Source organism: Streptomyces sp. NPDC023723 (assembly GCF_040639815.1).
GTDB lineage: Bacteria > Actinomycetota > Actinomycetes > Streptomycetales > Streptomycetaceae > Streptomyces.
Window position 1 is genome coordinate 169,872 of the sequence record NZ_JBFAAP010000003.1, and the last position, 113,943, is coordinate 283,814.

The 113,943-nt window shown below is 70.8% G+C and carries 104 protein-coding genes, 3 tRNA genes and 1 riboswitch (2 of these 108 running past the window's edge); of the genes, 45 read left to right on the forward strand and 62 right to left on the reverse strand.

Annotated features, from left to right (window positions below):
• From AB0G32_RS05805 to AB0G32_RS05825, 5 genes are all read right to left on the reverse strand, one after another.
• A protein-coding gene (locus tag AB0G32_RS05805) for a molybdopterin molybdotransferase MoeA (protein WP_361158671.1) crosses the window boundary here: on the reverse strand, positions 1–1,040 show its 5' portion. Its footprint begins 568 nt before the window's first position; only the first 1,040 of its 1,608 coding nucleotides appear in the window; the start codon lies at positions 1,038–1,040; its stop codon lies off the left edge, out of view.
• Positions 1,037–1,894 carry an NTP transferase domain-containing protein gene (locus tag AB0G32_RS05810; RefSeq protein WP_361159075.1) on the reverse strand — a complete coding sequence of 286 codons (858 nt, stop codon included), beginning with the start codon at positions 1,892–1,894 and terminating at the stop codon, positions 1,037–1,039. Before AB0G32_RS05810 ends, AB0G32_RS05805 begins: the two co-directional genes overlap by 4 nt.
• Before the next feature lie 147 nt (positions 1,895–2,041).
• Entirely contained in the window at positions 2,042–3,571 is a 1,530-nt protein-coding gene (locus tag AB0G32_RS05815; protein WP_361158673.1) for a dihydrolipoamide acetyltransferase family protein, read from the reverse strand.
• The gene (locus AB0G32_RS05820) at positions 3,571–4,575 is read right to left on the reverse strand and encodes an alpha-ketoacid dehydrogenase subunit beta (protein WP_361158676.1); all 1,005 of its coding nucleotides are present in this window, start codon (positions 4,573–4,575) and stop codon (positions 3,571–3,573) included. Before AB0G32_RS05820 ends, AB0G32_RS05815 begins: the two co-directional genes overlap by 1 nt.
• The gene (locus AB0G32_RS05825) at positions 4,572–5,762 is read right to left on the reverse strand and encodes a thiamine pyrophosphate-dependent dehydrogenase E1 component subunit alpha (protein ID WP_361158679.1); all 1,191 of its coding nucleotides are present in this window, start codon (positions 5,760–5,762) and stop codon (positions 4,572–4,574) included. The genes AB0G32_RS05820 and AB0G32_RS05825 overlap by 4 nt, the downstream gene beginning before the upstream one ends.
• 189 nt (positions 5,763–5,951) lie before the next feature.
• On the opposite strand from AB0G32_RS05825, the gene AB0G32_RS05830 reads away from it, so the two are divergent.
• A complete protein-coding gene (locus AB0G32_RS05830; RefSeq protein WP_361159078.1) occupies positions 5,952–6,437 on the forward strand; it encodes an Lrp/AsnC family transcriptional regulator in 486 nt (161 codons plus the stop codon).
• Here AB0G32_RS05830 and AB0G32_RS05835 read toward each other — a convergent pair.
• Complete coding sequence (locus AB0G32_RS05835) at positions 6,434–7,024, reverse strand: TetR/AcrR family transcriptional regulator (RefSeq protein WP_361158682.1); 591 nt, start codon at positions 7,022–7,024, stop codon at positions 6,434–6,436. The genes AB0G32_RS05830 and AB0G32_RS05835 overlap by 4 nt on opposite strands.
• Positions 7,021–8,592 (reverse strand): 3-hydroxyacyl-CoA dehydrogenase, encoded by a 1,572-nt coding sequence (locus AB0G32_RS05840; protein ID WP_361158685.1) that lies wholly within the window; start codon positions 8,590–8,592, stop codon positions 7,021–7,023. Before AB0G32_RS05840 ends, AB0G32_RS05835 begins: the two co-directional genes overlap by 4 nt.
• A 186-nt stretch (positions 8,593–8,778) precedes the next feature.
• Here AB0G32_RS05840 and paaN point away from each other — a divergent pair, with 186 nt between their 5' ends.
• Complete coding sequence (paaN, locus tag AB0G32_RS05845) at positions 8,779–10,515, forward strand: phenylacetic acid degradation protein PaaN (protein WP_361158688.1); 1,737 nt, start codon at positions 8,779–8,781, stop codon at positions 10,513–10,515.
• Positions 10,516–10,537: 22 nt separating this feature from the next.
• On the opposite strand, the gene AB0G32_RS05850 is transcribed toward paaN, so the two are convergent.
• The 7 genes from AB0G32_RS05850 to AB0G32_RS05880 form a co-directional block, all read right to left on the reverse strand.
• Positions 10,538–11,296, reverse strand: a complete 759-nt coding sequence (locus AB0G32_RS05850; protein ID WP_361158691.1) for a TrmH family RNA methyltransferase — start codon at positions 11,294–11,296, stop codon at positions 10,538–10,540.
• A complete protein-coding gene (locus AB0G32_RS05855; protein ID WP_361158694.1) occupies positions 11,293–12,516 on the reverse strand; it encodes an HTTM domain-containing protein in 1,224 nt (407 codons plus the stop codon). The genes AB0G32_RS05850 and AB0G32_RS05855 overlap by 4 nt, the downstream gene beginning before the upstream one ends.
• Complete coding sequence (locus AB0G32_RS05860) at positions 12,513–13,220, reverse strand: DUF5819 family protein (RefSeq protein ID WP_361158697.1); 708 nt, start codon at positions 13,218–13,220, stop codon at positions 12,513–12,515. Before AB0G32_RS05860 ends, AB0G32_RS05855 begins: the two co-directional genes overlap by 4 nt.
• 134 nt (positions 13,221–13,354) lie before the next feature.
• A complete protein-coding gene (locus AB0G32_RS05865; protein WP_361158700.1) occupies positions 13,355–13,702 on the reverse strand; it encodes a rhodanese-like domain-containing protein in 348 nt (115 codons plus the stop codon).
• Positions 13,699–14,541 (reverse strand): J domain-containing protein, encoded by an 843-nt coding sequence (locus AB0G32_RS05870; protein WP_361158703.1) that lies wholly within the window; start codon positions 14,539–14,541, stop codon positions 13,699–13,701. The genes AB0G32_RS05865 and AB0G32_RS05870 overlap by 4 nt, the downstream gene beginning before the upstream one ends.
• A gap of 54 nt (positions 14,542–14,595) precedes the next feature.
• Positions 14,596–16,026 (reverse strand): DUF2252 domain-containing protein, encoded by a 1,431-nt coding sequence (locus AB0G32_RS05875; protein ID WP_361158705.1) that lies wholly within the window; start codon positions 16,024–16,026, stop codon positions 14,596–14,598.
• 486 nt (positions 16,027–16,512) lie between these two features.
• A tRNA-Leu gene (locus AB0G32_RS05880) sits at positions 16,513–16,599 on the reverse strand.
• 462 nt (positions 16,600–17,061) lie between these two features.
• Between AB0G32_RS05880 and AB0G32_RS05885 the strand changes: the two genes are divergently transcribed.
• The 6 genes from AB0G32_RS05885 (at position 17,062) to pknB (ending at position 25,261) form a co-directional block, all read left to right on the forward strand.
• On the forward strand, positions 17,062–17,940 hold the full coding sequence (locus AB0G32_RS05885; RefSeq protein ID WP_361158708.1) for a DUF3662 and FHA domain-containing protein: 879 nt from the start codon (positions 17,062–17,064) through the stop codon (positions 17,938–17,940).
• Positions 17,941–17,950: 10 nt separating this feature from the next.
• Positions 17,951–18,463 (forward strand): FHA domain-containing protein, encoded by a 513-nt coding sequence (locus AB0G32_RS05890; protein WP_361158711.1) that lies wholly within the window; start codon positions 17,951–17,953, stop codon positions 18,461–18,463.
• A 141-nt stretch (positions 18,464–18,604) separates the two neighbouring features.
• Positions 18,605–20,143, forward strand: a complete 1,539-nt coding sequence (locus AB0G32_RS05895) for a Stp1/IreP family PP2C-type Ser/Thr phosphatase (RefSeq protein ID WP_361159080.1) — start codon at positions 18,605–18,607, stop codon at positions 20,141–20,143.
• A 27-nt stretch (positions 20,144–20,170) separates the two neighbouring features.
• Positions 20,171–21,604 carry an FtsW/RodA/SpoVE family cell cycle protein gene (locus AB0G32_RS05900; protein ID WP_361158713.1) on the forward strand — a complete coding sequence of 478 codons (1,434 nt, stop codon included), beginning with the start codon at positions 20,171–20,173 and terminating at the stop codon, positions 21,602–21,604.
• Positions 21,601–23,073 carry a penicillin-binding protein 2 gene (locus AB0G32_RS05905; RefSeq protein ID WP_361158715.1) on the forward strand — a complete coding sequence of 491 codons (1,473 nt, stop codon included), beginning with the start codon at positions 21,601–21,603 and terminating at the stop codon, positions 23,071–23,073. The genes AB0G32_RS05900 and AB0G32_RS05905 overlap by 4 nt, the downstream gene beginning before the upstream one ends.
• A 190-nt stretch (positions 23,074–23,263) precedes the next feature.
• Complete coding sequence (gene pknB, locus AB0G32_RS05910) at positions 23,264–25,261, forward strand: Stk1 family PASTA domain-containing Ser/Thr kinase (RefSeq protein WP_361158718.1); 1,998 nt, start codon at positions 23,264–23,266, stop codon at positions 25,259–25,261.
• A 75-nt stretch (positions 25,262–25,336) separates the two neighbouring features.
• On the opposite strand, the gene AB0G32_RS05915 is transcribed toward pknB, so the two are convergent.
• Genes AB0G32_RS05915 through AB0G32_RS05940 form a run of 6 tightly spaced genes read right to left on the reverse strand, consistent with a single transcriptional unit; the run spans position 25,337 to position 29,455 of the window.
• On the reverse strand, positions 25,337–26,098 hold the full coding sequence (locus AB0G32_RS05915) for a class E sortase (RefSeq protein WP_361158721.1): 762 nt from the start codon (positions 26,096–26,098) through the stop codon (positions 25,337–25,339).
• Between the two features lie 13 nt (positions 26,099–26,111).
• Positions 26,112–27,149: a class E sortase gene (locus AB0G32_RS05920; protein ID WP_361158724.1), complete on the reverse strand. Its 1,038-nt coding sequence runs from the start codon at positions 27,147–27,149 to the stop codon at positions 26,112–26,114.
• Positions 27,146–27,784 (reverse strand): aminodeoxychorismate/anthranilate synthase component II, encoded by a 639-nt coding sequence (locus AB0G32_RS05925; protein WP_361158727.1) that lies wholly within the window; start codon positions 27,782–27,784, stop codon positions 27,146–27,148. The genes AB0G32_RS05920 and AB0G32_RS05925 overlap by 4 nt, the downstream gene beginning before the upstream one ends.
• A complete protein-coding gene (locus AB0G32_RS05930) occupies positions 27,781–27,942 on the reverse strand; it encodes a hypothetical protein (protein ID WP_361158730.1) in 162 nt (53 codons plus the stop codon). Before AB0G32_RS05930 ends, AB0G32_RS05925 begins: the two co-directional genes overlap by 4 nt.
• 52 nt (positions 27,943–27,994) lie before the next feature.
• Entirely contained in the window at positions 27,995–28,657 is a 663-nt protein-coding gene (locus AB0G32_RS05935) for a class E sortase (protein WP_361158733.1), read from the reverse strand.
• 18 nt (positions 28,658–28,675) lie between these two features.
• Positions 28,676–29,455, reverse strand: a complete 780-nt coding sequence (locus AB0G32_RS05940; protein WP_361158735.1) for a DUF881 domain-containing protein — start codon at positions 29,453–29,455, stop codon at positions 28,676–28,678.
• Positions 29,456–29,556: 101 nt separating this feature from the next.
• Here AB0G32_RS05940 and crgA point away from each other — a divergent pair, with 101 nt between their 5' ends.
• Positions 29,557–29,811: a cell division protein CrgA gene (crgA, locus tag AB0G32_RS05945; RefSeq protein ID WP_361158737.1), complete on the forward strand. Its 255-nt coding sequence runs from the start codon at positions 29,557–29,559 to the stop codon at positions 29,809–29,811.
• Positions 29,812–30,068: 257 nt separating this feature from the next.
• On the opposite strand, the gene AB0G32_RS05950 is transcribed toward crgA, so the two are convergent.
• Both AB0G32_RS05950 and AB0G32_RS05955 read right to left on the reverse strand, forming a co-directional pair.
• Complete coding sequence (locus AB0G32_RS05950; RefSeq protein WP_361158740.1) at positions 30,069–30,962, reverse strand: rhomboid family intramembrane serine protease; 894 nt, start codon at positions 30,960–30,962, stop codon at positions 30,069–30,071.
• Between the two features lie 128 nt (positions 30,963–31,090).
• Entirely contained in the window at positions 31,091–31,624 is a 534-nt protein-coding gene (locus AB0G32_RS05955) for a peptidylprolyl isomerase (protein ID WP_361158742.1), read from the reverse strand.
• 321 nt (positions 31,625–31,945) lie between these two features.
• Between AB0G32_RS05955 and AB0G32_RS05960 the strand changes: the two genes are divergently transcribed.
• Positions 31,946–32,644 (forward strand): DUF5324 family protein, encoded by a 699-nt coding sequence (locus tag AB0G32_RS05960; RefSeq protein ID WP_361158745.1) that lies wholly within the window; start codon positions 31,946–31,948, stop codon positions 32,642–32,644.
• A 136-nt stretch (positions 32,645–32,780) separates the two neighbouring features.
• On the opposite strand, the gene AB0G32_RS05965 is transcribed toward AB0G32_RS05960, so the two are convergent.
• Positions 32,781–33,557, reverse strand: coding sequence for an isoprenyl transferase (locus AB0G32_RS05965; protein WP_361158747.1), 777 nt, complete (start codon positions 33,555–33,557; stop codon positions 32,781–32,783).
• A gap of 287 nt (positions 33,558–33,844) precedes the next feature.
• Positions 33,845–34,168 carry a helix-turn-helix transcriptional regulator gene (locus AB0G32_RS05970; protein ID WP_361158749.1) on the reverse strand — a complete coding sequence of 108 codons (324 nt, stop codon included), beginning with the start codon at positions 34,166–34,168 and terminating at the stop codon, positions 33,845–33,847.
• Between the two features lie 159 nt (positions 34,169–34,327).
• On the opposite strand from AB0G32_RS05970, the gene AB0G32_RS05975 reads away from it, so the two are divergent.
• The 3 genes from AB0G32_RS05975 (at position 34,328) to AB0G32_RS05985 (ending at position 36,505) form a co-directional block, all read left to right on the forward strand.
• Complete coding sequence (locus AB0G32_RS05975; RefSeq protein WP_361158751.1) at positions 34,328–35,398, forward strand: NADH:flavin oxidoreductase/NADH oxidase; 1,071 nt, start codon at positions 34,328–34,330, stop codon at positions 35,396–35,398.
• 171 nt (positions 35,399–35,569) lie between these two features.
• Positions 35,570–35,785 (forward strand): hypothetical protein, encoded by a 216-nt coding sequence (locus AB0G32_RS05980; RefSeq protein WP_361158754.1) that lies wholly within the window; start codon positions 35,570–35,572, stop codon positions 35,783–35,785.
• Between the two features lie 27 nt (positions 35,786–35,812).
• Positions 35,813–36,505: a TMEM175 family protein gene (locus AB0G32_RS05985; protein ID WP_361158756.1), complete on the forward strand. Its 693-nt coding sequence runs from the start codon at positions 35,813–35,815 to the stop codon at positions 36,503–36,505.
• Positions 36,506–36,516: 11 nt separating this feature from the next.
• On the opposite strand, the gene AB0G32_RS05990 is transcribed toward AB0G32_RS05985, so the two are convergent.
• Together AB0G32_RS05990 and AB0G32_RS05995 are read right to left on the reverse strand one after the other, a co-directional pair.
• Positions 36,517–37,533, reverse strand: coding sequence for a helix-turn-helix domain-containing protein (locus AB0G32_RS05990; protein ID WP_361158759.1), 1,017 nt, complete (start codon positions 37,531–37,533; stop codon positions 36,517–36,519).
• A 286-nt stretch (positions 37,534–37,819) separates the two neighbouring features.
• Positions 37,820–37,892 (reverse strand) — tRNA-Ala (locus AB0G32_RS05995).
• Positions 37,893–38,075: 183 nt separating this feature from the next.
• Here AB0G32_RS05995 and AB0G32_RS06000 point away from each other — a divergent pair.
• Together AB0G32_RS06000 and AB0G32_RS06005 are read left to right on the forward strand one after the other, a co-directional pair.
• A complete protein-coding gene (locus AB0G32_RS06000; RefSeq protein ID WP_215170393.1) occupies positions 38,076–38,624 on the forward strand; it encodes a DNA-binding protein in 549 nt (182 codons plus the stop codon).
• Positions 38,625–38,715: 91 nt separating this feature from the next.
• On the forward strand, positions 38,716–40,164 hold the full coding sequence (locus AB0G32_RS06005) for a serine/threonine-protein kinase (protein ID WP_361158763.1): 1,449 nt from the start codon (positions 38,716–38,718) through the stop codon (positions 40,162–40,164).
• 26 nt (positions 40,165–40,190) lie between these two features.
• Here AB0G32_RS06005 and AB0G32_RS06010 read toward each other — a convergent pair whose 3' ends face one another.
• A complete protein-coding gene (locus AB0G32_RS06010; protein WP_361158766.1) occupies positions 40,191–41,528 on the reverse strand; it encodes a hypothetical protein in 1,338 nt (445 codons plus the stop codon).
• A 334-nt stretch (positions 41,529–41,862) separates the two neighbouring features.
• A complete protein-coding gene (locus AB0G32_RS06015) occupies positions 41,863–41,991 on the reverse strand; it encodes a DLW-39 family protein (RefSeq protein WP_003999697.1) in 129 nt (42 codons plus the stop codon).
• 337 nt (positions 41,992–42,328) lie between these two features.
• On the opposite strand from AB0G32_RS06015, the gene AB0G32_RS06020 reads away from it, so the two are divergent.
• Entirely contained in the window at positions 42,329–42,709 is a 381-nt protein-coding gene (locus AB0G32_RS06020) for a DUF6344 domain-containing protein (protein ID WP_361158768.1), read from the forward strand.
• A 112-nt stretch (positions 42,710–42,821) separates the two neighbouring features.
• Here the strand turns inward: AB0G32_RS06020 and AB0G32_RS06025 are convergent, their stop codons facing one another.
• Positions 42,822–43,064 carry a ferredoxin gene (locus AB0G32_RS06025; protein WP_361159083.1) on the reverse strand — a complete coding sequence of 81 codons (243 nt, stop codon included), beginning with the start codon at positions 43,062–43,064 and terminating at the stop codon, positions 42,822–42,824.
• 129 nt (positions 43,065–43,193) lie between these two features.
• Here AB0G32_RS06025 and AB0G32_RS06030 point away from each other — a divergent pair, with 129 nt between their 5' ends.
• A complete protein-coding gene (locus tag AB0G32_RS06030; protein WP_361158770.1) occupies positions 43,194–43,949 on the forward strand; it encodes a glycosyltransferase in 756 nt (251 codons plus the stop codon).
• 37 nt (positions 43,950–43,986) lie between these two features.
• Here AB0G32_RS06030 and AB0G32_RS06035 read toward each other — a convergent pair whose 3' ends face one another.
• Positions 43,987–44,862, reverse strand: a complete 876-nt coding sequence (locus tag AB0G32_RS06035; RefSeq protein WP_361159086.1) for an FkbM family methyltransferase — start codon at positions 44,860–44,862, stop codon at positions 43,987–43,989.
• A gap of 250 nt (positions 44,863–45,112) precedes the next feature.
• Between AB0G32_RS06035 and AB0G32_RS06040 the strand changes: the two genes are divergently transcribed.
• The 3 genes from AB0G32_RS06040 to AB0G32_RS06050 all read left to right on the forward strand — a co-directional run bounded on the left by AB0G32_RS06040 (position 45,113) and on the right by AB0G32_RS06050 (position 50,294).
• Positions 45,113–45,676, forward strand: a complete 564-nt coding sequence (locus tag AB0G32_RS06040; RefSeq protein WP_361158773.1) for a hypothetical protein — start codon at positions 45,113–45,115, stop codon at positions 45,674–45,676.
• A gap of 246 nt (positions 45,677–45,922) precedes the next feature.
• Positions 45,923–49,879 (forward strand): hypothetical protein, encoded by a 3,957-nt coding sequence (locus AB0G32_RS06045; RefSeq protein ID WP_361158776.1) that lies wholly within the window; start codon positions 45,923–45,925, stop codon positions 49,877–49,879.
• Between the two features lie 73 nt (positions 49,880–49,952).
• Positions 49,953–50,294 carry a tyrosine-type recombinase/integrase gene (locus AB0G32_RS06050; protein ID WP_361159089.1) on the forward strand — a complete coding sequence of 114 codons (342 nt, stop codon included), beginning with the start codon at positions 49,953–49,955 and terminating at the stop codon, positions 50,292–50,294.
• Positions 50,295–50,576: 282 nt separating this feature from the next.
• Here the strand turns inward: AB0G32_RS06050 and AB0G32_RS06055 are convergent.
• From AB0G32_RS06055 to dnaA, 9 genes are all read right to left on the reverse strand, one after another.
• Positions 50,577–50,653 (reverse strand) — tRNA-Ile (locus AB0G32_RS06055).
• A gap of 89 nt (positions 50,654–50,742) precedes the next feature.
• The gene (locus AB0G32_RS06060) at positions 50,743–51,501 is read right to left on the reverse strand and encodes a DUF3566 domain-containing protein (RefSeq protein WP_361158778.1); all 759 of its coding nucleotides are present in this window, start codon (positions 51,499–51,501) and stop codon (positions 50,743–50,745) included.
• Positions 51,502–51,519: 18 nt separating this feature from the next.
• On the reverse strand, positions 51,520–54,114 hold the full coding sequence (gene gyrA / locus AB0G32_RS06065) for a DNA gyrase subunit A (protein WP_361158780.1): 2,595 nt from the start codon (positions 54,112–54,114) through the stop codon (positions 51,520–51,522).
• A 42-nt stretch (positions 54,115–54,156) separates the two neighbouring features.
• Entirely contained in the window at positions 54,157–56,217 is a 2,061-nt protein-coding gene (gyrB, locus tag AB0G32_RS06070) for a DNA topoisomerase (ATP-hydrolyzing) subunit B (RefSeq protein WP_361158783.1), read from the reverse strand.
• Between the two features lie 536 nt (positions 56,218–56,753).
• The gene (locus AB0G32_RS06075) at positions 56,754–57,305 is read right to left on the reverse strand and encodes a DciA family protein (RefSeq protein WP_361158786.1); all 552 of its coding nucleotides are present in this window, start codon (positions 57,303–57,305) and stop codon (positions 56,754–56,756) included.
• Complete coding sequence (gene recF / locus AB0G32_RS06080) at positions 57,302–58,423, reverse strand: DNA replication/repair protein RecF (RefSeq protein ID WP_361158789.1); 1,122 nt, start codon at positions 58,421–58,423, stop codon at positions 57,302–57,304. The genes AB0G32_RS06075 and recF overlap by 4 nt, the downstream gene beginning before the upstream one ends.
• A gap of 33 nt (positions 58,424–58,456) precedes the next feature.
• Positions 58,457–59,332 (reverse strand): phosphogluconate dehydrogenase (NAD(+)-dependent, decarboxylating), encoded by an 876-nt coding sequence (gene gnd, locus AB0G32_RS06085; protein ID WP_361158792.1) that lies wholly within the window; start codon positions 59,330–59,332, stop codon positions 58,457–58,459.
• Positions 59,333–59,524: 192 nt separating this feature from the next.
• Positions 59,525–60,655, reverse strand: a complete 1,131-nt coding sequence (dnaN, locus tag AB0G32_RS06090) for a DNA polymerase III subunit beta (protein ID WP_361158795.1) — start codon at positions 60,653–60,655, stop codon at positions 59,525–59,527.
• An 881-nt stretch (positions 60,656–61,536) separates the two neighbouring features.
• On the reverse strand, positions 61,537–63,585 hold the full coding sequence (gene dnaA, locus AB0G32_RS06095; protein WP_361158798.1) for a chromosomal replication initiator protein DnaA: 2,049 nt from the start codon (positions 63,583–63,585) through the stop codon (positions 61,537–61,539).
• A 407-nt stretch (positions 63,586–63,992) separates the two neighbouring features.
• Here dnaA and rpmH point away from each other — a divergent pair, with 407 nt between their 5' ends.
• The 9 genes from rpmH (at position 63,993) to AB0G32_RS06140 (ending at position 70,991) form a co-directional block, all read left to right on the forward strand.
• Positions 63,993–64,130 (forward strand): 50S ribosomal protein L34, encoded by a 138-nt coding sequence (rpmH, locus tag AB0G32_RS06100; RefSeq protein ID WP_003949374.1) that lies wholly within the window; start codon positions 63,993–63,995, stop codon positions 64,128–64,130.
• Positions 64,131–64,151: 21 nt separating this feature from the next.
• Positions 64,152–64,523, forward strand: a complete 372-nt coding sequence (rnpA, locus tag AB0G32_RS06105) for a ribonuclease P protein component (RefSeq protein WP_361158801.1) — start codon at positions 64,152–64,154, stop codon at positions 64,521–64,523.
• Positions 64,520–64,894: a membrane protein insertion efficiency factor YidD gene (gene yidD, locus AB0G32_RS06110; RefSeq protein ID WP_361158804.1), complete on the forward strand. Its 375-nt coding sequence runs from the start codon at positions 64,520–64,522 to the stop codon at positions 64,892–64,894. Before rnpA ends, yidD begins: the two co-directional genes overlap by 4 nt.
• 3 nt (positions 64,895–64,897) lie before the next feature.
• Positions 64,898–66,226, forward strand: coding sequence for a membrane protein insertase YidC (gene yidC / locus AB0G32_RS06115; protein WP_361158806.1), 1,329 nt, complete (start codon positions 64,898–64,900; stop codon positions 66,224–66,226).
• Positions 66,227–66,241: 15 nt separating this feature from the next.
• Positions 66,242–66,754 carry a R3H domain-containing nucleic acid-binding protein gene (locus AB0G32_RS06120; protein ID WP_361158809.1) on the forward strand — a complete coding sequence of 171 codons (513 nt, stop codon included), beginning with the start codon at positions 66,242–66,244 and terminating at the stop codon, positions 66,752–66,754.
• 128 nt (positions 66,755–66,882) lie between these two features.
• On the forward strand, positions 66,883–67,602 hold the full coding sequence (gene rsmG, locus AB0G32_RS06125) for a 16S rRNA (guanine(527)-N(7))-methyltransferase RsmG (protein ID WP_361158811.1): 720 nt from the start codon (positions 66,883–66,885) through the stop codon (positions 67,600–67,602).
• A gap of 257 nt (positions 67,603–67,859) precedes the next feature.
• Positions 67,860–68,933 (forward strand): ParA family protein, encoded by a 1,074-nt coding sequence (locus AB0G32_RS06130; protein WP_361159092.1) that lies wholly within the window; start codon positions 67,860–67,862, stop codon positions 68,931–68,933.
• Complete coding sequence (locus AB0G32_RS06135) at positions 68,930–70,042, forward strand: ParB/RepB/Spo0J family partition protein (protein ID WP_361158814.1); 1,113 nt, start codon at positions 68,930–68,932, stop codon at positions 70,040–70,042. The genes AB0G32_RS06130 and AB0G32_RS06135 overlap by 4 nt, the downstream gene beginning before the upstream one ends.
• A gap of 331 nt (positions 70,043–70,373) precedes the next feature.
• Positions 70,374–70,991, forward strand: a complete 618-nt coding sequence (locus tag AB0G32_RS06140; RefSeq protein WP_361158816.1) for a GNAT family N-acetyltransferase — start codon at positions 70,374–70,376, stop codon at positions 70,989–70,991.
• An 87-nt stretch (positions 70,992–71,078) separates the two neighbouring features.
• Here AB0G32_RS06140 and trxA read toward each other — a convergent pair whose 3' ends face one another.
• From trxA to AB0G32_RS06175, 7 genes are all read right to left on the reverse strand, one after another.
• Positions 71,079–71,417 (reverse strand): thioredoxin, encoded by a 339-nt coding sequence (trxA, locus tag AB0G32_RS06145; RefSeq protein WP_361158818.1) that lies wholly within the window; start codon positions 71,415–71,417, stop codon positions 71,079–71,081.
• Between the two features lie 41 nt (positions 71,418–71,458).
• Positions 71,459–72,427: a thioredoxin-disulfide reductase gene (trxB, locus tag AB0G32_RS06150; RefSeq protein ID WP_361158821.1), complete on the reverse strand. Its 969-nt coding sequence runs from the start codon at positions 72,425–72,427 to the stop codon at positions 71,459–71,461.
• A 163-nt stretch (positions 72,428–72,590) separates the two neighbouring features.
• On the reverse strand, positions 72,591–73,514 hold the full coding sequence (locus tag AB0G32_RS06155; RefSeq protein ID WP_361159095.1) for a hypothetical protein: 924 nt from the start codon (positions 73,512–73,514) through the stop codon (positions 72,591–72,593).
• A gap of 17 nt (positions 73,515–73,531) precedes the next feature.
• On the reverse strand, positions 73,532–74,230 hold the full coding sequence (sigM, locus tag AB0G32_RS06160; protein WP_361158824.1) for an RNA polymerase sigma factor SigM: 699 nt from the start codon (positions 74,228–74,230) through the stop codon (positions 73,532–73,534).
• A gap of 32 nt (positions 74,231–74,262) precedes the next feature.
• The gene (locus AB0G32_RS06165) at positions 74,263–75,981 is read right to left on the reverse strand and encodes a protein kinase family protein (protein WP_361158827.1); all 1,719 of its coding nucleotides are present in this window, start codon (positions 75,979–75,981) and stop codon (positions 74,263–74,265) included.
• 138 nt (positions 75,982–76,119) lie between these two features.
• Complete coding sequence (gene murJ / locus AB0G32_RS06170; RefSeq protein WP_361158830.1) at positions 76,120–78,600, reverse strand: murein biosynthesis integral membrane protein MurJ; 2,481 nt, start codon at positions 78,598–78,600, stop codon at positions 76,120–76,122.
• Between the two features lie 43 nt (positions 78,601–78,643).
• On the reverse strand, positions 78,644–81,022 hold the full coding sequence (locus AB0G32_RS06175) for a DUF6049 family protein (RefSeq protein WP_361158833.1): 2,379 nt from the start codon (positions 81,020–81,022) through the stop codon (positions 78,644–78,646).
• A 230-nt stretch (positions 81,023–81,252) separates the two neighbouring features.
• On the opposite strand from AB0G32_RS06175, the gene AB0G32_RS06180 reads away from it, so the two are divergent.
• On the forward strand, positions 81,253–82,722 hold the full coding sequence (locus AB0G32_RS06180; RefSeq protein WP_361158835.1) for a CCA tRNA nucleotidyltransferase: 1,470 nt from the start codon (positions 81,253–81,255) through the stop codon (positions 82,720–82,722).
• Between the two features lie 103 nt (positions 82,723–82,825).
• Here the strand turns inward: AB0G32_RS06180 and AB0G32_RS06185 are convergent, their stop codons facing one another.
• The 3 genes from AB0G32_RS06185 to AB0G32_RS06195 form a co-directional block, all read right to left on the reverse strand.
• The gene (locus tag AB0G32_RS06185; RefSeq protein ID WP_361158838.1) at positions 82,826–84,088 is read right to left on the reverse strand and encodes an MFS transporter; all 1,263 of its coding nucleotides are present in this window, start codon (positions 84,086–84,088) and stop codon (positions 82,826–82,828) included.
• Positions 84,089–84,167: 79 nt separating this feature from the next.
• Positions 84,168–85,250 carry an inositol-3-phosphate synthase gene (locus AB0G32_RS06190; RefSeq protein WP_361158839.1) on the reverse strand — a complete coding sequence of 361 codons (1,083 nt, stop codon included), beginning with the start codon at positions 85,248–85,250 and terminating at the stop codon, positions 84,168–84,170.
• 44 nt (positions 85,251–85,294) lie between these two features.
• Positions 85,295–85,972 carry a helix-turn-helix transcriptional regulator gene (locus AB0G32_RS06195; RefSeq protein ID WP_361158841.1) on the reverse strand — a complete coding sequence of 226 codons (678 nt, stop codon included), beginning with the start codon at positions 85,970–85,972 and terminating at the stop codon, positions 85,295–85,297.
• Positions 85,973–86,334: 362 nt separating this feature from the next.
• Between AB0G32_RS06195 and AB0G32_RS06200 the strand changes: the two genes are divergently transcribed.
• Together AB0G32_RS06200 and AB0G32_RS06205 are read left to right on the forward strand one after the other, a co-directional pair.
• Positions 86,335–89,004 (forward strand): transglycosylase domain-containing protein, encoded by a 2,670-nt coding sequence (locus AB0G32_RS06200; RefSeq protein WP_361158844.1) that lies wholly within the window; start codon positions 86,335–86,337, stop codon positions 89,002–89,004.
• A 131-nt stretch (positions 89,005–89,135) separates the two neighbouring features.
• On the forward strand, positions 89,136–90,641 hold the full coding sequence (locus AB0G32_RS06205) for a glycosyltransferase 87 family protein (protein WP_361158847.1): 1,506 nt from the start codon (positions 89,136–89,138) through the stop codon (positions 90,639–90,641).
• An 89-nt stretch (positions 90,642–90,730) separates the two neighbouring features.
• Here the strand turns inward: AB0G32_RS06205 and AB0G32_RS06210 are convergent, their stop codons facing one another.
• From AB0G32_RS06210 to AB0G32_RS06220, 3 genes are all read right to left on the reverse strand, one after another.
• Positions 90,731–91,762, reverse strand: coding sequence for an alanine racemase (locus tag AB0G32_RS06210; protein WP_361158850.1), 1,032 nt, complete (start codon positions 91,760–91,762; stop codon positions 90,731–90,733).
• 62 nt (positions 91,763–91,824) lie between these two features.
• Entirely contained in the window at positions 91,825–92,946 is a 1,122-nt protein-coding gene (femX, locus tag AB0G32_RS06215; RefSeq protein ID WP_361158853.1) for a peptidoglycan bridge formation glycyltransferase FemX, read from the reverse strand.
• A gap of 165 nt (positions 92,947–93,111) precedes the next feature.
• Positions 93,112–93,426, reverse strand: a complete 315-nt coding sequence (locus tag AB0G32_RS06220; protein ID WP_361158855.1) for a hypothetical protein — start codon at positions 93,424–93,426, stop codon at positions 93,112–93,114.
• A 232-nt stretch (positions 93,427–93,658) separates the two neighbouring features.
• On the opposite strand from AB0G32_RS06220, the gene rpsF reads away from it, so the two are divergent.
• From rpsF to rplI, 4 genes are all read left to right on the forward strand, one after another.
• Entirely contained in the window at positions 93,659–93,949 is a 291-nt protein-coding gene (gene rpsF, locus AB0G32_RS06225; protein ID WP_215169684.1) for a 30S ribosomal protein S6, read from the forward strand.
• Between the two features lie 75 nt (positions 93,950–94,024).
• Entirely contained in the window at positions 94,025–94,627 is a 603-nt protein-coding gene (locus AB0G32_RS06230) for a single-stranded DNA-binding protein (RefSeq protein WP_361158858.1), read from the forward strand.
• 72 nt (positions 94,628–94,699) lie between these two features.
• On the forward strand, positions 94,700–94,936 hold the full coding sequence (gene rpsR / locus AB0G32_RS06235; RefSeq protein ID WP_003949403.1) for a 30S ribosomal protein S18: 237 nt from the start codon (positions 94,700–94,702) through the stop codon (positions 94,934–94,936).
• 18 nt (positions 94,937–94,954) lie between these two features.
• Entirely contained in the window at positions 94,955–95,401 is a 447-nt protein-coding gene (rplI, locus tag AB0G32_RS06240; RefSeq protein WP_361158860.1) for a 50S ribosomal protein L9, read from the forward strand.
• Positions 95,402–95,505: 104 nt separating this feature from the next.
• On the opposite strand, the gene AB0G32_RS06245 is transcribed toward rplI, so the two are convergent.
• On the reverse strand, positions 95,506–96,843 hold the full coding sequence (locus AB0G32_RS06245; RefSeq protein WP_361158862.1) for an MATE family efflux transporter: 1,338 nt from the start codon (positions 96,841–96,843) through the stop codon (positions 95,506–95,508).
• A 458-nt stretch (positions 96,844–97,301) separates the two neighbouring features.
• On the opposite strand from AB0G32_RS06245, the gene dnaB reads away from it, so the two are divergent.
• Together dnaB and AB0G32_RS06255 are read left to right on the forward strand one after the other, a co-directional pair.
• Positions 97,302–98,780 carry a replicative DNA helicase gene (gene dnaB / locus AB0G32_RS06250; protein ID WP_361158865.1) on the forward strand — a complete coding sequence of 493 codons (1,479 nt, stop codon included), beginning with the start codon at positions 97,302–97,304 and terminating at the stop codon, positions 98,778–98,780.
• 67 nt (positions 98,781–98,847) lie between these two features.
• Complete coding sequence (locus AB0G32_RS06255) at positions 98,848–100,233, forward strand: serine hydrolase domain-containing protein (protein WP_361158867.1); 1,386 nt, start codon at positions 98,848–98,850, stop codon at positions 100,231–100,233.
• 55 nt (positions 100,234–100,288) lie between these two features.
• Here the strand turns inward: AB0G32_RS06255 and AB0G32_RS06260 are convergent, their stop codons facing one another.
• The gene (locus AB0G32_RS06260) at positions 100,289–100,741 is read right to left on the reverse strand and encodes a GNAT family N-acetyltransferase (protein WP_361158870.1); all 453 of its coding nucleotides are present in this window, start codon (positions 100,739–100,741) and stop codon (positions 100,289–100,291) included.
• Positions 100,742–100,782: 41 nt separating this feature from the next.
• Positions 100,783–101,247, reverse strand: coding sequence for a MarR family transcriptional regulator (locus AB0G32_RS06265; RefSeq protein ID WP_361158873.1), 465 nt, complete (start codon positions 101,245–101,247; stop codon positions 100,783–100,785).
• A 140-nt stretch (positions 101,248–101,387) separates the two neighbouring features.
• On the opposite strand from AB0G32_RS06265, the gene AB0G32_RS06270 reads away from it, so the two are divergent.
• Positions 101,388–102,593, forward strand: coding sequence for an MFS transporter (locus tag AB0G32_RS06270; RefSeq protein ID WP_361158875.1), 1,206 nt, complete (start codon positions 101,388–101,390; stop codon positions 102,591–102,593).
• Between the two features lie 24 nt (positions 102,594–102,617).
• Here AB0G32_RS06270 and AB0G32_RS06275 read toward each other — a convergent pair whose 3' ends face one another.
• Positions 102,618–103,484, reverse strand: coding sequence for a GNAT family N-acetyltransferase (locus AB0G32_RS06275; protein ID WP_361158877.1), 867 nt, complete (start codon positions 103,482–103,484; stop codon positions 102,618–102,620).
• A gap of 328 nt (positions 103,485–103,812) precedes the next feature.
• Between AB0G32_RS06275 and AB0G32_RS06280 the strand changes: the two genes are divergently transcribed.
• On the forward strand, positions 103,813–104,934 hold the full coding sequence (locus tag AB0G32_RS06280; protein WP_361158880.1) for a globin domain-containing protein: 1,122 nt from the start codon (positions 103,813–103,815) through the stop codon (positions 104,932–104,934).
• 11 nt (positions 104,935–104,945) lie between these two features.
• Here the strand turns inward: AB0G32_RS06280 and AB0G32_RS06285 are convergent, their stop codons facing one another.
• The 5 genes from AB0G32_RS06285 to AB0G32_RS06305 form a co-directional block, all read right to left on the reverse strand.
• Positions 104,946–105,428 carry an NUDIX hydrolase gene (locus AB0G32_RS06285; protein ID WP_361158883.1) on the reverse strand — a complete coding sequence of 161 codons (483 nt, stop codon included), beginning with the start codon at positions 105,426–105,428 and terminating at the stop codon, positions 104,946–104,948.
• A 62-nt stretch (positions 105,429–105,490) separates the two neighbouring features.
• A complete protein-coding gene (locus AB0G32_RS06290; protein ID WP_361158886.1) occupies positions 105,491–106,396 on the reverse strand; it encodes a LysR family transcriptional regulator in 906 nt (301 codons plus the stop codon).
• Positions 106,397–106,613: 217 nt separating this feature from the next.
• Entirely contained in the window at positions 106,614–107,789 is a 1,176-nt protein-coding gene (locus AB0G32_RS06295; RefSeq protein WP_361158888.1) for a cystathionine gamma-lyase, read from the reverse strand.
• A complete protein-coding gene (locus AB0G32_RS06300) occupies positions 107,786–108,274 on the reverse strand; it encodes a low molecular weight protein-tyrosine-phosphatase (protein WP_361158891.1) in 489 nt (162 codons plus the stop codon). The genes AB0G32_RS06295 and AB0G32_RS06300 overlap by 4 nt, the downstream gene beginning before the upstream one ends.
• Positions 108,275–108,278: 4 nt before the next feature.
• Entirely contained in the window at positions 108,279–108,656 is a 378-nt protein-coding gene (locus AB0G32_RS06305) for a phage holin family protein (protein WP_361158894.1), read from the reverse strand.
• Positions 108,657–108,715: 59 nt separating this feature from the next.
• Here AB0G32_RS06305 and AB0G32_RS06310 point away from each other — a divergent pair, with 59 nt between their 5' ends.
• From AB0G32_RS06310 to AB0G32_RS06325, 4 genes are all read left to right on the forward strand, one after another.
• Positions 108,716–109,033 (forward strand): cupin domain-containing protein, encoded by a 318-nt coding sequence (locus tag AB0G32_RS06310; protein WP_361158897.1) that lies wholly within the window; start codon positions 108,716–108,718, stop codon positions 109,031–109,033.
• A gap of 157 nt (positions 109,034–109,190) precedes the next feature.
• Positions 109,191–109,403: a DUF5326 family protein gene (locus AB0G32_RS06315; protein WP_361158899.1), complete on the forward strand. Its 213-nt coding sequence runs from the start codon at positions 109,191–109,193 to the stop codon at positions 109,401–109,403.
• A 324-nt stretch (positions 109,404–109,727) separates the two neighbouring features.
• Positions 109,728–110,441, forward strand: a complete 714-nt coding sequence (locus AB0G32_RS06320) for a helix-turn-helix domain-containing protein (RefSeq protein ID WP_361159098.1) — start codon at positions 109,728–109,730, stop codon at positions 110,439–110,441.
• Between the two features lie 98 nt (positions 110,442–110,539).
• The gene (locus AB0G32_RS06325) at positions 110,540–110,977 is read left to right on the forward strand and encodes an SsgA family sporulation/cell division regulator (protein ID WP_361158902.1); all 438 of its coding nucleotides are present in this window, start codon (positions 110,540–110,542) and stop codon (positions 110,975–110,977) included.
• Between the two features lie 119 nt (positions 110,978–111,096).
• On the opposite strand, the gene AB0G32_RS06330 is transcribed toward AB0G32_RS06325, so the two are convergent.
• Positions 111,097–112,857 (reverse strand): YibE/F family protein, encoded by a 1,761-nt coding sequence (locus AB0G32_RS06330; protein ID WP_361158904.1) that lies wholly within the window; start codon positions 112,855–112,857, stop codon positions 111,097–111,099.
• A gap of 72 nt (positions 112,858–112,929) precedes the next feature.
• A riboswitch (TPP riboswitch) is annotated at positions 112,930–113,119 on the forward strand.
• Here AB0G32_RS06330 and thiC point away from each other — a divergent pair.
• A protein-coding gene (gene thiC / locus AB0G32_RS06335; protein WP_361158906.1) for a phosphomethylpyrimidine synthase ThiC crosses the window boundary here: on the forward strand, positions 113,112–113,943 show its start. It continues 941 nt past the right edge of the window; the window shows 832 of its 1,773 coding nt (coding positions 1–832); it begins with the start codon at positions 113,112–113,114; the stop codon falls past the right edge of the window. It overlaps the preceding riboswitch by 8 nt.

Sequence of the window (113,943 nt, forward strand, 5' to 3'; positions counted from 1 at the left end):
GCGCCCAGTGCCCGCAGCCAGGAGGGCAGCATCGGGCCGAGCGCGTCCCGGATGAGTCCGTCGTGCGGCAGTCCCTCGGTGAGCAGCTCGTCGCCGAGCACCAGGAGTTCGGCGCGCGGCCGGGGCAGCACGGTGAGCGTGTCGTACCCGGCCGCCGCGGCCAGTCCCAGCACCGCCGGGGTCACCAGGGCACCGGCCGGCAGCAGCTGGTCGCCGCGCCCGCACTCCTGGCCGCGCGGGCGGATGTCCTGGCCCTGCGTCACCGCGCGGGTGGCGTGCAGCCGGTGCTGGGTGTCGGTACGGCCGTGTTCGCTGCGGAGTACGGCCGTACTGTCGGCGGGGACCCGGGCGCCGGTGGCGATCCGTACGGCCTCGCCGTCGGCGAGCAGCGGAGGCGCGGCGTGGCCGGCGAGCACGCCCTCCTCGCGCACGGTCCAGGGACCGGGACCCGCGACCGCCCAGCCGTCCATCGCCGAGGTGTCGAAGGGGGGCAGATCGGTGAGGGCGCCGAGCGGCGCGGCCAGGGGGAGTCCGAGGGCCGCGTCGAGGCGGACGGAGACCGGCTGCCGCCCGTCGGCCCGGGCACCGGCCCGCCCGGCCCGCTCGGCGACCCTGCGGGCGGCGGGCCAGGAAGTCGCACGGTGGGCGGCGCGATGACGGGAGCCGTCCGGACCGGAACCGTCGGGGCGAGGGGCGTCCGGGCGAGAGGTGTCCGGGCGAGGGGCGTCCGGGCGCGAGGCGCGGCGGGATTCGGCCCGGTCGCCACCGCGGTGATCGCCGGCGGGACCACCGGAGCGGTCACCCTGGGGACTACCGGAGCGGCCGCCGGGACGGCCACCGAAGCGGCCGCCGGAGTCATCGCCGGAGCGGTCGCCCAATCCGCCGTCGAATCCGCCGTCGAATCCGTCGCCGGATCGGTCGCCGGATCGGTCGCCGGACTGATCACCCCCGGTGTGGGCCCGGTCGTTCACGAGGGCGAGTGCCTCCTCGACGTCGAGGTCCTCGGCGTCCAGACCCGTTCCGCTGGAGCGGGCGGTCATCCGGCGTCCGGACGGCCGCCGGGGGCGGGGGCCGTCCCGGAGGCGCCTTCCTCCGCCCAGCGCAGGGCCAGCGCCGCGGCCTTGCGGGCGGCCTCGGCGACGGCCTCGGGCCCGCCGCCGGCCCGTGCCGCCGCGTAGCCGACGAGGAAGGTGGTCAGCGGGGCGGCGGGCCGGGCCACCCCGTGGGCGGCGTCCCGGGCCAGGTCGAGCAGGACGGCGGTGTCGACGTCGAGCTCGATGCCCAGTTCGTCCTTGGCGGCGGAAATCCATTCATCCAACACGTGCCCATGCTCCCTGATGCGTGCCCTTGCGGTGGCGATGTCGTCCCAGGTGTCGCAGTCGAAGGACGCGACGGGATCGGGGACGCGAACGAGTCGCAGCCCCGCGGTGAGCCGGCGCAGCGGCAGCCCGGTCAGCCCCGCGTGCGCGTCGGCCAGTGCGGCCAGTTCACGACGGAGCGCGGCCGTCCGGTAGGCGGCGACCAGCGGCTGGTCCCGCCCGTCGGCGTCGGTGAGCAGCGCCCCCTCGGTCCCGGCGGACCCGGCCGCGACCGCCGTCAGCAGCCGCCGCACGGTCGCTCCGTGGAGGAACGGCAGGTCGGCCGAGAGTACGGCGACGTACTCCGCCGCGGTGTGCCGCAGCCCGGCGGCGAGCGCGGCGACCGGTCCGGCGCCGGGCGGGTCCTCACGGGCCCAGACGACGGGCCGTACGGTCGGCCGCGGACCGGCGACGACGACGGTGGCCGAGGCTCCGGCGCAGGCGGTCAGCACCCGGTCGAGCAGCGCGCGCCCGCCGACCAGCACCCCGGGCTTGTCGGCGCCGCCGAGCCGCCGGGCGGCGCCACCGGCCAGCACGACGGCGTCGTACCCGGCGTCGCGCGCGGCTTCGTCCTCCCGGGCGTCGGTCCGGGCCTCGGTCCGGGCCTCGGCGGGCTCGTTCGCGGTCACCCCCCGAGTATGCGGGCCCGACCGATCACAGGGAACGCGGGGGACGGCCCGCAATCAGAGCGTGCGCAGCAGGACCGCCGGCTGTTCCACGCAGTCGGCGACGTACCGCAGGAATCCGCCCGCCGTGCCGCCGTCGCACACCCGGTGGTCGAAGGTGAGCGACAGCTGCACGACCTGCCGTACCGCCAGCTCCCCCTCGTGCACCCAGGGTTTGGCCGCGATCCGGCCGACGCCGAGCATGGCGGCCTCGGGGTGGTTGAGGATCGGCGTGGAGCCGTCGACGCCGTACACGCCGTAGTTGTTCAGCGTGAAGGTGGAGCCGGTGACGTCGGCGGGGGCCAGCGTCCCGGCCCGGGCGGCCTCGGTCAGCCGGGCGCACTCGGCGGTGAGCGACTCGGCGTCCCGGGTGTGCGCGTCGCGGACGACCGGCACCACCAGGCCCCGGTCGGTCTGCGCGGCGAAGCCCAGGTGGACCCGGTCGAACCGGACGATCTCCCGGGCCTCGGGGTCGACTGTGGCGTTCAGCTCGGGGAAGCGGGCGAGGGCCGCGGTGCAGATCCGGGCCAGCAGGGCGAGCAGCGAGATCTTCGGCCCCCCGGCCGCGTTCATCGCGGTGCGCGCCCGGGTCAGCCCGGTCGCGTCGGCGTCCACCCAGACGGTCGCGTCCGGTATCTCGCGCCGGCTGCGGGTCAGCTTGTCGGCGACGGCACCGCGGACGCCCTTGAGCGGGACGCGGACCCCTACGGCGCTGTCGCCGCTGCCCGTGGCGGCCCGGACGCCCGCGGACTCCGCACGGTCGCTGCCCGTGGCGACGCCCCGGACGCCCTCGGACGCCGTACGGTCGCTGCCGGTGGAGGCGACGCGGCCGTCCGGCTCACCGCGCGGCACCGCCGTACGGCCCTGCGCGGCGGCGGCCCGCAGCGCGTACTCCACGTCCGCGCGCAGGATCAGCCCGTCCGGCCCCGAACCGGGCAACTCGCGCAGGTCCAGGCCGTTCTGCCGGGCCAGTCGGCGGACCAGCGGGGAGATGACCGGCACGGGTCCCTCGGCCCGCTCGGCGTCCGCCACCCGGCCGTTCACCCGCGCGGGAGCCCCGTTCCGCTCCGGGGTCCCGGCCACGGACACCGGCTCCCCGGGCCGCACCCGGCGGCGCCGCGCGGACGCCCGCGCGGTCCCGTACCCCACGAGCACATTGCCCGAGCCCTCATCCCGCCCCGCACTGTCCCCGGCGTCCCCGGCCTCGGCGGCCTCGGCGGCCTCTGCGGCCTCTGCGGCCTCTGCGGCCTTCCCGGCGTCACCGCCGCCGCTCCCGCCGACCGCACCGGCCGTCCCCTCCGCCCCGGCCGTCACCGCCAGCAGCGGCGCGCCCACCGGCACCTCCGCGCCCTCGGCGCCGAACCGCTCGGTGACCACGCCGTCGTAGGGGCAGGGCACCTCCACCATCGCCTTGGCCGTCTCGACCTCGACGACCGGCTGGTCGACGGCGACGGTGTCGCCGACCTCGACCATCCAGCGCACGATCTCCGCCCCGGTGAGCCCCTCACCGAGGTCGGGGAGCCGGAACTCCCGTACCTGTGCTGCCATCAGCTCTCGGCCTCCCATTGCAGACGCCCCACCGCGTCCAGGACACGGTCCACACCGGGCAGGTGGTGGCGCTCCAGCATCGGCGGCGGATACGGGATGTCGAACCCGGCCACCCGCAGCACCGGCGCTTCCAGCTGATGGAAGCACCGCTCGGTGATCCGGGCCGCGATCTCCCCGCCCGGGCCGCCGAAGGAGCCCGACTCGTGGACGACGACCGCGCGTCCCGTCCGCCGCACCGAGGCGCACACCGTCTCGTCGTCGAACGGCACCAGGGAGCGCAGGTCGACGACTTCGAGGTCCCAGCCCTCGGCCCGGGCCGCCTCGGCCGCCTCCAGGCAGACGGGCAGGGACGGTCCGTACGTGATGAGTGTGGCGCTCCGGCCCGAGCGCCGCACCACCGCGCGGCCTATCGGTTCAACGGGTGCCGGCTCCTCGGGGTTCCAGGCGTCCTTGGACCAGTACAGCCGCTTGGGCTCCAGGAAGACCACCGGGTCGTCGGAGGCGATGGCGGCGCGCAGCAGCCCGTAGGCGTCGGCGACGGTCGCGGGCGTGACCACGTGCAGGCCCGGGGTGGCCAGGTAGTACACCTCGGAGGAGTCGCTGTGGTGCTCGACGCCGCCGATGCCGCCGCCGTAGGGGATGCGGACGGTGAGCGGCAGCGGCATCGCGCCGCGGGTGCGGTTGCGCATCCGGGCCACGTGGGAGACGAGCTGCTCGAACGCCGGGTAGGCGAAGGCGTCGAACTGCATCTCCACCACCGGGCGCAGCCCGTACATCGCCATGCCGACGGCCGTGCCGAGGATGCCGGCCTCGGCGAGCGGCGTGTCCGTGCAGCGGTCCTCGCCGAACTCCGCGGCGAGTCCGTCGGTGACCCGGAAGACCCCGCCGAGGGTGCCGACGTCCTCGCCCAGGACGTGCACGGCCGGATCGGCGGCCATGGCGTCGCGCAGCGCCCGGGTGAGAGCCCCCGCCATGGTGGCCGGCCGGGCGGCGACGGTGCTCATCGCCCCGTCCCGTCCACGCCGCCCCCGGTCTCCGCCGCTGTCTCCGCAGCCGACCCCGCCTCTGCTTCCGCCGTCGCCGCCAGTTCCGCCCGCAGCAGCGCCCGCTGCTCACGCAGTTGCGGGGTCGGTTCGGCGTAGACGTGGGCGAACAGCTCCATGGGGTCCAGCCGCGGGTCCTGGTGCATCCGGGCGCGCAGATCGGCGGCGAGCGCCTCGGCGGTGTCGCGGGCGGCGCGCACGGTGTCCTCGTCGAGCAGTCCGCGCCGGGTCAGCTCGCGCTCCAGGAGGTCGACGGGATCGTGCCCGCGCCAGGTGTCGACCTCGGCGTCGCCCCGGTAGCGGGTCGCGTCGTCGGCGTTGGTGTGGGCGTCCAAGCGGTACGTGATCGCCTCCACCAGGACCGGGCCGCCGCCGTCGCGCGCGTGCCGTACGGCGTCGGAGAGTACCTGGTGGACGGCGACCGCGTCGTTGCCGTCGACCAGCCGGCCGGGCATGCCGTAGCCGACGGCCTTGTGGGCCAGCGACGGGGCCGCGGTCTGCTTGGCGAGCGGGACGGAGATCGCGAAGCCGTTGTTCTGGACCAGGAAGACCACCGGGGAGCGCCGGACGGCGGCGAAGTTCAGCGCCTCGTGGAAGTCGCCCTCGCTGGTGCCACCGTCGCCGACCATCGCGAGGGCGACCACGTCGTCGCCCGCCAGCCGGGCGGCGTGCGCGAGGCCGACGGCGTGCGGGAGCTGGGTGGCGAGCGGGGTGGAGAGCGGCGCGACCCGGTGCTCGTAGGGGTCGTAGCCGGTGTGCCAGTCGCCGCGCAGCAGGGTGAGCGCCTGGACCGGATCGACGCCGCGGGTGATCACGGCGAGCGTGTCGCGGTAGCTGGGGAAGAGCCAGTCGCCCTCCCGGAGCACCAGCGCGGCGGCGATCTCGCAGGCCTCCTGCCCGGTGCTGGACGGGTAGACGGCGAGCCGGCCCTGCTTGGTGAGGGCGGTGGCCTGCGCGTTGAACCGCCGGCCGGCCACCAGGCGGGCGTGCAGCGCGCGCAGCAGCGCGGGGTCGGCCGCGTCGGCGGCCTCGGTGCCGAGGACGCGGTACGGCGCGGCGTCGGGCAGCAGCGGCGCGGGGTCCGTGCGGGGCTGCCAGGCGGGCGGCGGAGCCGGCCGGTACGCAGCCCGCTGCTCCATGACCGTCATGACGGCACCTCCTCGTGGGAGTGGTTCGCGGCACGCCACGGGTGTGACGGGTCTCACCTACCGATTGTTCGGTCGTCGGCACATTTTGGCTACGACGGCCCCCGGGTTGTGGACAAACGGTTCTGCACAGCCTGTGATGGACGCAGTACGTCCATGGTAGGGAGGTCGGCGGAGATGGCAGCTGAACAAATGGCCGAGCGCCCGCAGGACAGCGCCGCACCGCCGCCCCCGCGCCCCCTGGACGCGATCGACCAGGGCATCCTGCGCATCCTCCAGGCGGACGGCCGGGCCTCGATACGGTCGGTCGCCGAACGGGTGCATGTCTCGCGGGCCAACGCCTACGCGCGGATCAACCGGCTGGTCGAGGACGGTGTGATCCGCGGCTTCAGCGCCCGCGTCGACCACGAACGTGCCGGTCAGGGCACCTCCGCGTACATCACCCTGAAGATCGTCCAGAACTCCTGGCGGACCGTGCGCGAACAGTTGGAGGAGTTGCCGGGGGCCGCCCACATCGCGCTGGTGGGCGGCGACTTCGACGTCCTGCTGCTGGTGCACACGCCCGACAACCGGGCCCTGCGCGAGCTGGTCCTGACCCGGATCCAGGCGATCCCCCAGGTGCTCAGCACCCGCACCCTGCTGGTCTTCGAGGAACAGGACCTGGAGCCCCGGAACTAGGTTCCTTCCCTCAGCCCCCCGAACACCAGCCGCACCACCGCGTCAGCGACCTCCCGCTCGCCCGCGCCCCGGCCGTCCGGCCGGTACCACTCGACGATCGAGTTGATCATCCCGAAGACCAGCCGGGTCGCCAGCCGTCCGTCCACGTCGTCGCGCACGTCGCCCTCGGCGGCCGCCGCCTTCACCAGCGCGGCCACCCGGTGGTCGAAGTCGCGGCGCCGCTCCAGCGCCCACCGCTCGGTGGCGGTGTTGCCGCGCACCCGCAGCAGCAGCGTCACGTACGGCAGCTCCGCGATGAGTACCTCGACCATGCGCCGCACCACGTGCTCCAGCCGCCCGGCGGCGGGCCCCACGCGCGCGTGCTCCTCGTCGAGGATGCCGAACAGTCCGTCCAGGGCCCGGCTGACGGCCCGGCGCAGCAGTTCCTCCTTGCCGGCGACATGGTGGTAGATCGACGACTTGGAGATACCGGCCGCCTTGGACAGGTGCTCCATGGAGGTGCCGTCGTAGCCGCGCTCGTTGAAGACCCGCACGGCGACCGAGAGCAGGGTCTCCGGGGTGTACGAGTCACGCTTGGCGGTGGTCATGAGGGGCGGTCCTCCCGCTGGTCGCAGGCGTGGGCGTGGTGGCGCAGGGCGCGGGAGGGGGCGTAGCGCCCGGTCCCGTCCAGCTCGTGCATGCTCGCCAGCACGTCGAAGGCCCAGCCGGCGCCGACCCGGCGGCTCCATTCGAAGGGGCCCAGCGGGTAGTTGACGCCCAGCCGCATCGCCGTGTCGATGTCGTCCCGGGTGGCCACGCCCTTGGCGGCGGCCTCGAAGGCCAGGTCGATGATCCGGGCCACCGCGCGGGCGACGATCATGCCGGGCACATCGCCGATGACGCTGACCCGCTTGCCCAGCGCCTGGAAGAGTCCGGTGGCCTCGGCGAGGTGCCGCGGCCGGATCTCCGGGGGCGCGGACAGGGCGACGCGGGTGGCCGCGCGGTAGTCGAGGGCGAGGTCGAAGCCGATGGTGTCCGGGGACTCCGAGACGGGCCAGCCGTCGGCGAGGCACAGCTGTCCGCCGCCCGGCAGGACGATCCGCGGGTCGTCCCCGTCGTCCTGCGCGCGGACCTCGATGCCGGCCTCGCGGGCCATCGGCACCAGTGCGGCGGCCGGGCCGAGGTCGCCGTGCACGACGATGTGCGGGGGCCGGTCGGCCGGCCCGGCGGTGTGCGGTCCGGGCCGCCCGGCGCCACCGCGGTCACCCCGCCCGGCGCCACCGCGATCACCCCGGCCGTCGTCGCCGCCGTCCCGGTAGTCGTACCAGCCCCGTCCGCTCTTGCGGCCCAGTCGGCCGGACTCCACCAGGCGGCGCTGGGCGAGCGACGGCCGGAAGCGCGCGTCCTGGAAGAACGACGTCCACACGGAGTGCGTGACGGACTCGTTGACGTCCTGTCCGATCAGGTCGGTCAGCTCGAAGGCGCCCATCCTGAAGCCGCCGGACTCGCGCAGCACGGCGTCGATGGTGGCCGGGTCGGCGCCCTGGTCCTCGTACACGGCGAACGCCTCGGCGTAGAAGGGCCGGGCGACGCGGTTGACCAGGAAGCCGGGGGTGTCGGCGCAGGCGACCGGCGTCTTGCCCCAGGCCCGGGCGGTGTCGTACGCGCGCGTGCCGCACGCCGGGTCGGTGGCGAACCCGGAGACCACCTCCACCAGCGGCAGCAGCGGCGCCGGGTTGAAGAAGTGCAGGCCCACGCAGCGGCCCGGGACGCGCAGCGCGCCGCCGATCGCGGTGACGGACAGCGAGGAGGTGTTGGTGGCGAGCAGACAGTCGTCGTCGACGACGTCCTCCAGGGCGCGGAACAGCTCCTGCTTGACCTCCAGCCGCTCCACCACCGCCTCCGCCACCAGCGCGCAGCCGGCCAGCCCGGCCAGTTCCTCGACGGGCGTCAGCCGGGCCCGGGCGGCGTCCCGGTCGCCGGCCGGCAGCCGTCCCTTTTCCACCAGCCGGTCGAGCCGGGCGCCGATCGCGTCGGCCGCCTCCCGGGCCCGCCCGGGAACGGTGTCGTACAGCCGTACGGGATGGCCCGCCACCAGTGCGACCTGGGCGATGCCCTGGCCCATGGTGCCGGCGCCGACGACGGCCACGGGGCTGCTGAGGTCGAGTGCTGTCATGTGCGCGATCCTCCCGCACCGGGTTTTCCACAGATGCCGCGGGCCCCCTTGTCCCGACCGATCGTTCGGTTACTCTAGCCGTGTCCGATGGTTCCCGCCCAGGATTCGCCTGTCCCGCTGTTCCCACCAGGGCCTTGCGCCCCGGAGCCCGGCGCGCGGCTCAGGAGAACGAGGAGTTGGTCCCGCATGGCCGCCGAACCCGCCCCCGCCGCCGCCCCCACCGCCGAGCTCACCCCGTCCGCCCTGATCGCCGGCCACCGGCCCACCCTCGACCAGGCCCTGGAAGCGATCCGCACGCGCGCGTACTGGTCCCCGCACCCCGAGCACCCCAAGGCGTACGGCGAGCACGGCAGCCTGGACCCGGCGGCCGGCCGGGCCGCGTTCGACGCCCTGCTCGGCACCCGCCTCGACCTCGGCCAGCCCGGCACCGACGGCTGGGTGGGCGGCGAGACCTCCCCGTACGGCCTCGCGCTCGGCGTCAGCTACCCGCACGCGGACCTCGACGTGCTGCTGCCCGCCATGCGGGCCGGCCAGGCCGCCTGGCGGGACGCGGGCGCCGAGCTGCGCGCGCTGGTCTGCCTGGAGATCCTGAAGCGGATCAACGACCGGTCGCACGAGTTCGCGCACGCGGTGATGCACACCTCCGGGCAGGCGTACCTGATGGCGTTCCAGGCGGGCGGCCCGCACGCCCAGGACCGCGGCCTGGAGGCGGTGGCGTACGCCTACGCGGAGCAGACCCGCGTCCCCGGGCGCACCGAGTGGACCAAGCCGCAGGGCAAGCGCGACCCGCTGACGCTGACCAAGAGCTTCACGCCGGTCCCGCGCGGCATCGGCCTGGTCATCGGCTGCAACACCTTCCCGACCTGGAACGGCTACCCGGGCCTGTTCGCCTCCCTGGCCACCGGCAACGCGGTGCTGGTCAAACCGCACCCCCGCGCGGTGCTGCCGCTCGCCCTCACCGTGGCCGCCGCCCGCGCGGTGCTCACCGAGGCCGGCTTCGACCCGAACCTGGTCGCGCTGGCCGCCGAGGCCCCCGGCGAGGGCCTCGCCAAGACTCTCGCCACCCGCCCCGAGATCCGGATCATCGACTACACCGGCTCCACCGCCTTCGGCGACTGGCTGGAGACGCACGCCCGCCAGGCCCAGGTCTTCACCGAGAAGGCCGGCGTCAACACGGTGCTCGTCGAGTCCACCGACGACTACCGGGGCATGCTCGCCAACCTGGCCTTCTCCCTCTCCCTGTACAGCGGCCAGATGTGCACCACCCCGCAGAACCTGCTGATCCCGCGCGCCGGCATCCGCACCGACCAGGGCCCCAAGTCCTACGACGAGGTGACCGCCGACCTCGCCCGCGCGGTCGACGCCCTGCTCGGCGACGACGCGCGGGCGAACGCGCTGCTCGGCGCGATCGTCAACCCGGACGTCAGGGTCCGCCTGGAGGCCGCCGACCGGCTCGGCGAAGTCGCCCTCGCCTCCCGCGCGGTGGCTCATCCCGAGTTCCCCGACGCGGTCGTCCGCACCCCGGTGATCGTCAAGCTGGACGGCGCGCGCAAGTACTGGGACGGCGCCGCCGACGAACCCGCCTACCTGAGCGAGTGCTTCGGCCCGGTCTCCTTCGCCGTCGCCGTCGACTCGGCCGCCGACGCCACCGACCTGCTGCGCCGCGCCGTGCGCGAGAAGGGCGCGATGACCGTCGGCGCCCACACCACCGACGAGGCCGTCGAGCGGGCCGTCGAGGAGGTCTGTCTCCAGGAGGCCGCCCAGCTCTCCCTCAACCTGACCGGCGGGGTGTACGTCAACCAGACGGCCGCCTTCTCCGACTTCCACGGCTCGGGCGGCAACCCGGCGGCCAACGCGGCCCTCACCGACGGCGCGTTCGTCGCGAACCGCTTCCGGATCATCGAGGTCCGCCGGGAAAACTAGGCAGGAGAACCAGGCAGGAAACCTAGCCCCCTTGTCCCGCGCTCCAGTGGTACAGCGCCATCGCCACACTGGTCGCCAGGTTGTAGCTGGAGACCTGCGGCCGCATCGGCAGGGCGACCAGGTGATCGGCCCGCGCCCGCAACTCCGCGGAGAGCCCGCTGCGTTCGGACCCGAAGGCGAGCAACGCGTCGTCGGGCAGCTTCAGTCCCCGGAGGTCCTCGCCCGCCGGGTCCAGCGCGAACACCGGGCCCGGCGGCAGCTCCCGCACCGTCAGCCGCTGCACGGCGGTCGCGAAGTGCAGGCCCGCCCCGCCGCGCACCACGGTGGGGTGCCAGGGGTCGAGGGTGCCGGTGGTGACCACGCCGGTCGCGCCGAACCCGGCGGCCAGCCGGATCACCGCCCCCGCGTTGCCGAGGTTGCGCGGCTGGTCGAGGACCACGACGGGCGCCGTACGCGGAGTGTGCGCCAGCCGCCGCAGCGCCGCCTCCCGCGCCGGACGTACCGCCAGCGCGGCCACCGCGGTGGGATGCGGACGCGTCACCAGCGCGGCGTACGCCTCGGGCGTCACCTCGGTGAGCAGACCGGCCAGCCGCTCCCGTACGTCCGGTGCCAGTTCGTCGGCGAGGGCGAGCGCCGCGGCCCGGTCGGCGGCGACCGCCATCGGGACGTCCGCCCCGAAGCGCAGCGCGTGCTTGAGGGCGTGGAAGCCGTCCAGCAGGACCCGGTCGCCGGCGAGCCGGCGCCAGGCGCGCAGGGGGTCGGTCGGGCGCGGGTCGCTCATGCCCCGAAGCCTACGTGCGTGGACCCGGCGCCCTCCGGGACGCCCCGCGCGGGCACCACCGCCGCCCCGTCCCGGCGCCGCGCCACCCGCGCCGCCACCCGGGCCGCCAGTCCGCCGAGCCGGCGCAGGAACGGCGTCGGCAGGAACACCGCGTCCGCCACGATCATCGCCAGCGAGAAGAACGGCAGCCCGAGCACCGCGGCGATCACCGCGTGCTCGGTCATCATGACGGCCAGCAGCACGTTCTTGACCCGCCGGTTGAACAGCGTGAACGGGAACGCGACCTGCGCCGCGACCGTTCCATAGGTGATGAGCATCACCACCGTGCCGCTGGCCGCCAGCAGCCCGGCGAGCTGCGGCCAGGGCGAGAAGTACTCCAGTTGCAGGGGGTAGTAGACGGCGGTGCCGTCCTGCCAGCGCGAGCCCTGCACCTTGTACCAGCCGGCGGTCGCGTAGATCAGACACGCCTCCGCCATGATCACCAGGAGCGCGCCGTTGTGCACGATGTTGGCGATCACGTCCAGCAGGACGCGCGGCTCACCGCCCGTCGCCCACCGCCCCACGGCCCACCACAGCGCCTGCCCCAGCCACACCCCCCACAGCAGCGCCGGCACCAGCCACTCGTCGCCGAAGCCGTCGACCCGCCCGGTCAGGGTCACCGCGGCCAGCGCGAGCCCGAGCCCGGCCCACAGCACCACCCCGGTCCGGTCCGGCACCCGCTCGCCCCGCGCCCGCCGCGCCGCCGACCGCCGGGCCCGCCGCGCGTCCAGCGACCACACCTGTCCGCAGCGCGTGAAGACGAGGTAGACGCTCATCAGGTGCAGCACGTTGTCGCCGCCGTCACCGACGAAGACGCTGCGGTTCTGCAGGGACAGCACCCCGACCATGAACAGCACCGACGCGGTCCGGGTCCGCCAGCCGAGCAGCAGCACCACGCCGGCCAGCAGGGACAGCGCGTACACCGTCTCGAACCAGAGCCGGCCGTCGGACCACAGCAGCGCCGTGAAAGCGCCGTTGTCCGCGGTCAGCCGCCGGGCCAGGGCCCAGCTCCACGGCCCGTCCGGACCGTACAGCTCATGGCGGTGCGGGAACTCCCGCAGCAGGAACAGCAGCCAGGTGGCGCCGAACCCGATCCGGACCACCGCCGTCTGGTACGGGCCGAGGGCGGCCTCGGTGACCCGGGCGATCCCCCGGGAGACCGTCAGGGCGACGCGGTTCACGCCACGCCCCCGTCCGCCTCACGCGCCGGCACCCGCCACCAGGGCAGCTCCCGGACCTCGGTCCGGTCGGAGACCTGCTCCCCGCTCCAGTCCGGCGGCGGCACCGCGCTGGTCCGGGCGCGGTACTGGACCTGGTCCAGCACATCGCCCGCCCCGGCCGCGCCCGCCCGCGCCAGGCGCAGTACGGCGATCCGGCGCAGATACGTCTCGGACAGCGCCCCGCGCAGCCCCACCGCACGGTCGTCGGAGTCATGGGTGGCGGTGTAGAAGTCCCAGGCCCGGCGCAGCTCGTTCTGCTGGGTGTGGCTGGGCAGCGGATTGCCGTCGATGGCCCGGCCGTCCTCGGCGGACAGGTCGTACCAGCCGGTGGTGCGGACCCCGCCGTCGGCCGTGCTCAGCTCGGCGCGGACCTGGACGGAGATGTTCTGCTGGAGCGGATTGGGCGCGAACAGCTTCCAGTTCTGCTCGAACTCCGGGTAGATCCAGTCGTCGATGACGTCACCGTGCTGCTTGGTGACCGTGTTCGACGGCGCCACATGCAGGAACGTCATGCCGAGATGGATCGAGACCACGGCGGCGACGACCGCCAGCGCGACCGCCGCGCCGACCTGATAGCGCGGAGAGAGCGCGGCGACCCCGCTGCGGGCGGCGTCGTCGTCGGCCGCACCGTGCCGGGCGCCAGGCCCCGAGTCGTACGCGTCCATCCAGCCCCGCTCCCGCATACCGGCATCCGTCGTCGCGCCCGCCCCGCACCCACCGGGCGGGACTCGCACGCGAACGGTACTGGGCACGGCGCGCGCCCACAGCCTCCGGACGGAACTCGCCGGACGACCGGCCCTTAGGCGACGTACCCCGGCTCACCCGAGTCCGTCACCACGGGCCGGCCCGCCGCGGCCCACACCTGCATGCCGCCGTCGACGTTCACCGCGTCGATGCCCTGCTGCGTCAGGTACATGGTGACCTGCGCCGACCGTCCGCCGGACCGGCAGATCACATGGACCCGGCCGGCCTCGGGCGCGGCCTCGGTCAGCTCGCCGTAGCGGGCGACGAAGTCGCTGAGCGGGATGTGCAGCGCCCCTTCGGCGTGCCCCGCCTGCCACTCGTCGTCCTCGCGGACGTCCAGCAGGAAGTCGTCGTCCTTGAGGTCCGCGACCTCGACCGTGGGAACCCCAGCTCCGAAACTCATGCTCCGACGCTACCGGACCCGGGGCCCGGCGCGGCCTGCCCCAGCAGCTCGGCGAGCTCCGCCTCCCGCTCGGCGACCTGCGCGGTCAGCTGCTCGGCGATCTCCTCCAGTAGCTGGTCGGGATCGTCCGGGGCCAGCCGCAGCATCCCGCCGATGGCGCTCTGCTCCAGCTCGTTCGCGACCCGGGTGAGCAGTTCCTTGCGCTCGGCCAGCCACTCCAGCCGGGCGTACAGCTCCTCGGCGAGGCTCGGGCCGCGCTCCTCCTTCGGCCCGGCGTCCCACTCCTCGGCCAGCCGCCGCAGCTCCCCCGCGTCGCCGCGGGCGTAGGCGGCGTTGACCCGGGTGATGAACTCCTCGCGCCGGGCCCGCTCGCCGTCCTCCTGCGCCAGGTCGGGGTGGGCCCGGCGGGCCAGCTCGCGGTACAGCTTGCGGGCCTCCTCGCTGGGCCGCACCCGCTGCGGGGGCCGTACCTCCTGCCCGGTGAGCATCGCCGTGGCCTCGGGGAACAGCCCGTCGCCGTCCATCCAGCCGTGGGTCAGCTCCTCGACCCCCGGCAGCGGCATCAGCCGGGCCCGGGCCTCGTCGGCCAGCCGCTGGTCCTCGGCGGCACCGCTGCGGGCGGCCTTCGCCTGAAGGATCCGCGCCTCCAGCTCGTCGAGCCGGGCGTAGACCGGGCCGAGCCGCTGGTGGTGCAGCCGGGAGAAGTTGTCGACCTCCACCCGGAAGGTCTCCACCGCGATCTCGTACTCGATGAGCGCCTGCTCGGCGGCCCGTACGGCCTTCTCCAGCCGTTCCTCGGGCCGCGCGGCACCGCCTTGCTCAGCTTCCGGGGTCGTCACACGCCCAGCCTAGGCCCTGCCCGGCGCGCCCCCGCACCACACCCGGAAACGGCCTCAGACCCCCGGCTCGGCCGCGATCCGCCCGGCCCGCACCGCCGCCACCAGTTCCGCGTGGTCCGCCTCCGTGCGGTCGGCGTAGGCGACGGCGAACGCGGCCACCGCCTCGTCCAGTTCCGCGTTCTTGCCGCAGTACCCGGCCACCCGGCGCGGATCGGCGCTGTGCGCGTGCGCCCGGGCCAGCAGCGCGCCGGTCATCCGCGCGTAGTCGTCGATCTGGTCGGCGGCCAGCGCGGCCGGGTCGACGCTGCCCTTGCGGTTGCGGAACTGCCGTACCTGGAACGGCCGCCCGGCCACCGTCGTCCAGCCCAGCAGGATGTCGCTGACCACCTGCATCCGCTGCTGCCCCAGCACCACCCGGCGCCCCTCGTGCCCGGCCTCGGGCACCTCGAAGCCGGCCGCCGCCAGGTGCGGCACCAGCGCGGAGGCCCTGGCCTCCTTCACCTGGAGCACCAGCGGCTCACCCCGGTGATCGAGCAGCAGCACCACGTACGACCGGGTCCCGACGCTGCCCGTGCCGACGATCCGGAACGCCACGTCCTGCACCGTGTACCGGGCCAGCAGCGGCAGCCGGTCCGCCGGCAGCGTGCCCAGGTACTCCGCGAGGGCCGCCGCGACCACCGCCGCCTCGGCGTCCGGCACCCGGCGCAGCACCGGCGGGGCGTCCGTGAACCGCCGCCCGCCGTCCTCGGTCTCCTCGGTCGACTTCGCCGCGAACCGCCCGCTGGTGTTGTTCCGCGCCTTCTTGGCGACCCGCTCCAGGGTGCCCAGCAGATCGTGCGCGTCGGTGTGGGAGACCAGTTCCTCGTCGGCGATGGCGTTCCAGGCGTCCAGCACCGGCAGCCGGGCCAGCAGCCGCATCGTGCGCCGGTAGGCGCCCGCCGCGTCCCGGGCGGCCGCCCGGCAGGTGTCCTCGTCGGCCCCGGCCTCCCGGCCCGCCAGCACCAGCGAGGCGGCCAGCCGCTTCAGGTCCCACTCCCAGGGGCCGTGCACCGTCTCGTCGAAGTCGTTCAGATCGATGACCAGCCCGCCCCGGGCGTCGCCGTACAGGCCGAAGTTGGCCGCGTGCGCGTCCCCGCACAGCTGCGCCCGGATCCGGGTCATCGGCGTCCGCGCCAGGTCGTGGGCCATCAGCCCGGCCGCGCCACGCAGAAACGCGAAGGGGCCGGCGGCCATCCGTCCCACCCGGATCGGGGTCAGCTCGGGTATTCGCCCCCGGTTGGACTCCGTCACGGCGGCCACCGCGCCGGGCCGCCCCGGATCCGCCTCGAACACCGCGTGCGCGGACCGCGGCACCCGCTCCCGCAGCGCCTTGCCCTCCGCCTTCGCGGAACCGCCCCCCGAGCTCCCTGCGGCCCACCGCGCGAACCCGGGCACGACAGGCACCCGCACACCGACCGCCGCTCCGGCACCCGGCCCTACCGACATCCGCCCCACACCTGGCACGCCAGCCCCCTGCTCCCCACCAGGCACGCCAGCTCCCCGCTCCCCACCGGGCACGCCAGCCCCCTGCACCCCGCCCCGCACACCAACCGCCCGCTCCCCGTCCAGCCCGACCGGCACCCGCCCCACACCGGGCACGCCAGCCCTCTGTTCCCCACCCGTTACGCCAGCCCCCTGCTCCCCGTCCGGAACACCAGGCCCCCGCGCCCCGCCCCCGGCCGCCGCTTCCGTACCCGTCCCGGCCGACAGCCCGGTCATCCGGTCGCCTCCCTTGCCCGTACGCCCTGGCAGGCACCCGCACCCGCCGCTCCAGCGCACCGCCCGCACCCGGCCGGCGGCGCGCCCCGACGCTACTCCCCGCCCCGCCCGGACCGCGCTCGCGCGGTGAGACCTTGCTCACAGCGGCACACGGCAACAGAGCACCGCACAACGCGAAAGCCCCGTAGGTCTGAGACCTACGGGGCTTCCGTCTGGTGCGCGAGGGGGGAGTTGAACCCCCACGCCCTTTCGGGCACTGGAACCTGAATCCAGCGCGTCTGCCTATTCCGCCACCCGCGCATTGGGTGTGTCTTCCGGCCCCTCGCCCGTTCCTTGCGGCCCGGCGCCTTCCGACATCGAGAACATTAGCACGCTGGCCGGGGTGGATTCACATCCCTTTCCCGCCCCCGCGGCACCCTCCGGCCACGTCCCGGCGGGTGGCCGTTCACGTATCAACCTCGTACCGGTCCGGCCCGTCCTCCCCGGAGCGGACCGGGTCCACAGCCCGGTGCGGGACACTGGTCGCCGAGCGGCTCTACGATCCTGGGCAGGAGTTCGCGCGACAGCGCGCCCCGCGGCGTTCGAAGACGAGCTCCAGCGGGAACTCCGAGAGGCGTCGACACCCTTCGACCGGGCCGACAGGGGGAACCAGCCGATCGACCCGCGCGTGGATACGATCAGTAAGCAGTACCAGGTAGGCAGTACGCAGCACAGCAGTACGCAGGGCAGCGAACAGGACGGCAGCGACGGAGGAGGTGCCCCATGGGAGTCCTGAAGAAATTCGAGCAGCGTCTCGAAGGTCTGGTCAACGGCACCTTCGCGAAGGTCTTCAAGTCCGAGGTACAGCCCGTGGAGATCGCGGGCGCGCTTCAGCGCGAGTGCGACAACAACGCGACCATCTGGAACCGTGACCGCACCGTCGTACCCAACGACTTCATCGTGGAACTGAGCACGCCCGACTTCGAGCGGCTCAGCCCCTACTCCGGCCAGCTCGGCGACGAACTGGCCGGCATGGTCCGCGACTACGCCAAGCAGCAGCGCTACACCTTCATGGGCCCGATCAAGGTCCATCTGGAGAAGGCGGAGGACCTCGACACCGGTCTGTACCGGGTCCGCAGCCGCACCCTCGCCTCCTCCAGCTCGCAGGCGGCGTCGGCCGCGCCCGCCGCGCCCCCCGCCCCACCGGCCGGCCGCCCCGGCGGCTACGGCTACCCGCCCGCCGCGGCTCCCGCGGCCCCGCCGATGCCCGCCGCGCCGCCACCCGGCGCCCGCGGCGCCGGCGGTGCCTACGGCTACCCGCAGCCCGCGAGCGCCCCGCGGCCACCGGCCGCGGCCGCGCCCGCCCCCGTACCCGGCGGACCCACCCGCCACTGGATCGAGATCAACGGTGCCCGCCACCAGATCTCCCGCGCGACGCTCGTGCTGGGCCGCAGCACCGAGGCCGACGTGCGGATCGACGACCCCGGCGTCAGCCGGCGGCACTGCGAGATCCGGACCGGAACGCCCTCGGTGATCCAGGATCTCGGCTCCACCAACGGCATCGTGGTGGACGGGCAGCACACCACCCGCGCTACGCTCCGCGACGGCTCGCGGATCACCGTGGGCAGTACCACCGTTATCTACAGGCAAGCCGAAGGGTGATCCGGGGGCAATGTCAGAGCTGACCCTCACGGTCATGCGGCTGGGTTTTCTCGCCGTACTGTGGCTGTTCGTGATCGTGGCCGTGCAGGTCATCCGCAGCGACCTGTTCGGTACGCGCGTCACCCAGCGCGGACAGCGCCGGGACGCCGGGCGAGCCCAGCAGCAGGCCGCACGTCAGGCGCCTGCCCAGCAGCGCCAGCAGCCGAGCGGCGGCCGCGGCCGTCGCAACGCTCCCACCAAACTGGTGGTGACCGAGGGCACCCTCACGGGCACCACCGTGGCCCTCCAGGGCCAGACCATCACGCTCGGCCGGGCACACGACTCGACGATCGTGCTGGACGACGACTACGCCTCCAGCCGCCATGCCAGGATCTACCCGGACCAGAACGGTCAGTGGATCGTCGAGGACCTCGGCTCCACCAACGGCACATACCTGGACAGATCCCGGCTGACGACGCCTACGCCCATCGCACCGGGCGCGCCGATCCGCATCGGCAAGACCGTCATCGAGCTGCGGAAGTAGTGCTACACCAATGAATGAGCGCGAGCGGAGCGAGCACGCGGCGGCGGCCGGCACCCCGGGCCCCGGCGCGCTCCCGACCGGAGGGTGGGCAGTGTGGCTCGACACGACCGGCTGTACCCGGAGCCGACGGGCGAGGTGCGCATGAGTCTGTCACTGCGCTTCGCCGCCGGATCGCACAAGGGCATGATCCGGGAGGGCAACGAGGACTCCGGTTACGCCGGTCCGCGCCTGCTCGCCATCGCCGACGGCATGGGCGGCCAGGCGGCCGGCGAGGTCGCCTCCTCCGAGGTGATCTCCACCATCGTCGCCCTCGACGACGACGTGCCCGGCTCCGACATCCTCACCTCGCTGGGCACCGCCGTGCAGCGCGCCAACGACCAGCTGCGGCAGATGGTCGAGGAGGACCCCAGCCTGGAGGGCATGGGGACCACCCTGACCGCCCTGCTGTGGACCGGCCAGCGGCTCGGCATGGTGCACGTCGGCGACTCGCGCGCGTACCTGCTGCGGGACGGCGCGCTGACCCAGATCACCCAGGACCACACCTGGGTGCAGCGCCTCGTCGACGAGGGCCGCATCACCGAGGAGGAGGCGGGCACCCACCCGCAGCGCTCCCTGCTGATGCGGGCGCTGGGCTCCGGCGACCACGTCGAACCCGACCTGTCGATCCGCGAGGTCCGGGCCGGCGACCGCTACCTGATCTGCTCCGACGGGCTCTCCGGCGTCGTCTCCCACCAGACCCTGGAGGAGACCCTGGCCAGCTACCAGGGCCCCCAGGAGACCGTCCAGGAGCTGATCCAGCTCGCCCTGCGCGGCGGCGGCCCCGACAACATCACCGTGATCATCGCCGACGTCCTCGACCTGGACACCGGCGACACCCTGGCCGGACAGCTCTCCGACACCCCCGTCGTGGTCGGCGCCGTCGCCGAGAACCAGGCCCAGTTCGGCGACAACGGCATCATGCAGACCCCGGCGGGCCGCGCCTCCGGGCTCGGCCGGCAAGGCGGCGGCGGGGGCGGCGAGTTCGGCCCGCCCGGCAGCGGCGACACCACCGGCTACATCCCCGCCGACGGCCTCGACTACGGCGACGACGACTTCACCAAGCCGCGCAAGAACCGCCGCTGGCTGAAGAGATCCTTCTACTCCGTGCTCGCCCTCGCCGTCATCGGCGGCGGCCTCTACGGCGGCTGGCGCTGGACCCAGACCCAGTACTACGTCGGCACCAAGGACGACCACGTCGCCCTCTACCGCGGCATCAGCCAGGACCTGGCCTGGGTGTCGCTGTCGAAGGTCGAGAAGGACCACCCCGAGATCGAACTCAAGTACCTCCCGCCCTACCAGCGCAAATCGGTCGAGGAGACGATCGCCGAGGGCGACCTCAGCGACGCCCGCTCCAAGATCGACGAACTGGCCGTACAGGCCTCCGCCTGCGAGAAGCAGGCCGAACGGCGCACCACGCAGAACGAGAGCAACGCGAAGACGGGCGAGGGCGAGACCACGGGCACCGGAACCGACCCGGTCTCCCTCACGTCCAAAGCGTCCCCGACGCCCACCGCGTCGGGCACGCCCGGGACATCCGAGTCGCCCGATCCGTCCCCGTCCACGACCGCACCCAGCCCCGATGCCGGCCCCACCCTCTCGGAGGAAGAGCAGAAGGTCGTCTCACGGTGCGGTGAGCAGTAGGCAAGCCGTGAGAGGCCCTGTCACACGATGAGCAGTACTCCCAACCCGCCGACGCACCACACGTCCACGATCGGCGCCATCGGAGCGCCGAGCCGGCGCAACACCGAGCTGGCGCTGCTGGTCTTCGCCGTCGCCATCCCGGTCTTCGCCTACGCCAACGTGGGCCTCGCCATCAACGACGAGGTCCCGGCCGGCCTGCTGAGCTACGGCCTGGGCCTCGGCCTGCTGGCCGCCGTCGGCCACCTCGTGGTGCGCAAGTTCGCCCCGTACGCGGACCCGCTGCTGCTGCCCCTGGCCACGCTGCTCAACGGCCTCGGACTGGTCGCCATCTGGCGCCTGGACCAGTCCGAACTGCTCCAGTCCATCGAGCAGGCCGGCACCGCCGCGCCCCGCCAGCTGATGTACACCGCGATGGGCATCGCCCTCTTCCTCGCGGTCCTGATCTTCCTCAAGGACCACCGGGTCCTGCAGCGCTACACCTACATCTCCATGGTCGGCGCACTGATCCTGCTGCTGCTGCCGCTGGTCCCGGGCCTCGGCCAGAACATCTACGGCGCCAAGATCTGGATCAAGGTCGGCAGCTTCTCCATCCAGCCCGGTGAGTTCGCCAAGATCGTGCTGGCGATCTTCTTCGCCGGCTACCTGATGGTGAAGCGCGACGCGCTGGCCCTGGCCAGCCGCCGCTTCATGGGCCTCTACCTGCCCCGCGGCCGCGACCTCGGCCCGATCCTGGTGGTCTGGATCGTCTCGATCCTGATCCTGGTCTTCGAGACCGACCTCGGCACCTCGCTGCTGTTCTTCGGCATGTTCGTGATCATGCTGTACGTGGCCACCGAGCGGACCAGCTGGATCGTCTTCGGTCTGCTGATGTCCGCGGTCGGCGCGGTCGGCGTGGCCAGCTTCGAGCCGCACATCCAGCAGCGCGTGGACGCCTGGCTCAGCCCGATGGGCGAGTACAAGCTCTCCCAGCAGGGCGTGGCCGGCCACTCCGAGCAGGCCATGCAGGCCCTGTGGGCGTTCGGCTCCGGCGGCACGCTGGGCACCGGCTGGGGCCAGGGCCACTCCGACCTGATCCGGTTCGCCGCCAACTCCGACTTCATCCTCGCCACCTTCGGCGAGGAACTCGGCCTGGCCGGCCTGATGGCCCTGCTGCTGCTGTACGCACTCATCGTGGAGCGCGGCGTGCGCACCGCCCTCGCCGCCCGCGACCCGTTCGGCAAGCTGCTCGCCATCGGCCTCTCCGGCGCCTTCGCGCTCCAGGTCTTCATCGTGGCCGGCGGTGTGATGGGCCTCATCCCGCTCACCGGTATGACGATGCCGTTCCTGGCCTACGGCGGCTCCTCGGTGATCGCCAACTGGGCGCTGATCGGCGTCCTGCTGAGAATCAGCGACACCGCGCGCCGCCCGGCCCCCGCCCCCGCCAACCCCGACGCCGAGATGACCCAGGTGGTCCGACCGTGAACAAACCCCTGCGCCGCATCGCGCTCTTCTGCGGCCTCCTGGTCCTCACCCTCCTGCTGCGGGACAACTGGCTCCAGTACGTCAAGGCCGACGAATTGAAGACCGACGACGCCAACCGCCGGGTCCTCATCGAGCGGTACGCCTCCCCGCGCGGCGACATCATCGTCGACGGCAAGGCGATCACCGGACACGCCACCACCGACGGCGACTTCAAGTACAAGCGCACCTACAAGGACGGCGCCATGTGGGCGCCGGTCACCGGCTTCGTCTCGCAGGCGTACGGCGCCACCCAGCTGGAGTCCATCGACGACGGCATCCTCACCGGCAACGACGACCGGCTCTTCTTCCGCAACACCCTCGACATGCTCACCGGCAAGAAGAAAGAGGGCGGCAACGTCGTCACCACCCTCAACGCCGCCGCGCAGAAGGCCGCCTACGACGGTCTGAAGGCGCAGGGCGGCAAGGGCGCGGCCGTCGCCATCGAGCCGTCCACCGGCAAGATCCTGGCGATGGCCTCCTACCCGTCGTACGACCCCTCGTCGTTCGCCGGCGGCAGCGACGCCGACGCCAAGGCATGGAAGTCGCTGCTGAAGGAGAACAACGAGGACGACCCGACGCTGAACCGGGCGCTGCGCGAGGTCTACCCGCCCGGCTCCACCTTCAAGGTGCTCACCGCGGCGGCCGCCCTGGAGAACGGCCTGTACGACAGCGCGGACGAGAAGACCGACTCGCCGCTGCCCTGGACCATGCCGGGCACCACGCAGGACCTGCCCAACGAAGGCGACCTGCCCTGCGAGAACGCCACCCTGCGCGAGGCGCTGCGGGTCTCCTGCAACACCGTCTTCGGCAAGATCGGCGCCGACCTCGGCAACGAGAAGATGCTGGAGGAGGCCAAGAAGTTCGGCTTCACCGAGGAGCAGTTCGTGCCGGTCCGCTCCAGCGCCTCGGTCTTCTCCGACAACATGGAGCCCTCGCAGGTCGCGCTCTCCTCCATCGGCCAGTTCAACACCGCCGCCACCCCGCTGCAGATGGCCATGGTCACCTCGGCGATCGCCAACAACGGCACGCTGATGCAGCCGTACATGGTCGACGAGCTCCAGGCCCCCAACCTCGACACCATCGAGAAGACCGAGCCCGAGGAGATGAGCAAGCCGCTGTCCGCGGACAACGCCCAGATCCTCCAGTCGATGATGGAGACGGTCGTCAAGGACGGCACGGGAACCAACGCGCAGCTCGACGGCGTCACCGTCGGTGGCAAGACCGGTACCGCCCAGCACGGTGTCGACAACAGTGAGAACCCGTACGCCTGGTTCATCTCCTACGCCAAGCAGAGCGACGGCAGCTCACCGGTGGCCGTCGCCGTGGTGGTCGAGGACGAGAACGCCAACCGCGACGACATCTCCGGCGGCGGCCTCGCGGCGCCGATCGCGAAGAACGTCATGAAGGCCGTCATCGACAGCAAGAAGTGACCAGAAGCTGAACGGGACGTGACTCCTGTCACGTCCCATTCACATCGGCGCACGTTGCGATACCGGTCGTGTATCGGGTACCGGGCTTGGCCAGGTCACACGGAGCGGGCCGGGTACGGTAGGCCGGACGGCAGCCTCCGACCGTACAAGCATGCCGGTCGGGACCGACGGAGAGGGCTGGTAGGTAGCTATGGAAGAGCCGCGTCGCCTAGGCGGCCGGTACGAGCTGGGCCCGGTGCTCGGCCGTGGTGGCATGGCGGAGGTTTACCACGCGCATGACACCCGGCTCGGACGCCAGGTGGCGGTGAAGACGCTCCGCGCGGACATGGCGCGCGACCCGTCCTTCCAGGCCCGGTTCCGCCGGGAGGCCCAGTCGGCCGCCTCGCTCAACCATCCCGCGATCGTGGCGGTCTACGACACGGGCGAGGACTACATCGACGGGGTCTCCATCCCGTACATCGTCATGGAGTACGTCGACGGCTCCACCCTGCGTGAACTGCTGCACAGCGGCCGCAAGCTGCTGCCGGAGCGCACGCTGGAGATGACCATCGGCATCCTCCAGGCCCTGGAGTACTCGCACCGGGCCGGCATCGTGCACCGCGACATCAAGCCGGCCAACGTGATGCTGACCCGCAACGGCCAGGTCAAGGTCATGGACTTCGGCATCGCCCGCGCGATGGGCGACTCCGGCATGACCATGACGCAGACGTCCGCCGTCATCGGCACCGCCCAGTACCTCTCCCCGGAGCAGGCCAAGGGCGAGCAGGTCGACGCCCGCTCCGACCTGTACTCCACCGGCTGTCTGCTCTACGAGCTGCTGACCGTCCGGCCGCCGTTCGTCGGCGACTCCCCGGTCGCGGTCGCCTACCAGCACGTACGGGAGGAGCCGCAGCCGCCCAGCGTCTTCGACCCCGAGATCACGCCCGAGATGGACGCCATCGTCCTGAAGGCGCTGACCAAGGATCCGAACTACCGCTACCAGTCGGCCGACGAGATGCGCATGGACATCGAGGCGTGCCTCGACGGCCAGCCGGTCGCCGCGACCGCCGCGATGGGCGCGGTCGGCTACGGCGGCTACCCCGACGACCAGCCGACCACCGCCCTGCGCTCGGACTCCGGGGCCGGCGCCACCTCGATGCTGCCGCCGATGAACCCGGACGACGGCGGCTACGGCTACGACGAGCGCCCCGACCGGCGCCGCCAGCCGCAGCGCAAGAACAACACCTCCACCATCGTGCTGGTGGTCGCGGGCATCCTGGTCCTGATCGGCGCCATCCTCATCGGGCAGCAGCTGTTCAGCGGCGACTCGGGCGACGACGGCAAGATCAGCGCCCCGAACTTCGTCGGCCAGACCAAGGCGGAGGCCAAGCAGCAGGCCGTCAACGCGGACCTGAAGGTCGCCTTCACCGAGGACTCCTGCGAGGACGAGGAGAAGGGCAAGATCTGCTCCCAGGACCCGGACAGCGGCGCCGAGGTCGACAAGGACGCGACGATCAACCTGGTGGTGTCCACCGGCGCCCCCAAGGTCGAGGTCCCCGACGTGACGGGCAAGAGCTACTCCGACGCGGAGGCGGCGCTGAAGGAGGCGGGCTTCGAGGTCGAGCAGAAGACCGAGGAGTCCAGCGAGGAGCCGGACACGGTCCTCTCGCAGAGCCCCGACGGCGGCACCTCGAAGACGAAGGGCTCCACCGTCACGCTCACCGTGGCCAAGGAGACGTCGCAGGTGACGGTGCCCGACGTCACGGGCAAGACATCGGACGAGGCGAAGTCGCTCCTGGAGGCGCAGGGCCTGAGTCTCGGCTCGCAGAGCACCGAGGAGTCCTCCGCCCAGGACGAGGGCAAGATCTTCGAGCAGAGCCTGTCGCCGGGCAGCTCCGCCGACCGCGGCTCCACCGTCGACGTGAAGATCGCCAAGAAGCCGGCCGAGGAGACGCCGTTCGCGATGCCGAAGGTGACCGGCATGACGGTCGCCGACGCCAAGAACGTCCTGTCCCAGGCCGGTCTCGAACTCCAGGGGATCTCGGGCTCCCAGGAGGACAACGCCAACGTCGTCCTGAGCAACCCGACCGAGGGCCAGCAGGTCAAGAAGGGCGACAAGGTCACCCTGACCGCCACCCCGGCCACCGACAACAGCAACGGGAACGGCAACGGCGACAACAGCAACTGGTGGGACAGCCTCGGCGGCTGACGCCACCACCGCATGAATCGGGCCCCGGCCCCCGCGTTCGCGGGAGAGGCCGGGGCCCGATTCATGACCGCACGCTCAGCGCAGCTCCTTGGGCACCGTCCGCTCGTCGTCCACCTTCTCGGTACGCACCAGCTCACCCCAGACGATGTACCGGTACCGGCTGGTGTACACCGGCGTGCAGGTGGTCAGCGTGATGTAGTGCCCGGCCTGCTTCTTGCCGGACTCCTTCGGGATCTTCCCGAGGACGTCGACGTTGTACTTCGTGGTCTCCGGGAGGATGCCGTAGACCTTGTAGACGTACCAGGTGTCCTTCGTCTCGAAGACGATCGGGTCACCCTTCTCGATCTTGTCGATGTTGTGGAACTTGGCGCCGTGCCCGTCCCGGTGCGCGGCCAGCGAGAAGTTGCCCTTGTCGCCGGTCATGGGCAGCTCCGCCTTGACCGGGTCGGTGTAGTAGCCGGCCACCCCGTCGTTGAGCACCTTCATCGAGGTGCCCTTCTCGACCAGGACCTCGCCCTTGCCCATCGCCGGCACGTGCAGGAAGCCGATGCCGTCCTTGGTGTTCAGCGCCCCCGGACCGCTCGAACCCTCGGCGCCCTGGGCCCAGTTGTCCCGGACCTTGTCGCCCTGCTTGTCCGCCTCGCGGTCCGCCATCACGTTCGTCCACCACAGCGAGTAGACGACGAACAGGCCCATCACCAGGCCCGCCGTGATGAGGAGTTCACCGAAGACGCTGACCGCCAGCGCGATCCGGCCGCGGCCGCGCGGGCCCGGACCCGGCCCGGGCACGGGCGCGTCGGTGTGCTCTTCGTGATCGGTGTCGGTGGTCGCTGCCACTGGTCATCCGCCCTTAATTGACGAGCGCATCCGGCTTGCCCTTGCTGCGCGGCCGTTCCTCGACCATCTTGCCCCACACGATCATCCGGTACTTGCTGGTGAACTCCGGCGTGCAGGTGGTGAGCGTGATGTAGCGGCCGGGCCCGGTGAACCCCGACTGCTGCGGGACCGGGTCCAGCACGGTGGTGTTGCTCGGCGACGTCACCGGCAGGATCGACGACATCTTGTAGACGAAGTACTTGTCCTGGGTCTCCACGACGATCGGGTCGCCCGGCTTGAGCTTGTTGATGTACCGGAACGGCTCGCCGTGCGTGTTGCGGTGCCCGGCCAGCCCGAAGTTGCCGGTCTTGTCGTCCGGCATCGCCGTCTTCAGCGCGCCCTCCGCGTAGTGCCCGACCATGCCCCGGTCCAGCACCTTGTCGTTGCTGACGCCCTCGGCGATCGGCACCACGACGTCCAGCTTGGGGATGTGCAGCAGCGCGAAGCCCTGCCCCGGCTCGAAGCTGCCCGGATTGCGCTTGCCGTCGGCCCAGTCGTCCTGGAGGCTGCTCGCCTCCTTGTCCGCCTGCGCGTGCGCCCGCACGTTCGTCCACCACAGCTGGTAGGAGACGAACAGCAGCATCAGCACGCCGGTGGTGATGAACAGCTCGCCGACCGCCCGGCTGGCGACCGTGGCCGGGCTGGGTCTGCGGGCCCGCGCCAGCCGTCGGGCCTCCACCCGGGTGAGCGGCGCTCTCGGTCCCTCCTCGCCGTCCTGCGGCTCCGCGGCGCCCGACCGCGGCTCGGCGGTACCCGACGCCCGGCGGGCGCCTCCACGGCCGCCCTGCCGCCGTTTGGCGGCCTTCCGCCGGGCCGCCCGGCCGCCGGTGGCCGGGCCGGCCGCCGGAGCACTGCCCCGAGCGCTTATTCGCGCCGCCGGATCCACGACCCGCAGCGCCACCGTCTCGTCGTCGTGGGGGCCGCCCCCGAGCGCATCCGGATCCCCGTACGGCTCCTGCCCGTACGGGGTCCCAGCGGCGTCGGCGTCACGCTCGGGGCGCAGCGCGGTCACGCCGTGGCCCTGCCCACCACCGGGGCGAGCCCCGCAGACCTCGCCACCGCACCCTGGTCACCGCACTCCGCCAGCCAGTTGGCCAGCATCAGGTGCCCGTGCTCGGTCAGCACCGACTCCGGATGGAACTGCACGCCCTCGACCGGGAGTTCCCGGTGCCGCAGCCCCATCACGATCCCGTCCGCCGTCCGCGCCGTCACCTCCAGCTCGGCCGGCACCGTGCCCGGCTCGGCCGCCAGCGAGTGGTACCGCGTCGCCGTGAACGGCGAGGGCAGGCCCGCGAAGACCCCCCGGCCCGTGTGCTCGACCGGCGAGGTCTTCCCGTGCAGCAGCTCCGGCGCCCGGTCCACCACACCGCCGTACGCCACCTGCATCGACTGCATGCCGAGACAGACCCCGAAGACCGGCACCCCGGTCGCCGCGCAGTGCCGCACCATGTCGACACAGATCCCGGCCTGCTCGGGCGCGCCCGGCCCCGGCGACAGCAGCACGCCGTCGAACCCGTCCTGCGCGTGCGAGACGGCCACCTCGTCGTTGCGCAGCACCTCGCACTCGGCGCCCAGCTGGTACAGGTACTGGACCAGGTTGAAGACGAAGCTGTCGTAGTTGTCGACGACGAGAATCCGCGCACTCACTGGTTGTCCACCGTCACATCGTTGAAGGGAAGCAGCGGCTCGGCCCACGGGAACACGTACTGGAACAGGACGTAGACCACGGCCACGACGAGCACGAGCGAGAGCAGCGCCTTCGCCCACACGTTTCCCGGCAGATGCCGCCAGATCCAGCCGTACATGCCGTCCCTTCCGTCGCACCACGGCACCAGACTCACGCCGTACGCCAACAGACTAACGGCGCAACGCCTCCGGTTTCCCGGCCTCCACGGGCCGCGTGGCGTCCAGCCGGGCCCAGACGATCAGCCGGTGGCTGTGCCCCCACTCGGGATCACAGGTCGTCAGCGTCAGATACCGGCCCGGTCCGGTGTACCCGGACTTCCGCGGGACAGGATCGACCACCGCCACGTCACTCGGCACGGTTTTGTACGGCCCTTTGTCGATCCGATACGTGAACCAGGTGGTCCCGTCGGTCAGCACCACCGCGTCCCCCCGCCGCAGCTCGGGGAAGTCCTTGAACGGATCGCCGTACGTACGCCGGTGCCCGGCCACCGCGAAGTTCCCCACCTGACCGAGCCGCCCGCTCGCCGGGTAGTGGCCCAGGCCCTTCTTCAGCGTGCCGGTGGCGGTGCCCTCCAGCACCGGTTTGTTCCACGTGAAACCGAGCCGGGGCACGTACATGATCGCGAAGGGCTTGCCGGGCGCGTACGGCACCGGCTCGGTCGGCCGCGCGGGCGGCTGTTCCGTCCGCCATCGCTCATGCAGGACGTCCACCTGGCGCTCCATGGCCTCCTCCGCCCGGACGCCGGTCCAGAACAGCGTGTAGACGGCGAACAGCACGAGGACGGTGCCGACGGTGAGGCAGAGTTCGCTGACGGACCTGACGACGACGCGCATCGGCAGCTCCCCCCAGGGCTACTCGACCGGCTCCGCGTAGTGCAGGTCCACTGTGCCCGAGTAGCCGGGCAGCGTCACCGTCCCGTCCTCCTCGACCTTCCAGCCGAGCCCGTAGACGTTGACGTACACCATGTAGTTCTGGATCGCCGGGGAGGCGGAGAGCGCCTTCTTCAGCTTCTCCGGGTCACCGACCGCCGTGATCTTGTACGGCGGTGAGTAGACCCGGCCCTGGAGGATCAGGGTGTTGCCGACGCAGCGCACGGCGCTGGTGGATATCAGCCGCTGGTCCATGACCTTGATGCCCTCGGCGCCGCCCTGCCACAGCGCGTTCACCACCGCCTGGAGGTCCTGCTGGTGGATCACCAGGTAGTCGGGTTCCGGCTCCGGATAGCCCGGCAGCTTGGCGGTGGCGTTCGGCGGGGCGTCGTCGAGGGTGACCGAGACCGCCTCGCCCTTCAGTTTCTGGGTGCCCGCGCGCCGCTCCAGCGCGGCGAGCTTGTCGTCCTCCGCCTCGGTGCTGCCGTCGTCGCGCTCGGCGAGGGACTCGATGTCCTGGCGCAGGGCGCCGTTGGTCTCGTCCAGCGCGCCGTTGTCCCGGCTGCGCTCCTGGATCAGGTCGGACAGCTTCAGCAGGGAGGTGTCCGTGCGGATGTTGGTGCCCTTGGCGGTGTCGAAACTGGTGAAGAAGATGAGCCCGGCGAGGGCGAAGACGGCCGCGGTCAGGACCCTGACGGGCCGGAACCGGCGCCGGCGGACCGGCTGGGGACCGGCCTGGGGGGAGTCGGCAGAATTGCTCAACGTACCCTTATCTCCTTCGGCGCCACGGAAGCACTACGCTAACGGACGCCCGGACCCAGTATCCTGCGCGGCCACGCAGCGCATCGACAGGAGAGACCCTCGTGCCGAAGTCACGTATCCGCAAGAAGGCAGATTTCACGCCGCCGCCGGCCAAGCAGTCGACGGCCATCAAGCTGAACAGCCGTGCCTGGGTCGCCCCCGTCATGCTGGCCATGTTCCTCATCGGCCTGGCCTGGATCGTGGTGTTCTACGTCACCGACGGCTCGCTGCCCGTCGAGGCGCTGGGCAACTGGAACATCGTGGTGGGCTTCGGGTTCATCGCCGCCGGGTTCGGCGTCTCCACGCAGTGGAAGTAGCGCCGACCCCCGGGTGAACGCAGCTCTGCCCACGGTTGTTCACCGAGTTATCCACAGGGCTTGTCCACACGCTGGGGAAAAGAAACGACGATCTGTGGATAACTCACCGGACGTTGACGCCGGTGTGACAGAATCACCGGCAACCGAAAATACGTTCGCCCCCGGCTGACCTGCGGAAACACGGGTCGGTGACAGGGGGCACACGTGTTCCCGCACGCTGTGCACAAGATCTGCCACCCGCTGTGGACAACAGCCGCTCAGGTGAGCTGACCGGTCCTCAACAGGGCCAGGGCCAGACAGACCACGAGCACCAGCGCGCACGTCCCGTACTGGACGAGCGCGCGCCGCTCGCGCGGGGCGTGCACCATGCCGTACCCGATCACGACACCGGCGACGAGGCCGCCGATGTGGGCCTGCCAGGCGATGTTGAAGCCCGGGCTGAAGGTGAAGATCAGGTTGATCGCCAGCAGGGCGATGACCGGCCGCATGTCCTGGTTGAGTCGGCGCATCAGCACGGCCGTCGCGCCGAACAGGCCGAAGATCGCGCCGGAGGCGCCGAGCGAGGGCTGGTTGGGCTCCGCGATCAGGTAGGTGAGGGCGCTGCCGGCCAGGCCGGACACGGCGTAGAGGGCCAGGTAGCGGGCGCGGCCCAGGGCCGCCTCCAGCGGGCCGCCGATCCACCAGAGGCTGAGCATGTTGAAGGCGATGTGGATGTAGCTGCCGTGCAGGAACATCGAGGTCAGCAGCCGGTACCACTGGCCCTCCGCGATGCCCTCGACGGAGCCGAGCCCCGGCACCCAGGCCCGGCCGATCAGCTCGAACCGCTCGGTGAAGCCGTCGCCGACGGTGAGCTGGGCCACGAAGAGGGCGAGGTTGAGGCCGATGAGGATCTTGGTGGTCAGCCGCGGATCGGCGGTGACCGGGCCGCCCGCGAGGGTGCGGGGGCGGTTGGCGGTGGCCGGGTGCCCGGTACCGGAACCCCCGCGGACGCACTCGGGGCACTGGAAGCCCACGGCGGCGTCGATCATGCAGTCCGGGCAGACGGGGCGTTCGCAGCGGGTGCAGCGGACGCCCGCGGCGCGCTCCGGGTGGCGGTAGCAGGTCGGCGGGGTCCCGGCGTCCTGTGGGCTGCCTCCCGCTGCCTGGTCCATGAGGTCCCCTGGATCGTCGTCGGCGATGAGTCGTCTTGGGCGATGAGTCGTCGTAGGCAATACGCCCGCCCCGCCCATCCATACGGATGAGCGGGGCGTTTGGTTCCCGAGGTGGTTCCCGGCGGGGGTCAGGCCTCGCGGGTCTCCACGACGACCGACTCGATGACGACGTCCTGGACCGGACGGTCGGTGCGCGGGTTGGTCTTCGTGCCGGCGATGACGTCCACGACCTTCTGGCTGGCCGCGTCGGTGACCTCGCCGAAGATGGTGTGCTTGCGGTTCAGCCACGTCGTCGGGGCGACGGTGATGAAGAACTGCGAGCCGTTGGTGCCCGGACCGGCGTTGGCCATGGCCAGCAGGTAGGGCTTGTCGAAGGTGAGGTCCGGGTGGAACTCGTCCTCGAACTGGTAGCCGGGACCGCCGGTGCCGTTGCCCAGCGGGTCACCGCCCTGGAGCATGAAACCACTGATCACCCGGTGGAAGACCGTCCCGTCATAGAGCTTGTCGGTGGACTTCTGGCCGGTGGCCGGATTGGTCCACTCGCGCTCGCCCGTGGCGAGCTCGACGAAGTTCTTGACCGTCTTGGGGGCGTGGTTCGGCAGGAGCCGGACGCTGATGTCGCCGTGGTTGGTCTTCAGGGTGGCGTAAAGCTGCTCAGCCACGATCTGCCTTCCGTTGTCTTCCTTGTGACTCCCTGATCCTCGCACGGTCCGCCGCGCGCGTCGCCCAGCGGTCGATCGCCGTCCCTCTTCGGTGCCCCTTCGGCCCGTGTCGCTTGCGTAAATCCGGCCGAGTACTTCCGGGACGGGGGCACTGCCCGTCGATCCGTGGCATTGTCGACGACAAGCTCCCGTTGCCCTGGATTCACCCGCTATCGCATGACCCGGATGCCCGCTCTCACATGCCTGGCGGTGCGTCGGCAGGCATGATCCGTAAAAGGGTGGAAAGTCGAATTACCGTACGCCACCGAGGAGGAGGAACCCGTGACCCGCATCGACAGCGTGCGCGCCGCGACCGGTTCGGCGAAGGACAGCGTGCTGCACGCCGCGGAAGTGGTGGCGCCCTACGCCGACACGGCCAAGGACAGGGCCGCGCACTACGCACACGAGGCGCGCGTACGGCTGGCGCCCAAGGTGTCCCTGGCCGCCGACCAGGCCCGGCAGCAGTACGGCGTGTATGTGGCGCCGCGTCTTGAGCAGGCCCGTTCGCATGTGCCACCGAAGGTCGACCTGGCCGCGCACGAGGCGGCCCTGCGGACCCGTATCGCCGCCCGGCAGGCGGCCGACTACTCGCGGCCCCGGCTGGAGCAGGCGGTGGCCGCGGCCGGACCGGTCCGTGACGAGGCGGCGCTGCGTGGTGCGGCCGCGTTGGCGGCGCTGCGCGGTCAGGTGTCCGCCCAGGACATCCAGAAGCTGGCGCGCAAGAACGAGCGGCGGGCGAAGGCCGGCCGGGTCGTCAAGGTGCTGGCGGTCCTGGGTGTCGTGGCGGGCGGCGCGTTCGCGGCGTGGAAGTGGTGGGACAAGCAGGCCAACCCGGACTGGCTGGTCGAACCGCCGGAGGCGACGGAGGTCCCGGAACCGGGCCGGCTGACGTCGGTGGACGGCAGCGGGGCCACGCTCGACCCGGAGGTGGAGGCCAAGCAGGCCGAGGACGAGGCCACCAAGGGCGACGACCAGCGCTGAGACGCCGCACAGAACAGAGCAGAGAACAGAGCAGAGAACAGAGCAGAACAGGCGCAGAACGACGCCGCGGGGCGGGAGAGTACGGCTCTCCCGCCCCGCGGCGTTGTTTCACGTGAAACGGCGCGTTTCGACGCGGTCACCGTCCGTAGCGGCGTTCCCGTAGTGAGTAGGAACGCAGGGCGCGCAGGAAGTCGATCTCACGGAAGTCCGGCCAGTAGGTCTCGCAGAAGTACATCTCGGCATACGCGGACTGCCAGAGCAGGAATCCGGACAGCCGCTGTTCGCCGGAGGTGCGGATGATGAGGTCGGATTCGGAGCGGGCCTTGGAGTACAGGTGCTTGGAGATGTGCTCCATGGTGAAGGTCTCGATGAACTCGTCGATGTCCCCGCCCTGGGCACTGTGCTCGGTGAGGGCGGAGCGGACGGCGTCGACGATTTCGCGTCGGCCGCCGTAGCCGACGGCGACATCGACCTTGGTGCCGCCCCGGCGGTCCTGGGTGGCCTCGGTGGCGGTCTTGAGGCGGGCGGCGGAGTCGGCGGGCAGCAGGTCCTGGGCTCCGACGACGGCGACCGGCCAGGGGTTGCCGGGGGCGGCCAGCCGTTCCACGACTTCGGCGATGATGTCGATGAGCGGGGTCAGCTCTTCTTCGGGCCGGTGCAGGTTGTCGTCGGAGAGCATGTAGAGGGTGACGTGCTCGATCTCGGCCGAGTCGCACCAGCGCAGGAAGTCCAGTACCTTCGCGCCGCCCGCGCGGTAGCCCTCGCGCGGATCGTTTATGCCGGACATCTTGGCCCAGCGGCGGTTGCCGTCGAGCATGATGCCGATGTGCTGAGGGCGTGGGCGTCCCTCCAGCTCCCTGACGAGTCGCTTCATGTAGAGCGCGTCGAGAGCGGCCCGTACCTTCGCCCGCATGGTCTACCCCTTCCACCTCGCCGTCGGCGGCCGATGGCCCACCGCGGCGATGAGTCACGTGGCACCGCCCCGCAGGGGTGGGGGTGCTGGCGCCTTGTGGAGTGACGATATCAAGAGCGGACATGCCGGCTTCCGCTCGAACCGGGCCGCTTCCGATCCGACCCAAGATCAGCAATTGCCGCGTCCGGCCGGGAAGTTGACGCCGAAGTCGGCACCGAAGTCGGCGCCTTCCCCGCGGCCGTAGCTCGGCGGTGCGCCCAGGGCCGGCCGGGGCCGGGGCCCGCGGGTCAGGCTTCCTCGTGCCGCTCCGCCGCCAGGGCCTCCAGGGCGCCCTGCAGCGCGGCGGGGAAGCGGGCGAGGGTGTCGGCGCGCAGGGAGATGCGGCAGTGCGTGCCCTCGTACCGGTGCCGGGTCAGTCCCGCCTCGCGCAGGATCTTCATGTGGTGACTGAGCGTGGAGGGTCCCACGGCCACGTCGAACTCCTCGCGGGAGTGCTCGGCGCGATCGCAGAGGACGGAGACGATGCGCAGCCGGGCCCGGTCACCCAGTGCGAAGAAAAGACGGTCGAGCCGCACATCGTCGAGATCGGGGTGCTCGGGCTGTCTGGGCATGCGCACAGCCTAGCAGACTACGAACTTCGACGATGTTCGATGTATGTTGGGAAAGCGCGCGGCCGGCGTGCGGCCTGGCTCCGAAACAAGCCTGTGCCCCGAAGCAAGCCTGTGCTCCGAAGCAATCCTGTTCTCCGAACAAGAGGGAAGTCACCGCCGATGACGAGGCAATCCAGGGCATTCAGCGAGATCCGCCTGCGAGAGCTGACCGTGCCCAACCGGGTCTGGCTCTCACCGATGTGCCAGTACTCCGCCGACGCCCACGGCGCACCGACCGACTGGCATCTCGTCCACTACGGGGCCAGGGCGGCCGGCGGCGCGGGTCTGGTGATGGTCGAATGCACGGCCGTCGCCCCCGATATGCGCACCACGGCAGGCGACCTCGGGCTGTGGTCGGAGCGCCAGGTCGACGGACACCGGCGGCTGGCGGCCGCCATAGCCCGCCTCGGGTCCGTCCCGGCGATCCAGCTCGGCGCCGCCGGCCGCAAAAGCTCCCACGGCGTGCCCTGGGACAACGCCGGAACCCGGCAGGCCATCGGCCCGGACCAGGGTGGCTGGCAGCCACTCGCGCCGTCCCCACTGCCCTTCGCCGGGCTGGCCGTCCCGTCGGCGATGAGCATCGCGGACGGCGACCGGGTGCTGGGGGATCTCGAACACGCGGCTCGCAACGCCGACCGTGCCGGCTACGCGGTACTCGAACTGCACGGCGCGAACGGCTACCTGCTCCACCAGTTCCTCTCGCCCCTGACCAACCACCGCACCGACGCCTGGGGCGGCGACCTGGAGGGGCGGATGCGTTTCCCGCTCGCGATGGTCGCGGCGCTCCGCGCCGGATGGCCGCAGCACAAGCCGCTCCTGGTCCGCCTGCCCGCCGAGGATCTGATCGAGGGCGGCCTGACGACGCACGAGGCGGCACGTTTCGCGGCCCGGCTCGGCAGGGCGGGCGTCGACATGATCGACGCCGGCTCGGGCGCGCTGCGCCCGGACGCCCGGCGGATCGACCAGCCGCTGCACAACGCCCGCTACGGTCCGCTCTTTCGCGATGCGGGCACGCTCGCCGCGGCCTCCGGCGGGATCCACGCGGCGGAACAGCTCGATGAGGCCGTCCCGGAGTTGGTGGACGCCGCGTTCGTCGGCCGGGCCATGCTGCGCGACCCGTACTGGGCGCTGCGCGCGCGGGACGCGGAACCGCGCGTGTCGTGGCCCCGGCAGTACCAGCGCGCGTTCTGACCCCGGACCCGCACACCGCGCGGTACTGAGCGATGTCCTACGTCGCACGCCCAGCGTGCGCGCGGCACGGAGATCCACCCGGTGTGTCACTCAGGTCCAAGCGCTCCCGGCGCCAACGCGATGAAATAGCAGGCCTCAGCGACGCGCCAGACCAACGAGGTTCCGCTTGCCATGGCCGAAACGACCACGCGCCAGGCGGGCGGGCGTGCCGTGGTCGTGGAGACGACCGTCGCCGGTGAGACCGGCAGGCCCGGCTCCGCCCCCCTGTCGGACATGGCGGCCGGCGCCGCCGCCGGACCCTCCCCGTGGGCAGCGGCTGCTTCGTCCTCGAACCCGAAGCCGTTCACCCAGCGGGCCCTCGTACCATCTGACGTCCCGGCCCGATGAACCCGACAGAAGAAAGGTGCAACATACATGAGTGCCAGCGATACCGTCGCCGGAACCGGCGCGGGAGGACCCGACTCGGCTCAGCCGCCGGTTCCCGCGCCGGTCAGGAGCCAAGGCGGCGCCTCGGGGGAACGGCTGGTGCTGTTCACCGACGCGGTGACCGCGATCTCGATCACTTTGCTGATCCTGCCGCTGGTCGACATCGTCCCGGAGGCCGCGTCCGCCCACGAGCAGGCCAGCGAGGTGATCACCGGCCACCTCGACCAGATCTGGAGCTTCCTGCTCAGCTTCGCGGTCATCGCCAACATCTGGCGGGAACACCACCGGACCTTCTCGTCGGTCGCGAGGGTCACCCGCTCTTTGACGGTGTGGAACATGGGGTGGCTGCTGTCCGTCGTCGTGCTCCCCCTGCCGACGGAGATGATCGGCGCCTTCGGCCGCGACCGGTTCGTGGCGGCGTTCTACTACGCGGTTCTCCTGGCGAGCATGGTGTGCCGGCTGGCGATGCTGAGGATCCTGAAGACCACCCCGGGGCTGCTCGACGAGGACGATCAGGAACCGGGCAGGCTCCAGGAGTTCTACACCGAGAGCCGTCTCAACGTCCTCGCCCTGGTCCTGGCTCTCGTCCTCGCCCTCGCCGTGCCCGTGCTCCAGTACTACAGCCTGTTGCTGCTGGTCCTGCCCAGGTGGGCGCTCCTTCGGATCCACCGCGCCCACTGACAGGGTGCTGATCACGCGTCAGGAAAGGCGGCGCCTCGTCGGGTGTGCCGACGGTCCTTCCTGCCCTCGGTGGGAGTCTCGGCGTATCGCTTCTTGTACGCCTTGACGAAATGGCTGCTGTCCGCGAAGTGCCATCGAGCGGCGATCTCGGACACGGTCAGGCGGGTCGAGGACAGCTCGGCCCTGGCGCGTTCGAGGCGGCGTTCGCGCACATAGCCCATGACCGACGACGTGACCCCTTGACCGAACGCGCGGTAGAGGGTGCGGACGGACACGTTCAGGGCCGCCGCGATCTCTCGGGGGCGGAGGTCGGGGTCAGCGAGCAGCCGGATCTCTATGTAGTCCATCGCCGACCTGAGGAGCGCGGGCGCGAACTCCGCGTCATCGATGACCTGGTCGTTCAACATCCCTCTGAACAGCTCCAGAGTCGCGTTGCGGGCGGCCTCGCCGGCAGTGGCGCCGAGGCCGTCCGACAGTTCCGCCCAGAGACGGAGCTGGGAGAGCAGCAGGGCCGCGGCGGGCGAGGTCTGTTCTGCGGTGACCGCCCGCGTGTTCGCCGGGAAGCGGATCTCGCTCGCGGGAAGGACCAGGGTGATCGCCCGGGTGCCCCGGGCGACCTCGAAGTCCCACGGGTCCTCGTTCCGTCGCACGCACAGCGTTCCGGCCCCTGCCGTGGTGCGCTGAGTCCCCGAGGCGAAGCGCCACTCACCACTGAGCGTCACGCTCGTCACGATCCGGTCCTCGAGGTGCCCGCCCGGGCCCCCGGTGGTCCCCGCGACCGCGTCGCTGTACTGGTCCTCGAGGAAGAAGTCGAGCATGTTCTGCTTCCAGATGCGGGCGCGGTAGGTCCCTTCGCTGTGCCGCGGCAGCCGCAGCGGCGGAGCCGGCACCTGCTCGCCCCCCTGCCGCCGCCACTCGCTGAGCAGCACCCGGTTCCGGTTCTCGTCCGCGTACGGCACGGCGACGTCGATCACGGGCCTGGAGGAGTTCCCGACCCGCCAAGAAGGCACGCTGACTCCGGTACTCATCCGGAACAAGGTACTCCGCCGGTGCCCGGGCGCCGTGAGCATGGTCGGGCACCGCCGATCCCACCGTGCCGAGCAGGGTCGTGCCGGATCTCCCGGCCCCGGTCCCGACCGCCCGGGCGCACTGACGCGCCTGCGCACGCAAGGTCGTCATCGTCGAGCCCGACGACCTGTCATTGGTCCCGCGTACGCGGGCAACCGGATCGCAGTACAACGACGGCACTCGGGAAATCCGGACAAAAAAGGCCCCTCCAGCCGCGTTTCCGCAGGCCAGAGGGGCCTATCTCGGTGGAGCCTAGGGGAGTCGAACCCCTGACATCTGCCATGCAAAGACAGCGCTCTACCAACTGAGCTAAGGCCCCGCAACCGTGGCGTCCGGCCGGCCGGAACACCGTCCCGGCGAGCGCCGCTGCCAAGAGTACCGGGTGGTCCCCCGTATCTCCCAAACAGATTGGGGGTCCCGGTGAACGACCACTCTCCGTAAGATGCTCGGCGTGGTTCGCTGGAGCGAACTGCGGTTTTTGGGGAAGCGATGGGGAGACGCAATGGACGCCGCACAGCAGGAAGCCACCGCAAGAGCGCGGGAGCTTCAGCGGAACTGGTACGGAGAGCCACTGGGGGCGCTCTTCCGTAGGCTGATCGACGATCTCGGGCTCAACCAGGCGCGGCTCGCGGGCGTCCTGGGACTGTCCGCGCCGATGCTGTCCCAGTTGATGAGCGGTCAGCGGGCGAAGATCGGCAATCCGGCGGTGGTACAGCGGGTGCAGTTGCTCCAGGACCTGGCGGGGCAGGTCGCGGACGGCAGTGTCAGCGCGGCCGAGGCCACCGAGCGCATGGACGAGATCAAGAAGTCGCAGGGGGGCTCGGTGCTGAGCAACACGACGCAGACCACGAGCAGTTCGGGAGCGCCCACGGTCAAGCGGGTGGTCCGCGAGATCCAGTCCCTGCTGCGCTCGGTGGCGGCGGCCGGCGACATCATAGAAGCGGCGGACACTCTCGCCCCGACCCACCCGGAGCTGGCAGAGTTCCTCCGGGTCTACGGCGCCGGCCGCACCTCGGACGCGGTCGCGCACTACCAGTCCCACCAGAGCTGACCCCGCCCGGGCCCGACCGCCGAGGGGGTACGGCGGCCGGGTCCGCGCGGGAGCCGGGGACGGAAGGACAGGGGGAGGGGCGCACAGGGCGATGGGTGAGGTCTTCGCCGGACGGTACGAACTGGTCGACCCGATCGGGCGTGGGGGAGTCGGCGCGGTATGGCGCGCCTGGGACCACCGCCGCGGCCGGTACGTGGCCGCCAAGGTGCTCCAGCAGCGCGACGCCCACTCCCTGCTGCGGTTCGTGCGGGAGCAGGCGCTGCGCATCGACCATCCCCATGTGCTGGCCCCCGCCAGCTGGGCGGCCGACGACGACAAGGTCCTGTTCACCATGGACCTGGTCACCGGCGGCTCACTGGTCCACGTGGTCAACGACTACGGTCCGCTGCCGCCGCTCTACGTCTGCACCCTGCTCGACCAGCTGCTGTCCGGGCTGGCCGCGGTGCACGCCGAGGGCGTCGTCCACCGTGACGTCAAGCCCGCCAACATCCTGCTCGAAGCCACCGGCACGGCCCGTCCCCGGCTGCGGCTGGGGGACTTCGGCATCGCCATGCGGCTGGGCGAACCGCGGCTGACGGAGGCCGACCTGGTGGTCGGGACGCCCGGTTACCTGGCGCCCGAGTCGATGATGGGCGCGGAACCGGACTTCGCCGCCGACCTGTTCGCCGTAGGGCTGGTCGCGCTGTATCTGCTGGAGGGCGCCAAGCCGGACACCAAGGCGCTGGTGCAGTACTTCGCCGAGCACGGGACGCCGCCGGCGCCCGCGGGGATTCCGGAGCCGCTGTGGCAGGTCGTCTCGACGCTGCTGCAACCGGATCCGGTGGCCCGGTTCCGTACGGCGACGGGGGCGCGCAAGGCGCTGGCCGCGGCCGTGGAGCTGCTGCCGGAGCCCGGTCCCGACGACGAGCTGATCGAGATCTTCCAGCAAGTGGGGCCGCTGCCGGCCGGGTTCGGGCCGGCGGGGCCGACCGCCGCGTCGTCCACACCGTTCGCGTCGTCCACACCGTTCGCGCCGTCTACGCCGTCTACGCCAGCTGTGCCGTCCTCGCCGTCTACGCCGTCTACGCCGTCCATGTCGTCGCCGCGGACGCCGTCACCGCCGTCCGCCCCGGCATCCGAACCGGGGCGGGGACCCGGCACAGCACCGCCCCCAGCCCCCGCCCCAGCCCCCGCCCCCGCCCCCGCCGAGGCCACCGGCTCCGAGGAGCGTCCGCCCCGGCTGCCGGGTATGTCGGACACCGGCAGCTTCCATCTCCCGCCGCCCCACCCCACCGTCTCCACCGTCGCCCTGCTCGGCCAGCCGGGGACCCCCCACCCGCCCACGCCGCCGCCCCCCGCCGACACCCCGTCGTACCCACCACGCGTCCCCGCCGCCACCGCCGCGTACACCGCGCAGAGCCCCCAGACCCCCGTCGCCCAGCACCGCGCTCCCCGGCGCCGGCGCCGGCGCCCCGGCCCCCCGGCGGCGGTCGCGCTGCCGCTGCTGTTCCTGGCGCTGGCCTGCTACGCGGTCGGTTTCTGGGCCCTGACCCGGATCTGAGGCCCGGCCGGCCGCATCCCGCCCCGTTACGCGCTCCTGCGCCGCGCCACCACGGTCCACACGCCGAGCCCGGCCAGCAGCACGCTCCCGGTGCCGATCCCGCCGACCGCCACCGCCCGCATCGCCGGGTCCGTGCCCCCGGCCGTGTCGTCGGCCAGGTCTCCTTCCGGGCCCCCGGTCCCCGCCGCCCGGAAGGGTTCCGCGGCCTCGAAGACACCGTGCGGCACCGGCTCCCCCGCGTAGTCGGGCCCGTCCCCCGCCTCCCCCGTCAGCCGCACCCGCAGGACGACGTCGAACGGCCCGTCGCCGAAACGGTCGGCGACCTGTTCCGCGAGGTGCACGACCAGGTAGTACGACCCGGCGAACCGCATCGCGTTCTGCTGTCCGGCGACGGCGTACCGGTTGTCGTACGCCACCGGCGGCACCGGTCCCAGGTCGACCGCGGCCCGCCGCCCGGTGTAGCCGGTGCCGGCGCTGTCGACCCGGCCGCGGACGGGATTGTGCAGGGACAGCGACAGGGCGCCGGTGGCGTAGCCGGAGCGGCCTTCGGTACTGCCGAGTTCCGCGGTGGCGTAGAGCTGTTGGCCCCAGTCGAGGGGCACCTTGTAGTAGAGGGTCTGGCCCGGCTCGATGCCGGCGCGCCAGGCGCCCTGGCCGAGGGATGCCGCCCCGGTGAAGCCGGCGCCGCCCGGGCGGTTCGCGGGTTCGCCGGCGGGCGGGGCGGGGGAGGCCGAGTCCCAGGCGTCCGGGGCGGTGGTGGCCGCCGTCCGCTTCAGGCCCGGCTCGGAGACGGTGGTCAGCTCCAGGTCCCAGGCGTCCGGCGGGGAGTCCTGCGGCCGGACCCGTTCGACCACCACGTAGTAGTGGCCCGCCTCCTGGCACCGGGTTCCGGTGCGGGTGATCTCGCGGGCCGCCGAGGCGGTGACCGGGTGCGGGCTGCGGGCGGCACCGAAGGTGGCGCTGTCCAGCGAGCAGGAACCGCCGTCGGCGTCCCGCACGGAGACCCGGACGCCGTCCACGGCGACGACCTCGCCGCCGGCCCGGGGTACGGCGGTGACGGAGACGTACGCGTCCGAGGCGGCGTCGAGTTCGAGGGCGTAGTAGACCTCGGCGGCGCGGGGCAGGGAGCTGCGGTAGGTGACGCCGAGGTCCAGACGCGCGGCGCCGGCCGCACCGCCGGCACCGTCGACGCGCCGGGCGCCCGGCGCGAAGGCGTAGCCGTCGCCGTCACCGTCGCTCTCGCCGGCGCGGTTGTCGCTGGCCGCCGTACCGGTCGTACCGGCCGTACCGGCTGCGAAGGCCGCGGCACCCGGCACGGCGGCCGTCACACCGAGCACACCAAGCACACCAAGCACAGCGGTCACGACGATCACGGCGGGCAGGGCCGGCCGGCCGCCCCGGGCCCTCGGCCTCGACGTACGCCGCCACCTCATCGCCCGCCACCCCTCATACCGCCACCGCCACCGCCACCATCCCCGTCAGCGTCACCGCCGGCGAACCGGCCCGGCCGGACCGTGGTCCCGGACCATGACCCCGGACCGTGGCCCGGACCGTGCCCATCCTGCCCCGCCGCCCCGCCCGCCATCCGCCGGTTCCGTACGAGCGTCCGAAACATCCCGGCGGACCGGTCCCGGGCAACACAAAACCCCGACCGTAATACGGCCGGGGTCTGTTCTCAGGACCGGTTTCTGGTCGTCCTCACGAACCCGTGGGCACGGAGTCAGTCGCCTCCGTCCACAGATCCTGCTCGGCGCGATCCGCCTGGATCTGGCGGTACACGAGGAGCCCGCCGATGGCGGCCAGTGCGACCAGGAGAAGCTTCTTCACCGCGCGACCTCGTCTTTCCTTGACGTAGGGGACCTCTGCCGCCCGACTATACACACCGGCCGATACCGATCAGTGACCTGCGTCCGGCGTCAACTCACCTCCGCCGGGACCCAGTAGAAGCCGGCCGGGCCGTTCCGATCGGAGGGTGATCACACCCCCACGGACGGTGAGATTTGATCCTTCTTCTCCCGGAAGGCCACTTTTCAGCCCTCTTGCACCCATCCGTGTGGTGTTGATCTGAAGAACGCCGCGCCGCGGGCGTCGGTCCACCACTTCGCGGCGCTCATACACATCATGAGGAAAGTACGCAAATCGCCCAACCCGAAAGTGAGGGATCATGGCCCGGAACAAGGTCCTCAGCGTGTGGACCGCCTTCGTCACCGCCTTCCTCGCGCTGTGCACGGCGCTCGGCCTCATCACGACGACCGCCTCGGCGGTGGTACCGCGCACCGAGACCGCGCGCAACAGCGAGAACGGTACCGGCGGCACCGAAGCGACGGCCTCGGCGGCGGCCCCGAGGTCCTGGCCACGGGCCGGTTCCCTGCCGCCCACCATGAAGCAGCGCATCCGGGCCGAGGCCCACGGCAAGTCCCCGAGCTGCCGGCACCGTCCCGCCACCGACGCGGCCGCCGCGGCCCGGTCCGCCGCCCTGTGCGACACGGCCGAGCAGCCGGAGGCGGAACCCCTCGCACCGGCCGACCCACCACTGCAACGCTGAGCGTTCCGGCAGGTTCAGCGAATCCCAGCGACTCCCGGCAAGGCCCGGCGCTCCCCGAGCGCCGGGCCTTCCGCATGCCGCCCGTACTCCCCGCTCCCCCTACCTCCCGCTCCTACTGCTCCCCCTGCTCCCCGTCCGTGATGCTGATCGCCTGCGACGGGCACTGCTCGGCCGCCTCCCGTACCCGCGGGTCGTCGCCGGTGTCCTCGCGCCCCGGGATGACCGCGCCGAACCCGTCCACCGTGGTGAAGACGGACCCCACCCGGTGCACGCAGTCCGCGGAGCCGTAGCAGAGATCCTGATCGACGGAGACCTTCCTGCGTGCGTTCGTACGGGCGTTCGTATGGGCGTTCATACGGGCGTTCATGCGCGCGTCCCCCCGGCAGCGGTCCAAGTCCTCCGGCCGACCAGGCTAGTGCGGCCCGTCGTATCTTGGGCGGGCACGACCAACCGGACCGGATGAGCCTCGAAAGGTGGTGAGCGTATGAGCCGCCGCATCACCGTCGTCACGGCCATCCACGCACCGTCCGCCCCCTACCTCCAGGACGCCTACGCGTCCCTGCGGCAACAGGAGTTGCCGGCCGGCTGGGACTGGCGGTGGCTGGTCCAGGAGGACGGCTGGACGGACGACGTACGCCCCCATGTGCCGGCCGATCCCCGCGTGGTGTTCCGGCAGGGGCGGCCGGGCGGCCCCGGGGTGGCCCGCACCATCGCGCTCGCGCACGCCGAGGGCGAGTACGTGAAGATCCTCGACGCCGACGACCAGCTCCCGGCCGGCGCGCTGGCCCGCGACCTGGCGGCGCTGGAGGCCGACCCGACGATCGGCTGGACGACGTCGCGGGTACTGGACCTGCTGCCCGACGGTTCGACGGCCGGCTTCCCCGGCGACCCGGCGAACGGGCCGATCGAGCGGGGCGTCGTCCTCGACTTCTGGAAGGCCAACGGCTTCCGGGCCCCGGTCCACCCGGCCACCCTCTGCGTCCGCCGCGACCTGCTGCTCGCGCTCGGCGGCTGGATGGCCCTGCCCGCCTCCGAGGACACCGGGCTGCTGCTCGCGCTGAACACGGTCGCCCGCGGCTGGTTCTCCGAACAGGTCGGCCTGCTCTACCGCAAGTGGGAGGGGCAGGCCACCGGGCAGGCCGCGCACGTGGACCCGGCGGAGCGGGACGCGCGCATGCTGGTCGTCGAGGCCCGCGCCCGGGCGCTGGCCGGCCTGGAGTGGCGCTACCCCCTCGGGTGACACCCCCGGTATCCCCTCGGGTGACACCCCCGGACCGCTACGGCAACGCCTCCGCGTCCACCCGGGAGAACACCAGCTCCGTCTCCCCGGCCGGCGGCTGCCGCCACCGCACCGGCGCGGTGGGCCCGGCGCGCAGCGCCCGCAGCGAGTCGGCCGGCGCGTAGCCGCCCGCCATCCGGTAGGCGTGGAACCCGGCCGCGGCGAACGTCTCCAGCAGTTCGTCGGCCGAGTCGCCGAGCCGGGCCATCCGCTCCGGCGTCACCTCGACACAGACCTCGGCGTCCGGCCGCAACGCGCCGAGCAGCGGCGCCAGCCCGCGCACGACACTGCCCTCGGCGCCCTCCACGTCGATCTTGAGCACCCGCGCGGTGGCCACCTCGGACGCGGTCAGCACCTCCGTCAGCGGCACGGCCTCGGTCGCGAAGGCCGACTCGGCCGGTCCGTCGTACGGAACGATGCTGTTGGCGCCCATGTTGTGGGAGCTGGCCAGCACGAAGGTGAGCGTCCTGCGCCGGTCGGCGACCGCCGTGTTCACCGCGCGGACGTTGGCGCAGCCGTTGAGCCGGAGGTTGCGCAGCAGCCGCCCGTGGAAGGCGGGCGAGGCCTCCACCGCCACCACCCGGCCCTCGGCGCCGACCAGCCGGGAGGCGAGCACGGTGAAGACGCCGATGTTGGCTCCGACGTCGACGAACGTGTCGCCCGGCCTTAGCCTGCGCCGCAGCCAGCCGGTCAGATGCGGTTCCCAGACCCCGAAGAGGTAGAGATACCGCTGGATCAGATCGGTGGTGTCCACCGCGAACCGGGCTCCGCAGCGGTCCTCGACCACCCGCTGCCGGGGGTGTTCGCGCAGGTACGGGTTGAGGAGGCGGCCGGCCAGCGCGGTCTTGCCGAGGAAGCCCGGCGCATGCCGCACGTACCGGCTGCCCAGGGTCGCCAGGGACTCCGTGAGGCCGCCGCGCGTCCGCGCGGCCCTGTTCGCATCGGGTGTCACACCGGACACGGTGCCACCTCGGCCCCGGCGACCGGAACCACGGCCCGGGACCGGCCGCGCCACCCGCGCGTTTCAGCCATCTTCTCCCGCCACCACCCGCCGGATCGCAGGCGCCGCCCGCCGAACTCATAAGATCCGCCGGTCGACTTGAGAACATCCGGCGGGGGGCGGCATGGGAACCGGCGAACAGATCGTGACCGTGGGAGGCGTCCTGCTCGGTGCGCTGACCACGCAGGTGGCCGCCTATCTGCTGGAGCGGTCCAGGAACCGCTACCAGCTGCTCACCCGGTGGGACGACAAGAAGATCGACGCCTACAGCGAGTACGTCGACGCGGTCAAGATGCGCATCGCCGCGTGCGTGCGGCTGTACGAGGTCCGGGAGGGCATCCGCGAGGACCACCGGCCGCTGGTCGAACTCCGGGAGGACGTGGCCGAGGTCGGCCGGCGCTGGGGCTCGGCCTTCGAACGCGTGATGCTGCTCGGCGGCGACGACGCCATCGAGGCCGGGCACGAACTCAACAGCACGGTGTCGGAGATCGTCTGGCAGGCCGGCGGTCAGATCACCGGCACCCTCGGAGAATGGCGCGAACGGCACCGCACCGCGTTCCGGCAGATCAACCTGTTCCACGAGGCGGCCCGCGCGGACCTCGGCATCCAGGGCAACGTCACCGGCGAGAAGCATCCGGAGCGGGACCTGCTGCTGCCGCCGCCCCGGCAACCGTCCCGGGAGGGGTGAGCGGGCACGCGGACCGATCGGTCGCGTCGCGCCGTCCGGTACCGGTCCCTCCCCTCGTGCGGACCGGTACCGAACGGTGCGAACGGACTCGGCCCGTCCTCACTGCCGTTGTCGGCGATCCTGCCAGCGATCCCGTCCACCGAGGAGGGGCCGCGTCCGGATCGCCCCCTTCACCGCAGGTCAGACGTATAGAGTGAGTTTTCCGGTCCGGACGTGACGACTGCGGGGGAGGTAAGGGGTGGGACCTTGAGTTCCGACTCAGGGACACGTACAGCCTTCGCCGAGCGACTCGCCCTGCTGTACACGGAGGCCGGCAATCCGCCCCTCAAGCGGGTGGCCGAGGCGGTCGACCGGCTCCAGCGGGTCGACGAACGGGGGCGGCCCGTACGGGTGTCCGCGCAGCGGATCAGCGACTGGCGGCGGGCCAGGAACGTACCCGCGCAGTTCACCGCGCTCGCCGCGGTGCTGCACGTGCTGATCCCCGCGGCCCGGCGGGCCCGGCCCGTCCCGGTGTCCAAGGGCCTGTACGACCTGGCCCAGTGGCAGCGCCTGTGGGAGCAGGCGCTGGCCGATCCGGCGGGCGACCGCGGCGAGGCGCCGGACGAGACCGCCGACGGCCGCGGCACCGACTCCCCGGGCGTGGCCGGCGTGTGCCCCTACCGGGGGCTGGCCGCCTACCGGCAGCAGGACGCCCGCTGGTTCTTCGGCCGGGAGCGCAGCCGGGACGACCTCATCGCCCAGGTCCGCGCGGCCGAGCGGACCGGCGGCCTGGTCGCGCTGGTCGGCGCGTCGGGAGCGGGCAAGTCCTCCCTGCTGAACGCGGGCCTGATGCCCGCCCTGCGGACCGGCCGCGAGGTGCTGTACCTGGTACCCGGACCGGCCCCGCTCGCGGAGCTGACCCGGGCGGTCCCCGACCTGGCACCGGTCCTCGCCGAACCCGGCACGGCCGCGACCCCCGGTTTCGCCGCGGCCGTCCGGACTGCCGTCACCGCGTGGGCCGCCCGCCGGACGCCACCGGCCGGCCCGCCCGGCCCGCCGCCGGTGCTGATCGTCGACCAGTTCGAGGAGACCTTCGCGCTCTGCCCCGACGACACGGTCCGGCGTACGTTCATCCAGACCCTGCACGCCATGTGCGCGGCCGCCGGCGCTGACGGACCGCCCCCCGTCTGCGTCCTGGTCGGCGTCCGCGCGGACTTCTACGAGCAGTGCCTCGGCCACCCCGAACTCGCCGACGCCCTCCAGCACCGGCACATGGTGCTCGGGCCGCTGACCACGGCCGAGCTGCGCGAGGCGGTGGCCGGCCCGGCGAAGGCGGTCGGCCTGGAGATCGAACCGGGCCTGGTGGAGCTGATCGTCCGGGAGGTGAGCGCCGACGGCCCGCACGGCGGGCACGACGCCGGTGTGCTGCCGCTGCTGTCCCACGCGCTGCTCGCCACCTGGCAGCGGCGCAAGTCGGGCCGGCTGACGCTGGCCGGGTACCGCGCGGCCGGCGGCATCCAGACGGCGGTGGCGACGACGGCGGAGCACGCCTGGTCCGGCCTCGACCCGGCCGCCCGCGCCGCCGCCCGGCAACTGCTGCTCAGACTGGTGCGGCTGAGCGAGGACACCCAGACCACCCGCCGGCGCGGCACCCGACGCGGTCTCGCGGAGGAGTCCAAGGACCCCGGCAAGACCGAGGAGTCCCTCGAAGCACTGGTCCGGGCCCGGCTGGTGACGCTGGACGCGGAGACGGTGGAGATCACCCACGAGGCGCTGCTGCACGCCTGGCCGCGGCTGCGCGGCTGGATCGACGAGGACCGGGGCGGCCATCTGCTGCGCCAGCGGCTGGAGGAGGACGGCCGGGCCTGGGAGGACTCCGGCCGCGACACGGCCCTGCTCTACCGGGGTTCGCGGCTGGAGCAGGCGCACGGCTGGACCAGGTCGGCCGGGACCGTACTGACCCGCAGCGCGGCGGAGTTCCTGGCCGCCTCGGTCCGGCTGCGGCGCCGAACGGTGTGGCTCAGCCGGGGCGCGGTGGCGGCGGTGCTGGTGCTGGCGATCGTGGCGGCGGCGTCGGCGGTGACCGCGTTCAGACAGCGGGACGACGCGGTGTTCGCGCAGGTCTCCGCCGAGGCCGACCGCTTCCAGTACTCGGACCCGTCCCTCTCCGCCCAGCTCGACCTGGTGGCACACGACCTGCGCCCCGACGACGAGGGCACCCGCAACCGGCTCATATCCATCGTCAACGCCCCCTTGGCCACCCCCCTCACCGGCCACACCGGCGCCGTCTACCTCACCTCCTTCAGCCCGGACGGCCGCCTGCTGGCCACCGCCTCCTACGACCGGACGGTCCGCCTGTGGAACGTCGCGGACCCGGCCCGCCCCAAACCCCTGGGCAAGCCCCTGACCGGCCACCGCAGCTGGGTGAGCACCGCGGTCTTCAGCCCGGACGGGCATACGCTGGCCAGCGCCTCGGACGACGGCACGATCCGCCTGTGGGACGTGACGGACCCGGCCCGCCCGCGCCCCCTCGGCGCCCCCCTGAGGGGCCACGACGGCACCGTCTACCTGCTCGCCTTCCGCCCCGACGGCCGCACCCTCGCCTCCGTCGGCAACGACCGCACCGCCCGCCTGTGGAACGTGGCCGACCCCGGCCACCCGACCGCGCTGACCACCCTGACCGGCCATACCGACGCCGTACGGTCGCTGGCGTTCAGCCCGGACGGGCGCACCCTCGCGACGGGCGGCGACGACAACACGATCCGGCTCTGGGACACGGCCGACCCGCGCCACCCGCACCGCACGGGCGCGACGCTGACCGGCCACACCGGCACCGTGCACTCGGTGGCCTTCAGCCCGGACGGCCGCACCCTGGCCAGCGGCAGCGCCGACGACACCATCCGCCTGTGGAACATGACGGACGCCGCCCGCCCCCGCTCCCTCGGCACCCCCCTCACCGGCCACACCGGCCCGGTCTGGTCGGTGGCCTTCAACTCCGCCGGCACCATGCTCGCCGCGGGCAGCGCCGACTCCACGGCGACCCTGTGGAACGTCAGCAACCCGGCCTACCCGTCCCAGGTCGGCGAGCCGCTCGCGGGCAGCAGCGGCGAGATGTACGCGGTCGGTTTCAGCCCGGACGGCCGCACCCTGGCCACCGGCAGCGGCGACAACACCGTCCGCCTGTGGTCGATCCCCACCTCGGACATGGTCGGCCGCATAGGGGCCTTCCGCCCGGACGGACGGGTGCTGGCCACCGCGGCCCGGGACGGCAAGGTCCGGCTGTGGAACGTCACGGACGCCGACCGCCCCCGCCCACTGGGCCACCCGTTCACCCCCGGCGAGGGCGACATCCGCTCCCTGGTCTTCTCGCCCGACGGCCGCACCCTGGCCGTCCTCACCGGCAGCCACGCCGTCCAGCTCTGGAACGTCGCCGACACCGCGCACCCCGCCGCCCACGCCCCGCCCGTCGAACTGCGGACCCGCTTCGCCGGCCCCGGCGCGCTGGCCTTCAGTCCGGACGGCCACACCCTGGCCACCGCCCAGAGCGACCGCACCGTCCAGCTGTGGGACGCGACCGACCCCGCCCGCCTGCGCCCCCTGGGCGCCCCGCTGACCGGCCCCACCGGTTACGTCAACGCCCTCGTCTTCGCCCCGGACGGCCGCACCGTCGCGGCCGGCGGCGCCGACGGCACCATCCGGCTGTGGCCCGTCACCGCCGCCACGGGCGCCGGACGCGTCCTCGGGGAGCACATCGGGCCGGTGAACGCCCTCGCGTTCAGCCCCGACGGCCGCACCCTGGCCAGCGGCAGCGACGACAGCACCGTCCGCCTGTGGGACCCCGCCGGCGACGACCGGGAACCGGTCGCCGAGCTCACCGGCCACACCGAGGCGGTCGTGTCGCTGACCTTCAGCCCCAGCAGCCACACGCTGGCCAGCGGCGGCAACGACAACACGGTCCGCCTCTGGGACGTCACCGACCCGTCCGCCGCGACCCCCATCGGCCAGTCACTGAGCCCCAACGCCAAGACCGGCAACTTCCTGGCCTTCAACCCGCGCAGCCGCATGCTCGGGGTCTCCAGCGGCGTCGACACCGTACGCCTGTGGAGCCTGGACGTAGACGAGGCGGTCCGCCGCATCTGCTCCGCCACCCGCAACGTCCTCACCCCGATCCGCTGGCACGAATACCTGCCCCGCCTGTCCTACGACCCACCGTGCGGCACGTGACCCAAGACATACGCAAGGCCCCCAACCGTGACCGGTCGGGGGCCTTCTCGCTGGTGGGGCCAACAGGCAAGCCCTGGAACGGAAGATCGCCGGTGAGCACTGGTCGCCGGAGCCCGACCATGACCTGATCTTCTCCGCCGAGCACGGCGGCATGCTCGACCCGGTGGGCTTCTCCCGCACCTTCGAGCGGCTCGTCAAGCGCGCCGGCGTCCGCCGCATCACGGTCCGCCTCGCCCGGCACACCTGCGGGACCCTGCTCGCCTTCCTGAAGGTCCACCCCAAGGTCGCTCAGGCGATCCTCCGGCACAGCCAGATCAGCATGACCATGGACGTCTACACGCACGTCGTGGGCGACAGTGAGCGGGAAGCGGTCGGCATGCTCGCCGAGCTGCTGGAAGATCCGCTCATTGGCTGATGTGCCCACTGCTTGATCGGCTGCGAAGCCTGTTGCGCACCCAGGTCACGCTGAGTGCCACTGCGCCAACTACGGACAGGAAGATCGTCCCGAAGACCAGTGTCACTCCGGCCGAGATCACGAAGATCGCCCACCACGGCGGATCGCCTTCCACAGTCCTCCTCAGCCCAGCATCCCTACCGAGCACGACGCCAAGGAGCTGAGGCCGGTTCCGTGACCGCCGTTGATGTCAGCCGTAGATGTCAAAGACCCCCAACCATGATCGGCTGGGGGTCTTTTCGCTGGTGGGGCTAACAGGATTTGAACCTGTGGCCTCATCCTTATCAGGGATGCGCTCTAACCAACTGAGCTATAGCCCCGCCGCGCTCTGCGGTGTATGTCCCGCGCGCTGACTCCTGAAGATTAGCGCACGAGGTGGGCAGGCCCAAAATCGGTTACCCGCGGCCGCTCACTCGTCCTCGGCGAGCGTCAGCTCCACGCCGCCGACGAAGCCGGCGGAGAGGTTGTAGATGAACGCGCCGAGGGTCGCCAGGGCGGTGGCCAGGACGACGTCGATGACCGCGATGATCGTCGTGAACAGCAGGACGTTGGGCAGCGACAGGAAGGACTGGAGGTCGAAGCCGTTGGACTCGTTGGAGCCGGTGGCCTCGGAGATCGTGCCGCCGACCGTCGAGAAGACGCCCATCGCGTCCATGACCATCCACAGCACGGTCGCCGCGACGATCGTGCACACGCCGAGCGCGATGGAGAGCAGGAAGCTCACCTTCATCACCGACCACGGGTCGGCCTTCGCCACCCGCAGCCGGGCCTTGCGGACCCGGGGCGTGGTACGGCCCGCGCCGGTGCGCGGCCGGCGGACCGCACCGGCCGCACCGCCCGCGGTACCCGCCGGGGTCTGGTACGCCTGCGGCGGGTGGTAGGGCCCGCCGGGCTGTTGCTGCTGCCGCTCGCCCGGCAGCGGGGAAGTCCCCTGCTGGGGCGCGGGCTGGGCGCCGGCTGCGGCCGGGCCCGCGCCAGCGGCGTACTGCTGGGTCTGCGGACCTCGGGTGTCCGTCACAGTTCCCCCCTGGGATCCATGAGTCTCGTACGAGGATGAGGACGCGTTCCCGTGCGGGTCCGTTCCCTGCGCGGCGGAGCCACGGCCGCCGCCGTCCGTTTCCGTACCCGTCGAGGTACCGGCCGATCCGGCGCCCGTGGCTCCGCTCACGATGACTCTCTCCTCGTGCTACTCGGCCGAGGGCGCCTCGCCCTCGTCCGTGCCGGCGGTCGCGGCATCCTCGGCGGTCTCGTCGTCGGCCACGTCGCCGTCGACTTCCTCCGCCTCGCGACCCGCCTCTGCGTTGCGTGCGATGCCGACCACGGCATCGCGCTTGCCAAGATTGATCAGTTGGACGCCCATGGTGTCACGGCCCGTCTCCCTGACCTCGCTGACGCGCGTGCGAATCACACCGCCGGAGAGGGTGATGGCGAGGATTTCGTCGGTCTCCTCGGTCACCAGCGCTCCGACGAGCTCTCCACGGTCCTCGACGATCTTGGCGGCCTTGATGCCGAGGCCGCCGCGACCCTGGACGCGGTACTCGTCGACGGAGGTGCGCTTCGCGTACCCGCCGTCGGTGGCAGTGAACACGAACGTACCGGTTCGAACAACATTCATCGAGAGCAGCTCATCGCCGTCACGGAAACTCATGCCCTTGACGCCCGAGGTGGCCCGGCCCATCGGCCGCAGCGTGTCGTCCGAGGCGGTGAACCTGATCGACTGCGCCTTCTTGCTGATCAGCAGCAGATCGTCATCGGCCGAGACGAGTTCGGCACCGATCAGTTCGTCGTCGGTCCCGTCCTCCATCTCCCGCAGGTTGATGGCGATGACACCGCCCGAGCGCGGGGAGTCGTAGTCCTTCAGCGAGGTCTTCTTGACCAGGCCGCCCTTGGTGGCCAGCACCAGGTAGGGCGCCGCCTCGTAGTCGCGGATGGCGAAGATCTCGGCGATCGACTCGTCCGGCTGGAAGGCCAGCAGGTTGGCCACGTGCTGGCCGCGCGCGTCCCGGCCGGCGTCGGGCAGCTCGTAGCCCTTGACCCGGTAGACCCGGCCCTTGTTGGTGAAGAACAGCAGCCAGTGGTGGGTGGTGGAGACGAAGAAGTGGTCGACGATGTCGTCTTCCTTCAGCTTCGCGCCCCGGACGCCCTTGCCGCCGCGCTTCTGCGCCCGGTAGTCGTCGGTCTTGGTGCGCTTGATGTAGCCGCCGCGCGTGACGGTGACGACGATGTCCTCTTCGGCGATCAGGTCCTCGATGGACATGTCGCCCTCGTAGGGGATCAGCTTCGTCTTGCGGTCGTCGCCGTACTTGTCGACGATCGCGCCCAGCTCCTGGCTGACGATCTCGCGCTGGCGGACCGGCGAGGCGAGGATCGCGTTGTACTCGGTGATCTTCGCCTGAAGCTCGTCGTGCTCCTGGACGATCTTCTGCCGCTCCAGGGCGGCCAGCCGGCGCAGCTGCATCTCCAGGATGGCGTTGGCCTGGATCTCGTCGATGTCGAGGAGGTCCATCAGGCCGCCGCGGGCGATCTCGACCGTGTCGCTGCGCCGGATCAGGGCGATGACCTCGTCGATCGCGTCCAGCGCCTTGAGCAGACCGCGCAGGATGTGGGCCCGCTCCTCGGCCTTGCGCAGCCGGAACCTGGTCCGCCGGACGATGACCTCGATCTGGTGGTTCACCCAGTGCCGGATGAACGCGTCCAGCGAGAGCGTGCGCGGCACGCCGTCGACCAGGGCCAGCATGTTGGCGCCGAAGTTCGACTGCAGGTCGGTGTGCTTGTAGAGGTTGTTCAGGACGACCTTGGCGACCGCGTCCCGCTTCAGGACGATGACCAGCCGCTGGCCGGTGCGGGACGACGTCTCGTCGCGGACGTCGGCGATGCCGCCGATCTTGCCGTCCTTCACCAGGTCGGCGATCTTCTGCGCCAGGTTGTCCGGGTTGGTCTGGTACGGCAGCTCCGTGACCACCAGGCACTGGCGGTTCTGGATCTCCTCGACCTCGACCACCGCGCGCATGGTGATCGAGCCACGGCCGGTGCGGTACGCCTCCTCGATGCCGTTGCGGCCGACCACCAGGGCCCCGGTCGGGAAGTCCGGGCCCTTGATGCGCTCGATGAGGGCGTCCAGCAGTTCCTCGTGGCTGGCCTCGTAGTTCTCCAGGTACCACTGGGCGCCGGCCGCGACCTCGCGCAGGTTGTGCGGCGGGATGTTGGTCGCCATGCCGACCGCGATGCCCGCCGAGCCGTTGATCAGCAGGTTCGGGAAGCGGGCCGGCAGGACGGTCGGCTCCTTGGAGCGGCCGTCGTAGTTGTCCGTGAAGTCGACGGTCTCCTCGTCGATGTCGCGGACCATCTCCATCGACAGCGGCGCCATCTTGCACTCGGTGTACCGCATGGCCGCCGCCGGGTCGTTGCCCGGCGAGCCGAAGTTGCCGTTGGAGTCGACCAGCGGCATCCGCATCGACCACGGCTGGGCGAGGCGGACCAAGGCGTCGTAGATGGAGGAGTCGCCGTGCGGGTGGTAGTTGCCCATGACGTCGCCGACGACGCGGGCGCACTTGTAGAAGCCGCGCTCGGGGCGGTAACCGCCGTCGTACATCGCGTACAGCACGCGGCGGTGGACGGGCTTGAGGCCGTCCCGCACGTCCGGCAGCGCACGCGAGACGATGACGGACATCGCGTAGTCGAGGTAGGAGCGCTGCATCTCCGTCTCGAGCCCGACGGGCTCGACGCGCTGGGCGATGACGCCGCCCTCTTCGGGGGTGACGGGAGTGTTCTCGTCGGTCATTGCTGGTGAAGGTCCTTCCTGATGCGGTCAGCGGCGACCGACTCAGATGTCGAGGAAGCGGACGTCCTTGGCGTTGCGCTGGATGAACTGGCGCCGGGCCTCGACGTCCTCGCCCATCAGCACCGAGAAGAGGTCGTCGGCCTGGGCGGCGTCGTCCAGGGTGACCTGGCCGAGCACCCGGTGCTCCTGGTCCATCGTGGTGATGCGCAGCTCCTCGGCGTTCATCTCGCCCAGACCCTTGAAGCGCTGCACCGAGTCCTCCCGGACCCGCTTGCCGGCCTGCCGGCCGAGCTCGATCAGCGCGTCGCGCTCACGGTCGGAGTACGCGTACTCGAAGTCGTCCCGGCCCCACTTGATCTTGTAGAGCGGGGGGCGGGACAGGAAGACGTGCCCGGCCTCGACCAGCGGCCGCATGAAGCGGAACAGGAACGTCAGCAGCAGGGTGTTGATGTGCTGGCCGTCGACGTCGGCGTCCGCCATCAGGATGATCTTGTGATAGCGGAGCTTCTCGATGTCGAAGTCCTCGTGCACACCGGTGCCGAACGCGGAGATCATCGCCTGGATCTCCTGGTTCTGGAGAATCCGGTCGATGCGCGCCTTCTCGACGTTGAGGATCTTGCCGCGGATCGGGAGGATCGCCTGGTACTGCGGGTTGCGGCCGGACTTGGCCGAGCCGCCGGCGGAGTCACCCTCGACGATGAAGATCTCGCACTTGGTCGGGTCGTTGGACTGGCAGTCGGACAGCTTGCCCGGCAGCGACGCCGACTCCAGCAGGCCCTTGCGGCGGGTCAGGTCGCGCGCCTTGCGGGCCGCCACCCGCGCGGTGGCCGCCTGGATGCCCTTGCGGATGATGTCCGCGGCCTCGTTGGGGTTGCGGTCCAGCCAGTCGGCCAGGTGCTCGTAGACCACCTTCTGGACGAAGGTCTTCACCTCGGTGTTGCCCAGCTTGGTCTTGGTCTGGCCCTCGAACTGCGGTTCGGCCAGCTTCACCGAGATGATCGCGGTCAGACCCTCGCGGATGTCGTCGCCCGTGAGGTTGTCGTCCTTGTCGCGCAGCAGCTTCTTGTCCCGCGCGTACTTGTTGATCAGCGAGGTCAGCGCGGCCCGGAAGCCCTCTTCGTGCGTGCCGCCCTCATGGGTGTGGATGATGTTGGCGAACGAGTACACGCCCTCGGTGTAGCCGCCGTTCCACTGCATCGCGACCTCGAGGGACAGGAACTTGTCCTTGTCCTCGGCCTCCAGGTCGATCACCGTGGGGTGGACGACCTCTCCCTTGCGGGAGTTGAGGTACTTCACGAAGTCGACGATGCCGCCCTCGTAGTGGTACGAGACGGTCTTGACCTCTTGCTTCTCGTCCTCGCCCGCCTCGTCCGCGCCGGCGGTGGCCTTCGCCGACTCGCGCTCGTCGGTGAGGTTGATCTTCAGACCCTTGTTGAGGAACGCCATCTCCTGAAAACGCCGCGACAGCGTCTCGAAGGAGTAGTCGGTGGTCTCGAAGATGTCGCCGTCGGCCCAGAAGGTGACCGTCGTACCGGTCTCCTCGGTGGCCTCGTGCTTGGCCAGCGGGGCCGTCGGCACGCCCAGCTTGTAGTCCTGCGTCCAGCGGTGGCCGTCGGTCCTGACCTCGACGGCGACCTTCGACGACAGCGCGTTGACGACGGAGACACCCACGCCGTGCAGACCACCGGAGACCGCGTAGCCGCCGCCGCCGAACTTGCCGCCCGCGTGCAGCACGGTCAGCACGACCTCGACGGCGGGCTTGCCCTCCGAGGGGACGATGCCGACCGGGATGCCGCGGCCGTTGTCCACGACGCGCACCCCGCCGTCGGCCAGGATCGTGACGTCGATGGTGTCCGCGTGACCGGCCAGCGCCTCGTCGACGGAGTTGTCGACGACCTCCTGCACCAGGTGGTGCAGTCCCCGCTCGCCGGTCGAACCGATGTACATACCGGGTCGCTTACGGACCGCGTCCAGGCCCTCGAGCACGGTGATGGCACTGGCGTCGTACGAGGCGGCGGCCTCCTCGTGCGAGGGGCTCGCCGCGTCGTTCACGCCGGTGTCGGTGGACGGGATGTTCTCGTTGGGGTTGCCGGAATCGGCCACGAAGCGCCCTTTCTGGCACAGCACGAGCCGGGCTCGGCGGCGTTTGCCGGAGCGGCTGCGGCATGTTGCGTTGGTAAGCCTTGATTCAGCGTTGCTCAGCTTTTCCCGGGCTCCCCACGACCGGGGCGGGATTGTCTTCCAGTCTACCGGTACCACTGACACTGATGGGGGTTTGCCGGTACCTGAGTCCGCATGTGCCGCCCTGAGACGTCCTCTCCCGACTCCCGATATACGGAAGGGGGCTCCAAGAGGCTCACGGAGGCACTCAGCGCTTCCGGCCGTCAACCCTTGGCTACTTCGGAGTCAGGTCGCGATTCGCATCCGTGTGCGGTGATACGACAAGCGGGCCGCCGACGAGCCAAACCGGCGGTTGACAAGCCCTTATGTGATGTCAGTCACTCTTGAGATGCTGGGCGCGGAAGCGGCGCCGGACCGGCGTGAGACCGGTGCGAAAAGGGTGCAAACAGGGCACACTCGCCCACGCGTCCACGCGCGCCTCAGCAGTACGCCTCAGCAGTACGCCTCACCCGCACGTCTCACCCGTACGTATCGCCCGGGCCCGTGCTGCCGGGGGCCCGCAGCGGCCCGTAGCGGCGCGGGGCGCCACCTGGACCCTGCACCTTGATCAGCCGGACCGAGCCGTGCCCGAGGTCCTGGTTGATCCGCGCGAGCAGTCCGGGGGCCTGGTACCTGATCTCGGTGGCCCACGTCGTCGAGTCGCAGCGAACCGTCAGTTCCCTCGCGTCCTCGTCGAACTTCTCCGGCTTGCAGTGCAGGGCGACCTTCTCACCGACGATCTGCGGCCAGCGGCCCATCACCCCGCCCACCGCGGCCGGCGTCTCCCAGCCGCGTTCGGTGATCAGCCGGTTGATCGCGGGCCCCAGCGCCATCGGGTCCCGCCCGTCGGCCCGCGCCCCGGAGCGCAGCCCACCGCGCCGGGCCTGCTTCTTCTGCTGCACCGCCTCGCCACGCGCGCGTGCCGCCTCCTTCGCCGCCCGCAGCGCCACCCGCGCGAGATCGACACCGGACGGCTCGGGAGCCTTCTTCGGCACCGAATCCTTCCGGGGCCCGGGCTCGGACGCGCTCATACGCGCTCCACCGTCCCGTCCGCCACCGCGAACCGGGCCCCCGCCAGCACACCCGGTACGTCGTCGTCCACCGCGGCGGTCACCAGCACCTGCTCGCCGGGCGCCACCAGCTCGGCCAGCCGCTCCCGGCGCCGCGCGTCCAGCTCGGCGAAGACGTCGTCCAGCACCAGCACCGGCTCATTGCCCTCCGCGCGGAGGAGATCGTAGGAGGCCAGCCGCAGCGCCAGCGCGTACGACCAGGACTCGCCGTGCGAGGCGTACCCCTTGGCCGGCAGCTCCCCGAGCTTGAGCAGCAGGTCGTCGCGGTGCGGCCCGACCAGCGTGACCCCCCGCTCGATCTCCTGCTTGCGCGCCTCGGCCAGCGCGGCGATCAGCTGTTCGAACAGGTCCTCGCGGGTGTGCGCCTCGCCGGGCGCCGACGGCTTGTACTCCAGGGCCACCGGACCGCCGCCCGGGGCCAGCTGGTCGTACGCCTTGTCGGCCAGCGGCTGCAGCGCGGCGATCAGATCCAGTCGCTGGGCGAGCAATTCCGCACCCGCGCGCGCCAGATGCTGGTCCCAGACGTCCAGCGTCGACAGGTCCAGCGTCCGGCCGCCGTGCCGCCGGGCCAGCGCCGCCGACTTCAGCAGGGTGTTGCGCTGCTTGAGCACCCGGTCGTAGTCGGAGCGCACCCCGGCCATCCGCGGCGACCGCGCGGTGATCAGCTCGTCCAGGAACCGCCGCCGCTCACCCGGGTCGCCCTTGACCAGCGCGAGGTCCTCGGGCGCGAACAGCACGGTCCGTACGATGCCCAGCACGTCGCGGGGTCTGACCTGCGAGGACCGGTTGATGCGGGCCCGGTTGGCGCGGCCCGGGTTCAGCTCCAGCTCGATCAGCTGCTGCCGCTCGCCCTGCCGGACCTGGGCCCGGATCACCGCGCGGTCGGCGCCCATGCGGACCAGCGGGGCGTCGGAGGAGACGCGGTGGCTGCCGAGGGTGGCGAGATAGCCGACCGCCTCGACCAGGTTGGTCTTGCCCTGCCCGTTGGGGCCGACGAAGGCGGTGACGCCCGGGTCCAGCGGGACCTCGACCCGGGCGTAGGAGCGGAAGTCGGCCAGCGACAGATGCGTGACGTGCATGGTCGTGCGCCGACCTCCCTCGGAACCTGCTGCTTACTTCTTCTCGACCGCGTGGCCGCCGAACTGGTTGCGCAGCGCCGCGATCATCTTCATCTGCGGCGAGTCCTCCTGCCGCGAGGAGAACCGCGCGAACAGCGACGCGGTGATCGCCGGCAGCGGCACCGCGTTGTCGATCGCCGCCTCCACCGTCCAGCGTCCCTCACCGGAGTCCGCGGCGAAACCGCGGAGCTTGTCCAGGTGCTCGTCGCCGTCCAGGGCGTTCACCGCCAGGTCGAGCAGCCAGGACCGAATGACCGTGCCCTCCTGCCAGGAGCGGAACACCTCCCGGACGTCGGTCACTGAGTCGACCTTCTCCAGCAGCTCCCAGCCCTCGGCGTAGGCCTGCATCATCGCGTACTCGATGCCGTTGTGGACCATCTTCGCGAAGTGGCCCGCGCCGACCTTGCCCGCGTGCACCGAGCCGAAGTCGCCCTCGGGCTTGAGCGCGTCGAATATCGGCTGCACCTTGGCGACGTCGCCGGCGTCGCCGCCGTACATCAGCGCGTAGCCGTTCTCCAGGCCCCAGACGCCGCCGGAGACGCCGCAGTCGACGAAGCCGATGCCCTTGGCCGCCAGCTCCTCGGCGTGCTTCTCGTCGTCCGTCCAGCGGCTGTTGCCGCCGTCCACGACGACGTCGCCGGGCTCCAGCAGCTCGGCCAGCTCGTCGACGGTCGACTGGGTGGCCGAGCCGGCCGGGACCATCACCCACACCACTCGCGGGCCGCTGAGCTTGCCCACCAGCTCTTCCAGGCTGTGGACATCGGCGAGGTCCGGGTTGCGGTCGTATCCGACGACGGTGTGGCCCGCGCGGCGGATCCGCTCGCGCATGTTGCCGCCCATCTTGCCGAGGCCGACGAGACCGAGCTCCATCAGTTGCGTTCCTTAGGGTCGCTGTGGCGTATGAGGCGCGTTCGCCGTGTGAGGCGCGATCGCACCGGCGCCGAGCCTAAACCCGGACTCCCGCGCACAGCTGTGGGCATACGCGCTCATTCGTATGCCCACCTGGGACTTCGTCCACTGGCCATCCACCGGCCGTCCACCGGCTGTGGACAAGTGCGGCGGTCAGCCGCTCAGTCGCACCGGCATGATCAGGTACTTGTACGCCTCGTCCGCCTCGGCGTCCAGCGCCGGCCTGCCGCTCAGCAGGGCCGGCTTGGTGGACGTCGTGAAGGACAGCTGGGCCACCGGGGAGCCGATGGCGCTCAGGCCCTCCAGCAGGAAGGTCGGGTTGAAGGCGATCGAGATGTCGTCGCCGTCCAGCTGGGCGTCGACCCGCTCCACAGCCTGTGCGTCGTCGCTGGAGCCGGCCTCCAGGATCAGCACGCCCTGCTCGAAGCTGAGCCGCACCGGGGTGTTGCGCTCGGCGACCAGGGCGACGCGCTTGACGGCCTCCACGAAGGGGGCGGTCTCGATCACGGCGACGCTGTTGAACTCGGTCGGGAAGAGCGTCTTGTACTTCGGGAGGTCGCCCTCCAGAAGCCGCGTCGTGGTCCGGCGGCCGGCTCCCTCGAAGCCGATCAGGCCCTCGCCCGCGCCGGAGCCGGACAGCGCCAGGATGACCTGGTCGCCGCTGGTGAGCGCCTTGGCGGTGTCCTGGAGCGTCTTGGCGGGCACCAGGGCGACCGCGGAGACCTCCGGGTTCTCCGGCTTCCACAGGAACTCGCGGACCGCGAAGCGGTAGCGGTCGGTGGAGGCCAGCGTCACCGTGTCGCCCTCGATCTCGATGCGCACACCGGTGAGGACGGGCAGCGTGTCGTCGCGGCCGGCCGCGATGGCGACCTGCTGCACGGCGGAGGCGAAGACCTCGCCGGGGACGGTGCCCGTCGCGTTCGGCATCTGCGGCAGCGCCGGGTACTCCTCCACCGGCAGGGTGTGGAGGGTGAACCGGGACGAGCCGCAGACCACCGTCGCCCGTACACCGTCTGTGGAAATCTCCACCGGCCGGTTGGGCAGGGCGCGGGAGATGTCGGCGAGCAGGCGGCCGGAGACCAGCACCGTGCCCTCCTCCTCGACCTCCGCCTCGACCGACACCCGCGCGGAGACCTCGTAGTCGAAGCTGGACAGGCTCAGCTGCCCTTCCTCCGCCTTCAGCAGCAGGCCCGCGAGGACCGGCGCCGGCGGACGGGCCGGGAGGCTGCGAGCCGCCCAGGCCACTGCCTCCGCGAGTACGTCGCGTTCCACCCGGATCTTCACCGTTGCCGCCTCCTGCTGTTGCCGGCGCTTGTCGCCCTGCTTCGCCTCAGTCGTCTGACTCGGTGTCGTCGCCCTTGGTCCGGGGCAGTACACCGGGGACCAGTCTGACGCACCGCACTGACAGTAGGTGCCCATCGGGGTCAAGTCGTGACGAGGGACGGTCGGGCAGGACAGAGCGAGTTGTGCACAGGGCCCGCTTCGAAACGAGTTCCCAGCTCTCTCTAGTCGTTAGTAGTAGTAGGGCCTGTGGATACCGTGGATAACCCCGTTTGCCCAGGTCAGCCCAGGAATTTTGTCCACGGGGCCTGTGGGCGGGACCGGTGGACAACTCGGGTCCGCTGTGGAGAACGGAAAGTTCTGCACACCCCGTGCACAGGGAGAGGCGACTTCTCCCCAGCGCCGTCCCCAGGTTTACCCGTCTTTCCCACAGCCCACTCCGGCACCTTGATGTGACGCCTTTCACTCGCAGCGGTGACGGGCCGCGTCGGGTTGCCGAACAGTGGACAGCGGTGTGGAGAAGCCGGTGATCGCTGGGGACAACCGGCCAGAGCCTGTGGGTTGCCCGTGGACAACTTTGTGCACAGGGTGTGGACCGATCCGTTGTCCACAGCCTGTGGAGATCCTTCGTCCACCAATCCACAACCGACTGACCTGGCCTGATGATCTCTCACCAGCCTGGCCTGTGGACGAGTTCGGGACAACTTGGCGATCCCCATGGTGTGGACGGGAAAAAGTGGCCGGATCTGTGGACGACGGCCGTAACCTGGCGCGGAATCGAACACCGGACGGGCCCAGCGCGGGCCGGACATGACGAAGGGCGCCCGCCGGATCTCCTCCGGAGGGCGCCCAGCACGTCGTACAGGGGCGTACCGCGGTGTGCGTCAGCCGTTCTTGATGCGGTTGGTCAGCTCGGTCACCTGGTTGTAGATGGAGCGCCGCTCGGCCATCAGATTGCGGATCTTGCGGTCCGCGTGCATCACGGTGGTGTGGTCCCGGCCGCCGAACAGCGCGCCGATCTTGGGCAGGGAGAGGTCCGTCAGTTCCCGGCAGAGGTACATGGCGATCTGCCTGGCCGTCACCAGCGCGCGGCCGCGCGAGGTGCCGCACAGGTCCTCGACGGTGAGCCCGAAGTAGTCGGCGGTGGCGCTCATGATGGCCGTGGAGGTGATCTCGGGGGCCGAGTCCTCGCCGCCCGGGATCAGGTCCTTGAGGACGATCTCGGTCAGGCCCAGGTCCACCGGCTGCCGGTTGAGCGACGCGAACGCCGTCACCCGGATCAGCGCCCCCTCCAGCTCGCGGATGTTGCGCGAGATCCGGGAGGCGATGAACTCCAGTACCTCCGGCGGGGCGTTGAGCTGCTCCTGCACCGCCTTCTTGCGCAGGATCGCGATCCGGGTCTCCAGCTCGGGCGGCTGGACATCGGTGATCAGGCCCCACTCGAACCGGTTGCGCAGCCGGTCCTCCAGCGTGACCAGCTGCTTGGGCGGCCGGTCGCTGGAGAGCACGATCTGCTTGTTGGCGTTGTGCAGGGTGTTGAAGGTGTGGAAGAACTCCTCCTGCGTCGACTCCTTGTCCGCCAGGAACTGGATGTCGTCGACGAGCAGGATGTCCATCTCCCGGTACCGCTTGCGAAAGCTGTCGCCCTTGCCGTCCCGGATGGAGTTGATGAACTCGTTGGTGAACTCCTCCGAGCTGACGTACCGCACCCGCGTGCCCGGATAGAGGCTCCGCGCGTAGTGCCCGATCGCGTGCAGCAGGTGGGTCTTGCCTAGCCCGGACTCCCCGTAGATGAAGAGCGGGTTGTACGCCTTGGCCGGCGCCTCGGCGACGGCGACCGCGGCGGCGTGCGCGAAGCGGTTGGAGGCGCCGATGACGAAGGTGTCGAAGAGGTACTTGGGGTTGAGGCGCGCGGTCGGCTCGCCGGGGCCGGCGGCCGGGGCCGGCTGGGCGGCCAGCGGGCCGGGGGCGCCGGTGGCGGGGCCGGGTCCGACCGGGCCGCCGCGGTGGACGTGCCCCGATCCGGCGGGCGGCTCGGGCGGCTCCCGCCGGCCGCCGCGCTGGTCGTAGTCGCCGCGCGACTGCTCGTAGTCGGGGCGCTGGGACTCGTACGGCGGGCGCTCGGAGTCGTAGGAGGGGCGCTCGGAGTCGTACCGGTCGGTGTCGTACGGCGCGCGGTCGGGCGCCTTCGGGCGGTAGTCCTGGGAGTAGCCGTCCTGGTAGGGGCTCTTCTGGTACGAGTCCGGGCCGTGCTGGCCGTACGACGGCTCCGGCGGGGAGGCGTACGGGTCGCGGTCGGGGAAGCCGAGGCGCTGCTGCTGCCAGCCGTAGTCGTCCTGCTGGGCGGGGCGCGGCCAGGCGCCGGGTTCGGGGCGCTGGTACTCGGACGGGTAGGCGGGGCGAGCGGTGGGGAGCGGGTCGGCGCGGTGGCGGCCGTAGCTCTCGTAGTCGTCACGGGAGTCACGGGCGTCACGCGAGTCACGGGCGTCACGGGTGTCTCGTGAGTCCCTTGTGTCCCGGGAGTCCCTTGGGTCTCGACCGTCACGCGAGTCACGAGCGTCCCGGTGGTCACGGCCGTCCCGGGGCTCACGGCCGTCGGGTTCGTCGTAGCGGTGCTGGGGGCGCGCCGACGGGGCCGGGGGCGCGGGGGGTTCGCCGGCCGAGTCGTCGACGGTGATCGCGATGCGGATCGGGCGTCCGCACTCCCGGCTCAGCGTCTCGCTGACGACGGGCGCCAGCCGGCCCTCCAGGACACCCTTCGCGAATTCGTTCGGTACGGCGAGCAGGGCGGTGTCGGCGACCAGGGCGAGCGGCTGGCAGCGCCGGATCCAGTGCTCGTCCTTCGACTCGACACCCTGGACCCGGCCCTCCCCGAGGAGCTGCTCCAGTACGCGTGGCCACACTGCGGCAAGATCGGCAGGTACGTCAGCCACAGGGCACGCTCTCTCATGTGTCCCTCGAAGGTGTGATCCGAGGGAGGGACGGTCGGAACCGGGGCGGTCGGGTCGGAACGAATCAGATGGGCCGGGATGGGCCGGTGGGAAGGGAACGAATCGGAGTTCGGCCACGGTAGTCAGCGTGGCCGGTAGCATTCAAGTTGTTGTCCCCAGCCTGTGGACAAGTGTCTCCCGGCCGCCGTTGGTTTGACCGAATGGCGCAGCCGCGCGTACCGTAACGAGGTCGAGTTGTCGATGGCTGCTGCCGCCTGCCTCCGATGGGCACAGATCGCTTCAGGTGATCGGAAAGCGGTGCACACGGGCGTGACGCGAGCTACTCGTGGGCGCACGGTGACAGCCAGGACGGCACCCCGCCACCACCGATTCTTTTCTGGAGCCCCCGAGTGAGCAAGCGCACCTTCCAGCCGAACAACCGTCGTCGCGCGAAGACCCACGGCTTCCGGCTGCGTATGCGCACCCGTGCCGGCCGCGCGATTCTCGCGTCCCGCCGTGGCAAGGGTCGCGCCCGTCTGTCCGCCTGATTCCGATCAGGTCATGACGTCGTGCTGCCCACCGAGAACCGGCTGAGGCGGCGCGAGGATTTCGCGACCGCGGTACGACGAGGTCGCCGGGCAGGTCGTCCGTCCCTCGTCGTCCACTTTCGTAGCGGTGCAACGGACCCGCACGCGCCTGGGGAGAGCGCTCCCCAGACGCGTGCGGGTTTCGTCGTCAGCAAAGCCGTCGGCGGTGCGGTCGTGCGCAACAAGGTGAAGCGCAGGCTTCGCCATCTGATGCGCGACCGAGTCGGTCTGTTCCCTCCCGGTAGCCTGGTAGTCGTACGAGCGCTACCCGGAGCGGGTGACGCCGACCATGCACAGCTGGCCCAAGACCTGGACGCCGCCCTTCAGCGGCTACTGGGAGGGGGCGCGCGATGAAGTACCCGCTGCTGGCTCTGATCAAGCTGTACCAGTGGACGATCAGTCCACTGCTGGGGCCGGTCTGCAAGTACTACCCGTCGTGCTCCCACTACGGCTTCACGGCCATCGACCGGCACGGCGCCGTCAAGGGCACGGCACTCACCGCCTGGCGGATCCTGCGGTGCAATCCGTGGTCGCTGGGCGGAGTGGACCACGTTCCGCCGCGTAAGCGTCCGCGGTGGCACGAGATGCTGCGGAACGCCTGGCGCGCACGCAAGGGCGGGCCCTCCGCCGCCGAACCGGCCACCGAAGGACAGGCTGCTCACCCGAGCCGGCCCGGTCCTTCGAGCCCGGCCGCAGAGACCCAGTCCCATGCCCAAGGAGCATGATTAGTGGACACGATTGCCAGCTTCTTCACCTTCATCACGACACCTGTCTCCTGGGTCATCGTCCAGTTCCACACCGTGTACGGCGCCATTTTCGGCCCTGACACCGGGTGGGCCTGGGGCCTGTCGATCGTGTCCCTGGTGATTCTGATCCGCATCTGCCTGATCCCGCTCTTCGTGAAGCAGATCAAGTCGACGCGCGCGATGCAGACGCTCCAGCCGGAGATGAAGAAGATCCAGGAGCGCTACAAGAACGACAAGCAGCGCCAGTCCGAAGAGATGATGAAGCTGTACAAGGAGGCGGGCACCAACCCGCTCTCCTCGTGCCTTCCCATCCTGGCGCAGTCACCGTTCTTCTTCGCCCTCTACCACGTGCTCAACGGCATCGCGACCGGTGACACCATCGGTGTCATCAACAACCAGCTGCTGGAGAGCGCGCAGAAGGCCCACATCTTCGGTGCGCCGCTCGCGGCGAAGTTCACCGACGGTGCCGCGAAGGTGGACGCGCTCGGCTCCTCCATCACCGATGTGCGGGTCGTCACCGCCATCATGATCGTCCTGATGTCGGCGTCCCAGTTCTTCACCCAGCGCCAGCTGATGACGAAGAACGTCGACACCACGGTGAAGACGCCGTTCATGCAGCAGCAGAAGATGCTGATGTACGTCTTCCCGGTGATGTTCGCCGTCTTCGGCATCAACTTCCCGGTCGGTGTCCTCGTCTACTGGCTGACCACCAACGTGTGGACCATGGGCCAGCAGATGTACGTCATCCGCAACAACCCGACCCCGGGCTCCAAGGCCCAGTCCGCCTACCTCGAGCGTCTGTACAAGCACGTCTCGCACAACGGCAAGGTCAGTCGGCGCAGCGAGCGCGCCATCGTCAAGGCCATCGTCGCCAAGGGCCGGGACCGCAACGAGTTCGAGCGGAAGTTCATCAACGGCCTGACCAAGGCCGGCCTCGCGGCCCAGGCCGACGGCAACGTCGTGCAGAGCGACACCGCGGCCGCCGTCGAGTCCGAGGACGGTACGCCGACCACCGGCGCCCCCAAGCGGCAGCAGCCCAAGCGGCAGTCGAAGTCCCAGCGCCAGTCCGGTGCGCCCAAGGGCTCCGGCGACGCCGGAGCGTCGGCCGAGGACGACGACGAGTCCTCCTCGGCCTCCTCCTCGACGTCCAAGTCGAAGCCGACGTCGCTGAGCAAGTCCGGCGAGCCCCAGGACGCCAAGCCCGCCGCTGCCAAGAAGGCCGCGCAGAAGCCCGGCTCCGGTACCCGCAGCAAGGCCCAGTCCGGACAGCGCAAGGGCCCGCAGCGGCCCAAGTCCCCGTCGAAGAAGTAAGAAGGAGTCCATCCCGTGACGGAAGGCACCATCGCCGCCGCTGCCGAGGGCGCAGACACCCTGACCCGCCTGGAGCAGGAGGGTGAGATCGCGGCGGACTACCTGGAGGGTCTGCTCGACATCGCCGACCTCGACGGCGACATCGACATGGACGTCGAAGCCGACCGTGCCGCTGTTTCCATCATCAGTGACACCGGTGGCCGCGACCTCCAGAAGCTGGTCGGCCGGGACGGTGAGGTCCTGGAAGCGCTCCAGGAGCTCACCCGGCTGGCCGTGCACCGGGAAACCGGCGACCGCAGCCGACTGATGCTGGACATCGCCGGTTACCGGGCCCAGAAGCGCACCGAGCTGTCCGAGCTCGGCGCCAAGGCCGCCACCGAGGCGAAGAGCAGCGGCGAACCGGTCCGCATGGACCCGATGACCCCGTTCGAGCGCAAGGTCGTGCATGACGCGGTCAAGGCCGCGGGACTGCGCAGCGAGTCCGAGGGCGAGGAGCCGCAGCGGTTCGTCGTCGTACTGCCCGCCTGATCGGTTCCCGCGTTCCCCCGGCCCCGTCTGTTGCGCAGACGGGGCCGAACTTTGTCAGCCCTGATAGTTCTGGTGGTTCGGATGTCGGCGCGTGAAGTGCCGACGCGGTACGGAAGGACGGTTCCCCCGTGACGGAGGCAGCGGAGCTTCCCCCCGCGCCCGAGCAGGCACGCGAGGTGTTCGGCGATCGCTATGCGGACGCGGTGCGCTACGCCGAGTTGTTGGCCGAGGCAGGTGTGCAGCGCGGCCTGATCGGTCCGCGTGAGGTGCCCCGGCTGTGGGAGCGGCATCTGCTGAACTGCGCGGTGCTGTCCGAGGTCGTGCCGAAGGGAGTGACGGTGTGCGATGTCGGCTCGGGCGCTGGCCTGCCCGGCATCCCGCTCGCACTGGTCCGGGACGACCTGAAGATCACCCTTCTCGAGCCGCTCCTGCGGCGCACCACCTTCCTGACCGAGGTGGTGGAGCTGCTGGGCCTGGACCATGTGACCGTGGTGCGGGGCCGGGCCGAGGAGGTCATGGGGCAGCTCCCGCCCGTCCATGTGGTGACGGCCCGGGCCGTGGCTCCGCTGGACCGGCTGGCCACCTGGGGGGTTCCGTTGCTGCGGCCCTACGGGGAGATGCTGGCGCTCAAGGGCGACACGGCCGAGGAGGAGCTGAAGAGTGCCACGACGGCGCTGAGCAAGCTCGGGGCCGTGGCGACGTCGATCCTGCATGTGGGGGAAGGCGTGGTGGACCCTCGGTCCACGGTGGTGCGGGTGGAGGTCGGGGAGAGTCCGGGCGGTGTGCGGTTCGCGGCCAAACGGGCCAAGGCGGCTCGCACGGGACGGGCACGTCGGCGTCGCGGATAGCGCCGAGCCGGAGTGTCGCGGCAGTTCGGCTTCGACCGCTGTGCATCGTGTTTCACGTGAAACGTCGCTCACTGCTGCACGGCATCATCAGTCGCGGCCGCGCTGCGGCCGAACCCCGCGACCGCAAGCCTCTCGGCTCACTGGGTGCAGGAGCCTCCGCTGAGGGGGCTCGGCCACTCGTGAGGGTCACGGAGTTGTCCACAGCGGGGGATTTCTCCACAGAACAGCAGGCCTCACTGGTTCGCGACCCCGAAGGCATGGGAGGCTCTGTTCATTGCGAGCCTGAAGTCGAGGAGAGTGAATCCTTGCGGTCCGACGCCAATATCGCGGGCCCGATGACCGATCCGGTCCCCGGTCCCCGTACCGAGTCGATGGGGGCGGATGTTTCACGTGAAACACCGCCTCCGATGGACGACACACCGATCGGTCGCGCGGCCCAACTAGCGGTAGAGGCTCTGGGACGCGCCGGCGAGGGGCTGCCACGACCTGAGCAGACCCGCGTCATGGTGGTCGCCAACCAGAAGGGCGGGGTGGGCAAGACGACGACGACCGTCAATCTCGCCGCCTCGCTGGCCCTGCACGGTGCCCGTGTCCTGGTGGTCGACCTCGACCCACAGGGGAATGCCTCCACCGCTCTGGGTATCGACCACCACGCCGATGTTCCTTCGATCTATGACGTGTTGGTCGAGAGCAAGCCGCTCTCCGAGGTCGTCCAGCCCGTTCCCGATGTCGAGGGTCTGTTCTGCGCCCCGGCCACGATCGATCTCGCCGGTGCGGAGATCGAGCTGGTGTCCCTGGTGGCTCGTGAGAGCCGGCTCGAGCGAGCGATCCAGGCGTATGAACAGCCTCTGGACTACATCCTGATCGACTGCCCGCCCTCCCTCGGTCTGCTGACGGTGAATGCGCTCGTCGCGGGCCAGGAGGTGCTGATCCCGATCCAGTGCGAGTACTACGCGCTGGAGGGGCTGGGGCAGCTGTTGCGCAACGTCGACCTGGTGCGGGGGCACCTCAACCCCGCACTCCATGTGTCGACCATCCTGCTCACGATGTACGACGGCCGGACACGATTGGCGTCCCAGGTCGCGGACGAGGTGCGCAGCCACTTCGGTGAGGAGGTGCTGCGGACGAGCATCCCCCGCTCGGTCCGCATCTCCGAGGCGCCGAGCTATGGCCAGACGGTGCTGACCTACGATCCAGGATCGAGCGGTGCCCTGTCCTATCTTGAGGCGGCACGAGAGATCGCACTGAGGGGCGCGGGCGTCAGCTACGACGCGACGCACGCCCACATCGGTGCACAGAACGATCCGAGCACGGTGGAGGGGATCCAGTGAACGAGCGACGGAGGGGGTTGGGTCGAGGTCTGGCAGCGTTGATCCCGCCCGCCTCATCGGAGAAGTCGGTGGCATCGGCCGCCCTGGGCGGTGCGATTCCGGCGGCTCCCACGGGTGTCCCCGGGCTGACGACCGACCGAGGTGTGGCAGCGGCGAAGGTGACCGCACTGCCGTCTGTTTCACGTGAAACATCACACGAGGCAGAGGAGACGCCGGCTTCCGGTGCGGTGGAGACACCCATGGCTCCTATGGGTGCTTACTTCGCCGAGATTCCGCTGGACGCCATCACGCCGAATCGGCGGCAGCCGCGTGAGATCTTCGACGAGGACGCACTCGCCGAGTTGGTCACCTCCATCAAGGAGGTCGGTCTTCTTCAGCCGGTCGTCGTCCGGCAGGTGGATGCCGGACAGTACGAGCTCATCATGGGTGAGCGGCGCTGGCGGGCCTGCCGGGAAGCCGGACTGGAGGCCGTCCCGGCGATCGTGCGGGCCACGGAGGACGACAAACTCCTCCTGGACGCGCTGCTGGAGAACCTGCACCGCGCTCAGCTGAATCCGCTGGAAGAGGCCGCCGCCTACGACCAGTTGCTGAAGGACTTCAACTGCACGCACGACCAGTTGGCGGACCGGATCGGCCGTTCCCGGCCGCAGGTCTCCAACACCCTGCGGCTGCTGAAGCTCTCGTCGTCCGTGCAGAAGCGGGTGGCGGCCGGAGTCCTCTCCGCGGGGCACGCCCGCGCGCTGCTCTCGGTGGAGGACTCGGAGGAGCAGGACCGGCTGGCGCACCGGATCGTGGCCGAAGGGCTCTCGGTGCGGGCGGTCGAGGAGATCGTGACCCTGATGGGGTCCCGGCCGCAGAAGGCACCCCGGGCCAAGGGGCCGCGGGCCGGTGCCCGTGTCTCCCCGGCGCTGTCCGATCTCGCCACCCGGCTCTCGGACCGGTTCGAGACCCGGGTGAAGGTGGACCTGGGCCGGGAGAAGGGCAAGATCACCGTCGAGTTCGCCTCGATGGACGACCTGGGCCGCATCCTCGACGCACTGGCCCCCGGTGAGGGTCCGGTGCTTCAGCGGAGCCTCGTGGACGGCGAGACGGAAGAGGACGATTCCTGAGTCCCGACGGCGGAGCCCCCGGTGAGGTGCTCCGCCTCGGCGCCAGAGCGGGCCGTGTCCGGTGTGTGCCGGAACGCGGTCCGCTCTTTGCTTTACACCGGTATCGGGGCAATCGCATCGTGGATACGATGCGATCAGGTAGGGCGGAGTCACCTGGCAGTCACCTCTGGGAGTGAGGCAGCGCCATGCGAACGACGAGCCGCACCGGATGGCTGAGCGCGGGGCTGGGACTGGGAGCGATCGGTGGGTTCATCGGCAGTCTGCTCAAGGAGCGGAGTGCTCTGACGGCCGCCCTGGACACGAAGGGCGAAGGAAGCGAGGAAAAGCCTTCATGGGGCGTCGGCTCGTACCGCTCACGCTGGACAACCTTGAGGACCTTCCCCAGCGCTGCCGCTCATGCGTCTTCTGGGAGCTCGACCCCGTCAGCGGGGAGGCCGCGGTAAAGGCGGGCACGGCCGCTCTGGAGAAGGAAGCCTGGATCTCCGCCGTCCTGCTGGACTGGGGGTCCTGCGGCCGGGTCGTCTACGTCGATGACGTGCCGGTCGGCTTCGTGCTCTACGCTCCCCCCGCCTATGTCCCGCGCTCCGCGGCGTTTCCGACGAGTCCCGTCTCGTCGGACGCGGTACAGCTGATGACCGCGTTCATCGTGCCGGGGTATCAGGGGCAGGGACTGGGCCGGGTGATGGTCCAGACGGTGGCCAAGGATCTTCTGCGTCGCGGGTTCAAGGCGATCGAGGCTTTCGGGGACGCCCGCTGGAAGCAGCCCTCGTGTGTGCTGCCGGCCGACCATTTGCTGGCCGTGGGCTTCAAGACGGTACGGCCGCATCCCAGCAACCCCCGGCTCCGGCTGGAGCTGCGGTCCACGTTGTCCTGGAAGGAGGACGTGGAGATGGCACTCGACCGGCTGCTCGGCGCCGTACAGAAGGAGCCGGCGCTCAGGCCACTGTGACGGGTGAGCGGAAACCGGAGCCGAGCCCGAAGAACAACGGAGGGGCCCACCCTGCCGGGTGGGCCCCTCCGTGTTTCACGTGAAACGTCACTTCGCGACGGCGATGAACTCCTCCAGGTCGCGGACGATCGCGGCCTTCGGCTTGGCGCCGACGATGGTCTTGGCGACCTCGCCGCCCTGGTAGACGTTCAGGGTCGGGATGGACATGACGCCGTACTTCGCGGCCGTGCCCGGGTTCTCATCGATGTTCAGCTTGACGATCTCGATCTTGTCGCCGTACTCGGCGGCGATCGCCTCGAGGGACGGCGCGATCTGACGGCACGGGCCGCACCAGGAGGCCCAGAAGTCCACCAGAACGGGCTTGTCGCTCTTGAGGACGTCCTGCTCGAAAGAGTCGTCGGTCACGTGCTTCAGGGTGCCGGCCACGGCGGGCTCCTTAACTGGTTGGTACTTGGGGCGGATGAGGGTCAGACAGTGGTCTTCTCGGGCTCGGCCTTGTCCTCGTCGGACAGGGCCGCGAGGAAGCGCTCGGCATCGAGGGCGGCGGAACAGCCCGTGCCGGCCGCGGTGATCGCCTGGCGGTAGGTGTGGTCGACCACGTCACCGGCGGCGAAGACACCGGTCACATTGGTCCGGGTGGAGGGCGCGTCGACCTTCAGGTAGCCCTCCCCGTCCAGGTCGAGCTGGCCCTTGAAGAGCTCGGTGCGCGGGTCGTGGCCGATGGCGATGAACAGGCCGGTCACGGCCAGGTCGGAGAGTTCGCCGGTCTTGAGGTTGCGCAGCTTCAGACCCGACAGCTTGGGGTCGCCCTCGATCTCGGCCACCTCGCTGTCCCAGACGAACTTGATCTTCGGGTCGGCGAAGGCACGCTCCTGCATGGCCTTGGAGGCACGCAGGGTGTCGCGACGGTGGACGATCGTCACGGACTTGGCGAACCGCGAGAGGAAGGTGGCCTCCTCCATCGCGGTGTCACCGCCGCCGATCACGGCGATGTCATGGTCCTTGAAGAAGAAGCCGTCGCAGGTGGCGCACCAGGAGACGCCACGGCCGGACAGGGCGTCCTCGTTCGGCAGGCCGAGCTTGCGGTGCTGCGAGCCGGTGGTGACGATGACCGCCTTGGCCCGGTGGACCGTTCCCGCGGTGTCCGTGACCGTCTTGATCTCACCGGTCAGGTCGACGGACACGATGTCGTCCGGGACGAGCTCAGCGCCGAAGCGCTCCGCCTGAGCCCGCATGTTGTCCATGAGCTCGGGGCCCATGATCCCGTCCTGGAAGCCGGGGAAGTTCTCCACCTCGGTGGTGTTCATGAGCGCACCGCCTGCGGTGACAGCGCCTTCGAATACCAGCGGCTTCAGCGACGCGCGCGCGGTGTACAGCGCCGCCGTGTAGCCGGCAGGCCCGGAGCCGATGATGATCACGTTACGGACGTCGCTCACGGCTGGTTTCCTCGTCTCTGGACTGCGTCTTCATGACCGGCGAAAGCATTTCTCAGAGCTCTCACCCCACCCAACGGATCCTACGGGGCGCGCATTCCCGCTGTGTCCGGGCACACTGCGGCGCCGGCCCGAAGCGCGACGGGGCGAGGGAGGAACGTCAGCCTCAGGGCCGGGCGTAGGAGTCCTGGAGCAGCACCTCGCCCGCGCCGAGCGAGGGCTGGGTGACACAGGCCGTCTCCACTAGGTAGGCCGTGACCTTGCCGGTGTCGGCGGTGTGCGGGAGGACCACCAGCAGCACCTCACGGCCCTGGTAGATGCCCTCCTCCGTGGCCAGCGCCGCGTCGTCGCGGCCGATGCCCTGGCGTACGCACGCGGGCACGGTGGGCTGGGTGAAGACATGGTTCTCGGCGCCGGTCCCGGACTCCACGCTGAAGCTCTGCGCGCTCTGCGCGCTCTGTGTGGAGGACGGCTCGGTGCTTTGCCCCGGCTGGTCGTCCGCCAGGAGTCCGGAGATCTCCGTTCCCAGCTTCTTCTCGGAGAAGGTGTCCGCGAGAGCGGAAGGCTGTCCGGGGTCCCCGGGCGAGTCGCCGCTGTCGAGGGAGGACACGATCACCGAGCCAAGCCCCAGGGCGGCCACCGCGAACACGGCACCGAGAGCGGCGATCCTGCGGCGCCCGCTCCGGGTGCGTTCCTTGCGCTCCTTGCGTCCCGGGCCGGTGGTGGAGGAGACGGCCCGGCCCGCGGGACGGTCGGGCGGCGGTGTCGATGTTTCACGTGAAACATGCGGGCGGCTGTCGAGCGGCACCGGTGTCGTGACCGCCGGTGCCGGGTCCGCCGTCTCGGGTGCCGTCGCGGCCAGCAGGGCTTCGGCGGCGAGGGCGGCATCGATACGGCCGGCAACGTCGTCCGGCATCCGCGGCGGCCCCGGCAGGGTGCCGAGCAGGCCCCGGATCTCCTCCAGCGACGCGTAGACGTCCGCACACAACTCGCAGGCGTCCAGGTGCCGCCGTACGTCCGTGGTCCGGGACGGCGGGAGCAGTCCTTCGGCGAGGTCGGAGATCTCCGCGACGTCCGGGTGCTGGCCCATGTCTGCCGTCGACGACGTCACGCTCGTCCACCTCCGCCCTTCACTGCGGTCGAATCGCTCGGCCCCGCTGCGGGTGGGACGGGTGTCCCCCGCCTCCGGTTCCGTTCCGCGCCCGGTGGGCTGTCGCCGCCGCTGCCGCCGTCCGGGCGCAGGTGGGTGAGCAGCGGCAGGAGTCTGGCTCTGCCCCGGGCGCACCGGCTCTTCACCGTGCCGACCGGCACGTCGAGGACCCGGGCCGCCTCGGCGACGGGGTAGCCCTGCATGTCGACCAGGACGAGAGCGGCCCGCTGGTCCGGCGGCAGAGTGCCCAGGGCCTCCACCAGCTGCCGGTGCAGCTCGTTGCGCTCGGCCGGTGCGGAGGCCGACTCGTGCGGCTCCAGCAACTGTTCCAGACGTTCGGTGTCGTCGACCGGGGCGGTTTTCCTGGAGGCCGCCTTGCGGGCGCGGTCCAGGCAGGCGTTCACCGTGATCCGGTGCAGCCAGGTCGTGACGGCCGACTGCCCGCGGAAGGTGTGGGCGGCCCGGTACGCGGAGACGAGGGCGTCCTGCACGGCGTCGGCGGCTTCCTCCCGGTCCCCCAGCGTGCGCAGGGCGACCGCCCAGAGCCGGTCCCGATGCCGCCGGACGAGTTCACCGAAAGCGTCGGGGTCGCCTTCGACGTGGCGGGCGAGGAGGTCGTGGTCGCTGGTGTCGCCGTACGCGGTGCCATCTGCCATCGGACCCCCCACCCTCTGCGTCCGGGTCGCGCTCAGCCCTTGAAGGTCACGTCGGTGACTGCTTGCTTGTAGCCGGCGCTGCTGTAGCCGTCCGCCGGCGCGTTCGGCACCGCCGTGATCCACAGCAGGACGAACTGTGTCTTGACCTTCTTCGACGCCTTGACGGTCAAGGAGGTCCCGCTGCCGGTGGCCTCCCCGATCTCCTTCATGCCATCGACTCCGGTCGAAGGCGAGAGCGAGTCCGTGGCGTACAGATGCACCGTGGTGTGATCCCCCGCGTACCGGAGTCCTATCGAGGCCGTCGAGACCTCCTTGGCGGAACCGAGGTCGTAGACGATGCCCACCCCGGGCTTGTACGGCGCGAGCGTGGGTCCGTCGTTGTACCTGTTGGTACGCCAGTACGTGGCGGTGTCACTGTCGTAGGTGTTGCCGACGTCGCCCGGGGCCTGGGCGTCGCCGCTGGCGACGTACTCCTGGGCCGCCTCGATCGTGATCGGCTTGATCGGGTCGGTCTTCTCGTCGCCCTTGTCGTTGTCGTCCGTCGTCTGCGTCTGGTTCTGGTCGTCGGACTTGCCGCCCCGGTCCATCAGGGCGTCGGCCAGTTGCCAGCTGCCGAGGCCGAGGGCGGCGATGAGCAGGGCCGAGACGCCCCACTTCAGGGCCTTGCCGGTGCGGCTCTGCAACGGGGGCGGCGGAGTCGGCACCGGCTGGGTGATGCCGGGACGCGGCGCCGGACGGCCGTAGGAGCCCTGCTGGTAGGAGGTGCGCTGGTACTCGGGCGGCGTGGTGAACGCCGGCTCCGGCGGGCGGATGCGGGGCATCTCGCCGATCGCCTTGACCAGCTCCTCCGGCGTGGTGCACGCCGACTCGTGCCGGGAGGCGGTGGCACCGTCGTTGGCGAGCGCCCGCATGGCCAGCTCCGACAGCCCCCGGTGGACCCCGGCCCGCACCTGGTCCGGCGGGATGAGTCCGAGGTCCTTGGGCAGGCCGGACAGTCCGTAGGCGTTGTTCTCGTACGGCCAGCGCTGGGTGAGCGAGGCGTACAGCAGCGCGCCGATGGCCTCGGTGTCGGTGCGCTGCGGGGTGTCGGAGGTGATGCCGCGCAGCGCCGCGTTGACGGCCAGGCCCCGGATGCGCCACTGCCCGGTCGACGTGCGCAGCACGGCGTTGGGGCTGAGGCGGAGATGGGCGAGACCCTCGCGGTGGGCCGCGGCCATCGCGGACGCGACCTGGGTGACCATCTGGTAGGCGTCGTACGGCTCCAGCGGGCCGGCCGCGAGGAGCGTGGTCAGTTCGGTGGCGTCGGGGAGCCATTCGTGGACGACGTAGACGAGGTCGTTGTCCTCGACGGCGTCCAGCACCTGCACGAAGCGGGGGTCGCCGAGCAGCGCGGAGGAGCGGGCGGCGGCCAGCACGGACCGGGCCCGGGAGTGTTCGGCCGGCAGCAGGTGGACGCCGACGGCGCGGCGCAGTTTCTCGTCCACGGCCCGCCAGCTGCTGAATCCGTCCAGGCGGGTGACGCACTCCTCGAGACGGTAGCGTCTGGCGAGTTTGTGACCGCTGTGCAGTTCGGGGGGCGATGCCTTCCCGGACTCGTGGGTACCGGGGCTCGCCTGTGCCTCGTCGCTGTCCGTGTCCCGCTCCCGGTTGTTGGCCACCCCGTCGGCCGTGGACTGGTCCGCCTCGGCGGTCAGCGACTCGTCGTCGCTGTTGTCTGCCACGTCGACGGCAGCTGTGCTCCGTTCCGCCACCGTCGTTCCTGCCTCCCCAATTCATCGCGCGCCGGACACCCGTTGCGCGCCGTCCGACGCCGAAACCAATTGTGCCCACAGTCCGCCGCTATGCACGACACGCGGCGACGAACGATGGTTGTGCGCCTACCCCCCGTCTCAGCGTCCCAGGCGTCCGCGGACCATACCGACGAGCGAGTTGAGCTCTTCGATCCGCATCCGGCGGGCGGCGAGGTAGAAGACACCGAGCAGGATCACGCCGCCGGCCAGGAGCGCGGCGAGGGAGCCCGCGACGCCCTGGCCGAGCGTGTGGCCGATGCCGTAGCAGGCCGCGCCGCTGAGCAGGGCGGCCGGGACTGAGGCGATGGCCAGCCGGGCGTAGGTCCGCAGCACCCGGGAGCCGTCCAGGTCCCCGCCGAGCCGCTTGCGCAGCCGGCGCCAGGCGATGCCGACGCCGGTGGCGTAGGCGAGTCCGTAGGAGGCGGCCATGCCGACCACGGCCCAGCGCGCCGGGATCACGAAATAGCACACGGCCGAGGCACCGGCGTTGACCGCCGCCACGATCACCGTGTTGTAGAAGGGGGTCCGGGTGTCCTCGTAGGCGTAGAACGCGCGCAGGACCACGTACTGCACGGAGTACGGGATCAGGCCGAGGGCGAAGGCCATCAGCATGAAGCCCATGTTGGTGGCTTCGCTGGTGCCCGAGGAGCCGAAGATCAGCGTGCACATCGGGATGCCGAGTGCGACGAACCCGAAGGCGATCGGGACGATCGCCACGGCCGTCGTACGCAGTCCCTGGGAGATGTCGTCGCGGACCGCGCCGGTGTCGTTCTCGGCCGCCGAGCGGGACAGGCGCGGCAGCAGCGCGGCCATCAGGGAGACGGTGATGATGGCCTGCGGCAGGCCCCAGATCAGCTGGGCGTTGGAGTAGGCGGCGATGCCGGTGCCGTCGACGGGCGACGCGTCGCCCGCGGCGGTGGACAACTGGAGAACGACGATCGCGCCGGCCTGGTTGGCGAGGACGAACAGGAAGGTCCACTTGGCGAGCGTGACCGCCTTGCCGAGGCCGTGGCCCTTCCAGTCGAAGCGCAGCCGCATCCGGAAGCCGGTCTCACGCAGGTACGGGATCATCGCGAGCGCCTGCACGACGAGGCCGAGCAGGATGCCGACGCCGAGGAGCCGCTGCCCCTCCTCCGGGATGCTGGTGACCTTCATCCCGGAGTCGGCGGAGGTGCCATAGACCCAGATGAACATGCCGAGCGTCACGATGATGACGATGTTGTTCAGGACCGGGGTCCACATCATCGCGCCGAACTTGCCGCGGGCGTTGAGGATCTGCCCCATCACCACGTGGACGCCCATGAAGAAGATCGAGGGCAGGAAGTACTGCACGAAGGTGATGCCGACCTGGTTGGCCGCCGGGTCGCTGGCCACCGAGTCGGACAGCAGACGGATCAGGATCGGTGCCCCGAGGATCGCGAGGACGGTGAGCGCACCGAGCGCCACCATCACCAGGGTCAGCAGCCGGTTGGCGTACGCCTCGCCGCCGTCCTCGTCCTCCTTCATGGCGCGGACGAGCTGCGGCACGAAGACGGAGTTGAGTCCGCCGCCGACGGTGAGGATGTAGATCATCGTCGGAAGCTGGTAGGCGACCTGGAAGGTGTCACCGAGCAGACCGACGCCGAGCGCCGAGACGATCAGCGCGGAGCGGATGAAGCCGGTGAGGCGGGAGACCATCGTGCCGGCCGCCATCACGGCGCTCGACTTCAGCAGACCCGCGGCACGACCGCTCTTCTTGGGCGCTGCGGCGGCCGTGAGCGGCATGGTGGCGTCGGACCCCTGCGCGGGGTTCTCGGCGGCCGGCGGGGGCGCGGTCAGGTACTGGCCGGGCGGGGGCGCCGCCTGCTGCTCCTGACCGGACTGGGAGACAGGGTACTGGCCCGGTCCGGGGCCCGGATACTGGCCGTGGGCCGGTGGCTCCGTGCCGTACGGCCCCTGCCCCCCCGGGGAGCCCGCGCCGTACTGCTGCTGGTCCGCCGGGACGGCGCTGCCGTACTGCTGCTGACCGGCCGGGGCGCTGTACTGGGCGTAGGGGCCGGGCGCCGCCGCCTGCTGGTTCGGCGCGGGGGACGGGCCGGGGACCGAGGCGCCGTCGCTGTAGGACGGGTGGCCGCCGCCCTGCTGCTGGTCGCGGAAGAGGTGGGCGAAGGCGTCCGGCTCGTGGCGCTGCTCGCCGGCCTGGGTGACCAGGTCGTCCACGCCCACGAACTGCGTCGTGCGCGGATCGTCGCCGTACGGCAGGTACTGGGTGACGCCGTCCGGCTCGGGCGGCGGGGTCTGCGCCCAGACCTGCGGGTCCGGGGCGTACGGCGACTGGGCCGGCGGTCCGTAGAGCGGCTGCTGCGGCGGGTACGTGCCCGGGGGCGGCGGGGGGTGCGCGGCGCGGTCGTAGAGGGCCTCGTCGACCGGGTCCTGGGCGGAGAGGTCCTGCGCCCGGTAGGGGTCCTGGTCGTAGGCGTCCTGGAGGTACATGTCCGCCGGCGGCTGCTGGGGCGCCTGGTCGTGCTCGGCCGGCGGGCCCTCGGGGTAGCCCGAGCTGCCCGCGGCCTGGCCACGGTCACCGTCGTACGGCGCGTTCATGGTTACCCCACCTCATCGTCCCGGGCCCACCGGCCACGACATCTCAACGGTCCACTCTCTCACCCGTCCCGGACGGGTCGGCGTTTTCCGCTGCGGTGTCCGCACCGGGGTCACTCGGCTGCTCCGGGTCGCCTGCCCGGGCGGGTGTCCCCGACTCCTCGGCGAGACGGCCGGCAGGGCCTTCCGGGTTCTCGGGGCCGTCCTCGGTGCCCTCCCCGGCGTCGGGGCCCTCGTCGCCCCCGGCGCGGGCGGCGGCGCGCTTGCGCTGCTGGTACATGCGGTAGCCGGCGAGGACGAGGAGGAGGACGCCGCCGCCGATGACGAGCATCACGGTGGCGGTGATCTCGGTGACCTTCACGTCGAAGGTCACCGGCTGGCCGTACTTGCGGCCGTCCGCAGTGTAGAGCTGGGCGATCACCGTGGCCCGGCCGTTGGCGTTGGCGGACGTGGTGAACTTCACCGACTGGCTGTGCCCGCCGGAGACCGACACGGGCTGCTCCTGGTAGGCCTTGCCGCCGATCTTCAGCCGGGTCGGGTTGGTGGAGGTCAGCCGGAGCACCAGGTGGTCGGCGTCCTGCACGAGGTTGTTCTGGACGGTCACCGGGATCGTGGCGCTGCGCCCGGACAGCTTCGTCTCCGACTTGTCGATCAGTCTGACCTGGCCGGTCAGACCGTCGAGGTAGGTCTCCACGCCGTTGCGGAAAGTCTGCCCGGCGGCGGCCCGGCCGCGCCAGGACGTGGACATCTCCCGGTTCATGGCCCGGCCGAAGGGGGTCACCACCCGGGACTGGTCGGACAGGACGGCCTTGAAGTGGTCCAGCTTGTCCTGCGTCCGGGCGATCTGCTCGAACACCGAGTACGGCAGCTCCTGCTTGCTCAGCGCGGAGGGGTACGCGGAACGCGACGGCACCTTCGTCGTGGCCCCGGCGTCCGGCTTGGCCGAGGCGGCGTCGGATAGCTCCTGGGACTCGGACCAGGTGCCGTCCTCCAGGGCGGTCAGTGCCTCGGCCATCGCCCGGGCCTGACTGCCGGTGGGCATGCGCTGCGGGGCGACGACGACACTGCGCTGCTTGCCGGTCTGCAGATCCAGGGACAGGCTCTGCGCGAGGAACCGCTGCACGGCCGCCGTGGAGGTGGACGCCTTCGTCAGGTCGCCCTCGAACGCCGTGGACAGGCGGGCGTCCGCGACGACCGCCGTCGTCCCGCCCCCGATCGGCCGGGCCGCGGAGGGCGTGTACGACAGGCCGCCGCTCTCCTGGAGGCTGTCGCTGCGGGCGAGCACCTTGTCGGCGCCGGCGGAGGTGGCGACCTTGACGATCGACGGGTCGACGGCGCCTTCCACCGGCCAGGCGAAGTCGGTGTCCGGTTTCACGTGGAGGATCGGCTCCACCGTGTTGGCGACCACGTCGGTGGCCTCCTTCAGCTGGCTCAGCGAACCGGTGAAGTCCGTGCCGTTGTGCGCGAGGGAGGCCAGGTCCGGGTCGGCGAAGGGCAGCGCGACGACCTCCTTGTCGGCCACCGCCTTCTGGAGGTCGGCGAGCCACTGCTTGGCGACGGCCTGGTGCTTGCCGACCGTGGTGTTGCCGTCCGTGCCCCGGACCTCGTAGTTACGGGTCATCGCGTCGACGGAGGCCAGCAGGTCGGGGTCGACGACCCAGGTGACGTCGAGATCCTTGCCGAGCGCCACCATCTGGTTCAGGCGGCCGCCGGGGGAGATCTCCTTGGCCAGGTCCTCGTTGAGGAAGACCGGGGTCTGCGTCTCGTTGGAGCCCGTCTCCGCGGCCATGTGGGCGGTGGAGACGAGCGGCCACAGGAACGTCGTCTTCGTCCTGGTGCCGGCCTCGCCGGGCTGCCAGGGCAGGAAGGTCCGCTGTACGCCGAGGACCTGCTCCCAGGGCTGCGCGGAGGTCTGCCCGGAGAGCGTCACGTCGAACTCGTAGACGCCGTCCGCGCCGAGGTCCAGCGCGTCGACCGGGACCGAGATGGTGAAGTGCTCGGCGACTCCGAGCGTGAGCTTGGTGTACTCCTCGGCGTACTTGTCGTCGATCTGCGTGCCGAGCGCGCCGCCGAGGTCGTCGCTGTTGTCGGCGACGGTGTCGATGGCGGAACGGGTGTCGAGCCGCTGGCCCACCCGCAGGCCGAGCTGGGCGTCGGTGACCGCCTGCTTGCCGTTGTTGGTCACCGTGCCCGACACCGTGACGGTGTCGCCGTCCGTGGGGGCGGCGGGACTGAGCGAGTCGACGGCCACGGAAACCCCGTCCGACTCGGCCGCGGCCTGCTCCGCCGCGTGGGCCGGAGCGGTCGCCGACACCCCTACGAGCCCCGCCAGCAAGGGTGCGGAAGCGACCAGTGTCACGGTGCGCCGTACCCAGCGGCGGGCAGGTGAGGGATGGGTCCCCTGGAAGTCTGCCGCCTCGGCCACGCGCTCGCCCGTCCTCGTCGTCGTCAGTGGTCGTCGGAATGTGCGTCCACGCATGGTAACGATGCGCGCTGAGGGGAAGTGCCGCGGAGTGGGCCACAAGATCAGGCGGCGCACCGGCCGTGCGACCGGCCCGCCTCGTATATGCCCGTATAAAGGGGAGCGTCCGAACAAGGGATGCGCGCGAAAAGGGGTGCGCTCGGCTCCGCCCGGGCCACGTACCCTTTTCTGTTGTGCCGAACGCCAATGAAGTCAGTCCCCATGCCCTGAGCCAGGCGCAGCAGCGCGCGGTGAGTGAACTGCTGCGCGTCTCGCCGGTCGCCGACGATCTCGCCCGCCGCTTCCAGGCAGCCGGGTTCTCCCTCGCCCTGGTCGGCGGCTCGGTGCGCGACGCGCTGCTCGGGCGGCTCGGCAACGATCTCGACTTCACGACCGACGCCCGTCCTGAGGACGTCCTCAAGATCATCCGCCCGTGGGCGGACGCCGTCTGGGAGGTCGGGATCGCCTTCGGCACGGTGGGTGCGCAGAAGGAAGCCCGTGTCGGAGGCGCTGACCGAAGCCTGCAGATCGAGGTGACCACCTATCGGTCGGAGGCGTACGACCGCACCTCGCGCAAGCCGGAGGTGTCGTACGGCGACTCCATCGAGGAGGACCTGGTCCGGCGGGACTTCACCGTCAACGCGATGGCCGTCGCACTCCCCGAGAAGGAGTTCATCGATCCGCACCGCGGCCGGGACGACCTCGCGGCCCGGGTACTGCGCACCCCCGGCACGCCGGAGGACTCGTTCTCCGACGATCCGCTGCGGATGATGCGGGCCGCGCGGTTCGCCGCGCAGCTCGACTTCGAGGTGGCTCCCGAGGTCGTCAAGGCGATGAAGGAGATGGCCGGGCGGATCGAGATCGTCTCGGCCGAGCGGGTCCGGGACGAGCTGAACAAGCTGATCCTGTCCGCACACCCGCGCAAGGGGCTGACGCTCCTGGTGGAGACCGGCCTGGCCGACTACGTCCTGCCCGAGCTGCCCGCCCTGCGGCTGGAGAGCGACGAGCACCACCGCCACAAGGACGTCTACGAGCACACGCTGATCGTGCTGGAGCAGGCGATGGACCTGGAGCAGGACGGTCCCGATCTGACCCTGCGGCTGGCCGCGCTGCTGCACGACATCGGCAAGCCCCGCACCCGCCGCTTCGAGAAGGACGGGCGGGTCTCCTTCCACCACCACGAGGTGGTCGGGGCGAAGATGACGAAGAAGCGCATGACGGCGCTGAAGTACTCCAACGAGCTGGTCAAGGATGTCTCGCGGCTGGTCGAGCTCCACCTGCGCTTCCACGGGTACGGCACCGGCGAGTGGACCGACTCCGCGGTGCGCCGGTATGTCCGGGACGCGGGTCCGCTGCTGGACCGTCTGCACAAGCTGACCCGGTCCGACTGCACGACCCGCAACAAGCGCAAGGCGGCCGCGCTCTCCCGGGCGTACGACGGGCTGAAGGAGCGGATCGCCGAGCTTCAGTCGCAGGAGGAGCTGGACTCGATCCGACCGGACCTCGACGGTAACGAGATCATGCAGATCCTCGGTATCGGCCCTGGTCCCGCTGTCGGGCAGGCGTACAAGCACCTGCTGGAGCTGCGGCTGGAGAACGGGCCGATGGAGCATGAGGCGGCGGTGGCGGCGCTCCGGGAGTGGTGGGCCCGGCAGGAGGGCTGAGCAGGCGCGTCATGGTGGGGCGGGGTGATGTTTCACGTGAAACATCACCCCGTTTCACGGTGCTGGGGGGCGGTGTTTCACGTGAAACACCGCCCCCCTGTCGTTACGGGCGGGTGCGTCGGAGCATGACCGCCGCGACCACCGCATAGACCAGAGCCACGGTCATCACGAGCGGTACCGAGCGGCCGTCCGGTGGCAGCATGAGGGCGGCGACCCCGGCGGCACCCACGAAGGCGACGTTGAACAGCACGTCGTAGACGGAGAAGATCCGGCCCCGGAAGGCGTCGTCGACCGAGGACTGCACGATGGTGTCGGTCGCGATCTTCGAACCCTGGGTGATAAGCCCCAGCACGAACGCCGCGGCGATCAGTGGTGCGGTGGCGAACGGGAGGCCGAGTGCGGGCACCAGGACCGCGGCGGCCGCGGCGCACAGGGCCATCCAGCGGCCGGGGCCGAGCCGGCCCGCCGTCCAGGGCGTGAGGACCGCCGCCGCGAAGAAGCCGGCGCCGGAGACGCCCAGCGCCAGTCCCAGCAGGGCGAGCCCCTCGTCCGTACCGGAGGTCAGCGCGTACCGGCACAGCATCAGCAGCATCACCAGCAGGGCGCCGTAGCAGAACCGCATCAGCGTCATGGCCGCCAGCGACCAGGCCGCCTCCCGGCGGGCCGGTGCGGCGAGGTGCCGTACCCCCGCCATCAGGTCGCGTGCGGTACCGGCGACAGCGGTGGCCAGCCGGGGCCGTATCAGCGCCCGGTCAGGTCCCAGCAGGTCGGCCGCCATCCGCAGCGAGGCCAGCGCGCCGCACAGATAAAGGACGGCTCCCAGCACCACCACCGCGGCGTCGGTGTCGGCGACCACGATGCGGACGGCGAAGGCGAGACCGCCACCGGCTGTCGCCGCCAGGGTTCCGGCGGTCGGGGAGAGCGAGTTGGCGATCACCAGGCGCTCGGCGTCGACCACCCGGGGCAGCGCGGCGGACAGTCCGGCCAGTACGAAGCGGTTGACGGCGGTAACGCACAGGGCGGAGACGTAGAAGAGCCAGTCCGGGACCGAGGCGATCATCAGGAGGGCGGTCACCGAGGCCATCAGAGCGCGCAGCAGATTGCCGAAGAGGAAGACCTGGCGGCGGCGCCAGCGGTCCAGCAGGACGCCGGCGAAGGGACCGACCAGGGAATACGGGAGCAGCAGTACCGCCATCGCGGAGGCGACCGCGGCGGGGGAGGTCTGCTTCTCCGGCGCGAAGACGACGTAGGTGGCGAGCCCGACCTGGTAGACGCCGTCGGCGCCCTGGGAGAGCAGGCGGACGGCGAGCAGGCGCCGGAACCCCTTCAGACGCAGCAGGACACGGAGGTCACGGACGACGGCCATGAGGCACAGCCTCACATACGGGGAGGGTCCCCGGGCGTACTGCCTCGGGGACCCTCCTCCGTTCGCGGTCGGGAGCGGCTCAGCGCTCGACCTCGCCCGCGATGAACTTCTCGACGTTCTGCCGGGCCTCGTCGTCGAAGTACTGGACCGGCGGGGACTTCATGAAGTAGCTCGACGCCGACAGGATCGGGCCGCCGATACCGCGGTCCTTGGCGATCTTCGCGGCGCGCAGGGCGTCGATGATCACGCCGGCCGAGTTCGGGGAGTCCCAGACCTCGAGCTTGTACTCCAGGTTCAGCGGGACGTCACCGAAGGCACGGCCCTCGAGGCGGACGTAGGCCCACTTGCGGTCGTCCAGCCAGGCCACGTAGTCGGATGGGCCGATGTGGACGTTGTCCGCGCCCAGGTCCCGGTCGGGGATCTGGGAGGTGACGGCCTGCGTCTTGGAGATCTTCTTGGACTCCAGGCGCTCGCGCTCGAGCATGTTCTTGAAGTCCATGTTGCCGCCGACGTTCAGCTGCATCGTGCGGTCCAGGACGACGCCCCGGTCCTCGAACAGCTTCGCCATGACGCGGTGCGTGATGGTGGCGCCGACCTGCGACTTGATGTCGTCGCCGACGATCGGCACGCCCGCCTCGGTGAACTTGTCCGCCCACTCCTTGGTGCCGGCGATGAAGACCGGGAGGGCGTTGACGAAGGCGACCTTGGCGTCGATGGCGCACTGGGCGTAGTACTTCGCCGCGGCCTCGGAGCCCACCGGCAGGTAGCAGACCAGGACGTCGACCTGCTTGTCCTTGAGGACCTGGACGATGTCGACCGGCTCCTCGGCGGACTCCTCGATGGTCTGGCGGTAGTACTTGCCGAGACCGTCGAGGGTGTGGCCGCGCTGGACCTGCACGCCGCTGTTCGGCACGTCGCAGATCTTGATGGTGTTGTTCTCGGAGGCGCCGATGGCGTCCGCGAGGTCCAGGCCGACCTTCTTGGCGTCCACGTCGAAGGCGGCGACGAACTCGATGTCACTGACGTGGTAGTCGCCGAACTGGACGTGCATCAGGCCCGGCACCTTGGCCGCCGGGTCGGCGTCCTTGTAGTACTCGACGCCCTGCACCAGCGATGCGGCGCAGTTGCCCACACCGACGATGGCTACGCGAACCGAACCCATTCCGGTTGCTCCCTGTGTGTACGAGTGAGGCCCTGACCGGGCGCTCACGTGGCGGTGTCGTCGGGCGTATCCGGCCGGGGCTGTCCCCCGGTCCGGGGCAGGCCGCCCGGCGTTCCATGTGTGGTGTCCTGCTGAGCGGGCCCCTCGGGGCCGGAACCGCGCAGGTCCCGTCCCGCCCGCTCACTCTCGATGAGCTCGTTCAGCCAGCGCACCTCGCGCTCCACGGACTCCATGCCGTGGCGCTGGAGCTCCAGCGTGTAGTCGTCCAGACGCTCCCGGGTGCGCGCCAGCGAAGCGCGCATCTTCTCCAGGCGCTCCTCCAGCCGGCTGCGACGCCCTTCCAGTACGCGCATGCGTACGTCACGCGACGTCTGTCCGAAGAAGGCGAAGCGGGCGGCGAAGGTCTCGTCCTCGTACGCGTCGGGACCGGTCTGCGACAGGAGCTGTTCGAAGTGCTCCTTACCTTCGGCCGTCAACCGGTAGACGATCTTGGCCCGGCGTCCTGCCAGAGGGGCGGTGGCCTCGGGGGTGTTCCCCGGTTCCTCTATCAACCAGCCGTTGGTGACCAGCGTCTTGAGGCAGGGGTACAGCGTTCCGTAGCTGAACGCCCGGAACACACCCAGCGATGTGTTGAGCCGTTTGCGCAGCTCATAGCCGTGCATCGGGGACTCGCGGAGCAGCCCGAGGACGGCGAACTCGAGGATGCCGGAACGTCGGCTCATCGTCGCCTCCTCTTCGTCGCCTGGGTCCTTATGCCGAGCTGATGTATCGACTCGATACATCCAGACGATAGAACGGCCGCCCCCGCGCGACAAGAGGGAAACCCGTGAACGGGATCACATCGCTGATTCATGGGAAGCAAGTTGCCTGATTTGAGGTGAACTTCGGAGCTCAGGGGTTTTGCCGGTGCGTAGTCTGTGCGCCATGCAGACCACCGGGAACCGAGTGATGCCCGGGGGCGTCCCTGTCCCCGGAGCAGTACGGGTGAATACGGCAGGGGCCGCATCCGTACTTCGGGGGGACCGGAAACCAGCCGCCGTTGCCAGGCGCGCAATGGTGCGCCTGCCCGAGGAGTAGTCGTTCGATGAGCGAGCACCGTCGCAAACCGCCGCAGCCGCAGGGAGGCGGACGTGCCGCGGCCCGACGCGGCCAGTCCGGTTCGTCCTCCGGCCGCCGCGCGGCACCGCGGGGCGCCACAGAGTCTCCGTCCGGCTCGTACGCGCCGGGAGGTGAGGAACAGCACGGAAGCCGTGCCGAGGCCCGGCGTGCGGCGCAGCGCAGTGGTGGTGGCCGTCGCAGAGCGGCCGAACCCGGCCGCGCGGGCCGGCGCGCGGGACCACCTGGGCGCGGCCGGTCGCCGGCACCCGGCAAGAAGCGGATCGTCGACTATCCGCGCTTCGACAAGTACGGATGGCGCCGCTGGGTGCCGTCCTGGAAGCTGGTCTCCGGCCTGTGCGTCGGGTTCTTCGGCGCCATGGTCGCCGCGGCGGGCATCGCCTACGCCATGGTGGGCATCCCCGACGAGGCCAAGACCGCCACAGCGCAGAACAACGTCTACTACTGGGCCGACGGCACCCAGATGGTTTCCACCGGTGGTGAGCGCAACCGGCAGATCGTCGACCTCTCGCGGATCCCCAAGGCGATGCAGAACGCCGTGATCTCGCAGGAGAACAAGACCTTCTACGACGACAGCGGCATCGACCCCAAGGGCATCGCGCGTGCCGTGTTCAACATGGCCAAGGGCGGCGACACCCAGGGCGGCTCGACCATCACCCAGCAGTACGTCAAGAACGCCATGCTGGACGACCAGTCGCAGACGATCTCCCGCAAGGTGAAGGAGATCTTCGTCTCGATCAAGGTGGGCAGTCAGCTCGACAAGGACGACATCCTCGCGGGCTACCTCAACTCCGCCTACTACGGCCGCGGTGCCTGGGGCATCCAGGCGGCGTCACGGGCGTACTTCGACAAGGACTCCGAGAAGCTGAACCCCGGGGAGTGCGCGTTCCTCGCGGCGATGCTCAAGGGCGCGACCTACTACGACCCGGCCGGATCGACCTCCATCGACTCGGCCGCCACGCCGGAGGCCAACCAGAAGCGGGCCCTGCTCCAGATGCAGGACACCCTCGACAAGATGGTCGAGTACGGGCACCTCGGCGCGACCGAGCGCGCGAAGTACACCAAGCTGCCCGAGTGGCAGAACCCGCGGTCGAACACCCAGCTCAGCGGTCAGATCGGTTACCTGGTCGACCTGGCCAAGTCGTCCTTGGTCAAGAACGACGTGGTCACCACCAACCAGCTGGAGCAGGGCGGCTACTCGATCTACACCACCTTCGACAAGAAGAAGGTCACGGAGCTCGAGAAGGCGGTCACCAAGGTCTACAAGGAGAACATCGACCCGAAGAAGCGCCCCGAGACGGACACCGACGTCCAGTTCGGCGGTGCTTCGGTGAACCCCGAGACCGGCGCCATCGAGGCGATCTACGGCGGTGCGGACGCGACCACGCACTTCACCGACAACGCCGATGTGACCGGTGCGCAGGTCGGTTCGACGTTCAAGCCGTTCGTGCTCGCGTCCGCCATGACCTACGGCGTGCGGGACCCGGACCTCGGCGAGGTCCAGTCGGAGGACGAACGCACCGTGGTCTCGCCGAAGAGCCTGTACAGCGGCAAGAACGAGTGGAAGGTCAAGAACTACGACGGGAGCGTCTGGCAGAACGAGAAGGGCGAGGAGTGGCTCCAGACCAACGACGGCGAAGCCAACGCCTCCGCCGGTGAGGCGCCGGACTTCATGATCGACCTGCGCGAGGCGATGCGGGAGTCGATCAACTCCGCTTTCGTTCAGCTGGGCATGGACGTCGGCCTGGACAAGGTGAAGGACTCCGCGCTCAAGGCCGGTCTGTTGGAGGACAGCCTGGCCGGCACCACGTTCCCCTCGTTCTCCATCGGTATCTCCGACCCGAGCGCGATCCGGATGGCCGGCTCCTACGCCACCTTCGCGACCAGCGGCAAGCAGCGTGACCCCTTCTCCGTGACCAAGGTGACGGACAAGGACGGCACGATCTTCACGCACAAGGTCGAGACCAAGCAGGCGTTCACCGCCAAGGTCGCGGACAACGTCACGGACGTCCTGAAGACCGTCGTGGAGAAGGGCACGGGTACCAACGCCCAGCTCGAGGGCCGCGAGGTGGCGGGCAAGACCGGTACGACCGACGGCAACAAGTCGGCCTGGTTCGTCGGTTACACCCCGCAGCTCTCGACCGCGATCAGCATGTTCCGTTACCCGGACGACGAGACCGTCAAGAACCGTACGTTCCTGGAGATGTACGGGACCGGTGGCGAGAAAGAGATTCACGGCGCCTCGTTCCCGTCCGAGATCTTCAAGGACTACATGGAGGACGCCCTGAAGGGCGAGCCGGTGGTGAAGTTCCCCAAGCCGGAGGAGATCGGTGAGGTCGTCAATGACGAGCCTTCGCCGTCCGCGTCCCCCTCGGTCACCGAGACCGAGGAGGAGGAGTCGAAGAGCCCGTCGGCGTCTCCCACGCAGTCGGAGACTCAGGAGGAGACTTCGCCGTCGCCGACCACCAGCGAGACCTGTGGAGTCTGGGACTGGGACTGCGAGGAAGGGTCGGACGGCGGTACCGAGACGGGCGACGAGGGAGACGGCGACGCCAGCGAGTCCCCCTCGGCATCCGCGACGGAATCCGAAGAGACCGGTAACTCAAGAGGCAATCAGAACGGCGGCATCTTCGGATGACCTACAGATAGCCGCCGGATCGCCCGGCATGGGCGTTTCACGTGAAACACCCGTATGTTTCACGTGAAACAGGGCCGCCGCACCGAGCTGGTGCGGCGGCCCTCGGCGTTCTCCGAGGTACGTACGGCAGGATGTGCCCCATGCCCAGTGCAGAATCGACGCAAGCGAGCGCCCCGTCGGACCCCGTGCGGCCGACCCAGGAGGATCAGGTCGCGGCGGCCGGCAGTGAGCTGATCGGCGGCCCCTTCGGCCGCCGCGCCCTGCTCGGCACGTCCTGGTGGACCCCGGCGCGGGTGATCGCGCTCGTGGCGATCGGCATGTTCGCCCTCGGCCTGGTCCAGAAGGCGCCCTGCTACAACGGCGGCTGGTTCTTCGGCGCCAGCTCGCAGTACACCCACGCCTGCTACTCGGACATCCCGCACCTCTTCACCGGACGCGGGTTCGCGGACGGCCTCGTCCCGTACTTCGACAAGCTCCCCGGTGACATGCAGTACCTGGAGTATCCGGTGCTGACCGGTGTGTTCATGGAGGTGGCCTCCTGGCTCACGCCGGGCAGCGACAACCTCCAGGACCAGCAGCAGTGGTACTGGATGGTCAACGCGGGCATGCTGATGATCTGCGCCGTGGTCATCGCGGTCTGCGTGACCCGCACCCACGCGCGCCGTCCCTGGGACGGTCTGCTGATCGCCCTGGCGCCCGCCTTCGCGCTCACCGCGACCATCAACTGGGACCTGCTGGCCGTCGCTCTGACGGCCGCGGCGATGCTGATGTGGTCCCGGGGCCGCTCCCTCGCCTTCGGCATCCTGCTGGGGCTGGCCACGGCCGCCAAGCTCTACCCGTTCTTGATCCTCGGACCGCTGCTGGTGCTGTGCTGGCGGGCGGGCAAGTGGCGGGAGTATGGCACCGCGCTCGCGGGCGCCGCGGGCGCCTGGCTCGTGGTGAACCTGCCGGTGATGCTCTTCGCCTTCGACGGCTGGTCGAAGTTCTACACGTTCAGCCAGGAACGAGGTGTCGACTTCGGGTCCTTCTGGCTGGTCCTGGCCCAGAACTCGGATGACCCGCTCAGCACCGAGACGGTCAACACCCTGGCCATGCTGCTGATGGTGCTGTGCTGCGGCGGCATCGCGGCACTCGCGCTGACCGCGCCGCGCCGGCCGCGCCTCGCCCAGCTCGCCTTCCTGATCATCGCGGCCTTCATCCTCACCAACAAGGTCTACTCACCGCAGTACGTCCTGTGGCTGGTGCCACTGGCCGTGCTCGCCCGGCCGAAGTGGCGGGACTTCCTGATCTGGCAGGCGTGCGAGGTGGCCTACTTCCTGGGCATCTGGATGTACCTCGCGTACACGACCAGCGGAGACGCCCACAAAGGGCTGCCGACCGACGGCTATCACTGGGCGATCGGACTGCATCTGCTGGGCACCCTCTACCTCTGCGTGATGGTCGTCCGCGACATCCTCATGCCGGACCGCGACCCGGTGCGCAGGGCCGGCGACGACGATCCCTCCGGCGGGGTGCTCGACGGTGCCCCCGACGTTTTCGCCCTCGCCCGCGCGGCGCGTCCCTCACGGGACGCGGAGGACCACGAGGGCCAGCACGTGGAGTGGGGCACCGAGCGACGGGACGACGGTTCGCTCTGAGTGAACGGCCGGGTGACCGGGCCGTCCCCGTACGCAGAAGGCCGTACCCGGCGATCCGGGTACGGCCTTTTCGTCGCCGGGCCGGTCCCTCAGCGGTCGAGGATCCGGTCGAACTGCGTCGTGGTGTGCCGCAGATGGGCCACCAGCTCGTCCCCGACCTTCGGCTCCGGCGCGTCCGAGGGCACGAACAGGATCGAGACCTGCATGTGCGGCGGCTCGGCGAACCAGCGCTGCTTGTCACCCCACACGAACGGCGACAGGTTCCGGTTGACCGTGGCCAGACCCGCCCGGGCGACGCCCTTGGCGCGCGGCATCACACCGTGCAGGGCCTTCGGCGCCTCCAGTCCTACGCCGTGCGACGTGCCGCCGGCCACGACCACCAGGAAGCCGTCCGAGGCCGCCTTCTGCTGCCGGTAGCCGAAGCGCTCGCCCTTGACCACCCGGGTGACGTCCAGGACGGCTCCGCGGTACTCGGTGGCGTCGTGGTCCCCCAGCCACAGCCGGGTGCCGATCCGGGCGCGGAAGCGGGTCTGCGGGAACTGCTGCTGGAGCCGGGCCAGTTCCTCGGCCTTGAGGTGGCTGACGAACATGGTGTGCAGCGGCAGCCGGGCCGCGCGCAGCCGGTCCATCCAGCCGATGACCTCCTCGACGGCGTCCGAGCCGTCGGTGCGGTCCAGCGGCAGGTGGATGGCGAAGCCCTCCAGCCGGACGTTCTCGATGGCGGCGTGCAGCTGAGGCAGTTCCTGCTCGCTGATGCCGTGCCGCTTCATCGAGGACATCACCTCGATCACCACGCGGGCGCCGACCAGGCCGTAGACCCCGTCGATCGAGGACACCGAGCGGATGACCCGGTCGGGCAGCGGCACGGGCTCCTCGCCGCGCCGGTACGGCGTCAGCACCAGCAGGTCGCCGCCGAAGAAGTCCTTGATCCGGGCGGCCTCGTACGTCGTACCGACGGCCAGTACGTCAGAACCGAGCCGGGTGGCCTCCTCCGCCAGCCGCTCGTGCCCGAAGCCGTAGCCGTTGCCCTTGCAGACCGGGACCAGACCGGGGAACTGCTCCTGCACGTGCTTGTGATGCGCCCGCCAGCGCGCGGTGTCGACGTAGAGCGTGAGCGCCATGGCCGGACCTGGGACCTTTCTCGTGGCTGCGATGGGGCAGAGGGGGACGGGAGAGCGGGGCGTCAGCGACGCGACATGTAGAGGTCGAGTGCCTTGTGGAGCAGCTTGTTGAGCGGGAAGTCCCACTCGCCGAGGTACTCACCGGCCTCGCCGCCGGTGCCGACCTTGAACTGGATCAGACCGAAGAGGTGGTCCGTCTCGTCCAGGGAGTCGGAGATGCCGCGCAGGTCGTAGACGGTGGCGCCGAGCGCGTAGGCGTCGCGCAGCATCGTCCACTGCATGGCGTTGGAGGGCCGGACCTCGCGCCCGATGTTGTCGGAGGCGCCGTAGGAGTACCAGACGTGCCCGCCGACGACCAGCATCGTCGCCGCCGACAGGTTCACGCCGTTGTGGCGGGCGAAGTACAGCCGCATGCGGTTGGGGTCCTCGCTGTTGAGGGCCGACCACATGCGCTGGAAGTAGGAGAGCGGGCGGGGCCGGAAGTGGTCGCGCACGGCGGTGATCTCGTACAGCCGCTGCCACTCCTCCAGGTCGTGGTAACCGCCCTGGACCACCTCGACGCCGGCCTTCTCGGCCTTCTTGATGTTGCGGCGCCACAGCTGGTTGAAGTTCTTGTGGACCTCTTCCAGGGACCGGTTGGCCAGCGGCACCTGGAAGACGTAGCGGGGCTGGACGTCACCGAAGCCGGCGCCGCCGTCCTCGCCCTGCTGCCAGCCCATCTTGCGCAGCTTGTCGGCCACCTCGAAGGCGCGCGGCTCGATGAAGTCGGCCTCGATGTCGCGCAGGCGCTTGACGTCCGGGTCCTGGATGCCCTTCTTGATGGACGCCGCCTCCCAGCGGCGGATGATCACCGGCGGGCCCATCTTGACCGAAAAGGCACCCTGGCGCTTGAGATGCGCCAGCATCGGCTCCATCCACTCCTGGAGATTCGGCGCGAACCAGTTGATGACCGGGCCCTCGGGCAGGTACGCGAGGTAGCGCTTGATCTTGGGCAGCTGGCGGTAGAGGACCAGGCCCGCGCCGACCAGCTCGCCGGTCCGGTCGTCGAACCAGCCGAGGTTCTCCGAACGCCACTCCGCCTTGACGTCTGCCCATGCCGGGACCTGCATGTGACTCGCCGACGGCAGGCTCTGGATGTACGCCAGATGCTGCTCGCGGCTGATGGTCCTCAGGGTCAGGCTCATTCGGGGCGCTCCTCGGGCTGGTGTGTCCCCATGGGTACAGGGGCTCCGGCTCTCGCGCGAAGCCTACTGCGCCCGCGGCCCGCCCCGACTGGGCCCACGGCTCCTTCGCTCCGGCCCGGCCGGGACCGGAGCGTCACCCGCCGTTCGCCCGGAGTGTTCCCGGCGTCAGTCGATGACGCCGCCGAACAGGCCGCCGTGCGCCATGCCCAGGAGGAGGCCGACACCCGCGGCGCCCATGCCCACGATCAGCCCGAAGCGTTCCCGGGTGGTGATCGAGACCCACTGGCCGTAGGCGCCGGTGAGGAGGCCGATCAGGCCGGCCCAGGAGCTGAGCAGGTGCAGATGGTGGAAGAACCCGGTGATGAAGGCCAGGACGCCCAGCACCAGGGTCACGGCCATGAGGGCGTCCTGGAGCGGGTGGGGCTTGCCGTCCGTGGCGAAGAGGCCACCGGCGGTGTCGGTTCGCATTACCTGTGCCATGGGCACCTCCTGCGAGAAGCGGCGCATCGTAGCGCCTGGCACACCCTTTGTGTACAGATTGTCTGCCTCTGCGGCCGGATTTCAACCGGAAGCCGGTGTGCGGGTACTGTGTACCGTCTGCACCGGTGTCTGCTCAGCGACTGTTTCCCTGACAGGTACCGAGGCGAACGCATCACAACCCTCCTGCCACGGAACGACCGTGGCCGCTGAGTCCAAAGGAGGTGGGTTCCACATGCGTCACTACGAGGTGATGGTCATCCTCGACCCCGATGTCGAGGAGCGCGCTGTCTCTCCGCTGATCGAGAACTTCCTGTCTGTCGTCCGTGACGGCGGCGGAAAGGTCGAGAAGGTCGACACCTGGGGCCGTCGTCGTCTCTCGTACGAGATCAAGAAGAAGCCCGAGGGCATCTACTCGGTCATCGACCTGCAGGCCGAGCCTGCGGTCGTCAAGGAGCTCGACCGCCAGATGAACCTGAACGAGTCGGTCCTCCGGACCAAGGTCCTCCGTCCCGAGACCCACTGAGCCTCCCGCTCAGCCGGTCCGGGATTCGAGTAGCAGCACAAGCAGCCAGCAGCAAACCCGCCGAGAGGTTCCCCCATGGCAGGCGAGACCGTCATCACGGTCGTCGGCAATCTTGTCGACGACCCCGAGCTGCGCTTCACCCCCTCCGGTGCGGCCGTCGCGAAGTTCCGTGTCGCGTCCACTCCCCGCACCTTCGACCGTCAGACCAATGAGTGGAAGGACGGCGAGAGCCTCTTCCTCACCTGCTCGGTCTGGCGCCAGGCGGCGGAGAACGTCGCGGAGTCGCTCCAGCGAGGCATGCGCGTCATCGTGCAGGGCCGGCTGAAGCAGCGGTCCTACGAGGACCGTGAGGGCGTCAAGCGCACGGTCTACGAGCTGGACGTCGACGAGGTCGGCGCCAGCCTGCGCAGTGCCACGGCCAAGGTCACCAAGACCTCGGGCCAGGGCCGCGGCGGCCAGGGCGGTTACGGCGGCGGTGGCGGCGGCGCCCAGGGTGGCGGCGGCTGGGGCGGCGGCCCCGGCGGCGGTCAGCAGGGCGGCGGCGCTCCGGCCGACGACCCGTGGGCGACCGGCGCTCCCGCCGGTGGCCAGCAGGGCGGCGGCGGTGGCGGCGGCTGGGGTGGAAACTCCGGCGGCGGCGGTGCCGGCGGCGGCTACTCGGACGAGCCCCCCTTCTAGGGCGCCCCTTCCAGGGACGTCCTCCAGGGACGGGTTCGTACCCACACTTCTTGATCACACAGGAGAATCACCATGGCGAAGCCGCCTGTGCGCAAGCCGAAGAAGAAGGTCTGCGCTTTCTGCAAGGACAAGGTCACGTACGTGGACTACAAGGACACGAACATGCTGCGGAAGTTCATTTCCGACCGCGGCAAGATCCGTGCCCGCCGCGTGACCGGCAACTGCACCCAGCACCAGCGTGACGTCGCCACGGCCGTGAAGAACAGCCGTGAGATGGCGCTGCTGCCCTACACCTCCACCGCGCGATAAGGGAAGGGTGACCGACACATGAAGATCATCCTCACCCACGAGGTCTCCGGCCTCGGTGCCGCGGGCGACGTCGTCGACGTCAAGGACGGTTACGCCCGTAACTACCTGATCCCGCGGAAGTTCGCGATCCGCTGGACCAAGGGCGGCGAGAAGGACGTCGAGCAGATCCGTCGTGCTCGCAAGATCCACGAGATCCAGACCATCGAGCAGGCCAACCAGGTGAAGGCCCAGCTCGAGGGCGTCAAGGTCCGCCTGGCCGTCCGCGCCGGCGACGCCGGTCGGCTCTTCGGTTCCGTCACCCAGGCCGACATCGCCTCGGCGATCAAGGCTGCCGGTGGCCCCGAGGTCGACAAGCGCCGCATCGAGGTCGGCTCGCCGATCAAGACGCTGGGCGCCCACGCGACGTCCGTGCGTCTGCACCCCGAGGTCGACGCCAAGGTCAACCTCGAGGTGGTCGCGGCCTGAGTGCCGTACCCGCTTGAGCGGTAAGTGAGGGGGCCGTGTCCTTCGGGACGCGGCCCCCTCCCCGTGTGCCTAAGACGGCACAGCGGGTGTTTCACGTGAAACGGTCAACGGGTGGCGCCCGTCACGACCCAGCGGCCGGAGCGGGTCCGCAGCCACAGGGTGATCAGGCGGACGGTCATCATCAGCGTCATGGCCGCCCACAGGGCGGTGAGTCCTCCGCCGAAGACCGGGACCAGCAGCGCCACCGGGGTGAAGACCGCCAGGGTGACCAGCATCGCCCAGGCCAGGTACGGGCCGTCGCCCGCACCCATCAGGACTCCGTCCAGGACGAAGACGATGCCGCAGATCGGCTGGGACAGGGCCACGACCGCCAGCGCGGGCAGGGCCGCGTCCTTGACCGAGGAGTCACCGGTGAACAGGGGCAGGAAGGCCGGCCGGGTGACTAGGACCAGCACCCCGAGGGCTATCCCGACCGCGATGCCCCACTGCACCATGCGGCGGCAGACGTTCCGGGCCCCCTGTCCGTCACCGGCTCCCAGATAGCGGCCGATGATGGCCTGGCCGGCGATGGCGATGGCGTCGAGAGCGAAGGCCAGCAAACTCCACAGGGACAGGATGATCTGGTGCGCCGCGATGTCGGCGTCGCCGAGACGGGCCGCGACCGCTGTGGTGATCATCAGGATCGCCCGCAGGGAGAGCGTACGGACCAGCAGCGGTACGCCGGCCTGGGCGGAGGCCCTGATCCCGGCGAGGTCCGGTCGCAGCGAGGCGCCGTGTCTGCGCGCTCCGCGGACCACGACGACGAGATAGACGGCAGCCATGCCGCACTGGGCGATGACCGTGCCCCAGGCCGAACCCGCGATGCCGAGGCCGACGCCGTAGACCAGTCCGGCGTTGAGGGCGGCGTTCGCGACGAAGCCTCCGACGGCGACGTACAGGGGGGTGCGGGTGTTCTGCAGGCCGCGCAGGACACCGGTCGCCGCGAGCACGACGAGCATGGCGGGGATGCCGAGCGAGGAGATGCGCAGGTAGGTGGTGGCGTAGGGGGCCGCGGTGTCGGAGGCACCGAAGAGTTCCACGAGGAACGGTGCCGTGGGCAGGACGACGGCGATGACGGCCGCGCCCAGGAGCAGGGCGAGCCAGATGCCGTCCATGCCCTGCCGGATGGCGGACGGGAGATCGTCCGCGCCGACGCGGCGGGAGACGGCCGCGGTGGTGGCGTAGGCGAGGAAGACGAAGACGCTGACGGCGGTGGTCAGGAGGGCCGAGGCGACGCCCAGGCCGGCGAGTTGCGCGGTGCCGAGATGGCCGACGATCGCACTGTCGGCCAGGACGAAGAGCGGCTCGGCGACGAGCGCGCCGAAGGCCGGTACGGCCAGCGCGATGATCTCTCGGTCGTGCCGGGCCCGGCTGGGGCGGGAGCGCGCGGGGGCCTGTGTCATGAGCACCAATCTAATCTTCCACAGGTAAGAGATGCAAAGCGTTTGTGACCCTTACTTACTCTCCCGGGTGTGGATATCGGGGTACCGTCCCCATTGATCTTGGTCCGACCGGGCAAGTTTTTCTTCTGCACAGCCGGTGGACGGTGAAACGGCTGGTCACGGCCCAGTTGTCGGGGGTGGCGAGGGCTTGTTCACAGGGCTGTCCACCGGGTCGTGCACAGGTTTCGCGGAGTTCTCCACAGCATCTGGCCCGTCGTCCACATGGCCTGTGGATAACCAGATTGGCTGACGGTGCGGAGGGGCCTACGGTGGTCCGGCGCCCGCTCTGTCCGCCGGTTCGCGAAACGGCATAAATCCGTCGCGCCGGAAGCGGAGTTGGGCCTCTTATTTGTCAGTGCCGTGCCGTAGAAATGACGGGCACGGTGAGGTCCGCACCGCGGACGGGAGGAGGTGGCTCGGTGAGTATTTCCGAGCCCTTGGACGAGCCGTGGGCCGACAGCGGCCCAAGCGATCGTCTGCCCGCTTCCCGCCGCCGCGGTGATGGCCCGCGCGGCCGGGACGACCAGCACGAGCGCGGCCGGGACGGCGGTGTCTGGGACGGCGCGGGCCCGGCGTTCGAGCGGGTGCCCCCGCAGGACCTCGATGCCGAGCAGTCGGTGCTGGGCGGCATGCTGCTGTCCAAGGACGCCATCGCCGACGTGGTGGAGATCCTCAAGGGCCACGACTTCTACAAGCCCGCCCACGAGACCATCTACCAGGCGATCCTCGACGTCTACGCCAAGGGCGAGCCCGCCGACCCCATCACGATCTCCGCCGAACTGACCAAGCGCGGCGAGATCAACAAGGTGGGCGGGGCGTCGTATCTGCACACCCTCGTCCAGACCGTGCCGACGGCCGCGAACGCGCCGCACTACGCCGAGATCGTCCATGAACGCGCGGTCCTGCGCCGTCTGGTCGAGGCGGGCACGCGGATCACCCAGATGGGATACGCGGCCGACGACGACGTCGACGAGATCGTCAACCGGGCGCAGGCGGAGATCTACGCGGTCACCGAGCAGCGCACCAGCGAGGACTATCTGCCGCTCGGCGACATCATGGAGGGCGCGCTCGACGAGATCGAGGCGATCGGCTCACGCAGCGGTGAGATGACCGGCGTGCCCACCGGGTTCACCGACTTCGACTCGCTGACCAACGGGCTGCATCCAGGGCAGATGATCGTCATCGCGGCCCGCCCCGCGATGGGCAAGTCGACGCTCGCGCTGGACTTCGCGCGGGCCGCGTCGATCAAGCACAACCTGCCCAGCGTCGTCTTCTCGCTGGAGATGGGGCGCAACGAGATCGCGATGCGACTGCTGTCCGCCGAGGCCCGCGTCGCTCTGCACCACATGCGGTCGGGCACGATGACCGACGACGACTGGACGCGGCTGGCCCGCCGGATGCCGGACGTCTCGGCCGCGCCGCTCTACATCGACGACTCCCCGAACCTGTCGATGATGGAGATCCGAGCCAAGTGCCGCCGCCTCAAGCAGCGCAACGACCTGAAGCTGGTGGTCATCGACTACCTCCAGCTGATGCAGTCCGGCGGCTCCAAGCGGGCCGAGTCCCGTCAGCAGGAGGTCTCGGACATGTCCCGTAACCTCAAGCTGCTGGCCAAGGAGCTGGAGATCCCGGTCATCGCGCTCTCGCAGCTCAACCGTGGCCCCGAGCAGCGCACGGACAAGAAGCCGATGGTCTCCGACCTGCGTGAGTCCGGTTCCATCGAGCAGGACGCCGACATGGTCATCCTGCTGCATCGCGAGGACGCCTACGAGAAGGAGTCCCCGCGCGCGGGCGAGGCCGACCTGATCGTCGCCAAGCACCGAAACGGCCCGACCGCGACGATCACGGTCGCCTTCCAGGGGCACTACTCGCGTTTCGTGGACATGGCGCAGACCTGATCCGGGGCGGTGCGCCCGGGAGTGAATGGGTTCGACGCGGGAAGTCCGGGCGGGGTGGACTGGTGACATGACGTCACCTCATGAAGAACTGCTGCCCGCCACCCGGCGTGCGCTGCTGCACCGGATCGCCGTGGCCCAGGCCGCGGGGCGTGCGCCGTCGCTGACCGCCGCGGTCGTCCGAGGCGGGCGGGCCGTCTGGCACGGTGCGCGGACCTCGGTGGACGGACACGGCCCGGACGCGGATGTGCAGTACCGGATCGGGTCGATCACCAAGACCTTCACGGCTGTGCTCGTGCTGCGCCTGCGGGACGAGGGTCTGCTGGATCTGGGCGATGTGCTGGAGAAGCATCTGCCGGGCACCGGGGCGGGGGAGGCCACGATCGCCGGGCTGCTCGCGCACACCGGGGGCCTGGCGGCCGAGTCGCCGGCGCCGTGGTGGGAGCGGACCCCTGGCTCGCTGCGTCCCGAACTCGCCGATGTGCTGGGCGAGCGGCCCTTCCTGCACCCGGTGGGACGCCGGCACCACTACTCGAACCCCGGGTACACCCTGCTCGGCGCGCTGGTCGAGGAGGTGCGCGGGGCGTCGTGGGAGGACGTCCTGCGGCGGGAGGTGCTGGAACCGCTGGGGCTGACGCGTACGAGTACACGTCCCCGGCCGCCGCACGCGGGCGGCTGGGCGGTGCATCCGTGGGCGGACGTGCTGCTGCCCGAGCCGGCCGAGGATCTCGGGCGGATGGCGCCGGCCGGCCAGCTCTGGTCCACGGCCGGGAATCTGGCACGGTTCGCCGCGTTCCTGGCGCACGGGGACGACAAGGTGCTGAGCGCGCAGAGCGTGCGCGAGATGCGGGCGCCCGCGGCACCCGCCGAGGCGGCGGATGTCGTGGACGGTGCGACGTACGGCCTCGGGCTACAGATCCAGCACCGGGATGGACGGCTGCTGGTGGGACATTCCGGTTCGCTGCCGGGGTTTGTGGCCAACCTGACCGTCGCGGTCGAGGACGACGTCGCGGCGGTGGTCCTGGCCAACTGCACCTCCGGCCCGCGGCTCTCCGCGGTCGGTGCCGATCTGGTCCGTATCGTCGCGGAGGCCGAGCCGCGGATTCCCGAACCGTGGCGGCCGCTGCCGGAGGTCGACCCGTCCGTGCTGGAGTTGGCCGGGCCGTGGTACTGGGGGACGAACGCCTTCGTGCTGCGGCTCGTCGCCGAAGGAGGTGTCTCCCTGGAGCCGTTGGCGGGCGGCGGGCGGCGTTCGCGGTTCCGGCCGAACGGCGACGGCACCTGGCGTGGCCTGGAGGGCTACTACGCCGGTGAGCTGCTGCGGGCCGTGCGGCGCCCGGACGGCAGCGTGAGCCATCTGGACCTGGGGTCGTTCGTCTTCACCCGGCAGCCGTACGACCAGGACGCTCCGGTGCCGGGCGGGGTGGACCCGGAGGGCTGGCGGGGGATCGGCTGAGGTCATGGCCGGGTCTGCCCTGTTTCACGTGAAACAGGGCAGACCCGGCCACTGGTCAGAGCTGGAGCTTGAAGCCCACGTGCGATGCCGCGAAGCCGAGCCGCTGGTAGAAGCGGTGGGCATCGGTGCGGCTGGCATCGGAGGTCAGCTGCACCATGCCGCAGCCGAGACGCCTGGACTCGTCGATCGCCCACTCGATGAGCCGGGTGCCCAGGCCGCTGCCGCGCTCGTCGGCGTGGATGCGCACGGCCTCGATGATCGACCGGGTCGCACCGCGCCGGGACAGGCCGGGGACGACGGTCAACTGGAGCGTGCCCACGAGCCTGCTCTGACGGACGGCGGCGACGAGCTGTTGGTTCGGGTCGGTGCGAAGCCGCTCGAAAGCGGCCAGGTACGGAGTCAGGTCGTCGGGTGACTCGCGCTGGGCACCCAGTGGGTCGTCGGCCAGCATCGCCACGATCGCCGAGAGGTCCTCCGCGACAGCCGGCCGTATCTCAAGATCTGCCATGATCCGCACCTTACGCAGGGAGCGCGGGCGGCTGAACGGGTTCAGGCGGGGACCGGTGACTTCAGTGTCTCGATGACCCGGACCAGCGGAGCGATGTCGGGGTTCTGCGCCGCCTCGTCCAGGGCTTCGCGCAGCGCGGTCCGGTTGGTGGGCCGGGCCTGCTCCAGCAGCTTCAGACCGTCCTCGGTGACGTTGGTGTAGATGCCGCGTCGGTCGGTGGGGCACAGGTAGCGCTCCAGCAGACCGCGGTCCTCGAGCCGGGTCACCAGGCGGGTGGTGGCGCTCTGGCTGAGTACCACCGCGTCGGCGACCTGCTTCATCTGGAGATGTCCTCCGTCACCGTCGTGCTGTCGGCTGAGTACGTCGAGCAGGGAGTACTCGCGCACGCTGAGGCCGTGGCCGGCCTGTAGGGCGCGCTCGATGTGGGTCTCGATCCTCCCGTGGAGCAGGGAGAGGGCGCACCAGCCCTGGGCGAGGGCGGTGAGCGAGGGGTCTGTCGCTGTCATGGCGTTTCCTCCGTCCCGGACCGGCTGAGACAAGGGTAGACCAGAAATGCAATAGCCTGCTTTTGCGCTTATCCAGCGTTTGCAACTATTGTTGGCGCGTTCAACATGCTCCTGCAATCTCTGGGAAGGTGTACCCGCCCATGCCGCTCGCGCTTCTCGCCCTGGCGATCGGGGCCTTCGGGATCGGGACGACCGAGTTCGTGATCATGGGGCTGCTGCCCGAGGTCGCCGCCGACTACGGAGTCTCCATCCCCACCGCCGGGTTCCTGGTGACCGGCTACGCGCTGGGCGTCATGCTCGGCGCGCCGTTGATGACCGTGCTCGGTACCAGGATCCCCCGCAAACGGATGCTGATGCTGCTGATGGCGCTGTTCGTGGTCGGCAACCTGCTGTCCGCCCTCGCGCCCGCCTTTTCCGTCATGCTGATCGGCCGAGTGGTGGCCTCACTCGCCCACGGCGCCTTCTTCGGTATCGGTTCGGTGGTCGCCGCCGAGCTCGTGGCGCCCGGCAGGAAGGCCGGGGCCATCGCCATGATGTTCACCGGGCTGACCGTCGCCAACGTGGTCGGTGTCCCGCTGGGCACCCTCGTCGGTCAGTCCCTCGGCTGGCGGGTCACCTTCGGTCTCGTCGCCGCGCTCGGCGTCGTTGGCCTGGCCGGCATCGCCAGGCTGGTCCCCGATCTGCCGAAGCCCGAGGGCGTACGGCTCCGGCACGAACTGGCCGCCTTCCGAAACGTCCAGGTGCTGCTCGCGATGGCGATGACCGTCCTCGGGTTCGGCGGAGTCTTCGCGGCCATCACCTACATCGCGCCGATGATGACCCAGGTGGCGGGCTTCGCCGACGCCTCCGTCACCTGGCTGCTGGTGCTCTTCGGACTCGGCATGGTCGGCGGCAACCTCGTCGGCGGCCGACTGGCCGACCGGGCCACGATGCCGCTGCTGTACGTGTCGCTGAGCGCCCTGGCCGTGGTGCTGGCACTGTTTACGCTGACCGCGCACAACGAGGCCGCGGCGGCCGTGACCGTCGTGCTGATCGGTGCCTTCGGCTTCGCGACCGTTCCGCCGCTCCAGAAGCGGGTCCTCGACCACGCCCACGGAGCCCCGACCCTGGCCTCGGCCGTGAACATCGGTGCCTTCAACCTGGGCAACGCCCTGTCCGCCTGGCTCGGCGGTCTCGTCATCGCCGCCGGACTCGGCTACACCGCCCCGAACTGGGTGGGAGCCGTCCTGGCCGCGGCCGCCCTGGTCCTCGCCTTCGTCTCGGCCGCCCTCGAACGGCGGGCCGGTGGTACCGGCACCGTCGTCACGGACTCCCGGCCGGCCGGCCGGCGGACGGCCGTGCACTGAACGCCTCGGACCAGCGCCCCGTGGTCAGCCGGCTGCCACCGTCAGCGGAGCGAACCGGCGGGTCCAGTCCCCCGGCAGCTCCGTGACGCCGTACGTCATCACCGCGTTGTGGGCGACGGACGACAGACCGTGGGCCTTGACCCAGGCCAGCAGTTCCTCGTGCCGGGCATCGATGTCCGTGCGCAGCGGGCCGTCGGTGTGCGCGGCGAGGGAGGCGAACAGCGCCTTGGCCGTCTCCGGGTCGCGGGCGATCAGCGGACCCACGACAAGGCTGTCCGTGGTGGGCCAGGCCGCGGCGTAGCCGATGAGCCGGCCGTGCTCCTCCGCGACTCGGAAGCGGTCGGCGAAGGCGGGCAGCCGCGTGATGATGTGCGTCCGGTCCGTGCCGAAGACCTCCCCGTCGAGGCGCAGCACGGAGGCGAGGTCCTCGGCCGTGGCCGCCCGGGTGGCGATCCGGGACCCGGAGCCGTCCGGCGAGAAGCGGCCGCGGACCATCTCCGCGCCGCCGGTGACCTTGAAGCCCAGCTCCTCGTAGAGCGGCCGGCCGTTCGGGGTCGCGTGCAGGGTCAGCGGGGTGGGTCCCGACGCCGTGATGACATGGCGCATGAGCCGGCGTCCGACTCCCCGGCGGGCATGCCGTGCGGCGACCAGCACCATGCCGACGGCCGCCAGCGCCGGACGCTCGGGCAGTCCGTACTCGGTGACGGTGCAGGCGGCGACCAGACCGCCACGGGGGTCGTCGATGCCGTACCCCTTCCCGGCCGTGAGGAGCAGACCCCACTTGTGTTCTTCGCGGGGCCATCCGCGGTCCTCGGACAGATCGGCGCACGCGGTGAGGTCGCGGAAGGTCAGTCGGCGGATCGGCAGGGCGGCGAGGGAAGGAGTCGGCACGCGGGCCAGGCTGTCCGACGGCGGCCCCTGCCGTCCACCTGTTTCCGGTGAGACGCACGGGCTTTTGGCCATGTCATGGGTGACCTGGGCGGTGTGGGAGTCGCGGCGGGATGTTTCACGTGAAACAGCGGCGAACGCGGGCTGTCGGCTCAGAAGGGCGACAGGGCAGGGACAGGTGGGCAGCGTAGCCTGCGGTCTGATCGAAGACCCGCGATTCCGGGTATGCGGCCGGGACACCCTCGCACGGTGGGACTCTCGGGCAGAGTGCTGCGACGCATGTCCTGGCGAAGAGCGGGGAACGCCGCAAGCTGTTCGAGGTGAGGCACACATGGACGCGTCCCCGGACGCCCTCCTCATCCGCCGCACCCTGGCGGAGATCGCGCCCGTGTCCGAAAAGGCCACCTCGTACTTCTACGCCCTGCTCTTCGTCCGCCACCCGGAGCTGCGCGCGCTGTTCCCGCCCGCGATGGACGTGCAACGCGACCGGCTGTTCAGGGCGCTGCTCACGGCCGCCGAGCACATCGACAACCCGCCGGTCCTCACCGCGTACCTCCAGCACCTCGGCTGCGGCCATCGCAAGTACGGCACTCGTTCCGAGCACTACCCGGCCGTCGGTGAGTGCCTGCTCGGCGCACTGAGCCAGTACGCCACCGGCACCTGGGACGCGGAGACCGAACGGGCCTGGGTCCGGGCCTATACCAGCATCTCGCAGATCATGATCGACGCGGCGGCGCAGGACGAACTGCACGCCCCGGCCTGGTGGTACGCGGAGATCGTCGGACACGACCTCAGAACGGCGGACGTCGCGGTCCTCACCCTCCGCCCCGACCAGCCGTATCCCTTCCTCGCCGGGCAGTACACGAGCCTGGAGACCCCGTGGTGGCCACGGGTCTGGCGGCACTACTCCTTCGCGTCGGCACCTCGCTCCGACGGACTCCTGTCCCTTCATGTGAAGGCCGTCCCGGCGGGCTGGGTCTCGGGGGCCCTGGTGCACCGCGCCCGGCCCGGCGACATCATCCGCCTCGGGCCGCCGGCCGGGTCGATGACCGTGGACCACACCACCGACAGCGGTCTGCTCTGTCTCGGCGGCGGGACCGGCATCGCGCCCATCAAGGCCCTCGTCGAGGACGTGGCGGAACACGGCGACCGACGGACGGTCGAGGTGTTCTACGGCGCCCGCACCGACCACGACCTGTACGACATCGACACCATGCTGCGGCTTCAGCAGGCCCATCCCTGGCTCTCGGTCCGGGCGGTCACAGATCAGCGGGCCCGGCTCCGGCTCCCCGACGCGGTCCGCGCCTACGGACCCTGGAACGAGTACGACGCCTATCTGTCGGGGCCGCCCGGGATGATCCGCCGGGGCGTGACCACCTTGCGGGCGAGCGGCATCCCGCTGGAGCGGATACGGCACGACACGGTGGACGAGCCGGTCGGGGCGGGGGACTGAGCGCGCCGGTCTCAGCCCAGGTCGGGCGCGTGCATGGCCCGTACTCCCTCGATGTTGCCGTCCAGATAGTGCCGCAGTGACAGCGGGACGAGATGGACCGAGGCGATGCCGACCCGGGTGAACGGCACCCGGACGATCTCGTACTCCCCGGCCGGCTCCTCGACCTCGGGGCCGTGGCGCAGGGCCGGGTCCATGGACTCCAGGTGGCAGACGAAGAAGTGCTGCACCTTCACACCCGTCGCGCCGCCGTCCTCGCCGATGTGCTCCACCGTGTCCACGAAACACGGCACCACATCGGTGATCTTGGCACCGAGCTCCTCGTACACCTCGCGGTGCAGGGCGTCGACGACGGTGGAGTCCTCCGGCTCCACCCCGCCACCAGGGGTGACCCAGTAGGGGTCCACACCGGGCTTGGTGCGCTTGATCAGGATCAGGTCGGCGCCGTCCAGCAGCACGGCACGGGCGGTGCGCTTGACCACGGGTCGGTCGGTCATGGGGAAAATGTGGCCCGGCTGGTTCCACGTGAAACATCGCGGAACGTCACGAGCGGCGACGCTCAGTTCCAGTCGGCCGCGGCTCGGAGCAGCCACTCATGGGCCCGCGCGATGTGCGGCATCGCCAGCGTTCCGGTGCGCACCGCCAGGAAGTACGTCCGCAGCGGCGGCACCGCCGGGTCGTGCAGGCGGACCAGGTCACCGCGCTCCAGCGCCTCAGCACCCAGATAGCGGGGCAGCACCGCGAGCCCGGCGCCCGTGACGGCGCAGGCGAGCACCGCCCGCAGGTCGGGGACGATGATCGTTCCGGGGACGGCCGGGCAGGTGTCGAAGACGGAGGCCCAGTAGCGGGCCACAAAGGGCAGCGACTCATGTACCTCGACCACGGGTACGCGCTCCAGCGCGGACATCCCGTCCCCGGTCCGCCCGGCGATGCCGATCTGCTTGGCCCAGCGGGGAGCGGCGACCAGGACGTGCTCCTCGTCGCAGAGCGGAGTCGCCGTGAGCAGAGCGCCGCGCGGACGGGCCGTACTGATGGCCAGATCATGATGTCCGGCGGCCAGCCCCTCCAGCGTCTCGTCCGCGTTTCCGAAGGAGGCGCGCAGCGCGAAACCCTGGCCATCCTCGCCGGTGAGCTCCGTGAGCGCGGGCAGCGCGCGCTCGGCGGTGAACTCGGGGGGCCCGGCCAGGTGCAGCGTACGTAAGGACGAGTCGTCGTCGAGGCCGGTCTCGGCTATCTCCACCAGGGCGTCCAGGTGCGGGGCGGCCTTGTGCGCCAGTTCCTCACCGATGGTCGTGGGGGTCACGCCGCGCGCCTGGCGCAGGAAGAGCGGCCGGCCGAGCTGCCGCTCCAGCGTGCGGATCTGCGAGGTGACGGCCGGCTGGGAGAGGCCGAGCAGGGCGGCGGCGCGAGTGAAGGAACCGGCCCGGTGAACCGTCACGAACGTGCGCAGCAAGGCCAGATCCACGAGAGCCCTTCCCCTCTTCCGCCCTTCTCCCGGCCCCCCGGCACCGCCCAACTATAAATATGTCGATAGGCGTCTGTCGCTACTGTGATTGGACACTGACACAGAGTCAACTAGCCTTGTGCACGCGGTTCTTCGCGCGCGGAACCGAGGGCGGTCCGAGTCACGAGGGGGGAGGCTCGGACCGCCCGCCGTACCGGAAACAGGGCCCGGGGCCGGTTCAGCCGGCGGACGTGTCCAGGGCCTGCAGCAGATCGGCCACCAGATCCTCCGGGTCCTCGGCGCCGACCGACAGGCGGACGAAGCCCTCCGGCACCGCGTCGCCGCCCCAGCGCCCGCGGCGCTCCGCCGTGGAGCGCAGGCCGCCGAAGCTGGTCGCGTCGTCCACCAGGCGCAGCGCGTCCAGAAAACGGTCGGCACGCGCGCGCGTGGGCAGCGTGAAGGACACCACGCACCCGTAGCGCCGCATCTGCCGCGCGGCGATCTCGTGCGACGGGTCGTCGGGCAGCCCTGGGTAGCGCAGCCCCGTGACCTCGGGCCGGCTCCGCAGCACCTCGGCGACCTTCAGGGCGGTGGCGTTCTGCCGGTCCGCGCGCAGCTGGAGGGTGGCGAGCGAGCGGTGGGCGAGCCAGGCCTCCATCGGGCCGGGGATGGCACCGACGATCTTGCGCCAGCGCCGTACCGCGGTCATGGCCTCGCCGCCGCGGCCGGCGACGTACCCCAGGAGGATGTCCCCGTGACCGGAGAGCTGCTTGGTGCCGCTGGCCACCACGAAGTCCGCGCCCAGCTCCAGCGGGCGCTGCCCGAGCGGCGTGGCGAGGGTGTTGTCGACGGCGACCAGCGCGCCCCGCGCGTGGGCCGCCTCGACCAGCCGCCGGATGTCGCAGACGTCGAGGCCGGGGTTGGAGGGCGACTCGATCCACAGCAGCTTCGCCCCCTCCAGCACGCCGAGCTGGGCGTCCCCGGCGGTGGGCGCGGTGCGCACCTCGATGCCGTACGCCTCCAGCTGCGCGCGCACCAGCGGCAGCACCTGGTAGCCGTCGTTCGGCAGGACGACCGCGTCGCCGGCGCGCAGCTGGGAGAAGAGCACCGAGGAGATCGCCGCCATGCCGGAGGCGAACACGAGCGTCTCCACGTCGTCCAGCCCGGGCGCCTCAAGACCGCCGATGGCGCTCTCCAGCAGCGTCCAGGTCGGGTTCTCGTCGCGGCCGTACGTGTACGGGCCGGTGGGGTCGCCCGGCAGATGGAAGTGGGCGGCGAACACCGGACCGGGCAGGGTCGGCTCGTGCTTGACCGGCTCGGGCAGCCCGGCGCGCACGGCGCGCGTGCCGTCGCCCGCCTCCCGCGGCAGCGCCGCCGCCTCGATGTTCCGTCCGTCGCCGGCTGAATCGTTCATGCCGCTCGTCCTTCCACTTGCTCGCGTACCGCGGCGAGCAGACCGGTGCTCGCCGCCTCCACCATCTCAAGGCACTCCTCGAAGCCGTCCGCGCCCCCGTAGTACGGGTCCGGTACGTCGAGGTCGTCGGCGGCGGGGTCGTAGGACCGCAGCAGCCGCACCTTGGCGGCGTCCCGCGCGGTGGGCGCCAGGCGGCGCAGGCCGCTCAGATGTCCGGCGTCCAGGGCGATGACGAGGTCCAGGCGGGCGAACCAGGAGGCGTCGAACCGCCGGGCCGTGTGGTCGACGGCGTAACCGTTGGCCTCGAGGACGTCCACGGTACGCGGGTCCGCGCCCTCGCCCTCGTGCCAGCCGTCCGTGCCGGCGCTGTCGGCCTCGACCAGCCCGTCGAGCCCGGCCTCGGTCAGGCGCGCGTGGAAGACGGCCTTGGCCATCGGTGAGCGGCAGATGTTGCCGGTGCAGACGAAACAGACGCGGTAGGTCATCGGGTCAGTCCTTGTCCGGCAGGACCATGTTCAGCGCCCAGGAGACGATCGAGATGATCAGGCCGCCGAGGACGGCGGTCCAGAATCCCTCCACATGGAAGCTGAGATCGAGCTTGTCGGCCAGCCAGGAGGTGAGCAGCAGCATCAGCGCGTTCACCACCAGGGTGAACAGGCCGAGGGTCAGGATGAACAGCGGAAACGTCAGCACCTGGACGATCGGCTTGACCAGAAGGTTCACCAGGCCGAAGACCAGCGCGACCAGGATCAGCGTGCCGGCCTTCTTGCCGGTGCCGCCCCCGGTCAGTGTGATCTTGTCGATGAGCCACACGGCGACCGCCAGGGCGGCCGCGTTCGCGATCGTCTTGACTACGAAATTCTTCATGTGTCTGATCGTGGCAGACACGATCGGCAACCAATGGTGAAGCAGGGGCGGACGAGGCGATGAAGGCATTCCGGCTGGACGAACTGGAGGCGGAACGCGCCGCCAACGACGGTGCCTACCTGCAGTTCCTGCGGGAGCGGAACATGTCGGTCGGCCTGTACGCGCTCGACGCCGGCACCGCCGATCCGCAGCAGCCGCACGCGCAGGACGAGGTGTACTTCGTCGTCAGCGGCCGGGCCGCGATCACCGTCGGCATGGAGACGACCCAGGTGGCCCGCGGCAGCGTGGTGTACGTGCCGGCCGGGGTCGCCCACAAGTTCCACCACATCAGTGAGGACCTGAGGGTGCTGGTGGTCTTCTCTCCGCCCGAGAGCTGACCTGCGGCCTCCGGGTTCCCTAGGGGATCGGTCAGGGGAGGACAAGGGCTGCCGGGCCCCCGCACCGAACCCGCGCCGCCTAGCATCGAGTGCAGGACATCAGGATTCCCGGACACCGGGAGAATTCCCGGGAACGGGAGAGACGAGGACGAGGGCGATGCGTGGGATCTTCGCGGGACTGCCGTGGTGGGTGAAGTGGATCGCGGTGCCGGTCATCGCCCTGGTCGTGTTCGGCGGCCTGATCGCCAGCGTGGTCGGGTTCGTGATCGGCCTGCTCTTCAAGCTGCTGGTCTTCGTGGCCCTGGTCGGCGGCCTGATCTACATCGTGCGGAAGTTCATGTCGAACTCCTCCTCCCGCAGCGACTGGTGAGGCACGTGGGGCACCGGTGGGGGTAACAGGAACCACCGGTTCCCTCGCGCGGGGGACATTTCCCCGGCAGGCCGCCTGCGCGCGGTGACAGGCGGTTAGAGTCCGGAACTCCAGGCGGGGACGACCCCGCAGCGGCGTACACCCCCACCCGTGTTCCCCGCAACGGCTGCCCCCTCGCTCCGGGAGTGCCCCTTGGCCACGGCTGACACCGCACCAGTCCACCCGCCCACGCTCCCCGCCCAGCCCCGCTCCCCGGCCCCCACCGTGGACGCCCCGCCCCCCGACCCGCCCACCGGGACCCTCATCGGCTCCGTGCAGCGGGCGATGCGCCTGCTGGAGTGCGTGGCCGGACACCGGTACGGCGCACCCGCCAAGCAATTGGCCCGGGAGACCGGCCTGGCCCTGCCCACGGCCTACCACCTGCTGCGCACCCTGGTGCACGAGGGCTATCTGCGCCGTGACAAGGGCCTGTTCTTCCTCGGCGCGGCGGCCGAACGGCTGAGCGGCAGTGCGGCACAGCAGAAACGTCGCAGCGCGCTGGCGGAGACTCTCGCCGGACTGAGCGAGACGATCGGCGCCACCGTGTACTACGCGGTGTACCGCGACGGGGAGGTCGACATCGTGTGCGTCGCGGACCCGCCGGGCGCTCCCGCGGTCGAGGAGTGGGCGGACTTCCGTGCGACCGCGCACGCGCATGCCATCGGCCAGTGCCTGCTGGCACAACTGGACGAAGCGGCCCGTCAGGACCACCTCGACCGCCATCCGGTGCGGCCCGTCACCCCATACACCGTGCGCGACGGCCACAGCCTGCTGCAGCGGCTGGAGCGCCTGGGGCGTACGGAGCCGGTGACCGAGTACCAGGAGTACGCGCTGGGCACGGTGTCCGGGGCGATCCCGCTCACCGTCGGCAGCGCGGTGGCGACCGTGGCCATTTCGCTGCCCGTGCACCAGGCCGACCGGCTGCTGCCCGCGATGCGGGAGTTGCAGAGCGAGGTGGGGCGACTGCTGGGGTCGCTCTCGCGCTCTATCAGTATGTGAAAACTAACTCCTTGTGATCTGGTGTGTACGTTCAGCAAGATGCCATCAGTGTTAGAGGTTGATTCCCGGCCAGTCGACGGCGAATGACGGGGTATGTGATGCGCGAGTCCGTACAGGCAGAGGTCATGATGAGCTTTCTCGTGTCCGAGGAGCTCTCCTTCCGTATCCCGGTGGAGCTGCGCTACGAGACCAGTGATCCCTACGCCGTGCGACTGACCTTCCACCTGCCCGGTGACGCCCCGGTGACCTGGGCCTTCGGACGCGAGCTGCTGATCGACGGGGTCGGCCGGCCCTGCGGCGACGGCGATGTGCGCATCTCTCCCGTCGATCCCGAGCCGCTGGCCGAAGTGCTGATCCGCCTTCAGGTCGGCGCCGACCAGGCGTTGTTCCGGTCCTCGGCGGCACCGCTGGTGGCCTTCCTCGACCGCACCGACAAACTGGTGCCGCTGGGCCAGGAGGGGGTGCTCGCCGACTTCGACGCACACCTCGACGAGGCGCTGGACCGCATCCTGGCCGAGGAACAGAGCGCGGGCTGAAGCGTTCCGGCAGTCCTGAGGCGGTGGCGTAACGCTTCGCCGGATGCCGTCCACCGTGCCGGAACGATCCTGCAAGCCGGTCCGGGCGCCGCGGCCGGCGGCCGGGCCCGGCGCCCCCGTCACCGCTTGCGGCGGCGCCCCCGGCCCCCGCGAGCCGCGGCCGGGGCGGCCGGGGCGGGAGTCCCCGCCGGGGCGGCGCCGGGGCCGGGCCGGTCGGCGGCGACGACGAGCGCCGCGAGCGCGGTGGTCACCGGCACCGAAGCCACCAGGCCGATGGAACCGACCAGGGTGCGCACGATCTCCTCCGCGACCAGCTCGCTGTTGGCCACCGAGCCGACGCTGCTCTGCGCGATCGAGAACAGCAGCAGCAACGGCAGCGCGGCGCCCGCGTAGGCGAGGACGAGTGTGTTGACCACGGACGCGATGTGGTCCCGGCCGATCCGGATGCCCGCGCGGTAAAGGCCCCGCCGACCCAGCGCCGGATTGGCCTCGTGCAGCTCCCAGACCACCGAGGTCTGCGTCACCGTCACATCGTCCAGCACACCGAGCGAACCGATGATGACCCCCGCCAGCAGCAGACCGCTCATGTCGATCGACGGGTACAGACCGTGGATCAGACCCGTGTTGTCGTCCGTGTCCCCGGTCAGCGCGGCCCAGCCGATGAAGAGCGAACCGAGGACGCCGATCAGCACCAGCGAGACCAGCGTGCCGAGCACCGCCACGGAGGTGCGGGCCGAAAGACCGTGGCACAGATACAGGGCGATCAGCATGATGGCGCTCGACCCGATCACCGCCACGAGCAGCGGGTTCGAACCCTGGAGGATCGCGGGCAGGATGAAGAAGTTCAGCACCAGGAAGCTGATCGCCAGCGCGACCAGCGCCATCACACCCCGCAGCCGCCCGACGACCACGACGGCGAGCGCGAAGATCCCGGCCAGCAGCGCCATCGGGAGGCTGCGGTTGATGTCGGAGACCGAGTACTGGAGGTCCTTCGGCGCGGAGGGCTCGTAGGAGACCACCACCTTCTGGCCTTGGCTCAGCTGCCGGGACTGGTCCGGCTGCACGATCTCGGTGAACGTACGGCCCTTGTCCTTGCCCGTGTCGACCCGGATCGTCGCCTTCTTGCAGGTGCCGCTCTCCTGCTGCTGCGCCGAGGAGCCCTCCGCGGTGGACGTGTCGCCGGTGGCGGGGACGTTGGAGCCGTTGACGTCCTGGCAGCTCATCGACGTCACCTTGGTGACCGTGGCCTGCTGCGTCTGCCGGTCGAAGCCCACCCCGGTGCGTTCGTGGGCCGGCGCGCCGCCCGGCCACAGCAGGGCGAGCCCCACCACCACGGCCGCGGCGAAGGGAACCAGGACCGCGGCGATGACCTTGCGCAGGTGGCGGGAGACGGGGGCGGCCGGGCCGTGACTGTGCGAGTGACCGTGTCCGCCGACGGGGCCGTGCCCGCCGTCACCCGGGCCGTGACCGTCCCCCGGACCTTGATTGCTGCCTCCAGGGCCGTGACTGTCTCCTGGACCTTGATTGCTGCCTCCAGGGCCGTGACCGTCCCCTGATCCGTGACCACCGCCCGCTGGACCGTGAACACCGCCCCCTGGACCCTGACCGCCCTGACTGCCATGACCGCCGCCGTGGCCGAGTCTGAGGCCGTGTCCTTCGCCCCCGGGTACGGGACCCCGCCCGTCGCCCAGCCCCGGCCCCCGCCCCGCCCCGCCGTGTCCGTACCCCTGTTGCGGCCCCGGGGCGGGCGCCCGGCCATGCCCGCGGTCCTCGGCGGCGGAGCCGTCTTCGCCCCAGGAGCCGCTGCCGTCGCCGCCGCCCGGGCCCGGTCCGCGGCGTGGTTCGGGCGGCGGAAAAGAAGGACGCTGCGTCGTGGTCACGGCCCGATCATCGCAAGAACGAAGGGGGCCCTCTGGTCACCGCGCCCGAATTGACGCTAGCGTGGAGGCACCTTTTGTACACGCGGGAGCTCGGAGCACCGGGCTGAGAGGGCGCTGACCTCCGTCCCAGCGATGTTTCACGGGAAACATCACCGAAGTTGGGTGATGTTCCCCACGAAGCGTCGGCAGACGGATACCGCTGCGTCGACCGCCGAACCTGTTACCGGGTAATGCCGGCGTAGGGAGTAGGTCTCATGACCATCAGGGACGCACGCACGCCTGCCTCCGTTCAGAACGAGGCCGGGAAGTCCATCGGCTGGCACAAGGCGTATGTCGAGGGTTCGCGCCCCGGCCTGCGGGTGCCGGTCCGTCAGGTGCACCTCACCAACGGGCAGTCGGTCACCCTGTACGACACCTCGGGCCCGTACACCGACCCGCTCGTCGACACCGATGTGCGCCGGGGGCTGCCCCCGCTGCGCGAGAACTGGATCATCGCCCGCGGTGACACTGAGGAGTACCCGGGCCGCCCCGTCCGCCCCGAGGACGACGGCGTCAAGCACACCTCGCCGCGCGGCGGTCTGCGCAACCTGGACGCGGTCTTCCCCGGTCGCCCCCGCCAGCCCCGGCGCGCCCGCGGCCAACAGGCGGTGACACAGCTCGCGTACGCGCGCCGCGGCGAGATCACCCCGGAGATGGAGTACGTGGCCGTCCGGGAGAACGTCGCGCCGGAGGTCGTACGCGAGGAGATCGCGGCGGGCCGGGCGGTCCTTCCGGCCAACGTCAACCACCCGGAGATCGAGCCGATGATCATCGGCAAGCGGTTCCTGGTGAAGGTCAACGCCAATATCGGCAACTCGGCGGTCACGTCCTCCATCGAGGAGGAGGTCGAGAAGATGACCTGGGCGACCCGCTGGGGCGCCGACACGGTCATGGACCTGTCCACCGGCCGCAACATCCACACCACCCGCGAGTGGGTGCTGCGCAACTCCCCCGTGCCCATCGGCACGGTCCCGCTCTACCAGGCACTGGAGAAGGTCGACGGCCGGGCGGAGGAGCTGACCTGGGAGGTCTACAAGGACACGGTGA

Excerpts from the sequence above, each read along its gene's own strand:
- AB0G32_RS06260 (WP_361158870.1), bottom strand. The coding sequence starts at position 100,741 with ATGGCAGATCTTGAGATACGGCCGGCTGTCGCGGAGGACCTCTCGGCG.
- AB0G32_RS06325 (WP_361158902.1), top strand. The coding sequence starts at position 110,540 with ATGCGCGAGTCCGTACAGGCAGAGGTCATGATGAGCTTTCTCGTGTCC.
- AB0G32_RS05825 (WP_361158679.1), bottom strand. The coding sequence starts at position 5,762 with ATGACGGTCATGGAGCAGCGGGCTGCGTACCGGCCGGCTCCGCCGCCC.
- AB0G32_RS05975 (WP_361158751.1), top strand. The coding sequence starts at position 34,328 with ATGACGAGGCAATCCAGGGCATTCAGCGAGATCCGCCTGCGAGAGCTG.
- AB0G32_RS05895 (WP_361159080.1), top strand. The coding sequence starts at position 18,605 with ATGAGTCTGTCACTGCGCTTCGCCGCCGGATCGCACAAGGGCATGATC.
- gyrA (WP_361158780.1), bottom strand. The coding sequence starts at position 54,114 with ATGACCGACGAGAACACTCCCGTCACCCCCGAAGAGGGCGGCGTCATC.
- AB0G32_RS06310 (WP_361158897.1), top strand. The coding sequence starts at position 108,716 with ATGAAGGCATTCCGGCTGGACGAACTGGAGGCGGAACGCGCCGCCAAC.
- AB0G32_RS06030 (WP_361158770.1), top strand. The coding sequence starts at position 43,194 with ATGAGCCGCCGCATCACCGTCGTCACGGCCATCCACGCACCGTCCGCC.
- AB0G32_RS05835 (WP_361158682.1), bottom strand. The coding sequence starts at position 7,024 with ATGACCACCGCCAAGCGTGACTCGTACACCCCGGAGACCCTGCTCTCG.
- pknB (WP_361158718.1), top strand. The coding sequence starts at position 23,264 with ATGGAAGAGCCGCGTCGCCTAGGCGGCCGGTACGAGCTGGGCCCGGTG.
- AB0G32_RS06190 (WP_361158839.1), bottom strand. The coding sequence starts at position 85,250 with ATGGGTTCGGTTCGCGTAGCCATCGTCGGTGTGGGCAACTGCGCCGCA.
- AB0G32_RS06210 (WP_361158850.1), bottom strand. The coding sequence starts at position 91,762 with ATGGCGCTCACGCTCTACGTCGACACCGCGCGCTGGCGGGCGCATCAC.
- AB0G32_RS06155 (WP_361159095.1), bottom strand. The coding sequence starts at position 73,514 with ATGGGCCAGCACCCGGACGTCGCGGAGATCTCCGACCTCGCCGAAGGA.
- AB0G32_RS05820 (WP_361158676.1), bottom strand. The coding sequence starts at position 4,575 with ATGAGCACCGTCGCCGCCCGGCCGGCCACCATGGCGGGGGCTCTCACC.
- AB0G32_RS05985 (WP_361158756.1), top strand. The coding sequence starts at position 35,813 with ATGAGTGCCAGCGATACCGTCGCCGGAACCGGCGCGGGAGGACCCGAC.
- AB0G32_RS06205 (WP_361158847.1), top strand. The coding sequence starts at position 89,136 with ATGTGCCCCATGCCCAGTGCAGAATCGACGCAAGCGAGCGCCCCGTCG.
- AB0G32_RS06140 (WP_361158816.1), top strand. The coding sequence starts at position 70,374 with ATGGGGCGTCGGCTCGTACCGCTCACGCTGGACAACCTTGAGGACCTT.
- AB0G32_RS06295 (WP_361158888.1), bottom strand. The coding sequence starts at position 107,789 with ATGAACGATTCAGCCGGCGACGGACGGAACATCGAGGCGGCGGCGCTG.
- AB0G32_RS05885 (WP_361158708.1), top strand. The coding sequence starts at position 17,062 with ATGGGAGTCCTGAAGAAATTCGAGCAGCGTCTCGAAGGTCTGGTCAAC.
- femX (WP_361158853.1), bottom strand. The coding sequence starts at position 92,946 with ATGAGCCTGACCCTGAGGACCATCAGCCGCGAGCAGCATCTGGCGTAC.
- rplI (WP_361158860.1), top strand. The coding sequence starts at position 94,955 with ATGAAGATCATCCTCACCCACGAGGTCTCCGGCCTCGGTGCCGCGGGC.
- rpsF (WP_215169684.1), top strand. The coding sequence starts at position 93,659 with ATGCGTCACTACGAGGTGATGGTCATCCTCGACCCCGATGTCGAGGAG.
- AB0G32_RS06075 (WP_361158786.1), bottom strand. The coding sequence starts at position 57,305 with ATGAGCGCGTCCGAGCCCGGGCCCCGGAAGGATTCGGTGCCGAAGAAG.
- AB0G32_RS06020 (WP_361158768.1), top strand. The coding sequence starts at position 42,329 with ATGGCCCGGAACAAGGTCCTCAGCGTGTGGACCGCCTTCGTCACCGCC.
- AB0G32_RS06315 (WP_361158899.1), top strand. The coding sequence starts at position 109,191 with ATGCGTGGGATCTTCGCGGGACTGCCGTGGTGGGTGAAGTGGATCGCG.
- AB0G32_RS05865 (WP_361158700.1), bottom strand. The coding sequence starts at position 13,702 with ATGAGTTTCGGAGCTGGGGTTCCCACGGTCGAGGTCGCGGACCTCAAG.
- AB0G32_RS05830 (WP_361159078.1), top strand. The coding sequence starts at position 5,952 with ATGGCCGAGCGCCCGCAGGACAGCGCCGCACCGCCGCCCCCGCGCCCC.
- AB0G32_RS06130 (WP_361159092.1), top strand. The coding sequence starts at position 67,860 with ATGGGAGGCTCTGTTCATTGCGAGCCTGAAGTCGAGGAGAGTGAATCC.
- AB0G32_RS06005 (WP_361158763.1), top strand. The coding sequence starts at position 38,716 with ATGGGTGAGGTCTTCGCCGGACGGTACGAACTGGTCGACCCGATCGGG.
- AB0G32_RS06285 (WP_361158883.1), bottom strand. The coding sequence starts at position 105,428 with ATGACCGACCGACCCGTGGTCAAGCGCACCGCCCGTGCCGTGCTGCTG.
- AB0G32_RS05815 (WP_361158673.1), bottom strand. The coding sequence starts at position 3,571 with ATGGCAGCACAGGTACGGGAGTTCCGGCTCCCCGACCTCGGTGAGGGG.
- AB0G32_RS06245 (WP_361158862.1), bottom strand. The coding sequence starts at position 96,843 with ATGACACAGGCCCCCGCGCGCTCCCGCCCCAGCCGGGCCCGGCACGAC.
- AB0G32_RS05900 (WP_361158713.1), top strand. The coding sequence starts at position 20,171 with ATGAGCAGTACTCCCAACCCGCCGACGCACCACACGTCCACGATCGGC.
- yidD (WP_361158804.1), top strand. The coding sequence starts at position 64,520 with ATGAAGTACCCGCTGCTGGCTCTGATCAAGCTGTACCAGTGGACGATC.
- AB0G32_RS05860 (WP_361158697.1), bottom strand. The coding sequence starts at position 13,220 with ATGGACGCGTACGACTCGGGGCCTGGCGCCCGGCACGGTGCGGCCGAC.
- AB0G32_RS06040 (WP_361158773.1), top strand. The coding sequence starts at position 45,113 with ATGGGAACCGGCGAACAGATCGTGACCGTGGGAGGCGTCCTGCTCGGT.
- AB0G32_RS06220 (WP_361158855.1), bottom strand. The coding sequence starts at position 93,426 with ATGGCACAGGTAATGCGAACCGACACCGCCGGTGGCCTCTTCGCCACG.
- AB0G32_RS06320 (WP_361159098.1), top strand. The coding sequence starts at position 109,728 with ATGCGCCTGCTGGAGTGCGTGGCCGGACACCGGTACGGCGCACCCGCC.
- AB0G32_RS05890 (WP_361158711.1), top strand. The coding sequence starts at position 17,951 with ATGTCAGAGCTGACCCTCACGGTCATGCGGCTGGGTTTTCTCGCCGTA.
- AB0G32_RS05990 (WP_361158759.1), bottom strand. The coding sequence starts at position 37,533 with ATGAGTACCGGAGTCAGCGTGCCTTCTTGGCGGGTCGGGAACTCCTCC.
- AB0G32_RS06195 (WP_361158841.1), bottom strand. The coding sequence starts at position 85,972 with ATGAGCCGACGTTCCGGCATCCTCGAGTTCGCCGTCCTCGGGCTGCTC.
- AB0G32_RS06200 (WP_361158844.1), top strand. The coding sequence starts at position 86,335 with ATGAGCGAGCACCGTCGCAAACCGCCGCAGCCGCAGGGAGGCGGACGT.
- gnd (WP_361158792.1), bottom strand. The coding sequence starts at position 59,332 with ATGGAGCTCGGTCTCGTCGGCCTCGGCAAGATGGGCGGCAACATGCGC.
- AB0G32_RS05980 (WP_361158754.1), top strand. The coding sequence starts at position 35,570 with ATGGCCGAAACGACCACGCGCCAGGCGGGCGGGCGTGCCGTGGTCGTG.
- AB0G32_RS05950 (WP_361158740.1), bottom strand. The coding sequence starts at position 30,962 with ATGGACCAGGCAGCGGGAGGCAGCCCACAGGACGCCGGGACCCCGCCG.
- AB0G32_RS05970 (WP_361158749.1), bottom strand. The coding sequence starts at position 34,168 with ATGCCCAGACAGCCCGAGCACCCCGATCTCGACGATGTGCGGCTCGAC.
- paaN (WP_361158688.1), top strand. The coding sequence starts at position 8,779 with ATGGCCGCCGAACCCGCCCCCGCCGCCGCCCCCACCGCCGAGCTCACC.
- AB0G32_RS05965 (WP_361158747.1), bottom strand. The coding sequence starts at position 33,557 with ATGCGGGCGAAGGTACGGGCCGCTCTCGACGCGCTCTACATGAAGCGA.
- AB0G32_RS06000 (WP_215170393.1), top strand. The coding sequence starts at position 38,076 with ATGGACGCCGCACAGCAGGAAGCCACCGCAAGAGCGCGGGAGCTTCAG.
- AB0G32_RS06185 (WP_361158838.1), bottom strand. The coding sequence starts at position 84,088 with ATGGCCGTCGTCCGTGACCTCCGTGTCCTGCTGCGTCTGAAGGGGTTC.
- AB0G32_RS05840 (WP_361158685.1), bottom strand. The coding sequence starts at position 8,592 with ATGACAGCACTCGACCTCAGCAGCCCCGTGGCCGTCGTCGGCGCCGGC.
- AB0G32_RS06230 (WP_361158858.1), top strand. The coding sequence starts at position 94,025 with ATGGCAGGCGAGACCGTCATCACGGTCGTCGGCAATCTTGTCGACGAC.
- AB0G32_RS06255 (WP_361158867.1), top strand. The coding sequence starts at position 98,848 with ATGACGTCACCTCATGAAGAACTGCTGCCCGCCACCCGGCGTGCGCTG.
- AB0G32_RS06025 (WP_361159083.1), bottom strand. The coding sequence starts at position 43,064 with ATGAACGCCCATACGAACGCCCGTACGAACGCACGCAGGAAGGTCTCC.
- AB0G32_RS05935 (WP_361158733.1), bottom strand. The coding sequence starts at position 28,657 with ATGCGCGTCGTCGTCAGGTCCGTCAGCGAACTCTGCCTCACCGTCGGC.
- sigM (WP_361158824.1), bottom strand. The coding sequence starts at position 74,230 with ATGGCAGATGGCACCGCGTACGGCGACACCAGCGACCACGACCTCCTC.
- murJ (WP_361158830.1), bottom strand. The coding sequence starts at position 78,600 with ATGAACGCGCCGTACGACGGTGACCGTGGCCAGGCCGCGGGCAGCTCG.
- AB0G32_RS06300 (WP_361158891.1), bottom strand. The coding sequence starts at position 108,274 with ATGACCTACCGCGTCTGTTTCGTCTGCACCGGCAACATCTGCCGCTCA.
- AB0G32_RS06305 (WP_361158894.1), bottom strand. The coding sequence starts at position 108,656 with ATGAAGAATTTCGTAGTCAAGACGATCGCGAACGCGGCCGCCCTGGCG.
- AB0G32_RS05875 (WP_361158705.1), bottom strand. The coding sequence starts at position 16,026 with ATGTCGGTAGGGCCGGGTGCCGGAGCGGCGGTCGGTGTGCGGGTGCCT.
- recF (WP_361158789.1), bottom strand. The coding sequence starts at position 58,423 with ATGCACGTCACGCATCTGTCGCTGGCCGACTTCCGCTCCTACGCCCGG.
- AB0G32_RS06280 (WP_361158880.1), top strand. The coding sequence starts at position 103,813 with ATGGACGCGTCCCCGGACGCCCTCCTCATCCGCCGCACCCTGGCGGAG.
- rpsR (WP_003949403.1), top strand. The coding sequence starts at position 94,700 with ATGGCGAAGCCGCCTGTGCGCAAGCCGAAGAAGAAGGTCTGCGCTTTC.
- AB0G32_RS05930 (WP_361158730.1), bottom strand. The coding sequence starts at position 27,942 with ATGTACGGCTGGATCTGGCGGCATCTGCCGGGAAACGTGTGGGCGAAG.
- AB0G32_RS06270 (WP_361158875.1), top strand. The coding sequence starts at position 101,388 with ATGCCGCTCGCGCTTCTCGCCCTGGCGATCGGGGCCTTCGGGATCGGG.
- AB0G32_RS05850 (WP_361158691.1), bottom strand. The coding sequence starts at position 11,296 with ATGAGCGACCCGCGCCCGACCGACCCCCTGCGCGCCTGGCGCCGGCTC.
- AB0G32_RS06265 (WP_361158873.1), bottom strand. The coding sequence starts at position 101,247 with ATGACAGCGACAGACCCCTCGCTCACCGCCCTCGCCCAGGGCTGGTGC.